This is a genomic window from Flavobacteriales bacterium, from assembly GCA_016713875.1.
Taxonomy (GTDB): domain Bacteria; phylum Bacteroidota; class Bacteroidia; order Flavobacteriales_F; family PHOS-HE28; genus PHOS-HE28.
Genome location: JADJOI010000002.1, coordinates 230687 through 322942, shown reverse-complemented (window position 1 = coordinate 322942; position 92256 = coordinate 230687). Strand labels below are relative to the sequence as shown.

Below are 92256 nucleotides of genomic sequence, written 5' to 3'. Positions count from 1 at the left end.
CATCCCTGCCTACCTTTGAAGTATGTTACGCGAGCTGGTCTCCCGCGACACAGAAGGCTTCAAGCGCCTGTGCGAAGAGCATCAGGTGGCCTCGCTACATGCCTTTGGATCTTCCGGTTCATGGGCCGTTCAACGCGGAAAGCGATGTGGACACGGTGGTGGACCTGAAGGCCAGCGACCCGCTCACTTTCGGGAACTGATGCTGGACCTGTGGGACAAATGGAGCTTTCTTTGGCCGCCGGGTGGACCCTGCTGACCATGCGCTCGGTAAAGAACCCGGTAGGATGCGCGAGGTGATCGAACGGACCAAGTGGTGCGGTGTACGATGGAAGCCAAGCGCAAGTACTGGTCTGATATCATCCTCGCTCTGGATGCGATCGACATCCATTTGCAGGCATCACGACCTACGAGCAATATGCCGCCTCCATTACCGTGAAGGACGCTGTTGAGCGCAGGTTGATCGTCATTGGCGAGGCCGTCTACAAGCTGATGCTGCTCGACCCGGACGACCCGTTCGAGGACGGCCAGAAGATCCGCGCCTTCCGGAACCGCTTGGTGCGTGCATTGCGATGCCACGGACGACATGACCGTGTGGGCGATCCTCCGGAATCACCTTGGTCCGCTGCGGAAACTGGCAGAGGAGCGAAGTCGGTGATGGCCGTGGTGGCCAGCATCGGCCGCATCGCCAAGCCGGACAAAGATCCAGTTGTGAGCGGGTTGCCCAAGACATGCAGTGGCAAGATCGTACGGCGCATCCTGCGGAAGGTGGCGGAGAACGAACTGGGGAGCTTGGGGGACACCTCCACGCTTCTGGACCCGCGGTGGTGGAGGAGATCAGGCGGGGGCGGGTGTGAGGCGCTACGGCTACGGCCCCAACCGCACCACAAACCGCTTCGGTCACCGTGGCCTGCACCAAGGGATCGCGTGGTACCGCACGTCGCCCCCATCGAAGAGCGCTGCACGTTCAACCGTTGCTGCGCCCGGCAGATGATGTCGGCCACGCCGCTGTTGTTCACGTTCACCTCCTGCGCCGCCAGTGCGCCGGCGTCGATGGGCCCCATGAAGCCGCTGTACAGATATAGGCCACACCGCAGCGGCCCGCCAGCCGCACATCGCCCGCGCCCTGTGCAGGCCCACGTAGCAGGTATCCACCGCGAGCGGCAGGTCCACCGTGCCCTGGGCGTTGCTGCTCGATGCGGAACACCTGCTGGCGCACGGTGTCCGCTGCATGTACGTTCCCCGTGCCGCGCAGCTCCAGCCATCACCGTCTGCAGCGGCACGCGCACGGTGATGCGCGGTCGGAAGCTGCGCGCAGTTGCACCGGTTCTCATTGCGCCCCGTCAACGTGCCGGCCTCCACTTCCGTCACCACCTGGTCAAGCAGGTTGGCACCACCCTCCACCACCACCGTGCCGGACTCCTGTTCTCCAGGACGAGGTCGATCCGGTCCTCCATGACGATCCGATGAAAAGAGCCCAGGCCGCGCTCCTCCAAGCGTTCCGGTCCTGTGCTCGTCACGCAATCGTCCCACTGCTCCGCCTCACAGGAGGCGAGCAACAGCAACAACAGGGGAAACGCTCGGCTCATGACCATCGGTAACCGAATCCGAATTCCCCGTGATCGCCACTGCGTGGTGGCTCTTCAGCGCCATGTACGCGATCAGGTGGCGGCCGATGCGATGGCGACAGCCCATCCGGTGGAACACCGCGGCCCTGGTCCGGCACAGGCGTGTACGTACGCCCCATCTGCATGAACAGGCTCGCCACGCCCGAAGATCAGTGCGTAGCCTGCATGGAGCCCGGCCTGCGTGAGCGCCAACCGCCCTTTGTCCGCAAGGGATTCCTGCTCGCTGCGCAGCGCCCCTTGTTGAAGACGTCACCCCCCGAAGGCCACTGCCGACTTGCGCGTCACGCGCCACTGCCCTGCCCGATCGGGCTGTACACGCTGTACTGGCCGTTCTCCGGTCGTCCAGTCTCGCCCAGAACAACGACCCCACCACGCTCTGCTCGCGCCGCGGCCGCTCCAGCGGAACGGTATCCTTCACGTGCACGTAAGGCGTCACCGGTCCCAATGCCTGCGCCACGCCCAGGCTTGCGCTCAGCAGGTTGAGCCCCAGGTTGGGCAGGGCGAACGAACCATTGCTCCAGTGGTCGATGCCGAAACCCGCCGAAATCTCCCGTACGGCCGAAGCGGTGGCGGTAAGGCCAACATCAGCTGGATCGCGGTGTTGATCACTGAGCCGATCGCGATCGGCTTGCTGTTCTCCCTTCGGTCGTACGGTCGCGTCACCAGGCCCAGCCCCCCAGCCCAGGCGCATGCCGAGAATCGCCGCGGGCACCGTGCGTGAACGGCAGGTGCGGTAGGGCAGCACACGCAGCGCGGCCCGATGCGTTCCGGGTTCGCCAGGCCCGTGTACATCAGCCCGAACCCGTAGGAAGGGCCCCGGTAATGCCGCTGCCAGGGCCGGTCACCCGGCAGCCGCCGTTCCACGAAGAGCTCCGGTGCCGTGCAGTGATCCTCCACCAGGATCCCGCTGCTGGGCCGATGCGGCCAGAGGAAGCCGAAGTGTCCGCGCAGGCCGATGGCCCAGGGCTGCGCCTCCCCGGCGAGGTGCACAGCAGGAGGACCGCCGCCAGCGCCGAACGCCGGTCAGGCCGGCACACCAAGGGGATCCGCCGGCGCATACCGCTTGTGTCCGTACTGCTTCATGTACAGGTCATACACGATCCCATCGGCCAGGCCCACCTTCGGCACGAAGATCTCGTGATCTCCGCCGCATCCAGCACACGCAGGAAGATGTCCGCCGCCGGGATGATGACGTCCGCCCGGTCGGCCCGCAGCCGCAGCCGTTCACCCGGTCCTCCAGGCTGTAAGCGGCGATGCGATCCCGATGGCGCTGGATGTCGGCCGCTGAAGCGGTTCTCCATAGCGGTTGCCGTTCTCCTTGAAGATGCGGTTGATGTTGCCCGCCTGTGCCCACCGCCATCCAGCTGCCCGTGCTGGGCGCGCAGTTCGCCCAGGAAGTCGGCGATCTCCGGCCACGTGCTCCTTCACCTTGCCGGCCAGCATGCGCACGGTGCCCACCTTGAAGCTAGCGGTCTTCCGCGCGACGCCCCTTCTCCAGCCAGGTGAGCTCGGTGCTTCCACCGCCCACGTCGATGAAGAGGTAGCTGCGGTCCTTCAGCAGGTCCTGCGTCAGAAGGTGCTGCAGATCAGGTCTCCCCTCCTCGCGCCCGCCGATCGCCTCAATATCCACGCCGGTCTCCATCTCTACGCGGGCGATGGTCTCCGCGCTGTTGGAGGCCTCCGCATGGCGCTGGTCGCACAGCACCGGTAGCGAGGCACACCGTACGTCGATCGGCAGGCGGAAGGCCTTCAGGCTCTTGATCAGGTAGTCGCGCTTGGCGGCCCCGATGGCGCCGCTCGCGAACACGTCCTCGCCCAGGCGGATGGGCACGCGCACCAGCGAGGTCTTGCGCACCACTGGGATGGTCCTCCGCTCGATGACGTCGCCGATGAGCAGCCGTACGGCGTTGGAGCCGATGTCGATGGCGGCGTATTTGAGGTCGCGTTCGATAGGGCGAAGGTACTCTGGGCTTGCAAGCTTTCCTTAGCGAACAGACCAACTGAAGGGAAGCCGAGCGGTGCGGGAGGTGAACCGGACGAAGGTTCAGGAGCAAGTCCTGTCATTCTATTGGGACCTCTCGTACCCCGGTGTCCTCGGCTCGGATAGTAAATGAGGCTTGCGGCCTGTTAGAGTTCTGAAGCAACGGACACCTGCTTAGCCCCTTCAGTGGAAGAACAACCCAAAAGTACCATGAGAACGATCGGTATCGATGTGAGCAAGGCGACATTGGATGCAGCCCTGCAGGACGAACAGGGCAACGTGGTGAAGGAAGAGCGGGTGAAGAACAGCACCAGCGGGCTGCGCACCCTGTTGCGCAAATGGACCAGGCAGGGCCTGTGCGACACCCGGGCCTTGGTGTGCCTGGAACCGACCGGGCATTACAGCCATGGCGTGGTGAAGACCTTGGTGGTCATGAGGTATCCCACCTGGCTGGCCCACGCCACGGACATCCGCTTGAGCATTGGGATGCAGCGCGGCAAGAGCGACACGGTGGATGCTCCGCGCATCGCACAATACGCCCACCGGTTCAGGGACAAGGCCCGGCTGGTCGGACAGGCGCATCTGGCGTTCGCCGAGCTGAAGGCGCTCTTGGCCCTGCGTGAGCGTTTGGTGAAGGAGCGGGCCAAGGACAAGGCCCAGTTGAGCGACAACGTGCTTCACCTCACCGGGAGCGCCAAAGAGCTGATGAAGGCCGAGCTGCAACGCCAGGCTCAAGGCCCTGGAGCGGTCGATCGCCCAAGCTCGACAAGGCCATCTCCGCCTTCCTGCGGAAGGACAGTGCCTTGCAGCGCAAGAACAAGCTGGCCCAAAGTGTATCGGGCATCAGGCCGGTGCTGGTCAGCGAATTGATCGCCCACACCGCGGGTTTCACCCGCTTCGATCCACCCCGGCAGCTGGTCTGTTCTGTCGGTGCAGCACCCTTCGAGCGCACTTCCGGATCGAGCGTCAGGGAAAGACCGCCACCTCCTCCTTGCCAACCACCGCCTCAAGAGCCTTTTCAAGCTGGCCGCGCTGGCCGCCGTTCGTGTTCCCGGAGACCCTACAGGCTACTACCAACGCAAGCTTGCGCAAGGCAAACGGCCCATCGTCGCCCTGAACAATGTGGCTGGCAAGATCATCCACCACCTCTGGGCTGTGCTCCACTCGGGCCAACCTTATCAGCCTCGCTTGCACATGTCATAGTAATAGGGGTGGCCCCACCATAGGGTACCTCGAAGAACCTCGCTCCGGCGGCGTTCATGGCAGGCTCTCGGGCCGTATACACTTGCTCTCCTTCGGTCATACTTCGTTCCTCCTCAGTCGGATACTTCGTTTCAGTATCCTCCTTTCGGAGCGCCTCGTCTGACCGAACGATAGCTGCGTGCGCCATCCGTTCGAGGTTCTTCGAAGTACCCCATATGGGCGGTGGGCAGGGACAACCTGGGACCGAACGGCTCGTCTATGGCCGGAACTGGACCGGCATGGGTGGTCCGATTTTCCGGCGGGTTATCTTCAGGCTCCTCGGGTCCATGAACAACGAATTCGTCGTTCACCAGCATTTCATCGAACAATGACCATGTACGGACCGCCCCTCTTCTGCGCATTGGCTCTTTGGTCGGCCCAGGCCCAAGCGAACATCAGCTTCACCATCGCGCCGGAGCATTGCAGTAATGCCGATGGATCGGTGAATGCCACGGTGACCGGCGGTGTACCGCCCTATAGCTATAGCTGGAGCAGCGGGCCCACTTCCGAGGATATCCATGGCCTTCCTGCGGGCAGTTACACCCTGACGGTAACGGACTTTCTGGGTGCGGTGCAGCAGAACACCGCCGTAGTGCCCAACCTGCCTGGCTGGGAATGGGATCCCGGCCAAGGACTGGCTCAAGCGATCCCATCTTGCAACGGGGATCCCGGCGGCTTGATCCTATTCGGTGGGGACATCCCTTCCTATCCGCTGGGGCCGGGGCCGCACCAGAACGACGCTGGTTGCGTAATGCAAGTGCAACTGCAAGACCTTCCTGCAGACGTCCAGTTGTTCGGGATAAGCACCATGTGCTACTGGGGCGCACCGGGGCAGATCTACGCAGTGAACTACACTGACGTCAATGGCTGCCCGGGCTACATGGAGGCGATCGTTCCGCAGCCGCCGCAGTTCTACCCCGTGAGCATCCGGATATCGAAGGTTCGTGCTCCGGCGGCGCCAACGGCCATGTGGCGTTCAGCATTCCGCCGGAGGCGGACTTCATCTACGGGTTGCATCCGCGCTTGCTCGATGATCAATGGGCGCCCGTTGCGGCATTCGCCAACCTGGCCACGAACTGGACCGTCGGCTGGACCTACGATGTGCCGGACCTCGCACCGGGCACCTACGCCATCGTCAGGCGCTTGCTGCACGACACGGATTTCGATTTCGCGTTCGGCGGCTGTGGAGACACCACCTACTTCACCATTCCTGATCTCGGTCCCACCTGCGGCAACGTGAGCGGCACGGTCGTGATCGATGCGGATGAGGATTGCGTTCTGGACTTCACAGATGCGGCGATACCTCAGATGATCCTGGAGTTCATGCCCGGACCCTACTATGCCACCACCAACGCATACGGTGAGTACAGCATCAACCTCCCGCTGGGGAACTACACGGTTGAACAACAGACGGCACTTGTTGATGAGCATTGCGTGGGGAACCCCGGTCCGCTGAGCGTTGCGGGCAACATGACCTTCAACCTGCTCGACACGGCCACGCAAGCGTTGGATATCCAACTGAGCTTGGCGAGCGGACCGGCGCGCCCCGGCTTCGAATTGCACTATGCCATCGACCTGGACAACCTCACCAGTGCCACCAGCAACTCGAACATGGTGGTGATGACCTTCGATCCAGCCGTGAGCTACATCGGTGCAACGCCCACACCCAGCAACGTGAGCGGCAATACGATCACATGGAACAATGCAGGCGCTCTGTACTATTTCCAGCATCGCGACATCAGCGTGCGTTTGCAGGTGCCGCCAGATGTGGGCTTGATCGGAACGGACCTGCAAGCCACAGCAACCGTAACGCCCAATGCCGCGGACGTGAATGCTGCGAACAATTCGGCAACGGTCATCACCACCGTCACAGGTAGCTACGATCCGAACGATAAGACCGCCACCACGAGCAGTGCATGGAGTCGGGATCTGTACTATATCGACGTGGACCAGTGGATCGACTACACGATCCGTTTCCAAAACACAGGAACCGATACGGCATTCACGGTCGTGATGCGGATACGCTTCGAACACACTCGACGCCGGTTCGCTCACCATCGGCGCAGGCTCGCATCCGTTCACCTGGGAATTGCAGGACAGTGGCACCTTGAAGTTCTACTTCGTGAACATCCTCTTGCCCGACAGCAACGTGAACGAACCCGCGAGTCACGGATCCGTGTCTTTCCGTGTGCGACCTACGCTTCCACTATTGCCCGGCACCGTGATCGAGAACACCGCCAACATCTACTTCGATTTCAACCCGCCAGTGATCGCCCGAGCCGAGCGTGCTGACGGCGGAGTTCAGCACCGATGTGAGCGAAGCTGCGCCCAACGGCATCCGGCTCTCGCCGAACCCCGCGAGCGAAGTGCTCATGGTCCATCTGCCGGATGGCGCATCTTCCACATTCGCGCTGCTCACCATCGATGGGCGGCAACTTCAGGTCCCTGCCACGCGAAGAAGCGACGGTTTCCAACTGGAAGTGCGTTCCCTGGCGCCCGGGGCCTACCTCCTAAGAACTGAAGAGGGCATGGCCTGGTTCATCAAGCAGTGATGAAGCGATGGGCTTGTCGAGCCTACTTCAACACCGCCAACCGCTCCTCCAACGACTTGATCTTCGCCTCGGCGTCGGCTTTCTTCTTGCGCTCGTTCTCCAGCACCTGAGCCGGCGCACCGGCCACGAAGCGCTCGTTGCTGAGCTTCTTGTCCACGCTGGTCAGGAAGCCGCGGAGGTAGGTGAGCTCCTCTTCGGCCTTCTTGGCTTCGGCAGCGGCGTCCAGCTGAGGAAGCAGCACCGCATACTCCGTGGCACCGGCGAAAACGGCCGTGGCGCCCGCCGGAATGGACCCGAAAGGACCGGCCAAGGCACCGGTGTTCGCGAGCTTGTCGACGAGCGCGGAGGATGCTGCGGTCAACGGAGTGCTGCCCGAAGGACCCACTTGCAGCGGTTCCTTTGGTGACAGCCCGCGCTCGTTCCGCACGGCGCAGACGGCGCTCACCAGGTCGAAGGCGTGCTGCACCTCGGCCTCGAGCTTCGCATCGCCCGCGCCGCCCTTCGGCCACGCCGCGATGATGATGTCCTCGCCCTCCTTCCGCTCATGAAGATGGTGCCACAGCTCCTCTGTGAGGAAGGGCATGTAGGGGTGCAGCAGCTTCAGTACATCCTCGAAAAGACCGATGGTGGCCTCGTAGGTCGCGGCGTCGATCGGCAGGGCCACACTGTCCACGAAGGCGGGCTTGATCGATTCCAGGTACCAGCTGCAGAGGTCGTCCCAGATCAGCTTGTAGGTGGTCATCAGCGCCTCGCTGATGCGGAACTGGTCGTACAGGCCATCGAGCTCGGCGGTGGACCGAGCGACACGGCTCTGCATCCAGGCCACGGCCACCGCATGGCCGGCAGGCTGTTCATGCTGCGCGACGGTCCAGCCCTTCACGAGGCGGAACGCGTTCCAGATCTTGTTGCTGAAGTTGCGGCCCTGCTCGCAGAGGCCCTCATCGAACGGGAGGTCGTTGCCAGCCGGGCTGCTGAAGAGCATGCCGGTGCGCACGCCGTCCGCGCCGTACTTGGCGATCAGGTCGAGCGGGTCGGGGCTGTTGCCGAGGCTCTTGCTCATCTTCCGGCCCAGCTTGTCGCGCACGATGCCGGTGAGGTACACGTTCTTGAAAGGGATCTCGCCGCGGTACTCCATGCCCGCCATGATCATGCGCGCCACCCAGAAGAAGAGGATCTCCGGCGCGGTGACCAGGTCGTTGGTGGGGTAGTAGTACTTGATATCCGCGTTGTTCGGGTCCTTGAAGCCGTCGAACACGCTGATGGGCCACAGCCAGCTGCTGAACCAGGTGTCCACGACGTCCTCGTCCTGCTTGATACCCTTGGTGCTCTTGCCTTCGGCGGTGAACTGCGCAATGGCCTCGGCCTCGGTGCGGCATACGGCCACGTCCCCGGCCTCGTTGTACCACGCCGGCACCTGCTGCCCCCACCACAACTGGCGGCTGATGCACCAGTCGCGCACGTTCTCCATCCAGTACGTGTAGGTGTTCACGAACTTCTGCGGATGGAGCTTCACGCGGCCGTCCTTCACCACCTCGAGCGCCGGCTTGGCGAGCTCACCCATCTTCACGAACCACTGCAAGGAGAGACGCGGCTCGATCACGGCGTCGGTGCGCTCGCTGGTGCCCACCTTGTTCACGATGTCCTCGGTCCTCACCAGGAAGCCCTTCTCCTCCAGCTCCTTCGCGATCTTCTTGCGCACCACGAAGCGGTCCTCGCCCACGTAGAGCTGCGCAGCCGCACTGAGCGTGCCGTTGGGCTCCAGGATATCGATGGTCTCGAGGTTGTGCTTCTTGCCCAATTCGTGGTCGTTCACGTCGTGCGCAGGCGTCACTTTCAGCGCGCCGGTTCCGAACTCGCGCTCCACGTACTCATCGAAGATCACGGGGATGCTGCGGCCGATGAGGGGCACCTGCACGCGCATACCCTTCAGGTCCGTATAGCGCTCGTCCTCGGGGTGCACGGCCACGGCGCTGTCGCCCAGGATCGTCTCAGGACGCGTAGTGGCGATCACGATGTACTCCTCCACTCCATCGGGGTCCTCACGCTCCACTTTGTACCGGATGTGAAAGAGCTTCGAGTTGACCTCCTTGTGGATCACCTCTTCGTCGCTGACCGCGGTGAGGGCCACGGGGTCCCAGTTCACCATGCGCAGGCCACGGTACACCAGGCCTTTCTTGTGCAGGTCGATGAACACGTCGAGCACCGCGTCGCTGAGGTCGGGCTCCATGGTGAAGCGTATACGGTCCCAGTCACAGCTGGCGCCGAGCTTCTTCAGCTGCTCCAGGATCACCCCGCCGTACTTCTCCTTCCACGCAAAGGCGTGCTTGAGGAACTCCTCGCGGCCGATGGCGCTCTTCTTGAGCCCCTGCTCGCCGAGCAGGCGCACCACCTTGGCCTCGGTGGCGATGCTCGCGTGGTCCGTGCCCGGCACCCAACAGGCGTTCCTGCCCTGCATACGCGCGCGGCGCACCAGCACGTCCTGGATGGTGTTGTTGAGCATGTGGCCCATGTGCAGCACGCCCGTGACGTTGGGAGGCGGGATCACCACGGTGTAGGGCTCGCGGTCGTCGGGTACGCTGCGGAAGTAGCCCTTCGCCATCCAGTGGGCATACCAGTGGCCTTCGGCGTGGGCCGGATCGTATCGTTTGGGGATCTGAGGGGTGCTCATCGGAGAGGCTTCGAGCAAAGCCGCGCGGGCCTTTGCATCGAGGCCGGCAAAGGTAACCGGAGGTCCCGGTTCGGCATGGGATCGGCGGTACACGGGCACACGGAACGCGGCCCTGTTAAGGTCTTGTTAATGTCGGAACCCTCAGGTGACCCGTCCGTAGTTTTGGTCCAGCAACGCACGAAACCCGATCCACTCCATGAAGAAGTTCCTCCTCTCGTTCGGCCTCAGCGCCCTCTTCCTCGGTGCCATGGCCCAGGACAATGCCAAGCCCGTGGGCGGCACCGGTCCGCAGATCAGGCCTCGACAAGGAAGTGCATGACTACGGTACCATCGCCAACGGCGCGAACGGCACCTGCGAGTTCATCGTGACCAACACCGGCGACCAGCCGTTGATCATCACCAATTGCAAGGGAAGCTGCGGCTGCACGGTGCCCAAGTGCGACACCGCCCCGATCAAGCCCGGCACCAAGACGACCATCACGGTGAAATACGACACCAAGCGCCCCGGCCCGATCAACAAGAGCGTGACCATCAGCAGCAACGCCACGAACGCCCCCGAGAAGGTGGTGCGCATCAAGGGCACGGTGGAGGCCGGTCCCGAGACGCCCGCTTCCCCGGTGAAGGAGCAGAGCCCCATGGCCCCCGTGGAGAAGACCAACTGATCCAGCGAACGTTCCCATCGGAAGCCCCGCCGGCCTGGCGGGGCTTCTTCGTTCGCGTACTGTGCGCACGGAACGCCGAACTTCGCCCCACACTTCCCGATCCCGATGCCCGCCATTTCCACCAAGGGTCGCCTGATGCCGGCCTCCCCCATCCGCAAGCTCGTCCCCTTTGCCGAGGCCGCCCGCAAACGCGGGACCCAGGTGCTCCATCTCAACATCGGGCAACCCGACATCCGCACACCGGAGGTGGCGCTGGAGGCCATCCGCCACCTGGACCGCACCGTGATCGAATACAGCCACAGCGCCGGCTTCGAGAGCTACAGGAAGGGCCTGGCCGCCTACTACGGCAAGCACGGGATCCCGGCGACCCACGAGCAGATCATCGTCACCAACGGCGGCAGCGAGGCCCTGCTCTTCGGCATGATGGCCTGCTTCGAGCCGGGCGATGAGCTCATCATTCCCGAACCGTACTACGCCAACTACAACAGCTTCGCCTTGGCGGCCGGGGTCAAGGTGGTACCCGTCCGAAGCACCATCCAGGAAGGGTTCGCCCTGCCGGCGATCAGCGCGTTCGAGGCCCTCATCACCCCGCGCACCAAGGGCATCCTCATCTGCAACCCGGGCAACCCCACGGGCTATCTCTACAGCCGCACGGAACTGGAGACCCTGCGCTCCATCGTGCTCAAGCACGACCTCTTCCTCTTCGCCGATGAGGTGTACCGTGAGTTCTGCTACGACGGGGCCACCCATATCAGCGCGTTGTCCCTGGAAGGGCTCGACCAGCATGCCGTGCTGATCGATAGCGTGAGCAAGCGCTACAGCATGTGCGGCGCTCGGGTGGGCGCCTTCATCACGCGCAACGCCGAACTGCTGGCCACCGTGCTGAAGTTCGCCCAGGCACGGCTCAGCCCGCCCACCTTCGGCCAGATCGCAAGCGAAGCCGCCCTGAACACCCCGAAAGCGTACTTCGACGAGGTGATCGCCGAATACAGCCAGCGTCGCGACATCCTGGTGAATAGCTTGAACAGCATCCCTGGGGTCCTTTGCCCTTCCCCCAAAGGTGCGTTCTACTGCGTGGCCGAGCTGCCGATCGACGATGCGGACGCCTTCTGCCAATGGTTACTGGAGTCCTTCAGTCACAACGGCCACACGGTGATGATGGCACCGTGCAGCGGTTTTTATGCCGAGCCGGCCACCGGCCGGAAGCAGGTGCGATTGGCCTACGTACTGGAACAGGAAAAGCTCCGCAAAGCGGTGGATTGCCTGCGTGTCGCGCTGGACCAGTATCCCGGGCGTGTGCTTCACACCCAACGGGCCAGCACCTCGGTATGAACCCGGGCTGTTGAGAACAGCCGTCTGGATGACTTGACCCGCGCCAGCCGGCCACCGTAGCTTGGTCCGTTGATCCCACGCCGGAACGGCGGACCATGAAAGACCCGATCGGATCCACTGAACGGTCCAGCTTGAGCGCGTTGACCGGGGCGGTGATGTCTCTCCGTTCGACGACCCTCGGCTGGGCTTTGGCCTGCTCACTGCTGGGACACGCGCAGGTCGTGGTGCAGGCCGAGGCCGTGATCGCCCCCATCTTGCCCGAGGCCGCCGTGAAGCCCATGCTCGGGGCCGTCGTGGACTGGCTGCCCCACACCGAAGTGCACTACGACCGACCGAAGCGCATCCTCCACTTCGCCGGTCCCGTGACCATCCAGCCCGCTGAGCTGGCGCAACTCCTGAACGCTCACGGCTTTCAGCTCATCCATTGGTCCGGATCCGGCGCGCCGGGAACGGTCCGCATCACCATCGCGCCTCCCGATACCACCTCCCCACAGTGGACCCCCTTGGACGCGGACGCCGCGCACAAGAACGCGTGGATCGCCGCCGATCCGGCGCGCTACGTGGACCTCCTCGACCGCGCCACCCGAACGGACGAATGAACAGGAGCGATCGATCCCGCGCGCCCGGCGCCATAGGCCTCCTGACCATCGGTCTGATGGTGCCCATGGCGCTTGCCGGGCAGGCCTCGAGCGATGCCTGCGGCCTCGCGCCGGCCAACCAGTACCCGGTGGGCACCTCCTGCGTGAACGTGGCCTTCAACAAACCCGCCGCCTACGTCGCGAACATCAACCTGGCACCCGCCAGTTGCAACAGCGGCAACTTCGACGATGCGTTCGGCTGGTTCACCGCCACGGCCGCCACCACCACGATCACCTTCACTCCGGGCGGGCTGTTCGACGATGCCGTGCTCCACATCATGTCGGCCTGTGCGGCCAACGCATCGCTGGCCTGCGCCGACAACACCGTGTTCGGGGCGGAGACCGTGACCCTCGCCACCGTGCCTGGAACGAACTACATCATCCGCGTGCAGCGCTATAACGGCAACGGCGGGTTCAACGGCCAGCTCTGCGTGTGGTCGCCCCCGCCACCGCCCGCGAACGACAACTGTCCGGGTGCGATCGCCCTGCCGGTGCTGCCGACCTGCACGATGCTGACGTTCTCCAATGCCGGAGCCACTGCATCGGGGACCGCCCCCGCACCCACCTGCGGGCCGGCGCCCACCACCGATGTCTGGTTCACCTTCACCACCGGGGCCAGCGGTCAGGTCTTCATCGATACGCAGGCGGGCACCCTGGCCGATGGGGTGATGCAGCTGTACAGCGGGGCCTGCGGTGCGCTGGCCACGGTGGCCTGCAATGATGACGAGGACTTCTTCGGAGGGCTCTTCATGCCGGAGATCGACCGCCGCTGTGCCACACTGGCGCCGTTCACCACCTACCGGATCCGCTTCTGGGGCTATGGCGGAGCCACCGGTACTTTCGGTATCTGCGTGAGCGCTCCCGCCACACCCACCACCCCGCAAGAGGATTGTGCCGGGGGGGCCACCATCTGCAACGACCAGCAGATCAGCAACAACGCGAACTTCACCGGGTGCACGGTCGATCTGACGAATGCGAACAACGGATGCTTGGACGGCAATGAAAGCCAGGGCACGTGGTACTTCTTCTCCCCCTCGGCCTCCGGCACCGCTGCGCTCACCATCCAACCCGCGGCCAACATCGACTACGACTTCGCCATCTGGGGGCCGATGAGCACGATCACCTGCCCTCCGGTCGGCAACCCCATTCGCTGCTCCTGGGCCTACCCGCCGAACGTGCCGGGATATCCTGGAGCAGGTGCCTTCGTTACGGGCATGGGCAACGGAGCGGTGGACGCTTCGGAGAATGATTTCGGCAATGGCTGGGTGGCTCCGCTCAACATCATCGCCGGGCAGATCTACATCATGTACATCGACAACTTCGATGTCACCGGGCAGGCGTTCACCCTGGATTGGACATTGACCAACGGTGCCTCCTTGGACTGCACCGTGCTTCCCGTGGAGCTGATCGGCCCTGAAGCACATGTGATGAACGATGGTGTGCACCTCACCTGGGCCACCCAGACCGAAACGGGAACAGCGCGCTTCGTGGTGGAGCGGTCGGTCGATGACCTGGACTACACCCCGATCGGTGAACTCCCCGCCGCCGGACACTCGCTTGAACGGTTGGAGTATTCGTTCCATGACCGATCCCCTTCCGCGGGCCTGAACTACTATCGTTTGCGCATCCAGCACAGCGATGGCAGCGGGGATCTCTCCTCCACCGTGTCGGCCATCGTGGGTGCGGAACACCCCCGGCTTCTCGTCCGGCCGAACCCGGCCACGGACCGGGTCCACGTCCTGCTCCCGCGCTGCTCGACCTCACGCGTGCATTACACCCTGCAGACCGCCGATGGTGCGCGCATCCGCGAAGGCTCTGTTCCCTGGGACGTGCAGCGCGCCGACCTTGTGCTCTCCTTGGCCGGCGTCCCTGGGGGGCTGTACGTGATGATGATCGAGGATGCGGACGGCCGATCCTTGGGCAACGCCCGCATCGTTCTGGATCCGCACCCGTAGGCCACCCGGCCCTTCCGACCGCGTCTTGTGGATAACTCAGACCGGTGCTCAAGGCCGCGGATCCGTATCTTGCTGGTCGTCCATTCAATTGTGGACGCGCGAAGACCGTGCGTGCAGCCCTGTGGATGATCCTGATCCTGTTGACCACAGGACAACGTAGTGCGATCGGCCAAAGCGTGGCCGGGGTCGATGTGTTCCTGCACTTCTTTCTGCCCTTGACGAGTTCGTTGGAGAAGGTGACCATCCACACCCTGCACGACCACGACCAGGAGGTTCCGCTCCACCTCGCAGCGGATCGCACGCTGGCCAAGTTCACCCCGATCACCGACCTCGATCTGGATGCGTTCGCAACGGTACTTCAGGTCCGCGGGGTTCCGTTGCTCGGCGTGGAGGTGATGTGGCCCGGTCTCCCGACCTATCGCGCCGTGGTGCCCACTCCGGATGGCCGTTGGTCGCTTCAGGCCGGAGCCCCGCCCGACGATGCCGCACGATCGGCCGCCAAGCGCGCCTGGATCGACGCTCACCCCGCCCTCTACGAGGAATACACCCGTTCCGGCCCCCACTAGACCATGGGTCCGTTCTCGAACCGTCCATCCTTCCGCCAGACCGCGTCCGGAAGGTCCTTGTTGCTGGTCTTTGCGCTCATTGCGTTCCAGCGCGGGCATGCGACCACGTGTGCGGGTGCCACGGTGTTGAACCCCGCCAGCCTGCCGATCACCCAACCAGGCGCTGGTCTGTGGCGCCACCAACGACCTGAACTCGACCAACGTGCCGGGTAATCTCTGCGGCTCGAATGACAACGCCGCATACAAGAATGGCAATGAAGCGTTGTACGTGATCACCCCTACCGTTACCGGGGCATACAACATCAACGTCACCGGCCAGACCTGGAGCTCCGTCCAGGTCTGGGCCGGATGCCCGAACGGCGGAGGCACCTGCGTGTACGGCGACGGCAACGCGGCCAACACCACCACCATCACGGCCACGTTGAACGCCGGCACGCAGTATTACATCTGGTTCGACACCTGGCCCACGCCGGCCAGTCCATGCCCGGGCACCTTCAGCATTGGCCCGGCGCCTCCGCCTCCGGCGAACGACAACCCCTGCGGGGCCACCCCGCTCACCGCGGGTCTGGGCTGTACCTTCCAAGGCAGCACCACGGCCTCCAGCACGGCCACCACGGGCCCGCCCGCACCGACCTGTGCCTTTTACTCCGGCAGTGACGTCTGGTTCTCCGTCGTGGTGCCGGCCAGCGGCGTGCTCATTCTCGACTCGAACACGGGCGTCATCCTCGACGGGGGAATGGCCCTGTACACCGCCACGGCCTGCAACGGCACGTTCACCCAGGTGGCCTGTGATGATGACGCGAGCGCGAATGGGGCCATGCCGTACATCTATGCGTCCGGGCTCACCCCGGGGACCACGGTCTATGTGCGGTTCTGGGAATATGGGGGCGACAACAACGGCACCTTCTCCATCTGTGCGTACACCATTCCGCCCCCTCCGCCCATGACCGGGGACGACCCCTGCGCGGCCAACCCTCTGCCGGTCCTCGCCTCCTGCATCCCGCTCACCTACTCGAACATCGGCGCCACCGCCACCGCCGGCCCCCCCGCGCCAGGCTGCGGACTTTACACAGGCGGAGATATCTGGTTCTCCTTCACCGCGCCGGCGAACGGCGTGGTGACCATCGAGACCGCCATCGGTACGATGACCAACGGGGCCATGGAGCTCTATTCAGCACCAAGTTGCGCAGGCCCCTTCACCAGCATCCAATGCAACGACGATGCCATCGGGCTGATGCCGCGCATCGACCGCCGATGCACCCCGCTCACGCCTGGACAGACCTATTACCTGCGCGTGTGGGGCTACAACGGCCAGCAGGGATCGTTCAACATCTGTGCGTTCCAATCCACCACCACGAACACCTTCCCGGAGGACTGTTCGGGCGGCACGACCATCTGCAACAACCTGGCGTTCAACAACAACACGAACAACACAGGATGCACCGCCGACCTGAACGCGGGCAACCAGGGCTGTCTGGCCAGCGGTGAGCGGCAGGGCACTTGGTATTACTTCAGCCCCAGCGCTGCCGGCACCATCGGATTCACCATCAACCCAGCCGCACCTACGGATTATGACTTCGCGGTCTGGGGCCCCATGGCATCCATCACCTGCCCCCCTGTGGGCGCTCCGCTGCGTTGTTCCTTCGCCGCTCCGACCGGTCCGACCGGTTGCGGGAACGGAGCGACGGACTTCACCGAAGGCGCCGGCGGAGACCGATGGGTCAGCACCTTCAATGTCCTGGTGGGCCAGATCTACATCCTCTACGTGGACAACTTCAGCGCCAATGGCCAACAGTTCAGTTTGGACTGGAACCTGACCAACGGGGCCTCCTTGGACTGCACCGTGCTGCCACTGGAGCTGATCAGCCTGACCGCCCAGTCCGTTTCGGACCATGTGCTGATCAGCTGGGAGACCGCTACGGAAATGGCCTCTGACCACTTCATCGTGGAGCGTTCGCCGGACGGTTCGGACTTCACCCTGGTCGGTTCCCTCCCCGCAGCGGGGAACAGTCAGGCGCACATGGCCTACCACTACCGGGACCTCACGCCTCTGCAGGGTTTGAACTACTACCGCCTGGTGGAGGTGGATGCCCATGGGCATGAGACCCGTGTGGCCACCACCACGGCGATCTTCCGCAGTGCCGGCGCGGAAGGCCCCTTCCCCAATCCGACCTCTGGGGCGATCAGGTTGGTGCTTGAAGCGTCCGGTAGCGACCACGTGGAGCTCGCGGTGATCGACGCCATGGGCCGCACCGTCTTCGTGCGCACCTTCTTCGTTGGCCCAGGACCTTCGGTCCTTGACCTGACCCACGAAGGCCTGCCCGCAGGTAGCTACACCTTGCGGCTCACCGCCGGTTCCGGACAGCCACGTACGTGGCCTCTGCTGGTCTACTGAGCGTTTGCCAAGAAACCTCGTTGGACCTGTAACGTAGACCGGGGCCGGTCCCCCTCGAAGGCGATGCCCTTCGGGGGCATTCCCTGCGGCTGCATCCCCCTCTCCCCCAGCCTGTTGATAACTAGCGGGCAACTCTTTTCCCACGTGGGCGTCTTCCTGCTGCCTTTGCACCCGAACGTGGCTCCCTTCCAACCATCCGGACCGGATCGCCTACCCGGTATTGCTGACGAACCAAGGTCACGTTACTTTTGCCTGATGTCCATCAGTCCTTTCCTGCACCGAAACGCCCTACAACGCTTCGTTCCATGAAGAAGACGCTACGCTCACGCCAGCTGTACGTCCTGTTGCTCTCCGGTGTCCTCGCTGTCCCGGCCGCCGCGCAGAACGTGGCCATCAACACCACAGGAGCACCACCGGTGAACGCCAACGCGTTGCTGGAACTGGAAGCCACCAACCGCGGCCTGCTCATCCCGCGGATGACGTACAACGAGCGCGTGCTCCTGCCCGGCCCCACGGCGGGTCTGTGGGTTTACCAAACGGACAACTCCGCCCCCTACGACCCGAAGAACGCGGTCGGCCTGTACTATCACGACGGCACTTCATGGAACCGCATGGCCTCCGGCTCGGGTTGGTCGGAGACCGGGAACCTCGGCACCAACGTGGCCACCAACTACATCGGCACGGTGGCCGGCAGCAACGACGACCTGCGCATCAACACCAACGGTACCGCCAACCCGCGGATCACCATCAGCGGCACCAACGGCTACGTTGGTGTGGGCACCATCGCTCCTGCGGAAGCCCTGCACGTGAACGGAGCGGTCCGCCTCTTCAAACAAGCGCCCGTGTATCCCGTGACATCGTATAGCCTGACCACGGCCAACGGGGTCCTGCGGTACAATGATGGGGTCAACTACCATGAAGGCGGGGGGGTACGTGCCATCCAGGGCATGAACACCACAAATGGCAATGCCAACATAACGATCCCCTCCACGGCAGGGCTTTCCGCGGGTATGTATGTCAGCGGGACCGGAATCCCCGTGGGCGCCACCATTCTGAACGTGGTGAACGCCACCACGCTTCAACTAAGCGCGAACTGCACGGCCACCAATGTGAACCAGTTCCTGCGCGTGGGCCCGCTCTTCAGCCGGTTGGAGAACATCGAGACCGTGGTCACCGGCCAGGATTACACCGATTTCAACCTGATTTGCGGCGCTCCGGGCCAGACCCAAGGCGGTGTGATCAATGGTCAGACCAATGCGACTGCGCCTCAGCGCCTTCGCGAAACCCCCTTTCCGACGAGCCAGACGGCCCAATCCTCGGGCAGTCGGGTGCAATACCTCATCCTGGGCAGCGAGCTGGCCAACGCGCCCTTCAATCTGTGCGTGGGCAACATCACCCAGCTGGCTGTGACCGCGTTGGATGACGACCCGAACGTACCCGCTCCGGGTTGCGTGTTGAACATCAACGTCAAGGTGGCCACCACGGCATTGGCCAGCCTGCCCGCCACCGGCATCGATCAGGCGACGGGCAATGGCATGAACGCCTCGCCCGTGCGCTTCAATTCGACCAACCTCCGGGTGGGTGCGGGCGATGTGGTGTTCCCGCTGAACCCGCCCTATTTCTGGAACGGCACGGACAACATCATCATCGAGATCAACTACCTGAAATCGGCCGTGGCCGGTGTAAGCCCGCGTGTCCTGCTGACCACGGGCCTTACGTTCCAAAGCACGATCTGGTCCTACGTGCCCGGCTCGAGCGTGAACCCCGGTTCCACCCATTACACCACCCCGGCTGTTTTCCCCGCCGGATTGCTTTGGGGCCTGAACACCACGCGTCCGGTCTTCAAGGTGTGGGGCCAGGTGAAACAGCCCACGCCGTTCAACAATACCGGCGACTACACGCTGTTGAGCGGGCATGCACTGATGGTCGGCACCCCGCAATGGGCCGCCACGGCCGGTGTCTATCGCGGACCAGGCACCATACGCGCCCAGGACCGGGTCTTCGACGGTGGTCTGCAGCTGTCCGACCACGTGTTCGACCGCTACTTCGACGGAACGGCGAAGCCGGAGGAGGCCGCGTCCGCAGCGGATCACCGCTTCATTCCGCTCAATGACCTGGAGGGGTATCTGGCCGAGAACCGGCATCTGCCATCCATGCCCTCCCGATCCGACTGGGAGGCCGGTGAACAGGCCTCGCTCGGAGAATTGAGCACGGGCCTCTGGCGCACGGTGGAGGAACAGGCCTTGTACATCGCCGAACTGGAGCGTGACCTGCGTTTGCTGGAAGAGTTGACCTTCAACAAGGGACTGACCCAGGAGGAATGGCAACGGATGAGGCAGGATGTGGAACGCAGTCCACGCCTGACCGATGAGCAACGCATGGCACTGCTGGCCCGACTGGAGCAGTTGAACGAACGCAGCAAGCCCTGACCATGAATCCTGTGCACACCCTGAACCGCATGGCCATGAGGATCTCCCTGTCGGCGCTGACCCTGGGCCTGAGCATGGGCCTGGCCGCTCAGAACAACATCGGCATCAACGCCAATGGTGCCGCCCCGAGCGCCACGGCCATTCTGGACATCGACGTCAGCGCGCTGCCTGCGAACGCCAAGAAGGGCTTCCTGGTGCCCCGGATGACCACCGCGCAGCGCCCCGCTGGCGTGGATGGCATGACCATCTACCAGACCGACGGGGTGGCGGGCTACTACTACTATGACGCCACGCTGGCCCAGTGGGTACGCGTGAGCGTCGGCTCCGCCGCGTGGGACCTGCTGGGGAACGATCCGGTGAATCCGATCAACGACTACCTCGGCACCACGGACGCCACCGAGCTCAACTTCCGTACGAACAACATCGAGCGGATGGTGGTGGAAGCCGGCGGCCGCGTGGCCATGGGCGCGCCGACCCCGTTGCCGGCAGCCCAGCAGCTATTGGAGGTGAGCGGTGCTGTGCGCCTCACGGGCACCACCGCGAACACCAACGTCGGCACCATCCGGTGGAACAGCACCGACCTGTGGCATGAGGGCTACATGGGGCCGGCCGCGGGATGGCGGAAACTCCCGAACGATTATCAGGTCTTCGGACCGGCCGCCTATTCCCACCAGGCGGATGCCACCTGTGGCGCCGGAACGGCGGAGATCGCCAACAACATCCCCAATGCGCCGCTGCCTCCGGCCTGTCCCGGCTGTACCACGGGACAATGGTCGAACGCGGCCACGGTCACCCCGTACATCAACGCTACGGCTGCCGCGCAACGGGTGCGGAAGCAGATGATGTTCCTGGTGAACGAACTGAACGTGGAACTGGCCCAGTTGAACGGGAACACCACCTGGACGCAAGGCCTCTGCCCCGGTCAGCCGATCAACCAGATCGGATTCTTCATCGGCCAAGGGGCGCTTATCAAGCCTTGGGCGTGGCAAGTGGCCGTCTTTCACGCTCCACCGGGCGTGAACGACCTCACGGGTGGTTTCCTGGCCAATGCGGACCCGTCCGCCGGTTGCGGCTTCAATGCGCCGGCCACGCAGAACCGTCCGATCGCCGGCGCTGGCGCATGGGACGTCTTCAACCTCACCACGCCGTTCGTGTGGGATGGCGTGCGCAACATCATCGTCGAAGTCACCTTCCAAGGGGGGGCCGCCGGTGCCGCGTATAACGTGCCCGTGAAAGTCTCGACGACCGCCACGAACCTGTCCTACACGCGCTACGCCGGCCTTGTCTCCGGTACCTGTGGGAATACCGCCACGGCTTGTTCCGGCATCGTTTCCGGCAGCGGCATGGACAATACCTGTGGCCTCGGAGGTGCGAGCACCATTCGTCCGGTGGTGCGGTTCGGCGGCACGGTGAGCACCACCCCGGGCCCGATCGTGTCCGGCAACGGGAACTACGTGGTGTATGATGGCGGCTTCATGGTGGAGAACACCCCTGGCTGGCGCCTGTGGGTGAACCCGCCCGATCCATACCGCTCGTTCAAGGGTCCGGGCACCATCCACGCGGAGAAAGGCGTGTATGACAACGGGGTGCGCCTGAACGACCATGTGTTCGACCGGCATTTCGATGGCCGCGTGGCGATGGCCGATGCCGAGGCCGTCGGCGCATACCGGAACCTGTCCATCCAGGAGATGGCCGAATTCACGCGGATGAACCGGCACCTGCCCACCATGAAGGGCCGCGATGCCTGGGAGCGCGAACACGGGTTCTCCTTCGGGGACCTGACGAACCAGTTGTGGACGACCACCGAGACCCACGCCCTGTACCTCGCGGAATTGAACCGCCAAGCCCATCTGTTGGACGTATTGAGCTCCGACCGGCCCTTGCGTCCGGATGAACTAGGACCGATGACATCGGCCGTGAAGGCCTTGCCCGAGCTGACCGACGCCCAGAAGGCCCGGATGGTCTCTGATCTCAACGGTCGTGCCGCCACCGAAACTCGAACCACCCATTGATCATGCGCATGCGTTCGACCCGTACCGCGACCCCGCTGTTCCGCCCGGTCCTGCTCGGCATGGCGCTATTGGCCCTGCTGCCCGTGCATGCCCAGATCGGCATCAACAGCACGGGCGCCACGCCCAGCACCAACGCCATGCTGGACTTGAACCAGGTGGGCCGGGCCTTCCTGGCGCCCCGTATGACCGATGCCCAGCGCAGCGCCCTGGCCACCGCCGAGGGCCTGATGGTCTTCCAGAACAACAGCACGCCCACCGCACCCAAGGGCTATTGGTACTACGACACCGATCTGCTGCCCGCACCGGGCTGGGTCTTCGTGTCCAGCGTCGCCGCCTGGCAGCTCGGCGGCAACACCGGCACCAATGCCGCCACGGACTTCGTGGGCACCACCGACAACATGGACCTGGCCTTCCGCACCAATGGCGTGGAACGGATGCGGATCACCGCCGGCGCGTTGTCCACCGGTGGCCTCGTCGGGATCAACGTTCCGGCCACCTACACCGAACAGTTGGAGGTGAACGGCGGCCTGCTGATCGGCGGCACCTCGGCCACCAATACCGAGGGCAGCATCCGGCTCAACGCCACCACCGGCGCCCACGAGGGCAACATCGACAATACGGCCAACTGGTATCAGTTGGAGAACGCGTTCCTGCTGGAGAAGAACCGCGTGTACCTCAGCAACCCGGTGCCTGCCTGCGCCTTTCAGGCCGGCTGGCCCACCGCCGGGGGCCCCATCATCGACAACGGCAGTTTCGCCAACACCACCCTTACCAGCACCATCGAGACCCCCTACAGCCGCTTCTGGGAGGATGGTCGGCACCAATATCTCTACCTCGCCAGCGACCTGGTGGCGCTCAACATCTGCGCGAACACCAACATCACCGGCGCCGCCTTCAACGCCACTGCAGGCGGTGGTACGGCCATCACCAATACGCAGTTGAGCATGAAGAACACGCCCCTGGCCGCCCTGGCCACGTTGGATGTGGGCGGAGCCTGGGTGGTGTGCCATACCGCGGCGAGCTTCACGCCGGTGGTCGGTTGGAACGCGCACAACTTCAACGTGTCCAACTTCCAATGGAACGGTGCGAGCAACCTACTGGTGGAGTTCTGCTTCGACCAGAACAATTGGACGAGCAACGTGGGGGTGAACGCCGAGACGACCAACTACACGGCGCTCTTCGGCATTTATTGCGATGCCTGCGGCCACCTGTTCACCCCCGGCAGCGGTACCTGCTATTTCGCCTCCTGCCCCAACAACACCCCGCAGAACTTCCCTGGCGTTCTGTGCACAGGATACAGCCACACGCCTGGGTGCCAGCTGCTGCCCACATCCTCCCTCACCACCTGCGATGGGACCTTCCAGTTCACGGGCCAGACCGGTTCGGCCAGCCGCCGCCCCCTGCTCCGCCTGAACGCCCAGGTGAACTCCATCGTGCCGGTGCTCACTCAGGGCGACTTCATTTACAGCCCCACGGCCGTGATGGTGGAGAAGACCGGGGGATGGGCCACCAGCGGTGTCTCCCCCAACCAGAAGTTCAAGGGCCCGGGCACCCTCAGCGCCGAGATCGGCGTGTGGGGCGGCAACCTGCTCCTGAGCGACCACGTGTTCGATGCCTACTACGACGGCAAGGCTCGCGAGGAGGACGGCCAGCGCGGAGCCGGCTACAGCCGCCTGCCCATCCAGGAGATGGTCAACTACGTGGAGCGTGAGCGCCACCTGCCCACCATCCCCGGCCGGAGCGACTGGCAGATGCAAGGGCCCTTCAGCCTCGACGACCTCCACACGCGCCTATGGGTCACCGTCGAGGAGCAGGCCCTGTACATCAAGGAGCTCAACGAGCGGATGAACCTGCTGCGGCAGCACTTGGTGCGCCAGCGCCTGGACGGGTTGAGGCAGGACTGATCCCCCACTCTGGGCACGAACCCCTGAACGATGAAGGCGCTCTCCCTCCACCGTTCAGGGGTTCGGCATTGCTTGAGGACCGCATCCCTCTCCGTGCTCCTGATGGGGCCGGTCGTGCTCGGACAAGTGGGCATCAACAACACGGGCGCGGCGCCCGGCACCAACGCCCTGCTGGACCTGAACCAGGTCGGCCGTGCGTTCCTGGCCCCCCGGATGACCGATGCCCAGCGCGCCGCTCTGGCCACCGCCGAGGGCCTGATGGTCTTCCAGAACAACAGCACGCCCACCGCACCCAAGGGCTATTGGTACTACGATACCGACCTTCTGCCCGCACCGGGCTGGGTCTTCGTGTCCAGCGTCGCCGCCTGGCAGCTCGGCGGCAACACCGGCACCAATGCCGCCACGGACTTCGTGGGCACCACGGACAACATGGACCTGGCCTTCCGCACCAATGGCGTGGAACGCATGCGGATCATCGCCGGCGCGCTCTCCACGGGCGGTCTTGTCGGGATCAACGTTCCGGCCACCTACACCGAACAGTTGGAGGTGAACGGCGGCCTGCTGATCGGCGGCACCTCGGCCACCAATACCGAGGGCAGCATCCGGCTCAACGCCACCACGGGCGCCCACGAAGGAAACACCGACAATACGGCCAACTGGTATCAGCTGGAGGACGCGTTCCTGCTGGAAAAGAACCGCGTGTACCTCAGCAGCCCGGTGCCCGCCTGCGCCTATCAGGCCGGCTGGCCCACGACCGGGGGCCCCATCATCGACAATGGGTCCTTCGCGAACACCACGCTCTTCAACACCATTGAAACGCCCTACAGTCGCGGCTGGGAGGATGGACGCCACCAATACCTCTACCTCGCCAGCGACCTGGCCGCGCTGAACCTCTGCGCCAACACGAACATCACCGGGGCGGCCTTCAACGCCACCAGCGGTGGCGGACAGGCCATCACCAACAGCCAGTTGAGCATGAAGAACACGCCGCTCGCTGCGCTGCCTACGCTGGATGTCAGCCCTGGGTGGGTGGTCTGCCACACGTCGGCGAGCTTCACGCCGGTGGCGGGATGGAACGCCCACAACTTCAACGTGTCCAACTTCCAATGGAACGGCGCCAGCAACCTGCTGGTCGAATACTGCTTCGACCTGAACGATTGGACGGGGAACGTGGGCGTGAACGCGGAGACCACGAACTACACGTCGCTCTTTGGCATATTCTGCGATGCGTGCGGTCATCTGTTCACCCCGGGCAGCGGCACGTGCTACTTCGCCTCCTGCCCCAGCACAGCGCCGCAGAACTTCCCGGGCGTGCTCTGCACCGGCTACAGCCATTCGCCCGGGTGCAGCCTCCTGGCGAACTCCACCCTGATCACCTGTGATGGCACCTTCCAGTGGGTCGGCCAGACCGGCTCGGCCAGCCGCCGCCCCCTGCTCCGCCTGAACGCCCAGGTGAACTCCATCGTGCCGGTGCTCACCCAGGGCGACTTCATTTACAGCCCCATGGCCGTGATGGTGGAGAAGACCGGGGGATGGGCCACCAGCGGAGTGTCGCCCAACCAGAAGTTCAAGGGCCCGGGCAGCCTCAGCGCCGAGATCGGCGTGTGGGGGGGCAACCTGCTCCTGAGCGACCATGTGTTCGATGCCTACTACGACGGCAAGACCCGCAAGGAGGACGGCCAGCGCGGAGCCGGCTACAGCCGCCTGCCCATCCAGGAGATGGTCAACTACGTGGAGCGGGAGCACCACCTGCCCACCATCCCCGGCCGCAGCGACTGGCAGATGCAGGGCCCCTTCAGCCTGGACGACCTCCACACGCGCCTATGGGTCACCGTCGAGGAACAGGCCCTGTACATCAAGGAGCTCAACGAGCGGATGAACCTGCTGCGGCAGCATCTGCTCCGCCAACGGGCCATCGGAACGACCGACGCCCTCCATTGACGGGATGCCGATCAACGACCCCCGTCTTCAAGGGCTCATCCACCCGATCATCATCGCGTCCGTGCCGCTGTCCGTCCTCATCGGCTGGACCTCAGGCGCCTGGTGGGCTGGTCTTCTGGTCTTGATGGCCCTGGCCGGCGGGGGTATCTTTGCGCTGCGTCGCCGTTCCCGATGAACCGAGCCCTCACGGCCTCCCTGCTCGCCCTTTTCTTCTCCGGCCTTCCTGGTACGGCAGGCCACGCGGTGCCGCCCGCGGCCTATGCCACGTACTCCTTCGGGATCAGCTTGGCGACCAGCCTGAACAGCCAGCTGATGAGCTGCTTCGTGGTGAAGGTCTTCGAGGGGGAGGTGATCGCCACGGAGCCCCTGACGCGCGACCAGTTCCTGCTGCAGGTTCGCGGCCTGGTGCAGAGCAAGGCCAATCCGAACGGCACGGACCTGTTCGCTGAGCACGGGGTGGACGCCTGCAAGGTGCAGCAGGCCGAGGATGGTCGCCGGATCGTGCCCTATTGCGAGGTGTTGGACGATCTGTGGAAACTGCGCTTCTGGGAGTATCCGCTGCACGTGCAGGACGGCCAGCGTGTGGGCAAGGGCTGGGCCGAGGAACCATTGAACCCCTCGCCACGACAGATGTTGTTGTTGAGCAAATACGGCCTGCGCCACCCCACGGACCTGTGCCACAGAGAAGCGATGTTCCGGCTGCTGAGTGACGTGTCGGACCCTGACTGGGCGGACAACTACCGCAAGGGGCTCTGATCGACAATGGGAACGGAGGAGCAGGACCTGATCGCCGCCATTCGGTCCGGTGACCGTGGCGCACTGGCCCGTGCGATCACCTTGGTGGAGAGCCGCAGGCTGGAGGACAGGGCGCGCCTGTCGGCCTTGCTCGGCACACTCACCGGCCTCGGCGCCAGCCTCCGGATCGGCATCACCGGCATCCCCGGAGCGGGCAAGAGCACCCTGATCGACGCGTTGGGCTCGGCCTTGCTGAACCGTGGCCACCGGGTGGCGGTGTTGGCGGTGGACCCCAGCAGCCAGCGGACCGGTGGCAGCATCCTCGCGGACAAGACGCGCATGCACCGGTTATCCACCGACCCCCGGGCCTTCGTGCGGCCCACGGCCACTGGGGGCACATTGGGGGGGCTCGCCCTGCGAACGCGTGAAACGATGCTCTTGTGCGAGGCGGCCGGATACGATCGTGTGCTGGTGGAGACCGTCGGCGCCGGGCAGAACGAATCGGATGTCGACCGGGTGACCGACCTGACCGTGCTCCTGCTGATCGCCGGTGCGGGTGACGAGCTTCAAGGCATCAAACGGGGCATCATGGAGTCCGCCGACGTGGTGGTGGTGACCAAAATGGACCTGGCCCCGCCCGCCATGGTCGGCGCCGCGGTGAACGACCTGGTCCACGCCATCCAGCTGATGCCCTTGCGGGACGGTCGCCGCCCACCGGTGCTCCGTTGCTCGGCCATCACCGGGGAGGGGGTCGATGAACTGGCGGACCTGCTGGAGGACCTCGGCGACCAGTGCATGTCCACCGGATCGCTGATGCAACGAAGGAATCGACAGGCCGTGTACTGGTTACATGCCGGCCTGGGGCAGGCCTTGTTGGGACACGCCCTCCAGGATGAACGCCTTGCCGCCGCGCTTCCGGGCCTGGAGGCCCAGGTCTCCACCGGGGCGATCGATCCGACGGTGGCCGTGGATCGGCTGATGCGCCTGTTCAGAACAGGCGGCGCACCTCCTCTTTGAGCATCAGGATCGCCTCCTGGGACGGCAGATGGCTCAAGCGGGACGCGGTCTCGAACACCCGTTGACTGAGCTCAGTGCCCGGGGACTGCTCCCCGCATTGTTCGAACGCGATGTTGATGATGCGGATCGTCTCCTCCTTGGCCTGTTTCACCCGCGTCCACGCTTTGTCCGACACGTAGACCTGCTGGGTGACGTTGTGCTCGTACTCCTCGCGGATGGTGGCCGTCAGCTCCGCGTGCAGCATTCGGGTCGTCATGTTGCTCTTGTGCACTCGCAGCACCAGTCCACCGGGAGAGATCCGCTCCAGGAAGAGCACCAACCGCTCGTAGGCCTGAAGGCGGAGCGGAAGGGTATGCCTGCGGTCCTCCTTCCGCTGTTCAGCCGTCCGCTCACCCTGCCGGGCCTGCATGAACTGACGGATCAGGTAGAACGCCGTGAGGAACACCACCACGGAGGGCAGCACGGCGATGAGCAACAGGGTGAAGGGCTCCATGCGTGGACAAAGATGTTGACGAATATCGGCACGGGAGAGGCCCGGCCGGGGCGCACCCCCGACCGCTTGCCTAGTTTTGCCGCTTCTGTCCAAGCAGGCCCCGCGTCCATGCGTCCTTCCGTGCTCGTCCGTTCCATACAAGAACCCGCCACCCTGATGATGGCCCGGCGTTGCCGCGAACTACGTGCGCAAGGAAGGGATATCATCGACCTGAGCCTCGGGGAGCCCGACCATGACCCGCCCTCATTCGCACTGGAGGCGGCCCACATGGCGATCAACGGCCCTTGGCACAAGTACCCCCCCGTGAACGGCTTCGCCGATGTGCGCCAGGCCATCGCCGACAAGCTGCGCAGGGACAATGGCCTGGACTACCACCCGGACCAGGTGGTGGTGAGCACCGGTGCCAAACAGGCCATCATGAACGCGGTCCTCAGCCTCGTGGGCCCAGGCGACGAGGTGGTCATTCCCGCCCCCTACTGGGTGACGTACCGCGAGCAGGTGCGCATGGCCGGCGCCACCCCGGTCATCGTGCCGTCCTCCTTGGAGGAGGAGTTCAAACCGCCCATCGCCCGGATCGCAGCGGCCATCACCCCGCGTACACGGCTCTTGATGTTCAGTTCGCCATGCAACCCCTCCGGCTCGGTGTTCACTCCCGCTGAGCTGCAGGAGCTGGCCCGCGTGGTGGCGGAGCACCCCGACCTGTTGGTCATCAGTGACGAGATCTACGAGCACATCGTGTTCGACGGTCACCACACCTCCTTCGCCACCTTTCCGGGCATGATGGACCGGACGGTCACGGTGAACGGGCTTTCCAAGGCGTTCGCCCTCACCGGCTGGAGGGTGGGGTACATCGCCGCGCCTGCCTGGATCGCCAAGGCCTGCAACACCGTGCAGGGGCAGTTCACCAGCGGGGCCAACAGCATCGCACAACGGGTGACCCTGGCCTGCATGCAGGCCGACCCGGCCCTGCTGGCCCCGATGCGGTCCGACTTCCTGCGACGCCGCGACCTGGTGGTCCACGGCCTGGCCGGGGTGCCCGGGTTGCGCTGCAACCGGCCCATGGGCGCGTTCTATGTCCTGCCCGACGTCTCCGCCTGGCTGGGTCGCACCCATGAAGGCCGCACGATCACCACCACGGAGGACCTGTGCATGACCCTGCTCGATGGGGCCGGGGTGGCGGTGGTGGACGGCGATGCCTTCGGCGCCCCCGGCACGATCCGCATCAGCTACGCCACTGCGGACGCCAAACTGACAGAGGCCATCCAGCGTCTGCGTTCCTTCGGGGAACGACTACAGGCATGATGAACGTCCACGACAGGTTCCAGGCGTTCGCGCATACCGAGGCCCTCGTCCTGGGCGATGTGATGCTCGACGCCTATCTCTGGGGTCGCGTGGACCGGATCAGCCCCGAAGCACCCGTGCCCGTGGTGCATGTGCAGGAACGCAGCGCGCGATTGGGCGGCGCGGCCAACGTGGCCCTCAACCTCCGCGCCCTCGGCGCCCGGCCCATGGTGATGACCATGATGGGCGACGACGAGCACGCCGCCCGGCTGGACCACTTGTTCGGCGGCCTCGGCCTGCCGACCGAAGGCCTGTTGCGCAGCGCCCAACGCCGGACCACGGTGAAGACCCGCGTGATCAGCGGCCATCAGCATATCGTGCGGGTGGACGAGGAGGACGACCATGTGCTGGGTGAGCGGGACAGCGAGCGCTTGCTCGACGCCGTGAAGGCACGCGTGAGGTCGGCCCGCCCCGGGGTGATCGTCTTCGAGGACTACGACAAGGGCGTGCTCAGTCCGCCGTTCATCCGCGAGGTGGTGCTTCTGGCACGCGCCGAAGGCATCCCCACGGCCGTGGACCCCAAGAAGCGCAACTTCATGGCCTACCAGGACGTGGACCTCTTCAAGCCCAACCTGAAGGAACTGCGGGAGGGCCTGCGGATGGAGGTGCATGCGAGCGATGAGACCCAGCTGCGCCGGGCGGTGAAGGCCCTGGAGAGCGCCTTGGGCAATCGGCTGACCCTGGTGACGCTGAGCGAGCATGGCGTGCTCGTGCATGGAGGCACGGAGGACCACCTGATCCCCGCCCACGTACGCACCATCGCCGATGTGAGCGGCGCCGGTGACACGGTGATCGCCGTGGCGGCGCTGTTGCTGGCCCAGCAGGCACCGGCGCGCACCCTCGCCGCTTGGGCCAACCTCGCCGGCGGATTGGTCTGCGAACAGGTGGGCGTGGTACCGATCGACCGCGACCTGTTGCTGGCGGAATGCCTCGCGCTGCCGGAAGCCGACCGCGCGTGATGAGCGTGAAGCCCTACGCAAAGGAAGGCTCGAAGCGCGAGCAGGTCGAACACATGTTCGACGCCATCGCGCCGCGATACGACCTGCTGAACCGGTTGTTCAGCCTGGGCGTGGACCGGGCCTGGCGCCGACGCGTGCTGCGGATGCTGCGCGAGGAGCCGGTGGAGCGCCTGCTCGATCTGGCCACAGGAACGGCGGACCTGGCCCTGCTCTGCGCGCGGCATGCCCGCTCCGTGGTGGGTGCGGACATCAGCGAGGGCATGCTGTCCCATGGTCGCACCAAGGTGGCCCGGGCCGGGCTTGCCGACCGGGTGGAGCTCGTTCGTGCGGCCTCTGAGTCCCTTCCCTTCCCGAACGGCAGGTTCGATGCGGTGACCGTGGCCTTCGGTGTGCGCAACTTCGACGACCTGGACCAAGGCCTCCGGGAGATGCATCGGGTGCTCCGTCCGGGCGGCCGGGTGTTCGTTCTTGAGTTCTCCAAGGCCCGCGGCCTCATGGGGACCCTGTTCCGCCTCTACTTCCACCGGGTGATGCCTGTCGTGGGCCGCTGGGTGAGCGGTGACGCCAGCGCCTACACTTACCTGCCGAGGTCCGTGGAGGCCTTTCCCGAGGGGTTGGCGTTCGAGCAACGCCTTCGTGCCGCTGGGTTCGACAGCATCACCTCCAAGCGTCTGTCCGGGGGCATCGCCACGCTCTATGCCGCACGAGCCTGAACGCCGCAGGCAAGGATCGCTGTCTACCTTCGTTGCGCATCCATGAAGCGCCTCCTTCCGCTGCTGCTGCCGCTGTGCTGGCTCATTCCGGGCGATGCCCTGCCGCAGATGACCGGACCGGTGAAGGGGATCAAGACCGAGCACCTGCCGAACTTCGACCTGCGGCGGTTCCACTTCGGCTTCCTGCTGGCCTACAACACGTCCGACTTCTTCATGAAGCTCGACCCGCAGGCCTACTCGAGGGACAGTGTGATGGCGATCGACCACCTGCGCAAGCCGGGCTTCAACCTCGGGATCATCGGTTCGCTGAACGTGACCACGAACCTCAGCCTGCGCTTCATCCCCTCGCTCTCGTTCCAGGACCGTGTGCTGCGCTACCGCTTCCGGCGCAGCGATGGCACCGAGGTGGTGTACGAGAAGCCCGTCGAGAGCACCTATCTGGAGTTCCCTCTCCTTCTGAAGTTCCGCAGCGACCGCATCAACAACTTCGCGGTGTACGTGGTGGCGGGCGGCAAGGCGGCGATCGACATGGCCAGCCAGAAGGACGTCAACAACGCCATCGACGAGGAGGTGGTGGTGAAGCTGAACCGGTTCGACTATGCCGCGGAGGTCGGTGGGGGCTTCGATTTCTTCCTGCCCTATTTCAAGTTCGGCATCGAGCTGAAGACCGGCATCGGGATCCCCAACCTGCTGATCGACGACGGCACGCGGTTCAGCTCGCCGCTGCAGAGCATCCGCACGAAGACCTACGTACTGACCTTCACCTTCGAGGGATGACGGGCGATCCACGGACGGTGGAGCTGGTGCTTTCGCCCGGCGAGGCCGCCGACCCGGTGCTCGTGCGGGCCGCGGCGTTGGAGGCCGCTGGCCAGCCGGCCCACGCCGACCTCACGCACCGGGTGCTCCGCCGGTCCATCGATGCGCGGAGCCGGCCGCCGCGCGTCCGTCTTCGTGTGGCCCTGGAACAACACGCCGCGGTGGAGCGGACGCCCACCTTCGGGCCTCATGATGTCCGCAACGCCCCGCCCGTGCACATCGTGGGCTGCGGCCCGGCCGGCCTCTTCTGTGCCCTGCGCGCCATCGAGCTCGGCCTTCGACCGGTGCTGATCGAACGCGGCAAGGATGTTCGCGCACGCCGACGCGACCTCGCGGCGATCAACCGGGCCCACGTGGTGGACCCCGACAGCAACTACTGCTTCGGGGAGGGCGGCGCCGGCACCTACAGCGATGGAAAACTGTACACGCGCTCCACGAAACGCGGTGATGTGCGTGGCGTCCTCGACCGGCTGGTGGCCTTCGGCGCTTCACCGGACATCCTCGTGGACGCTCATCCACATGTGGGGACCAACAAGCTACCCGGCATCATCACCGCCATGCGCGAGGCCATTCTGGACGCCGGAGGTGAAGTGCTCTTCGGCCGGCGTGTCACCGACCTGATCCTGGAGCACGGTCGGCTTCGTGGTCTTCGTACCCTGGATGGCACCGAGATGCCCGTGGACCGCGTGGTGCTGGCCACGGGGCACAGCGCGCGCGACATCTTCAGGCTGCTGCACATGAAAGGGATCCGCATCGAGCGCAAGGACTTCGCCCTTGGCGTGCGTGTGGAGCACCCGCAGGCGGTGATCGATTCGATGCAGTACCACTGCGCCACACGCGACCCTCTGCTGCCTCCGGCGAGCTACGGTCTGGTGGAGCAGGTGGACGGCCATGGGGTGTACAGCTTCTGCATGTGCCCGGGCGGCATCATCGCGCCGTGCGCGACAGCGCCCGACGAGGTGGTGACCAACGGATGGAGCCCGAGCAAGCGGAACAACCCGTTCGCGAACTCAGGCCTGGTGGTGGACACGCGAAGCCTGCACCTGCCCACCGGCGCCCTTGCGGGCATGGAGGCCCAGCGGACCGTGGAGCACCTGGCCTGGCGGATGGGCGGCGGCACTCAGCGCGCACCAGCGCAGCGCATGGAGGACCTCATCGCCGGACGATCGAGCAGCGATCTGCCCGCCTGCAGCTATCCGCCCGGCATCATCAGTGCGCCGTTGAACGAACTGCTGCCCCCCCCGGTGTTCCAGCGCCTGCGAACGGCCCTGGTGCGCGTGGGGAAGCGCATGCGCGGTTACCGCACCAACGAGGCCGTGCTCGTGGCCGTGGAGAGCCGAACGAGCAGCCCCGTGCGCATCCCGCGCGACCCGGACACGCTGGAGCACCCGGAGGTCGAAGGGCTCTATCCCTGCGGGGAAGGAGCAGGCTACGCAGGCGGGATCGTGAGCGCCGCCATGGACGGCATGCGGGTGGCGGAGCGCATCGCCGTGCGCACGGGCCGTTCCGTCGATCACGATTGACGGCGGCGCTCGAACTCCATGCACAGGGCCGTGGCGGCCATCGCCACGTTGAGCGACTCCGCGCCTCCCCCGCCCGGCACCCGCACCACCTGATCGGCCTGCCCCCTCACCGCGTCCGAAAGCCCGTGTGATTCACTGCCGAGCACCAGCACGGCCGGGCGACGCAGCCCCACTTCGAACGCGGGTGCGCCGGTCATGTCGGCCGCATACACCTGCGCCCCATCACCCCGTGCGCGCGACAGCCTGTCCGGCAGCGCCACGGCGAACACGTTCACCCGGAAAACCGAACCCATGCTGGCCTGAACGGTCTTCGGGTTGAACGGATCCACGGAACCCTCGGCGCACCAGATACGGCGGATCCCGAACCAGTCCGCCAACCGGATGATGGTGCCGAGGTTCCCCGGATCGGCCACGCCATCGAGGGCCAGCACCAGCTCGGCCGCATCCAGCGGCCCGTCATCGCATTGCGGGGGCAGGTCCACCACCGCGATCAGCTCATTGCCCTGCTCGAAGGTGCCCAGGCGCGCCAGCCGATGCGGGGGGGCGATGCGCAGCAGATGTTCCGGCACCTCCGTGGTGCGGGCCGCCTCTTCCGTGGCCACCACGAAGCGCACCGGCCACCCGGACCGCAGGGCTTCGCTCACCAGCTTGCGTCCCTGGGCGAGGAACGCACCTTCGGTCCTGCGATGCCGCCGCTCCTGCAGCGTACGTGTCAGCTTGAACTCCGCCTCCGTCAACCTGTCGGATATCTTTGGCCTTCGCCAAAACTAGGGACCAGCAACTCCTCCGTGTATCCGCGGACCACGCATATCGTGCTGCCGGTGGTCCTATTACTGGCCCTTTCCGCGTGCGACCCGGCCCGGCGCGTACCAGGGGACCGACACCTCCTCGTGAGGTCGAAGGTGGAGGTGAAGGACCAACGGGTGAACAAGGACGAGCTGGCCTCGCTGATGAAGCAGCGGCCCAACAAGCGCATCCTGGGCCTGCGGTTCTACCTGACGATGTACAACCTGCCGTCGCCTGAGCGGCTGGCCCGACGCAAAGCCCGGAAGGCCGAACGCACAGCGGAGTCCAATGCCAGGCGCGCCCAACGCGGCAAGCCGCCCAAGGAGCCGGGCCGCACCTTCGGCGAATGGCTGCGCGACGCGGTGGGTGAACCGCCGGTGGTGCTGGATAGCACCCTGACATCCCGCACCGTGGCCCAGATGCGGATGTACCTGTTGCGCGAGGGCTTCTTCAAAGGCGAGGTCACCGATTCGATCTCCTACCGCGGGCGCCGGGCCCGCTTGCGTTACCATGTGATGCCCGGCGAGCCCCATCGCCTGCGCACCATCCGCTTCACAGTGGACGACCCCAGCATCGAGGATTACCTGACGAAGACCTGGGACGGCTCGCGCCTGCGGAGCGGTGAACGGTTCGATGCGGACGAGCTGGAGGCCGAGCGTGACCGCGTGACCGGCGTGCTGCGTGAGCTGGGATACATCTACTTCCACCGGGACCTGGTTTCCTACGACGCCGATACCGCGGCGGGAGACCACCAAGTGGACGTACTGATGCGTTTGTCCCGACCGATGGCCGATCGGGCCGCAGGTCTTCGGGGCTCCAGGGAGGGCACCATTCATTATGTGGGACGGGTCACCGTGGACGCCACGGGCTCCTTCGCCGGCCGCGCGACCACTCCTGTGGACACACTCGTACGCGACGGATACAGCTTCCTCTTCCAAGGCCGGAAGCCACGTTATCGGCCACAGGCCTTGTTGAGCGCTGTGTATTTCCATCCGGGCGATCGCTACCAGGCCAGCATGGCGGACCGGACCTTCCGCCGATTGACCAACCTGCGTGTCTTCGACCGGGTGGACCTCCTGTACGATACGGTGGGCACCGGAGCCAGGGACGTGGGGAACTGCACGATGCGGTTGACGCCGGCCAAGCAGCAAGGCTTCACGGTGGAAGGCTTCGGGACCAACCGCGGCGGCTTCCTCGGCACATCGATCAGCCTGGCCTATCGCCACCGCAACGTGTTCCGCAACATGGGATCCCTACAGGCGCAGGTGACCCTCGGCCTGGAAGCTCAGCAGAGCATCACCGGCCAGGAAACGGGCACCGGCGAGACCAGCACAGCCGTGGGCCGGGATGTGCTCTTCAACACCGTGGAGATCGGCCCCGAGCTCACCCTGCGGTTCCCGCGCCCTTTCGTTCCGGCCCGCTGGTTCGCCAAATCGGCCGCCCCACGCACCACCTGGACCGCGCTGTACAACTACCAACGCCGACCGGACTATAACCGCACCCTGGCTCGGACGAGCCTTGGGCTCGAATGGACCGAGAGCCCCCGGGCCACGGTGGGCGTCTTCCCGGTGGACCTCAACATCATCCGCATCCCTTTCCTTACCGATGCCTTCCGGAACTACCTGCAACAGGCCAACGACCCGGTGCTCACCGACAGCTACACGGACCACCTGATCATCGGGGCCCGGGCGTTCTACACCTTGAACACCCAGGGCACGGCCAAAGGACGGGATGTGGTCTTCCTGCGCACCTCCCTGGAGACCAGTGGCAATCTGCTGAGCGGCGTGGCCGGCCTGCTGGGCTGGGAGCGCACCACGGACACCAGCGGCAACAGCTTCCACACCATCGACGGCGTGCGGTTCGCGCAGTTCGTGAAGCTGGACGCGGACCTCCGCTACTATCGGCACCTGCACGAAAAGAGCCAGTTGGTGTTCAGGGCCGCCGCCGGAGTGGGCGTACCCTTCGGCAACCTCGGCGTACTGCCCTTCGAGTCCAGCTTCTTCGTGGGCGGCGCGAACGGCCTGCGGGCCTGGCGGGCGCGCTCGGTGGGTCCGGGATCCTATGCTGCGCCTCTGGTCGCCTACGACCGCATCGGCGAGGTGCGGATCGAGGCCAACGCCGAGTACCGGTTCAAGCTGGTGGGCTTCTTCGAGATGGCCCTCTTCGTCGACGCCGGCAACATCTGGTACTTGAAGGAAGACCCCCAGCGCCCGGGCAGCGGGATCGACAGCGATCTGCTGAGCGACCTGGCCATCGGCGTGGGGGCCGGCCTGCGCCTGAACTTCGACTTCTTCCTGGTGCGCTTCGACCTGGGTTTCCAGACCAAGGACCCCGCGCTGCCCTCCGGGGAGCGGTGGATCTTCGAACGCACCCGCGAGGAGCGGGCCCTCAGCGACCTGGCCAACCTGAACCTCGGGATCGGGTATCCGTTCTGACCGAACAGACCCGGTTCGACACCCCTGACCGCTTTCCGTAGTTTTGACGCCCATCCGCACGCACCGCATGCCCACCGCCACCAAGACCGCCCGCATCGAAGAACTCCTCGGCCAGGACGCCGACCGCCTGCTCGGACACCGTTGCACCACCATCGGCAAGGACCAGCTCAACCTGCCCGGTCCCGATTTCGTGGACCGCTGTTTCGTGGGCAGCAACCGGAGCCCCCAGGTGCTGCGCAGCCTGCAGGCCCTGTATGGGACGGGGCGCCTGGCCCACACCGGGTACATGAGCATCCTGCCGGTGGACCAGGGCATCGAGCACAGCGCCGCCGCAAGCTTCGCCCCGAACCCCATCTACTTCGACGGGGAGAACATCGTGAAGCTCGCGATCGAGGGCGGCTGCAACGCAGTGGCCAGCACTTACGGGGTGCTCGGGAGCGTGGCCCGCAAATACGCCCACCGCATCCCCTTCATCGTGAAGATCAACCATAACGAGCTGATGACCCTGCCGAACAAGTTCGACCAGGTGCTCTTCGGCACCGTGGAGAGCGCGTGGGACATGGGCGCCGTGGCCGTGGGTGCCACCATCTACTTCGGCAGCGATGAAAGCACGCGGCAGCTCACCGAGATCGCCGAGGCCTTCCAGCTCGCCCATGAACTGGGCATGGCCACCATCCTGTGGTGCTACCTGCGGAATCCCGGCTTCAAGAAGGACGGCGTCGATTACCACACCGCTGCCGACCTGACCGCACAGGCCAACCACCTCGGTGTCACCATCCAGGCGGACATCATCAAACAGAAGTTGCCCGAGGTGAACGGCGGCTACAACGTGTTGAGCGGATACGGCAAGACCCACAAGAAGGTGTACAGCGACCTGACCACGGACCATCCGATCGACCTGTGCCGATACCAAGTGGCCAACTGCTATATGGGCCGCATCGGCCTGATCAACAGCGGTGGTGCAAGCAGCGGCGAGAGCGACCTGGCCGAGGCCGTGCGGACCGCGGTGATCAACAAACGCGCCGGGGGCCAGGGTCTCATCAGCGGCCGAAAGGCCTTCCAACGCCCCATGGGCGAAGGCATCCAGTTGCTCAACGCGATCCAGGACGTGTACCTGGACAAGAAGGTCACAATAGCCTAGGAGAAACCCGATACAGGCAAGCGGAAAGCTGAAACGGGATCCGGTTTCCAGTTTCAGCTTTCAACGTTCAACTTTGCGCTCATGGGCTGGTTCACACGCACCAAGGAAGGCATCACCACCTCCACCGAGGAGAAGAAGGAGACGCCTGAGGGGCTCTGGTACAAGTGCCCGGAATGCGACGAGATCATGACCTCGGAGGATCACGAGAACAACCTCTGGGTCTGTGGCAAGTGCGAGCACAACGAGAAGATCGGCAGTGAGGAGTATTTCGCCATCCTCTTCGACGACCAGAAGTACACCGAACTGCACGCCGACCTGGTGGCCGGTGACCCGCTGAAGTTCGAGGACACCAAGCGCTACACCGACCGTCTACAGAAGACCCGCACGGACACCGGGCTCAACGATGCGTTGCGGGCGGCGGAGGGCAAGCTGGATAAGCGGATGGTGGTGATCGCCTGCATGGATTTCCGCTTCATCGGCGGAAGCATGGGCAGTGTGGTCGGGGAGAAGATCGCCCTGGCGGCCGACCAGGCCATGAAGCGCAAGTGCCCGCTCATCATCATCAGCAAGAGCGGTGGCGCGCGCATGATGGAGGCCGGTTTCAGCCTGATGCAGATGGCCAAGACCAGCGCCAAGCTCACCCAATTGGCGGCCAAGCGCCTGCCATACATCAGTGTGCTCACCGACCCTACCACCGGCGGTGTGACGGCCAGTTTCGCCATGCTCGGCGACCTGAACATCGCCGAACCGAAAGCGCTGATCGGCTTCGCCGGCCCCCGGGTGGTGAAGGAGACCATCGGCACCGATCTGCCCAAGGGCTTCCAGACCAGCGAGTTCGTCCTGGAGCACGGCTTCCTGGACAAGATCGTACCCCGCAAAGACCTGAAGGCCAGGCTTTCGCAGTTCATCACCTTCTTTCAGGCCTGAGGGGGATCCCGGGACCTGAAAACCCCTATCTTTGCCGCCTCAACACGGAAGGATGTCGTGTTGGACCAACGCGGACGACCATGTACCTGACGAAAGAGGCCAAGCGCGAGATCTTCAAGAAGCACGGTGGCACCGAGATGAACACCGGAGCGGCCGAGAGCCAGATCGCGCTCTTCACCAAGCGCATCGACCACCTGACCGGGCACCTGAAGGCCAACAAGAAGGACCACGCCACGGAGATGGCCCTGATGGGCCTGGTGGGCAAGCGCAAACAGCTCCTGAACTACCTGAAGGAGCAGCATTTGGAGCGCTACCGCGCCATCATTCAGGAGCTTGGGCTACGCAAGTGACCCCAGTGCGACCGCCGGGCATATGGCGGCGCCTGGACATCAATACTGAACCAAGGGCGATCGTGAGGCACGGTCGCCCTTTTTCATAACCCGGGGAACATCCCGGACCATAGGTCAACAGAGCGAAAATCAACCAAAGCAACGGCGCGAAAGGCGCGCCAATACGAACATGAGACCACAAGGCATTTCCAAGACCATCGACCTCGGAGACGGTCGGCCCATCACCATCGAGACCGGCATACTGGCCAAGCAGGCCGACGGCTCAGTGACCGTGCGCATGGGCGACACCATCCTGCTCGCCACCGTGGTGGCCACCAAGGAGGCCCGTGAAGGCATCGACTTCCTGCCCCTGCAGGTGGAGTACCGTGAGAAATTCAGCGCCGCCGGCCGCTTTCCCGGGGGTTTCTTCAAGCGCGAGAACCGCCCCAGCGACCACGAGATCCTCGTGAGCCGCCTGGTGGACCGCGCCCTGCGCCCCTTGTTCCCCGATGACTTCCATGGGGACACGCAGGTGCAGATCATGCTGATGAGCCACGACAAGAAGAACCACAGCGACAGCCTGGCCTGCCTGGCCGGCGCCGCCGCCCTGGCCGTGAGCGACATCCCCTTCGACGGCCCGGTGAGCGAGGTGCGCGTGGCCCGCATCAACGGCCGCCTGGTGATCAACCCCGACATGGCCGAGGTGGTCAATGCCGACCTCGACCTGATCGTGGCCGCCACCGAGCGCGACATCCTGATGGTGGAGGGCGAAATGAACGAGGTGCAGGAAGCCGACATGATCGAGGCCATCAAGGTGGCACACGATGCGATCAAGGTGCACTGCAAGGTGCTGAACGAGCTCGCCGCCGCCGTGGACAAGAGCCATGTGAAGCGCACCTACGAGCACGAGAAGAACAACGCCGAGGTGGAGAAGAAGATCTTCGACTTCTGCTACCAGCGCTACTACGACCTGGCCCTGCAGCCCAGCGGCAAGGAGGAGCGCAGCGCGAAGTTCGGCGCCGTGAAGGAGGAGTGCCTGGCCAGCCTCACCGACGAGGAGAAGGCCGACAAGGCCATGCTGGGCCGCTACTTCAAGAAGGTGCAGAAGAAGGCGGTGCGCAACGTAGTGCTCGACAAGGGCGTGCGCCTCGATGGCCGCAAGACCACCGAGATCCGCCCCATCTGGTGCGAGATCGACCTGCTGCCCGGCACCCACGGCAGCGCCGTGTTCACGCGTGGTGAGACGCAGGCCATCAACACGGTGACCCTGGGCAGCTCGATGGACGAACAGACCGTTGACCTGGCCACCGAGAAGAGCAGCAAGTCCTTCATGCTGCACTACAACTTCCCCAGCTTCAGCACGGGCGAAGTGAAGCCGATCCGCGGCCCCGGCCGTCGTGAAGTGGGCCACGGCAACCTGGCGCAGCGCGCGCTGCAGCCCATGATCCCCACCGCGCCGGACAACCCGTACACCATCCGCCTGAACTGCGACGTGCTCGAGAGCAACGGCTCCAGTTCCATGGCCACCGTGTGCAGCGGCACCCTGGCCCTGATGGACGCCGGCGTGAAGATCAAGGCCCCGGTGAGCGGCATCGCCATGGGCATGATCAGCGACGGCAGCCGCCACGCTATCCTCAGCGACATCCTCGGCGACGAGGATTTCCTGGGCGACATGGACTTCAAGATCTGCGGTACCGCCAAGGGGATCACCGCCACCCAGATGGACATGAAGGTCGACGGCCTGCCGTACGAAGTGCTGGCTCAGGCCCTCGAGCAGGCGCGCCAGGGCCGCATGCACATCCTCGGCGAGATGCTCAAGACCATCGACAAACCGCGTGAGGACTACAAGCCGCACGCCCCGCGCATCATCACCTTCGAGGTGCCGAAGGAGAGCATCGGACCCATCATCGGCCCGGGCGGCCGCGTGATCCAGGAGATCCAGGCCGAGACCGGCGCGCACATCTCCATCGACGAGGTGGAAGGCGTGGGCATCGTGGAGATCATGAGCGAGAACAAGGCGAGCATCGACGCCGCCGTGGCCCGCGTGCGCGCCATCGCCTTCCCGCCGCAAGCCGAGATCGGCGTGAACTACCGCGGCAAGGTGAAGACCATCATGCCCTACGGTGCGTTCGTGGAGATCTTCCCCGGCACCGACGGCCTGCTGCACGTGAGCGAGCTGGACTGGAAGCGCATCGAGCGCGTGGAGGACGTGCTGAAGGAGGGCGAGGTGATCGACTTCCAGGTGGTGGGCAAGGACCCGCGCACCGGCAAGTTGAAGCTGAGCCGCCGTGTGCTGCTGCCCAAGCCCGAAGGCTACGTGGACCGCGAACCCGCCATGGAAGGCGCCGGCCGCGAGCGTCGGGACCGCGGTGACCGTCCCCGCCGGGACGACCGCCCGCGCCGCGACCACGGTGGTGCGCCTCCCGAGCAGAACTGACCCGGACCCAACCGACCGCAGGGCCGCCCGAAAGGCGGCCCTGCGGCTTTCAGTCCCGTGCGTGCCTCTCGTAACCAGCGCGGCCCATGAACCGTTGAACAGGGTGCTCTTCGCTTAACACCCTCAGCCCACATATGGCACGCATGCGGCAATTGAAGATCACCAAACAGGTGACCAACCGGGACACGCCGTCCCTGGACAAGTACCTGACGGAGATCGGGAAAGTGAAGTTGATCACGGCCGAAGAGGAGGTGGAGCTCGCCCGCCGCATCAAGGAAGGTGACAATGACGCCCTGGAGGCGCTCTGCAAGGCCAACCTGCGCTTCGTGGTGAGCGTTTCCAAACAGTATCAGGGGCAGGGCCTCAGCCTGCCCGACCTGATCAGCGAAGGCAACCTCGGCCTGATCAAGGCGGCCAAGCGCTTCGATGAGACGCGCGGCTTCAAGTTCATCAGCTATGCCGTATGGTGGATCCGTCAGCAGATCCTGCAAAGCCTCGCCGAACAGGCCCGCATCGTCCGTCTGCCGCTCAACAAGATCGGCTCGATCAACAAGATCAACAAGGCCTTCGCCAAGCTGGAGCAGGAGCACGAGCGGCCGCCCACCGCGCATGAACTGGCCGAAGTGCTGGAGATGACCCTCGAAGAGGTGAAGACCAGCCTGAACAACACCGGCAAGCACCTGAGCATGGACGCCCCGTTGCGTGAAGGCGAGGACAGCGGCACCATGCTGGACCTCATGAAGAACCAGGACCTGCCCGACCCCGAGGAGGCGCTGATGACCGACAGCCTGCGGCTCGAGATCGAACGCAGCCTGGACGCGCTGAGCAGCCGCGAAGCCGATGTGATCCGCCTCTACTTCGGGCTGAAGGGCAACCAGCCGCACACCCTGGAGGAGATCGGCCAGAAGTTCGACCTGACACGCGAACGCGTGCGCCAGATCAAAGAAAAGGCCATCCGCCGACTGAAGCATACGGGCCGTTCGCGCACCCTGCGCGCCTACCTGGGCTGACCCATCACCGTTTCCTTGAAGGCCGCCTCCTCCACGGGGCGGCCTTTCCCATTCACTGTCCGGCCACAGTGCCGGAGCGGCACCTACTTTCGCCCCAGATGCCGCACATCCTCGCCCCTTCCCTGCTCTCGGCCGACTTCACCGACCTGCGCGCCGCCGTCGCGCTCGTGAACGACAGCCCGGCGCAATGGCTGCACCTCGATGTGATGGACGGTGTCTTCGTGCCCAACATCAGCTACGGCATCCCGGTCGTCAAGGCCATCCGACCGCTCACCCGGAAGGTGTTCGACACGCACCTGATGATCGTGGACCCCGACCGCTACATCACGGCGTTCAAAGAGGCCGGTGCGGACGTGCTCACCGTTCACCTGGAGGCCTGCACCCACCTGCACCGCACGGTGCAGGCCATCAAGGCCCAGGGGATGAAGGCCGGGGTATCGATCAATCCCCACACGCCGGCATCGGCCCTGGAGTCCATCCTGCCCGACCTGGACCTGGTGCTCGTGATGAGCGTGAACCCGGGCTTCGGCGGGCAACGCTTCATCGAAGGCACCTACCGCAAACTGGACGCCCTGCGTGAGCTGCGCCAGCGGACCGGCTCCAGCGCCTTGATCGAGGTGGATGGCGGCGTGGGCACGGACAACCACCGCAGGCTGGTGGACCATGGCGCGGACGTGCTCGTGGCGGGCAACAGCGTGTTCGGGGCCGCGGACCCGCGAGCGGCCATCACCACCCTGCTCTCCTGATCGGAGGCAGCGTCGGCGCATCGCACCACGTCCTTCACCTGCTGGCGCGCGGCCTTGTGGTCGTCGTACCTTGCCCTTCACGATGGAGCCCCTGCACCAGGACCGTTCCGTGTTCGACGCCGAGTTCGTGCACAACCGCATCGGGCTGGTGCAGCGCCGCGCCATCTGGGCCTACCTGGAAGCCCTGCTCCGCAACCCCGGCATGCATGTGCTGGAGCTGAACACGGGCGACGCCACCGACGCCGTGCACCTGGCCCGACAGGGCCATCGGGTGATCGCCACCGACCAGAGCCCCGAGCTGATCCGCCAGGCCCGGGAGCGCGTCCGTCAATACGGGCTGGAGGACCGCATCCTGCTTGAACTGTTGCCGAGGACCGGGCTGCACGGACAGGTGTGGCCGATGCTCTTCGACCTAGTGCTGTCCGACATGGGCGGTCTGAACCAGTATGACGAGGACGACCTGGTGGCGATGATCCATGCCGTGGCCGAACGGATCCGCCCCGGCGGGCGCTTCGTGGCCGTGATCCAGCCCGATCGATGCATCCGGGAGACCCTGCATCACCTCCTGCGGTTCCAGTGGCGGGAAGCGTTCCAACGCGGGCAACAGCGCGCGGAGCTCGCCGGCCTGAGCGGCACGGGGGTGGTGCGCTGGAACCATGCGCCGGCGACCGTGGAGCGGCTTACCGCGCCGTGGTTCCGCACCGTGAACATCCGACCGGTGGGTCTGTTCGTACCTCCCACGCACCTGGTGCACCGGTACGGGCATCGGCCCAAGGCGCTCGATCGCTTGTCCCGCCTGGATGAGCTGGTGGCCGGATGGCGTTGGACCGCGCGATATGCCGACCACTACCTGATCGACCTGGAACGCCGGCGTTGATCGTTGGCAACATTCGACAGGCCGACCGCTGCGCTCGGACCGGACAGGTCTAGTTTCGCGGCCTCACGCCACGTCCCCATCCCCATCCCATGCGCTTCCTGCTGACGACCCTGTCCCTGCCCATGATCCTCGGTACCGCCACCGCCCAGGATCATTGCATGGCCGAAGTGATCACCCGGAGGCACCTCATCGCCCACGGCGGCACCGGCGACCTGGCCACCGCCCTGCGTCAGGTACCTCGCGGCAGTTCCCGCGGTGGCCTGCAGACCGTGCCCGTCGTGGTGCACGTGGTGTGGAACACCGCCGCGGAGAACGTGCCCGACGCCTCGATCACGCAGATGATCGATCAGATGAACCAGGACTACCAGCAGGTGAACGCCGACCTGAGCACGGTGCGCCCGGCCTTCACCGGTGTGATCGGCAACGGAGGCATGGAATTCTGCCTGGCCACCGTGGACCCGAACGGCAACCCGACCACGGGCATTACCCGGACCCAATCCTCGGAGACCTGGTTCGATCCGGACACGGAGACCGACGACATGAAGTCACCTCCGAAGGGCATCAGCCCGTGGGACCCCGACCACTACCTGAACATCTGGGTGTGCGACATCACCAGCGGGGCCACGGGAGGCACGGTGACCGTCGGTTATGCTTACCTGCCTGTGGGCGGTGTGGTGGGGTCGGGCATCGATGGGCTCGTGATCGACTATGACTACGGATTGGGCGCCGGCGAGCGCACGGCCACTCACGAGATCGGACACTACTTCGGCCTGCTGCATCCCTTCGACAACGGCAACTGCACCGACTCGGACGGCTTCTCCGACACCCCGCTCACCAACAGCCCCACCTTCACCTGCAGCAACACCAACCTGATGAAGTGCGGGGTCCTCACCCAGTATGAGAACTTCATGGACTACGCCTCCTGCAGTGTGATGTTCACCGACCAGCAGGCCGCCTCGATGCAGGGCGTGCTGAACGGCGCACGCGCTTCGCTGTTGAACAGCCCTGCCTGCGGCACCGTACCCTCCGGCCCCTGCATTCCGACGAGCGGGCAAGGCCCCGCGGACGGTGACTACATCGATGGGGTGCAGCTCGGCTCGATCAACAACCTGGGCACCGGTGGCACGGGAGGCCCCGGCTATGTGGACTACACCGGCCAAAGCACCACCCTGATGCGGGGGTCCGGTCAGGTCCTGCAGGTCACCGCCGGCACCTACGTGGGTGATGCGTTCGCCGCCTGGATCGACTACGACCAGGACGACCTGTTCGAGGCGGGCGAGAAGCTGGGGGAAGTGTCGAACACCTCGGCCGGTCAGGTCCTGTCCATCCCCTTCACCGTGCCGGTGAGCGCCGCCATGGGCCAGGCGCGGATGCGGGTGCGGGGCGTGTACCTCAACACGGGGGAGCCCGACCCCGCGGACCCCTGTTTCGATTACAACTGGGGCCAGACGGAGGACTACACCGTGGTCATCACCACCCCGGGAGGTCCGTGCATCCCCACCTCGGCGAACGGCACCGCCGATGGCGATTTCATCCAGAGCGTGCAGTTGGGCGCCATCCAGAACATCGGCACGGGCGGAACGAGCATGCCCACCTACAGCGACTATACGGCCTTGAGCACCGATCTGGTGCGGGGTGACAGCTACACCCTGCAGGTCACCGGAGGCACCTATGTACCGGATCAGGTCGCGGCCTGGATCGACATGGACCAGGACGGACAGTTCGAGGCGGGTGAGAAGCTGGGCGAGCTGACCAACAGCGCCCCGCTCCAGAACCTGTCCTTCCCCTTCACCGTGCCCTTGAGCGCTTCCCTCGGTGGCACCGTGATGCGCGTGCGCAGTGTGTACACCAACACCGGTGAGCCCGATCCGGTGGACCCCTGCTTCAACTACGCCTGGGGCGAAACGGAGGATTACACCGTGGACATCACGACCTCCACCGGCCTTGTCGCGAACGCGACCGCCGGAGTGCAGGTACTTGTCCGTGAAGGCCGGGCCGAACTGCTGGGAGAGGCGGCGGTCGGACATCTCTACCGCGTGGTGGACGGTATCGGCCGCCTGGTGGCCGAAGGCCGCATCCGGACGGATCGCACGACCATCCTCGCCAGTGGTGCTCCAGCGGGCGCGTATCAGGTGCTCGTGATGGGAGACGGTCGGGACCCGGTCGTCCTGCGCTTCATCCTCACCGGCGAGTAGACCACGGTCGACCGCTCACCTTCGCTCGTCGACCGGCGTCTACCGTCCGGCGGATCTCCGTTCGTGGTCCGAAACCTCGGGGAATGACGCCCGTACGCGTCTGTACATCCGTGTCGCCATGAGTCACCGGAAGGCAGCCACCCTCGCCCTGATCCTGACCGTTGCGGGGGCCACCGCCCAACGATCGGCGATCGGCGTCAAAGGTGGCGTGGTGCTGAGCACCGCCCGGTCCGAACTGGTGCGGTACGGGCTGGTGCCGGGTGCTACGCTCGGCCCCTACGCGGCGTTGGGCGTGAGCGACCGGATCGAACTGCAGCCCGAGCTTCTCGTGAGCCTGCAAGGCGCCTCCTACCTGGTGGGTGAGGATGAGGCCCGGTGGGTGGACCGCCATCTGTACGCCCAGCTTCCGGTATCGGTGAAGTTCTTCGTGAGCAACACGTTCAACCTGCACATGGGCGGCCAGCTGGGCTGGTTGCTGTTGGCGCGCACGGAGACCGTGGAGGAAGCCCGCACCACCACCGATCGCTTCGTGCCCCTCGATGCCGGTATCATCGCCGGGCTCGGCCTGGACCTGATCGGTGGTACGGACCTGACACTGCGCTACTATGGCGGTGTGACCCCGACACTGGCCCAGGACAGCACCGTCTACCCGCGCAACAACACGCTTCAGTTCACCGTGGGGTACCGGTTCAAGCCGTTCAAGCGTCGGCCTGCCCGCCGGCGCTGAGGCCAGGGCTATCTTTGGCCCGTGCGCCAACGGCCGATCATCGCGTTGCTGGGCGGCGGCCAGCTCGGCCGGATGTTCATCGAGAACGCCCTGCGGTACGACGCGCGGGTGCATGTGCTCGACCCCGACCCACAGTGTCCGTGCGCCGGCATCGCTGAGCATTTCGTGCAGGGATCCTTCGCCGATCACGACACGGTACTGCGTTTCGTGCAAGACGCCGATGTGGTGGGCATCGAGATCGAGCATGTGAGCGTGTCCGCCTTGGACGCGGCGCGCGCCATGGGTAAGCGCGTGATCCCCGATCCGTCGGTGCTGCGCACCATCCAGGACAAGGGCGCTCAAAAGCTGTTCTATCGGGACCACGGCATCCCCACCGCACCGTTCCGGCTGGTGGACGGGCGCGCCGCGCTGCTCGCCGCACCGCCCACCTTCCCGGCGTTCCTGAAGGCGCGGACCGGCGGCTATGATGGCAAGGGGGTGATGGCACTGCATGGGCCGGAGGACCTCGCACGCGCCTTCGAAGCACCGGCCGTCGTGGAGGAGCAGGTGTCCGTGGCGCTGGAGCTTGCGGTATTGGTGGTGCGTGATGCGAAGGGCAACACGCTGGCGTACGACCCGGTGGAGATGGTGTTCGACCCGCGCTACAACCTGGTGGACCACCTTCGTGCACCGGCCCGTCTGGACGCCGTGACCCTGGACCACGCGCGGAAGCTGGCCGTTCGGGTGGCGGATGCCTTCAGCGCTCCGGGGCTTTATGCCGTCGAGCTGTTCCTCACCACGGACGGCGCCCTGCTCGTGAACGAGACCGCACCCCGCGCGCACAATTCAGGCCATCATACCATCGAAGCCTGCGCGAGCAGCCAGTTCGACCAGCTGCTTCGGCTCTACCTCGACCTGCCCATCGGTGACGCCCGGCTTCGGGCCCATGCGGCCATGGTGAACCTGGTGGGTGAAGGCGGTCGTGGTGAGCCGGTGCTGAACGGGCTCTCCGACATCGTGCATGTGCCGGGCTCCTTCGTGCATCTGTATGGCAAGCGTGAAACGCGCGACGGCCGGAAGATGGGCCATGTGACCCTGCTGGCCGGGGACCACGACGCACTGGACCAAGGCATCGCCGTCACCCGCCTGCACGGGCGCGTGGTGTCGGCCGCTCCGAACGCGACCTCAACACCCACACGGACATGATCGGGATCATCATGGGCAGCCGCAGCGACCTGGAAGTGATGCGCGAGGCGGCCGACACGCTCAAGGAGTTCCAAGTGGAGCATGAGCTCACGGTGGTGAGCGCACACCGCACGCCGGAGCGCATGTTCGAGTATGCCCGCACGGCACGCACACGCGGGCTGAAAGCCATCATCGCCGGCGCCGGCGGTGCCGCGCATCTGCCGGGCATGGTGGCCAGCCTCACCACCCTGCCGGTGATCGGCGTGCCCATCCGCAGCCGCAACAGCATCGACGGCTGGGACAGCCTGTTGAGCATCGTGCAGATGCCCGCTGGGGTTCCCGTGGCCACCGTGGCCATCAACGGGGCACGTAACGCCGGGCTCCTGGCCGTGCAGCTCCTGGGCGCCCATGACCCGGCGATCGCCGATGCCCTTGAGCGCTTCAAGCACGAGCAACAGGCCAAGATCCACGACGGGATCGGCGTGCTTCGCCAGCAGTTCCCGAACCGCTTCGACCAGTAAGCGCAAGGTCAGGTACCCGACCTTGCGCACCGGGACCGAGGCTCAGGGTCCGATCTGCACGATCGTTCGTCCGGGGATGATCAAGGCGTACACCTCGTCGAGGTCCGCGTTGCGCATGGCGATGCAGCCCAGGGTCCAATCGACACCCGTGGTGATGAGGACGTCCATGCCCTCCGGAACGCCGTGGATGCCGATCTCGCCGCCGATGTCCGCATCGGCCGGGATCTCTCCGGAAGCACGACGCCTTTCGAACCGCGTGCGGCTTTCGGCGTTGGGGTAGTCGATCCACGCGAACCGATGCCACTCCCCATGCGGGTATTTGTCGCGGAAGGTGAAGCGTCCCTCGGGCGTACGCCGATCGCCCTGCATGCGTTTGTCCCCTTCGGGCGATCCGCCCAGCACCACGGCGTAGCAGCGCAGGGCCTCGGTGCCGCGCATCACGCACAGCCGTCGGTCGCTCTTGTCCACGTGCAGCTCCAGTGCGTCCAAGCCCACACCGAGGCTGTCCAGGAGCGCGCTCAACGGCACCGAAGCACCGGTCGGCCCGGGAACGCTCACCGCCCCCTCAGCGGGGTCGCGTGGAACATGATCCGAGGTGCACGCCGTCCCGACCAGGAACGGAACCAACAACAGGGATGGGATGCGCATGAGCATGGAACGGTGCGTGGACCCCGCTCGTATGCTCCGCCTCAGCCGGCGCGCCTGCCGAACGTGTAGCCCAGCCGCAGCAACACTTCCACGCCCCGCGCATCGGCGTAGTACCTGAAGCGGTCCATCAGGTCGCGGTATCGTGTATTGAGCAGGTTGTTCCCCTCGATGCCGACGCGGAGGATGCCGCTTCCCATCCGGCGCTCGATCGCCGCGCTGAGCCCCAGAAGGTGGTAGGTGGGCGGGGGATCGGCCAGGTCGAGGTCCACGGGATAGCGTGTCTGACGCAGCACCAGGGTCGAGCGAACGGCCACTTCAGGGCGCATGCGGCTCCCCTGATCTCCGCCTTGCCAGGCCAGCAGCAGCCCACCACGGTCGGAAGGCATGAGGTAGAGCCACTCATCGCGCACCAGGTCCCGGCCCCGTACGATGCTCCATTCGAGGGTGGTGCTCCAGCTGCGCGAGAGCCGCAGGCGAGCACGCCCGTCGACTCCCCAGATGAACGCATCGGTGGCGGTGTAGCGGAACACGGGGAACGCACCGCGGATCGTGAGCTCCACGCCATCCGGGCGCAGTTGGATGAACCCATCGGCCCGGCCGGCATGGAGCGAGACGATGCCTGTGAGCCTGCCGCGCCATGCACTGCCTTCCAGATCGATCGTGCCCTTGATCATGCGTTCACTGCCCAGGCTTGCGTCCCCTTCCTCGATGGCCGCTGCGCCGTGATGCAGGCCCGCGCTGTACAGCTCGCTCACGTGCGGCGGCCTGAACGCGGAGCTGAGGTTGAACCGGAGCCGCAGGCTGTCCGAAACGCCCCAGTTGGCCCCCAGGCTCCCTGCGCCGTTCAGGAATCGGAGATCGGACGTGATCGGCCGGTCATTCGCGTCGTACGTGTAGACAGTGAGGCCAGCGCCCTCCATCCGGGCCCCGGCCTCCAGTTCCACCCGGTCGCCGAGCGGCAGGTGCTCCAGCACGAAGACACCCAGCAGGTTCCGCCGAAAGTCCGGGATCAAGGGGCTGACGCCGGTGCCCGGGATGTTCACATTGGTCTGCAACAGCCCATTCGCCCCGACCTTGCCGTGAAGCCGCGCGCCCACGTGGTGTTTCAGCACGAGGTCGGCCGAGTGCGTGGCCAGGAAGAGGTCGAGCGCGGGACGCGCACTGCGCCCGGCGCGCCGGATGTCATACTCCTGCCTGTCATTGGCCTGGTAGGCGTAAGTGACCTCCAACTGCCCGCGCCGCGCGACACGAAGCTCGCCATGCGCCTTGAACAGGTGGTGCCGCACGGTTTGCCGCGGCGCGTCGATGGCATGGGTGAACGGCGCTTGATACCACGGATCATCCCGGGCGATGGCGTTCTCCAGGTCGGTGAGGTTGCCGATGTGCGCCGCCCGCAGGATGCCCACCTCCCGCGCCAGATAGCTGTAGTAGAGCTCCACACCATGGCGGGGGCGATGATGCCCCACGGCGACCGACCCGGCGCCTTCCCGCAGTCCGGTGTTGCTCAGCACGTATCCCGGAGCCTGGCCATCGCCCAGCAGGCGGCCGGAACCCTGGATCCGCCAACCCGGGCCCCGCAGATGACCGATGCCACCTTCGAGGACGGCCTGCGCGGTGCCTCCCAGACCGTTGCTGGTGCCCACCACGCCGACGGCGCCGCCCACGCCACCTTCACGCGGCAGCTCCACGGGCGATGTGAGGACGACCCCGCCAAGAGCATCGCTTCCATACTGCACCGAGGCGGCGCCCTTCACCAGTTCGATGCGGTCGGTGCTGAACGGATCGAGGTCCGGGGCGTGCTCCCCGCCCCACTGCTGATCCTCCTGCCGCACCCCTTGATTGAGCGTGAGCACGCGGTTGCCGGAAAGGCCTTGCACGACCGGTTTGGCGATGACCGGACCGGAGCGCAGCACGGTGACCCCCGGGACGCTGGCCACCATCTCGGCGAGGGAGCGTCCCGCGGCCCGCTCCATGTCGGCCCTGTCCACCACGGCCCTGGACATGCCCACGTTCTCGTCGGGCCGTTCGCGCACCACCTCCGCCTGCTTCAGCTCCTCGGCATGATGCTCCAGCCGCACGGTGATGGCGCGATCGAACTGCATCTCCACTTTCCGCAGCACCGGCTGACAGCCCAGGTGTTCGATGCGGAGCTCCAGCGGTCCGGGGCAGAGCCCCTTGATCACGAACCGTCCTTCCGCATCGGCCACCACACCCGCGTCCTTGCCCACGATCACGACCTCCGCGAAGCCCAACGGTGCCCCGTCATGGTCATCCACCACGGAGCCGGACAACACCAGCGTGCACCCTTCCTGGGCGCGGAGCTGGACGCCGAACAAGAGAACGAGCAGGGCCGACGAGGGCCGGATGAAGGACATGGCAACAGGGAACAGGGATGATCGAACACGAACGCCGGCGCTCAGCCCAGCGTCGGTGGTCCACGATCCACGGTGCACCAGGCCGGCATGGCCAGGGCAGTGCCCGCTGGCCTCTGGTCCCCGAGCACAAGGATGCCCATCACGGGACGCAGGACCAGCGGTGCGATGACCACCGCCTCGGCCAGGGCGAGCACGCAGCCTACACAACCGGCGTCCGATGCAGGGACCTGCTCCGTTTCATGCTCAAGATCCGCGTGATGGCTGCACGCATGCAGCACACCGAGCCCGGATGGGAGGATGGCCGAACCCACGCTCAGAAGCATGATCCAGGCGATGCACCGAAGCAGGCGGGCGGCCATGAGGTCGGCAAAGGTAGCGGGTGGACACGGCCGCATCCCGGCGCACCGTTCGGCCCGGACCGGACACCGCTGGTCACATAGGACAGCATCCATCACCAGCTTGGCTACCTTTCGGTGTGCGAAGGGTGATCCATGGCTTAGGGCTGATGGTATGCCTCGGCGGGACCGGGTCGCCGTCCACCGCACAATCCACTGCGGTACACAACGACGAAAAGGCACTGATAGAGGCGCTTTGCGGATGTGTGGGGGCCGTGGACCTTGCGGCCTCGAGCACCACGGTGGAACGACAGGTGCGCGCCTGCTTGGAGGAGGCCGTGCTGCGTCATCCGGCAGGTGCGCGAAGCATGCTGGAGCGTCCTGGGGCTGAAGCCAGTGCCGGGTTCAAGCTGGGGCAGCTGCTCGGTGAAGCGCTGGACCGCACCTGCGAAGCCTTCAGTGCCGTGCGCGACCGGCTGCGCCGGACCCACGACGCCCAGCTGTTGAAAAAGGGCAGCACCTGAGCGGTGAACACCCCGGGGACCGGTCGCAACTTGCGGGCCCAACCCGACACCATGCACCTGTTCCGGATCGCTCCGCTCGCTCTTCTTTCCCTGCTCACCTGCACGGCGACCGCCCAATGGTCGGCACTGGCCAGTGGTCAGCAACAGACCCGCAGCATGACCTCGGAGGGTGGAGCTCTGTACGCCGTCACCTTCCCCACCGGGGTGAAGAAGAGCACCAACGGGGGTTCGACCTGGACCCCGGTGAACACCGGGCTGCCACAGAACGGGGGCAACTATTTCGTGGAGTCGGTGGGACGCAAAGGCACATCGCTCTTCGCCGGCACCCAGTCGGGCATCTATCGGTCGGACAACGGAGGAACTTCCTGGTCGAGCGTCAACGGAACCCTGACGGCAAGCAATCAGGTGTTCGCGAACAAGCTCTTTTCCTTCGGCACTGACCTCTTCGCCGTATTCACCGGTACCGTGAACCAGGGTGGAGGCATCTGGAAGACGGACAACCTGGGGGGCACTTGGAACGTGGGGCACTCGGGCATGGGCTCCAACACCATCGTGTACCACCTCACGCAAGTGGGTGCCCTGCTGTACGCGGCCACGAACACCGGCATCTACACCAGCTCGAACAACGGCCTCAACTGGACCGCGATGCCCGGCGTGAACTACACCGTGTTCGGGGTGGCCGCCGCCGGGAGCGATCTGGTGATGGTCTCCACCTTCGGGGTGAAGTACAGCACCAACAACGGCAGCACCTGGAACGACGCCACGGGCACGCCCACCAGCCTGGCCGATGGGGAGATCATCGGCTATGATGCCAAGGTGTTCGTGATCGTGCCGAACCAGACCGGCATCTACCGCTCGATCGACAACGGGGCGAGCTTCGCGGCTTACAACGGAGGCGTTTCCGTCATCGACCTGGTGAGCCTGGAGGAGTTCTTCGCGGACGGCAGCCTGTTGTACGTGGGGTCCTTCACGGACATCTACTCCACGGTCGGCAGCACCGTGGCTGTGGAAGAGTCCGCAGCCGCTCCATCCGCGTACCTCTACCCCACCGTGTTCGAGAACGGATTCACCGCGGTGATGCCTGAGGGGCAGGCCCAGGTGTCGCTTGTGCTGTTCGATGCGCAGGGGCGCGAGGCCCTTCGGGTGGACGGCCTCGGTGCCGGTGAGCATCGGATCGAACGAGGCGACCTGAAGGCCGGCACCTATCGTTGCGTGGTGGAGGGTGTGGACGGCCGGCGCAGGGGCCGGGTGGGCACCGTGATCGCCCGCTGAGCGCGGCTTTTCGCCGGGCAGGCTTCAAGCCGCTATCTTACCGCAGCAACACCCTGCGGAAGTGGCCTCCCGTGCCCTCCTTCTTGTCGCCATCCTCTTCCCGGCATCGCTGTTGGCGCAGCCATGCCTGGTCACCTACACCTATACCGCCGCTCCGCCTCCGGTGAACGGCACCTACACGGGCGGCCAGTCCGTGACCTTCTGCTTCACCATCACCTTCTGGAACACGACCAATGCCAATTGGTTCCATGGTCTGGTGCCGGTGATGGGCCCGGGATGGGACACCGGCACGCTGACGCCCGGCCCTCCGCCTCCGACCTGTGGCCCGAGCACGGGGACCTGGGGCTGGTATCCTACCTGCACAGGCACGGCGGCCACGGCCATCGGCACTGTGGGCCCCGGCTTTTTCTTCGACCTCGACAACGACGGCGACCCGGGCAACAACTTCGGTGACTACTGCAACGGCGCCACCAACTGGCAGTTCTGCTGGACCGTCAGCGTGAGCAACGGCGTGGATTGCGTGGACGGGGCCGACCTCGGCATGACGGTCAACACCTACGGCGATAGCGAAACGGGCAGTTGGGGCAGTTCCGGTTGCACGGGCGATGTCGTGGTGGCCAGTGCCCCGGCCACGGCTGCATGCTGCATGGCGGAGGCGGGTGTGGACGCGGCCATCACCACCTGTGATCAGGGTCCGCCGATCGATCTGTTCGCCCTGCTGGGCGCCACGGCTCAACCCGGAGGCAGCTGGACCGGTCCGCTCGGCGACCCGGCGCCGGGCCTTCTTGACCCCGCCACGGCATCGTCGGGTGCCTATACCTATGAAGTGGTCGATGCCAACGCCGGCTGTTCGGACCAGGCCGTGGTGACCGTGAGCATCAACACGCAGCCCCAGGCAGGCACATCCACCTCGGCGACGCTCTGCAGCGATGCACCGGCCGTGGACCTCTTCGCGCTCCTCGGGCCTTCGGCCGACCCGGGCGGCAGCTGGAGCGGACCCGGTCCGCTGATCGGCAGCCTCTTCGATCCCTTGAGCGGAACGGCCGGCATCTACACCTACTCCTTGACCGGAACGCCACCCTGCGTCGACGCACAGAGCACGGTGACCGTCGTGGTGAACGTTGCTCCGGACGCCGGATCGAATGGTGCAGTGTCCGTCTGCAACACCAGCCCGGCGATCGACCTCTTCCTTCAGCTCGGCGGTGCTCCGGATGCCGGTGGAACATGGACCGACCCGAATGGAATGGCCCATGGCGCCCTCTTCGATCCCGCAATGGACCCGGCCGGAACGTACAGCTACACCGTGGCCGGAACGGCACCGTGCGCGGATGACCTTGCGACGATCTCCATCACAGTGGATCCGCAGCCCGATGCCGGGACCGGTGGGACCTTCACGGTCTGCTCCAGTGACGCCGCGATCGCGCTGTCCACCCTCTTGGGCGGAAGCCCACAACCCGGGGGCGGATGGACGGATCCGAACGGTCAGGCCTTCGGTGGGACCTTCACCCCGGGGGTGAGCCTGGACGGCGGCTACACGTACACGGTCGGCACAGGTCCCCCATGCGGGATCGCCAGCGCCACTGTGACCATGACCACCGAGCTGGCGCCGGATGCCGGAACCAACGGTACTGTGACCGTCTGTGCCGCCGGCGGCCTCACCGACCTCTTCACGCTCCTGGGTGGAACGGCGCAACCGGGAGGAAGCTGGACGGACCCCAACGGGTCCGCGTTCAGTGGGACCTACGATCCGAACTTGAACGGCCCGGGCACCTACACCTATACGGTGACGGGCGCCACGGCCTGCCCGGATGCGAGCGCGACCGTGCAGGTGACCGAGGTGAACCAGCCCGATGCAGGTACCGATGCGGTGGTCAGCCTGTGCGACGATCTGCCTACGGCGGACCTCTTTCTGCTGCTCGGCGGAACGCCCGATCCAGGAGGCACATGGACGGACCCGAACGGCCTGCCCGTTGGTGGAACGATCACCCCGGGCACCGCCACCGCGGGCACATACACGTATGCGCTGACGGCACCACCGCCCTGTCTTTCGGCCTCGGCCGAAGTGGACCTGACCTTGGTGCCCGCTCCGCCCACGGGACAATCGGCCGCCCTCACCGCGTGCACGAGCGCAGCGCCAGTGGACCTGTTCGCCCTGCTCGTCGGGCTTCCGGCCACGGGCGCCTGGACCGACCCCAATGGCGGGTCCACGAGCGGACTGGTGGACCCGTCCACGGCGGTCGCTGGCGCCTACAGCTACACGTTGACGGCCGTCCCGCCCTGCGCGGACGGTGTGCACACGGTGACCCTGAGCCTGCTCGCACCGCCTGATGCAGGTGTGTCCGGAACGCTCACCATCTGCGCGAACGGCGTACCGAACACCCTGCTGAGCGCGCTCGGTGGAAGTCCCGACCCCGGAGGTGTATGGACGGACCCGAACGGCAACACGCAGGGTCCGGACTACGATCCGCTCACCGACATCCCTGGCATATACCAATACATCGTCGCCGGAGTGGGGCCCTGCCCAGCTGATTCAGCCACAGCGCTCGTGGATGAGGTCCTTCCCGCCGAGGCCGGGGTCAGTGCATCCCTTAGCGTGTGTGAAGGAGACGCGCCGTTCGACCCCACGACCATGCTGGGCGGCAGTCCTGCTCCCGGCGGAACGTGGACCGCACCGGGTGGAGGGCTGGTGACCCCACCGATCGACCCCGGTAGTGCGGTTACAGGACCATACACGTACACGGTCCCAGGTACTGCCCCCTGCCCGAACGCGTCGGCCATCCTGACGCTGGCCGTGGATGCATTGCCTGAGGCCGGAGCCGATGGAACGCTGACGCTATGCTCGTTCGGATGGCCTGTGGACATGAGCACGCTGCTCGGTCCCTTGGCGCAACCCGGTGGTGTCTGGATGGCACCGGACGGCTCATCGACCTCGTCGGTGATCGATCCCGCGATGGCCACAGAGGGGATGTACCAGTACGTCGTGGATGGTCCGGGCGCATGTGCTGGCCTCTCGGACACGGCGTCGATCCATGTGGCCATCGCCGCACGGCCCGACCTCGTCGTCACCGTGGTACCCGCATCGGGATGCGCCCCTCTGGCCGTTACCCTGATCCCGCAGTACGGGGCGGCGGTGGTGGAGCTCACGTGGCAGCTCGGGGATGGGTCGGTGGCGGTGCAGAACGGCCCCTTGGACCACACGTATGTGCAGCCGGGCACGTACAACCCGAGCATTCAGTACATGGATACGGCCGGCTGCGTGTGGGAGACCACGAACATCGCACCGGTCGCAGCCCTTCCACCGCCGAACGTGGGCGTTCAGGTGCGGCGTGCGGTGATCCCGTTGGATGATGCCGTCGTCGAGGCCTGGCCGGTCGGTGACGCATGTCGGGATCATCTCTGGAAGGTGAACGGTGCTCCGGTGGACACGACGGTGGAACTGCGGTACCGCTTTGACCCGCCGACCGCGGGTCATCAACTCGTGTGCGTGGAGGCCACGGACAGCCTGGGGTGTGCCGCCGAAGCCTGCGCCGTGGTGCTCGTGGACGATGTGCTCATCGTTCATGTGCCCAACGCGTTCACACCGAACGGTGACGGGATCAACGACACCTTCGAGCCAGTGCTCGTGGGAGCGGATGCCGAAGACTTCGGCTTCTGGATCTTCGACCGCTGGGGCGAGATGGTGTTCGAAGCGAACGAACCCGGCCTTCCGTGGAATGGTGCGATGAAGGGCACCGGAGACCTTCTGCCGGACGGCGTGTACGCCTGGCGGATGATCGTGCGGGACGCGTTCAGTGCCGAGCGCCGGGAGTACTTCGGTCACGTTTCCCTGATCAAATGAAAAAGGCCCGGCTTGCCGGCCGGGCCTTCCTTCCAAGCAGGGCACGTCACTGCCGGACGAGCCTGCCCTGCGCCAGCGGTCTTCCGTCCGCATCCAGCGCCATGATCTGATACACACCCACCGGCACCGCATCCAAGGCGATCCTGCGTTGCGTCGCTTCGATGTTCAGCACCACCGCCCCGGTCAGTGCGACCAACTGTACACGCCGCACGCCGTCAGGCATCGCGGTGATGTGGACCTCCTCCCGGGCGGGGTTCGGTGCGAAGGTGAACTGGGCGGTCCCGGACATTTCAGCGATCGCATTCGCCTGGTCGCAGACGTCCCCGATGCCGTTCCCGTCCGTGTCCGCCTGATCGGGATTCGCGATCCAGGAGCAGTTGTCACAGGCATCTCCGATGCCGTCCTGGTCGAAATCCGACTGATCCGGATCGAAGGCGTAGGGGCAGCCGTCCATGCAGTCCAGCAGGCCATCCTGGTCGCTGTCCGGGTCGGCCACGATGCCCGTGGTTCCGCTGGCGCACACGCCACAGGCGTCCACGTAGGCCGTACCCCCCGGAACACCCGCGCAATCATACTCCTGCCCGTTGCATGCACAGTTCGCATCCCAGGTGTCGTTACCCGTGTTGACATCCCCATCATCACATGGGGTCCCTGGGAAGGCATTCCCGTTCGGGACCCCTGCGCAATCGACCAGTACGAGGAACCCGAAGCAGTTGCAGTCCGCATCCCACCCATCGTTGTTCGTCATGCTGTTGCCGTCATCACACGGTGTGCCCGGCAGCGCTGTGCCGTTCGGGACGCCCAGGCAGTCCAGCGTCACCAGGGTACCGGCGCACACGCAGTTCGCACCCCAGAGGTCGTTGATCGTGTTCGCGTTGTTGTCGTTGCACGCGCTGCCCGGCAAAGCGCTGCCACCCGGTACGCCCAGGCAGTCCAGCAACTGGCCGGCGCAGGTGCAGTTCGCGTCCCACAGGTCGTTGCCGGTGTTCGCGTTGCCGTCGTCACAGCCCGTGCCCGGCAGCGCCGTGCCGTTCGGGACGCCCAGGCAGTCCAGCGTCACCAGGGTACCGGCACACACGCAGTTCGCACCCCAGAGGTCGTTGATCGTGTTCGCGTTGTTGTCGTTGCAGGACGTGCCCGGCAGCGCGCTGCCACCCGGCGAGCCCAGGCAGTCCAGCAACTGACCGGCGCAGGTGCAGTTCGCGTCCCACAGGTCGTTGCCGGTGTTCGCGTTGCCGTCGTCACAGCCCGTGCCCGGCAGCGCCGTGCCGTTCGGGACGCCCAGGCAGTCCAGCGTCACCGGAGTGCCGGCGCAGATGCAGTTCGCACCCCAGAGGTCGTTGATCGTGTTCGTGTTGTTGTCGTTGCACGCGGTGCCCGGCAGCGCGCTACCACCCGGCACGCCCAGGCAGTCCAGCAACTGACCGGAGCAGGTGCAGTTCGCGTCCCACAGGTCGTTGCCGGTGTTCGCGTTGCCGTCGTCACAGCCCGTGCCCGGCAGCGCCGTGCCGTTCGGTACGCCCAGGCAGTCCAGCGTCACCGGAGTGCCCGCGCAGATGCAGTTCGCACCCCAGAGGTCGTTGATCGTGTTCGCGTTGTTGTCGTTGCACGCGCTGCCCGGCAAAGCGCTGCCACCCGGTACGCCCAGGCAGTCCAGCAACTGGCCGGCGCAGGTGCAGTTCGCGTCCCACAGGTCGTTGCCGGTGTTCGCGTTGCCGTCGTCACAGCCCGTGCCCGGCAGCGCCGTGCCGTTCGGGACGCCCAGGCAGTCCAGCGTCACCAGGGTCCCGGCGCAGACGCAGTTCGCACCCCAGAGGTCGTTGATCGTGTTCGCGTTGTTGTCGTTGCAGGACGTGCCCGGCAGCGCCGTGCCGTTCGGTACGCCCAGGCAGTCCAGGGTCACCGGAGTGCCCGCGCAGATGCAGTTCGCACCCCAGAGGTCGTTGATCGTGTTCGCGTTGCCGTCGTCACAGCCCGTGCCCGGCAGCGCCGTGCCGTTCGGGACGCCCAGGCAGTCCAGCGTCACCAGGGTACCGGCGCAGATGCAGTTCGCACCCCAGAGGTCGTTGATCGTGTTCGTGTTGTTGTCGTTGCAGGACGTGCCCGGCAGCGCGCTGCCACCCGGCACGCCCAGGCAGTCCAGCAACTGACCGGCGCAGATGCAGTTCGCGTCCCACAGGTCGTTGCCGGTGTTCGCGTTGCCGTCGTCACAGGCCGTGCCCGGCAGCGCCGTGCCGTTCGGCACGCCCAGGCAGTCCAGCGTCACCGGAGTGCCCGCGCACACGCAGTTCGCACCCCAGAGGTCGTTGATCGTGTTCGCGTTGTTGTCGTTGCAGGACGTGCCCGGCAGCGCGCTGCCACCCGGCACGCCCAGGCAGTCCAGCAACTGACCGGCGCAGATGCAGTTCGCGTCCCACAGGTCATTGCCCGTGTTCGCGTTGCCGTCGTTGCACGCAGTGCCCGGCAGCGCCGTGCCGTTCGGCACGCCCAGGCAGTCCAGCGTCACCGGAGTGCCCGCGCACACGCAGTTCGCACCCCAGAGGTCGTTGATCGTGTTCGCGTTGTTGTCGTTGCAGGACGTGCCCGGCAGCGCCGTGCCGTTCGGGACGCCCAGGCAGTCCAGCGTCACCGGAGTGCCCGCGCACACGCAGTTCGCACCCCAGAGGTCGTTGATCGTGTTCGCGTTGTTGTCGTTGCACGCTGTGCCCGGCAGAGCGCTGCCACCCGGCACGCCCAGGCAGTCCAGCAACTGACCGGCGCAAGTGCAGTTCGCGTCCCACAGATCGTTGCCGGTGTTCGCGTTGCCGTCATCGCAGGCCGTGCCCGGCAGCGCCGTGCCGTTCGGTACGCCCAGGCAGTCCAGCGTCACCGGAGTGCCCGCGCACACGCAGTTCGCACCCCATAGGTCGTTGATCGTGTTCGGGTTGTTGTCGTTGCACGCGGTGCCCGGCAAAGCGCTACCACCCGGCACGCCCAGGCAATCGATCAGCTGGCCGGAGCAGGTGCAGTTCGCGTCCCACAGGTCGTTGCCCGTGTTCGCGTTGCCGTCGTCACAGCCCGTGCCCGGCAGCGCTGTGCCGTTCGGCACGCCCAGGCAGTCCAGCGTCACCGGAGTGCCGGCGCAGATGCAGTTCGCACCCCAGAGGTCGTTGATCGTGTTCGTGTTGTTGTCGTTGCACGCGGTGCCCGGCAAAGCGCTACCACCCGGCACGCCCAGGCAATCGATCAGCTGGCCGGAGCAGGTGCAGTTCGCACCCCAGAGGTCGTTGATCGTGTTCGCGTTGTTGTCGTTGCACGCTGTGCCCGGCAGAGCGCTGCCACCCGGCACGCCCAGGCAGTCCAGCAACTGACCGGCGCAGGTGCAGTTCGCGTCCCACAGATCGTTGCCGGTGTTCGCGTTGCCGTCATCGCAGGCCGTGCCCGGCAGCGCCGTGCCGTTCGGTACGCCCAGGCAGTCCAGCGTCACCGGAGTGCCCGCGCACACGCAGTTCGCACCCCAGAGATCGTTGATCGTGTTCGCGTTGCCGTCGTCACAGGCCGTGCCCGGCAGCGCCGTGCCGTTCGGCACGCCCAGGCAGTCCAGCGTCACCGGAGTGCCCGCGCACACGCAGTTCGCACCCCAGAGGTCGTTGATCGTGTTCGCGTTGTTGTCGTTGCAGGACGTGCCCGGCAGCGCTGCCACCCGGCACGCCCAGGCAGTCCAGCAACTGACCGGCGCAGATGCAGTTCGCGTCCCACAGGTCGTTGCCCGTGTTCGCGTTGCCGTCGTTGCACGCAGTGCCCGGCAGCGCCGTGCCGTTCGGGACCCCCAGGCAGTCCAGCGTCACCAGGGTACCGGTACACACGCAGTTCGCGCTCACCACGTCGTTGATCGTGTTCGGGTTGTTGTCGTTGCACGCGCTGCCCACCTGACCCGGCGTGTTCGGGCAGTTGTCCGTCGCGTTGCAGATCCCGTCCCCATCGCTGTCCGGGCTCGCCGTGCCTACGCACTGGCAGCTCGCGTTCAGCACATCGTTCGTCGTGCACGGGTCGTTGTCGTTGCACGCGCTGCCCACCTGACCCGGGGTGTTCGGGCAGTTGTCCGTCGCGTTGCAGATCCCGTCCCCATCGCTGTCCGGGCTCGCCGTGCCCACGCACTGGCAGCTTGCGTTCAGCACATCGTTCGTCGTGCACGGGTCGTTGTCGTTGCACGCGCTGCCCACCTGACCCGGCGTGTTCGGGCAGTTGTCCGTCGCGTTGCAGATCCCATCCCCATCGCTGTCCGGGCTCGCCGTGCCCACGCACTGGCAGCTTGCGTTCAGCACATCGTTCGTCGTGCACGGGTTGTTGTCGTTGCACGCGCTGCCCACCTGACCCGGCGTGTTCGGGCAGTTGTCCGTCGCGTTGCAGATCCCGTCCCCATCGCTGTCCGGGCTCGCCGTGCCCACGCACTGGCAGCTTGCGTTCAGCACATCGTTCGTCGTGCACGGGTTGTTGTCGTTGCACGCGCTGCCCACCTGACCCGGCGTGTTCGGGCAGTTGTCCGTCGCGTTGCAGATCCCGTCCCCATCGCTGTCCGGGCTCGCCGTGCCCACGCACTGGCAGCTTGCGTTCAGCACATCGTTCGTCGTGCACGGGTTGTTGTCGTTGCACGCGCTGCCCACCTGACCCGGCGTGTTCGGGCAGTTGTCCGTCGCGTTGCAGATCCCGTCCCCATCGCTGTCCGGGCTCGCCGTGCCCACGCACTGGCAGCTCGCGTTCAGCACATCGTTCGTCGTGCACGGGTTGTTGTCGTTGCATGCGCTGCCCACCTGACCCGGGGTGTTCGGGCAGTTGTCCGTCGCGTTGCAGATCCCGTCCCCATCGCTGTCCGGGCTCGCCGTGCCCACGCACTGGCAGCTCGCGTTCAGCACATCGTTCGTCGTGCACGGGTTGTTGTCGTTGCATGCGCTGCCCACCTGACCCGGGGTGTTCGGGCAGTTGTCCGTCGCGTTGCAGATCCCGTCCCCATCGCTGTCCGGGCTCGCCGTGCCCACGCACTGGCAGCTCGCGTTCCATGTGTCGTTGGTGGTGCAGGGGTTGTTATCGTTGCAGGCCGAACCCGGGACCGAAGCGCCACCCGGTACGCCCTGGCAGTCGGGTTGCGGTGTTCCGGAGGCGGTGGCGATGGAACCGAGGCTGAGGTTGTAGTAGCTCCCGCTGGCCGAGGTCTGCTGTTTCACGGCGCGCACCATGTACTGTCGGCCGGCAATGAAGGGCACCGTCGGGCTGGTGTACGCGGTTCCCGTCACCAATCCAGGGACCACGCGCGACACGGCCCCGGTGCCGGGGTCGAACGCGTAGATGTAGTAGCCGAGGACCGTTTCCGATGAGGCCGTCCAGGCGAAGTTCGCGTTGCCTCCCGCATTGCTCACTTGAAGGTTGGTCGGTGGCGCCACCATCGTCATGCGGAGCGAGGGGTCGCCCATGAGCGCGAGGTGCGACTTGCCGATGCTTCCTTGCCAGCCGCCGTGCATCGGCGCGTACAAGCTGGTGGTGTTGTTCATGGTGGCCAGGCCGCTGTACCCGATGTTGTCGCCCAGACCCATGTGGTGGAAGGCGTAGTGCGGGATGGCCGACCAGCAATTGCTGAGGGCCTTGCCACTGGCGAGGAAAGCGCGCAGGAAGTTGTTCTTGTTGTCCCAATCCCCGAAGTAGCTGCCGAAGGAGAGATTGAAGACCCCGTCGAACTGACTGGCGGCCAGGTTCTGGGTGGTGGCGACGTTGTTCGCTCCATTGTAAGTGAGCACGCCGTTCACCGTTTGCTGCAGCCCCCCACCACAGCTGTAGGTCCACAGGTAGCTCTGGTTGTTGACCAGCGTGTAGAACGGTGAACCGTTCTGGTTCGGGAAGGTCACGTTGGCCGTGCCCACCAACGGCGCGATGGTGCGGATGCCACCGGCGGCCAGGGGGTAACCCGTGTATTGGAAGTTGTCGAACACGATACCCCGCACCTGCGGGGTGAAGCCCTTGACCTTGAAGTCATGCGCCTTGTTCAGATAGGCGCGCAAGAGCTCGGTCTCCGTCTGACTGAAGGCGGGCAGGTCGTACAGGTCGACCCGGCCGACCTGCAGTTCCGCGGCATTCGGAAGGTCGCTCTGGTCGAACTTCCCGTCCCCGGGGATATTGCGGTTCTCCACGCGCTGGCTCGTGACAATGTTGACCGAGTTGTCGGTCCAGGTGCCGTTGACATCCGCGTAGTAGGTATCGGAGGGCCAGGCGCCCTGGTGCTCGTTGTGCCCATCAGGCGCGATGTTGCCGCTGTACGGCACCGGCACATGGCCGAAGAGGTACACCGCCTTCACATTGGTAGGGTCGGCGTTGTAGGCGTTCTGGATGATGCCGCGGATGCTCGTCGGGGTCGCGGTGCGGCTGACATCCGTCCGAAGCACCGTCCATCCATCGGCCTTCAGGTCCTGTTCGAGGATGGCGAGCTCGGCGCTGAGGCTCGTGCTGAACGTGTTGTCCACCAGCAACACCAGCTTGCCCATGTACTCGGTGGCCGGAACCTCGATGCCCGCAGCGATATAGCCCTGCCCGGTGCCGGCGTTGGCCGTGCGCACCACACGGTACTCGTAGTACGTTCCGACAGTGACCGCGTTGTCCTGATAACTGGTGGACGAGGCGGCCGGCGTGGCGATCGCACTTCCCCAGGAGGTGGCGCTCTTTGCCTTCCGGTAGATGGTGATGCCGGTGGTGTTGGTGAAGGCCGGCCAACTGAGGGTGATCCTCGGCGGGCTGCTCTGCACGGCGGCCTGCAGCTGAACGGCGCTCGTCTGGGAGGCCGTCTGGGCGTGACCGCTAAGGGCGATCGACAGGGCCGCGGCTGCGGCTACAATGGAACGGAGCATGGGCGGGGAGCAGGGTTGGAAGGATGCCCTGTATCCGGACCGCTCCGGTCGGCAAACCGGAACCCTCGCGGGTCGTGGCGTGGTCGTGAGCCTGGTGGTCCATCTACAGGTGGCCCTTGTATCGGTTCCTGCCTGCCCCGGGTTACGTTGATGTCCCTCCCGGCGGTCATCCTGAATCGACGAGCGTCGGACCACCGACGATGAGCCGGCAGACCTCCATGACCGCCGTCGGGCCAACTCATCACCCGCTACGGCGCCGATCGCATCCGCGCTGAGGCCGGGCAGCGCTCAGCCCAGCCGGACGCAACCGGCCAAGAGGTCTCACAACCCAATGATCTTCCGAGGAATAGGGGCGTCGAACGGCGCCAGGCCCGGCCGATCGGCCAGGACCGCAGCAGGTCGCTCAGTTGCGGACCACGCGAGCGCGGGCCATGGAGCGCCCCTGCCCGTCCTGAAGCTCCACCACATAGGTCCCCATGGCCAGTGCGGAGAGGTCCGTCACGGGCGCATACGGCAGCACCATCACGCTGGAGCCGAGCACGTCGTATACCACCAAGCGGTCGGGGCGCGGGCCCTCCCAGTCGAACCGGACCTGTCCGCTCGTGGGGTTGGGATGCACCAGGATGCCGATGACCCCATCGGGGTGCTCGGGAACGGAGATCACCTCGCAGGGATCCCCCACGCCGTCACCATCGCTGTCTTCCTGACCGGGGTTGAACACCCATGGGCAGTTGTCGCAGGCATCCCCCAGGCCATCGTTGTCCAGGTCGAACTGAGCGCTGTTCTGCAGGCCCGGGCAGTTATCGTCACAATCGAGCACGCCGTCGAGGTCGTCATCCGGATCGGGCGACACGCCCGTGGTCCCCCCCGCGCAGACCCCGCAGGCATCGATGAAGGCCACACCTCCCGGCACTCCGGCGCAGTCCACCGCGATGCCGATGCACTCGCAGGCCGAAGACCATGTGTCGCCGATCGTGCCTTCATCACCATCGTCACAGCCCACCCCGGGCAAGGCGGTCCCTCCGGCGACCCCGGTGCAATCGTATGCCTCGCCGACACAGATACAGGCGCTGGTCCATTGATCGTTGCCCGTGTTCGCGTTGCCGTCGTCGCAGAATACGCCCGGCCAGGCGGGGCCGCCCGGCACACCCGCACAATCGATCGGAAGGCCGGCGCACGTGCACCCCGTCCCCCATTGATCGTCCCCGGTGTCCGGGTCGCCATCATCACACGGGGAACCGGGAAGTGCCGCGCCCCCAGGAATGCCCAGGCAATCGATGAGCGCCCCGGCGCAGGTGCAGTCCGTCGCCCACGTATCATTTCCCGTACCTGGATCGCCATCGTCGCATGGCGTGCCCGGCAAGGCCGCGCCCCCGGGCACATGAGCGCAATCGAGCAGCTGCCCCAGGCAGGTGCAGTCGGTCGTCCATCGGTCATCGCCGGTCGCGGCGTCGTTGTCATCGCAGGCCGTGCCGGGCAGTGCACCACCACCAGGCGTACCTTGACAATCGTAGGGAAGTCCGGCACAGATGCAGTTCGGCCCGTACCGGTCATCGCCGGTGGTCGCGTCGCCATCATCGCACGGAGTGCCCGCCAAGGCACCTCCTCCGGGCACACCGGCGCAGTCCAGCGGAAGGCCGGCACAGATGCAGTCCACGTTCCACACATCGGCCCCCGTGGTGGCATCGCCGTCGTCGCAGCCGACGCCCGGGACCGCATTCCCACCGGGCTGCCCCGTGCAGTCGAACGGAAGGCCTGCACAGGTGCAGTTCGCGTCATACACGTCATCCCCAGTTCCGGTATCACCGTCATCGCACGGTGTGCCCGGGAGCACCGGGCCGCCCACCTGGCCCAGGCAGTCGATCACCTGGCCCACACAGTCACAACCCGTGGTCCACGTGTCGTCCCCGGAACCCGGGTCGCCATCATCACACGGACTCCCGATGGTCGCCGCACCGCCCGGCACACCAAGGCAATCCAAGGGTACACCGACGCACTGGCACGAGCCGTCGTACGCGTCGTTCCCGGTGTCCGGGTCTCCGTCATCGCACGGCGTGCCCTGCTGAGCGCTGCCGCCGGGTTGCCCGAGGCAATCCAACACAAGCCCGGCGCAGATGCAGTCCCCCCCCCAGGAATCCGCACCGGTGAGCGGATCGCCATCATCGCACGCGGCCCCAGGCAGTGCAAGGCCTCCCGCCACGCCCAGGCAATCGACCAGCACACCCGAGCACTGACAGCCGGCCGACCAGGTATCGTTCACGGACAACGGATCCCCGTCGTCGCACGGCGTACCTGGCAGGGCCGGGCCTCCGGGGGTGTTCGTGCAGTCAAGACCCGTAGGGCTGCCTGCGCACGTGCAGTCCGCACCCCACACATCGCCTGTGGTCAGCACCAGTCCATCGTCACATGGTGCTCCGGGGAGTGCGGGACCACCGGGCACACCGGTGCAATCGATGACCTGACCAGCGCAGGAGCAATCCGTGTCCCACACGTCGTTCATCGTGCCCGCCTCTCCATCATCGCAGGGCGCTCCGGGCAAGGCACCACCACCCGGCACACCGACGCAGTCGATCACCTGGCCTGAACAGACGCAGTTCGTGTCCCAGCTATCATCGCCCGTTCCGGGGTCACCGTCGTCGCACGGGGTGCCCGGCAGGTCAGGCCCGTTCAGGACCCCCTGGCAATCGGGCACGGGGGGGGGCGCTTCCACGTAAGCGATGCAGAGCCGAGGGGCCTTGGAAGGGTCCTGGTTCCAGCTGTATGCCGAGCGCCCCCCGGTGCCCTCGATCATGATCAGCATCGCGTTGTTGCTCTGCCATCCCGGTCGGGTGATCACCTCCTGGACCACGGCGGTGAGGTCAGGGCTCCGCTGCGCAAGGCCGTCCTCATCGGCCGTGAGCCAGGCCTGCGGCGACCAGGCCGCCGACGCTGCCGTCGGGGTGCGCGAGGTCAGCTCGAACTGGGTCCACCCGATGGGGGCGGCGTTGGCCACCGCTTCGGCGCGTACCGTCAGCTGGCAAGGGTCCACGTTATCGTTGGTGCGCGCGGTGAGCTGCAGGCTCGCGGCCACGACGGTGGCGCCCACCGGCACCTCGACCCCTTCGAACCGGATGCCGATGAGCTGGTTGCCGCGCCAATGGGTGGGCTCGCTGTCGTACACCAGGTCGAGCGAGCCGACGTCGTGGTAGATGTTGCCGTTCACGGCCTGCTCCGCATCCGGGTCGCTTGTACCGCCTGCCGTGTAGCAGACCAGCGCATCGAAGCAGTCGTTCGTGCCGCCGCACACGCCGCACAGGTCCACCACGGCACCTCCGCCAGGGACGCCATTGCAGTCGATCGGAAGGCCCGCACATCCGCAATCGGCCGTGATCGCATCTTCCCCCGTCGTGGGATCCCCGTCATCACAGGGGGTTCCAGGCACACCTGGCAATGCCGGGCAGGGATCGATGGCGTTACAGAGCCCGTCACCATCACTGTCCGGGATGGGGATGAAGATGCATGTACCACCCAGGCATTGCTGGTTCGTGCAGGGGTTCCCGTCGTCACAGACCACCGGAACGCCCACGCACTGGCAGCTGCTGTTCCACGTATCGCCGGTCGTGCAGGCATTGCCATCATTGCACGGCGTGCCGGGCACAGCACCGCCATTGGGCACGCCCAGGCAGTCCAGGTTGAGGGGCAGGCCCACGCACTGGCAGGCGGCGTTCAGCACATCGTTCACGGTCTGGGCATTCCCGTCGTTGCACGCACTGCCCACCTGCCCCGGTGTGTTCGGGCAGTTGTCCTGCGCGTTGCAGATGCCATCACCGTCGCTGTCCGGCAGCGGTGTGCCCGTGCATTGGCAGTTCGCGTTCAACACATCGTTGGTCGTGCATGGGTTGTTGTCGTTGCACGCGCTACCCACCTGACCCGGGGTGTTCGGACAGTTGTCCTGGGCATTGCACACGCCGTCGCCATCGCTGTCGGGGCTGGGCGTGCCTGCGCACTGGCAGCTCGCGTTCAGCACATCGTTCGTCGTGCAGGGGTTGTTGTCGTTGCATGCGCTGCCCACCTGCCCTGGGGTGTTCGGACAGTTGTCCGTCGCGTTGCAGATCCCGTCCCCGTCGCTGTCCGGCACCGCGCTGAACACGCAGACGCCATTGCTGCACTGGTCGTTGGTGCAGGGGTTGTTGTCGTTGCAGACGATGGGGGTGCCGACGCACTGGCAGTTGCTGGTCCACACATCCCCCGTGGTGCACGCATTGCCATCGCTGCAAGGAGTGCCCGGCAACGCGCTGCCTCCCGGAACGCCAAGGCAATCCGCAGGCAGCTGGCCCAGGCATTGACAGGCACTGGTCCAGGTGTCGTTGATCGTGTTCGCGTTGTTGTCGTTGCAGGACGTGCCTGGCAACGCACTTCCGCCCACCACGCCGAGGCAATCCGCCACCTGACCGGCGATGCTCAGGGTGCCCACGATGCCGAGGCTCAGGTTGTAGTAGCTCCCGCTGTGGCTCACCTCGAGCTTCAGGGCGCGCACCATGTACCGCACGGTCCCGGACAGCCCGGTGATGTTGTCCGTGAAGCTCGTGGCGGTGACCGGGGTGCTCGTCCGGCGCAACCAGCTCTGTGCGTTCGCATCATAGCGGTACACATGGTATCCGATCACCGCATCGGCCGAGGCCGTCCAGGTGATGCCTGCGGTGGTGCCGCTGGTCTGGGCGCAGTTCACCTGGCCGACCGGGGCCACTACATGCATCCGCAAGGTGGGGTCACCCATCAGGGCCATGTGCACCCGCGAGGTCTGCCCGTTCGTGGGCTCGTAGTGGTTGGTGCTGTTGTTCTGCGCCAGCAACAGGCTGTAGCCGATGGTCTCGCCCATCCCCATGTGATGGATGAACCAGTTGGGGAACCCGGCCCACGCGCTGGTGAGCGCATGCCCGGAAGCCAGAGGAGCGCGCAGGAAATTGTCCTGGGTATCGAAATCGCCGAAGTAGCTGCCGAAGAGGAAGGTGAAGATCGTCCTCACCTGCGTGGTGCCGAACTGCGCGGTGTTGCCCACCCCGTTGGAGCTATTGAACCAGCCCCCGCCACAGCCATAGCTGAACAGGCGGCTCTGCGTGGCCATCGTGCCGAAGTAGTCGGCGGCGGCCACGTTGTTCGGGTGCACGAGCGGACCGAAGCCGCGCCACCCGTTCTGCGAGAAGGCTTCCGAGTAGCCCGTGAAGTTGTCGTCCACCAACCCCTTCACTTCGGCCGTGAGCGCCTTCACCTTCCAGTTGTGCAGTTTGGTGAGGTAGTTCGACAACAGGGTGGTCTCGCTCAGCCCGATGTCGGGCAGGTCGCTCATGTCAACGCGGCCCACGGCCAGTTCCACCGCAGTGGGGATCGTGGTCTGATCGAAGCGGCCATCTCCGGGCACATTGTGGTTCAAGGTCCAGGCAGCGGTGGCGGTGTTGGTGGAGTTGTCGGTCCAGGAACCGTTCATCTCCCCGTAGTAGGCGTCGGCGCTCCAGGCCCCGTAGTGGTCACTATGCCCGTCGGGCGCCAGCGCGCCGCTGCGTGGAACGGGAACATGCCCCACCAGCAGCACAGCCTTCACGTTCGTGGGGTCGGCCGCGTAGGTCCCCTGGATCAGCGACTTCACCGCCGTGACGGCCGCCGTGCGGCTCACGTCGTGCCGTACCACCTTCCAGCCTTCGCCCTCCAGGTCGTTCTGCAACTGGGTCAATTGCGCGGACAGGCTGCCGGTGAAGGTGTTATCCACGACGAGGACCACCTTGCCTCGGAACTCGACCATTTCGAGCTGGATGCCCGCGTTCACGTAGCCGTAACCGCTGCCGAGGTTGGAGGTGGTGCGCACCACCTTGTACTCGTAGGACGTGTTGGCCTGCACCCCGTTGTCGACGTACTGGGTGGCCGTGCTCCCAAGGGACGCGATCGAGCTGCCCCAGCTGGTGCCGCCCTTCAGCTTCCGGAAGACGGTGAACCCGGTGGTGTTCGGGTGGGACTTCCAATTCAGCGTGATGCTGGCCGGGCTGGAGGTCACCGTCGCCCAAAGCTGAACCGAACGGTTCTCCCCATTCGTCTGGGCCGGGCTGGACTGAACAGTGGTCCAAAGGCCGATGATCACACACAATACCCTGACCATCAGTCGTTGAGCGCTCATATGGCGGTCCCCGGTCACCTTGTGGCCTGACCCTGTCCGATGCATCGCGCTCAACCGGCTCATGTGGATATCTCCGCCCTACGGGCGGGAAAAACGCCGCGAAGTTCGACGAAACTGGCACGCGCTAAGTCGTATCCACCAGCCAATTCGATGGATCGGGAGATTCGGCCGACGAAAGCCGATCTTTGCTCCACCGGTCGGACGACCCCGCCACGGAACCCACCTAACCGCCTGATCCTGTAGGTCTGTAGCCCGACCGAACTCGAACCCAGGGCTGCACGTATACCGCCTGCTTCGTACAGCACCCTCCCGAACCCGACCACCGATGCCCACTGACCGCTACCGCACGATCATCGACCGCATCCTCGACGCGTTTCACGCCCACCCCGAACGACCCGCGCTCGCCTCAGAAGACCAGACCCTCACTGCAGTCGAGGTCGGGGCGTTCGCAGCGCGGTTGGCCGACCGGATCGCCCGCCACGGTGCGGGTCCTGGTGCCACGGTCGGCCTCTGCCTCGACCGGTCCCCGGAGCTCATCATCTCCGTCCTCGGCGTCGTGAAGGCCGGTGCCGCCTACGTGCCCATCGACCCCGCCTACCCCGCCGAACGCATCGCCGGCATGGTCGAGGATGCCAAGCCGCCGGTGGTGATCACCAGCAAGGCGCATCAGCATCTGTTCAAAGGCACGCAGGCCAAGGTGCTGCTCATCGATGACATCGACCTGAAGAACGGTCCGCTCTTCGAAGGTCCCTGTCCGGCCAAGGCCGAGGACCTGCTCTACGTGCTCTTCACCAGCGGCAGCACCGGCCGGCCCAAGGGCGTGGCCATGCACCACGCACCGCTCACCAACCTGATCCAGTGGCAGCTGCGCACCAGCGTGTGCAAAGAGGGGGATCGCACGTTGCAGTTCGCTCCCATCAGCTTCGATGTGAGCTTCCAGGAGATCTTCACCACGTTCGCACAGGGAGGCATGCTCGTCTTGATCACCGATGAGGACCGCCTGAACAGCACGCAACTCCTGCGCAAGATCATCGCGCAGGGGATCAACCGCATCATCGTGCCCTTCGTGGCGCTGCAATACTTGGCTGAAGCGGTTGAACGCACCGGCGAAGTGCCTTCCTCATTGAAGGAGGTCTTCACCAGCGGCGAGCAACTGAAGATCACGCCCGCCATCGCGAACCTTTTCAAACAGTTGCCCGGCTGCCGTTTCTGCAACCAGTACGGCCCCACCGAAGGCCACGTGGTGAGCGAGCTGGAGTTGAAGGGCGACCCGTCCACCTGGCCTGCGCTGCCCAACATCGGCAGCGCCATCGACCACGTGAAGCTCTACGTGCTCGATGAGCAGATGAAGCCCGTGAAGAAGGGAGAAGAAGGCGAGCTCTACCTCGGCGGCGCGTGCGTGGCAACCGGCTACATCGGTCGTGGTGACCTGACGGCAGAGCGTTTCCTCGCCGATCCGTTCATCAACGGGGGCCGCATGTACAAGACCGGCGACCGCGCGGCTGAACTACCGAACGGCGAGATCGACTACAAAGGCCGCATCGACGGTCAGGTGAAGGTGCGTGGTTACCGCATCGAATTGGGCGAAGTGGAAGTAGCCATGGAGAAACACCCTGCGGTGGAGCAGGCCGTGGCCACCGTGCGCGAGGACCGTCCTGGCCTGAAGCACTTGATCGGTTACTACGTCGCAAAACGCGAGCTCAGCACGAACGAACTGCGCAAGCACCTCGCTTCCCTCCTCCCCGACTACATGCAGCCTTCCGCCTTCGTGGCCGTGAAGGAGCTGCCGCGTACACCCAGCGGCAAGATCGATCGCAAGGCACTGCCCGCGCCGGACGTGAAGCGCCCGGACCTCGATGTGGCCTTCGTTGCACCGACGACCAGCGTGCAGAAGACCCTCGCCAACGTCTGGGCCGATCTGCTCGGCATCGACCGCGTGGGCATCGACGACAACTTCTTCGACCTCGGCGGCAACTCCCTCTTGAGCATCCAGTGCGTCGCGCAGCTCGAAGGCCACGGCCTGAAGCTGCCCATCGTGAAGCTCTATCAGCATCCGACGATCAAGGCATGCGCGGCATTCCTTGAAGGGGACGCAAGCGCAGTATCACCCGCCGAGATGGCGCAAGCCCGCTTAGGGGCGAGACATGTCTCGCCCGAAAAGCGGGATGTCGCCATCATCGGCATGTCAGGCCGATTCCCCGGCGCGGCTAACGTTGAAGAGCTTTGGAAGAACCTGCTCGCCAAGAAGAACAGCATCAGCACCTGGACCGCCGACGAGATCGACCCAAGCGTTCCCGATGAACTACGCAACGACGAATACTATGTGAAGGCGCGCGGCGTGATCGCCGATGCCGACAAGTTCGACGCAGGCTTCTTCGGTGTGAACCCCAAGGTGGCCGCGCTGATGGATCCGCAGCAACGCGTGTTCCTCGAGACCGCCTGGGCCGCATTGGAGGATGCCGCTTACGACCCCGCGCAGTTCGCTGGCCTCATCGGCGTGTACGCGGGCATGGGCAACAACACCTACTTCACGCGCAACGTCATCGGCCATCCCGAGCTCATCGAGCAGGTCGGCGACTTCGCGGTGATGACCGCGAACGAAAAGGACTACATCGCCACGCGCCTCGCGTTCGAGTTCGACCTGCGCGGCCCGGCGTTGAGCATCCACACCGCGTGCAGCACCTCGCTCGTTGCGATCGCCCAGGCGTTCAAGGCGCTGCGCGATGGCGAGTGCGATATGGCGCTGGCCGGAGGCATCGCGATCACCGCTCCGATCAACAGCGGCATCGTGTACAACGAAGGCGGCATGTACAGCCCCGATGGCAGCACACGCACCTTCGACGCACAAGGCAAGGGCACATCGTTCAGCGATGGTGTCGGGATCATCGTCCTCAAGCGCCTCGACGATGCGATCCGCGATAACGACCACATCTACGCGACCATCAAGGGCGCCGCGCTGAACAACGACGGCAGCGATAAAGCCAGCTTCACGGCACCCAGCGTGCGCGGACAGGCCGAAGTGATCGCCATGGCGCAGGCTGATGCCGGTGTTACGCCCGACCAGATCACCTATGTGGAGGCGCATGGCACGGCAACGCCGTTGGGGGATCCCATTGAGGTGGAGGCGTTGACGCTGGCGTTTCGCAGCGGCAACGCCGTAGAGGCGACGAATTCGTCGCCCGATGATGCGCGCCCCGCGCAGCATTGCGCAATTGGATCCATCAAGTCCAACATCGGCCACCTGACGGCCGCCGCCGGTGCCGCAGGCGTGATCAAGACCGCGCTGGCGCTGAAGGAGGAGAACATCCCGGCCAGTATCGGCTTCGAGAAACCGAATCCCGCGATCGACTTCGCGAACTCGCCGTTCCGTGTGGCGCAGGACAACATCGCCTGGCCGCGCACAGCGACACTTCGTATCGCCGGCGTTTCATCGTTCGGCGTGGGCGGAACGAACGCGCACGTGATCCTCGCCGAGCCGCCGGTCGCCAAGGCTTCCAGCGCATCGCGTAGCAAGCAACTGTTTCTGCTCAGCGCGAAGAGCAAGGCTAGTCTCGATGCCATGACGGACAATCTCCGCACATGGCTCGAAACGCATCCGAAAGCTTCCTTGGCGGATGCGGCCTACACGTTGCAAGTCGGTCGTCGCCACTTCAAGCATCGCCGCCTCATCGTGGGCGGAAGTCATGGTGAAGTGATCGAGGCCATCGCGAACAAGGACGCGCAGCTCATCGGCACGCGCGAACTTCACGAAGCCGCGCCCGGCGTGGTCTTCATGTTCCCCGGCCAGGGCTCGCAGTACGTGAACATGGGCCGCGACCTCTGCGAGAGCGAACCCGTCTTCAAACAGCACTTCGACCGTTGCTGCGAGCTCTTCTCGAAGGAATTCGGCACCTCGCTGCGCGACATCATTTTCCCGAACACCGGTGAAAAAGAACAGGCCGCCGAGCAACTGAAGCAGACCATCTACACACAGGCTTCGCTCTTCACCATGCATTACAGCCTCGCGAAGCTGTGGATGCACTGGGGCATTGTGCCCGACGCGATGATGGGCCACAGCATCGGCGAGTTCGCTGCGGCTTGTCTTGCTGGTGTGTTCTCGCTGGAGGACGCCGTGAAGCTCGTGGCCAACCGCGGCCGCATGATGCAGGGCCTGCCTGGTGGCAGCATGCTCAGCGTGCGCGCAGCGGAAGAAGACATCACCAAGCGCCTTCCTGCTGGTTGCAGCATTGCCGCGAACAATGGTCCGCAGTTGTGCGTGGCCAGCGGTCCGCATGAAGCGATCGCCAAGCTGCAAGCCGAGTTGGAGAAGGACGGCATCACCTGCAAACTGCTCGTGACCAGCCACGCCTTCCACAGCCCCATGATGGATTCCATCGTGGCGCCGTACAAGCAGGTGGTGGAGAGCGTGAAGCTCAGCGCGCCGCGTATCCCCATCGTGAGCACGGTCACTGCCGAATGGCTGAAGGACGACGAGGCGACCTCACCGAAGTACTGGAGCGATCACCTGCGCGCCACGGTGCGATTCGCACAAGCTGTGAAGTTCGCGTGGCAGGATGCCGATCGCGTGATGCTCGAAGTAGGCCCGCGCACAACGGCCACCACCCTGGCGCGCCAGCAAAGCACCGACAACAAGAAACAAGCGGCCGTGCCCTCGCTGGGCGATTCCGCGGGCAACGGCAATGAGCTTACGCAACTGATGAAGGCCGTGGGTGGCCTGTGGCAGAGCGGTGTGCTCATCGACTGGAACAATTTCTACGAGCGTGAAGAGCGCCGCAGGATCAGCATGCCGACGTATGCCTTCGAGCGCGTTCGTCACTGGGTTGATCCGGTGGCGATGGTGGCCGATGGTGGTCGCGCCATTGCGAGCACCGCCATCGAGGCGCCTGTTCCGAACAGCGGCGATGCGAACCTCTCGCCGAAGGAATCGCTGATCGCGCAGATCAAGCACCTGCTGGAGGAAAGCTCAGGCCTTGAACTGGCCGAAGCGAGCAACGAGGAGACCTTCCTGGAGATGGGTCTCGACTCGCTCTTCCTGACTCAGGTGGCAACCTCGCTCAGCAAGAAGTTCGGCGTGAAGATCTCGTTCCGTCAGTTGAACGAGGAGCTGCCGAACCTGGACAAGCTGGCGGACCACATCCTGCCGCATTGGTCGAATGCAGGGGCAGGCGCAGGCGCAGGTGCAACAAGCAGCTCCACGGCCTCAACAGCTTCTCCTGCAGTGAATGCCCTGGAAGACGCTCCGGAACTGAAAAAGGTCTTCGGTGCACAGGCGCGCATCAGCAAGGAGAAGGTGGACGACATGACGCCGCAGCAGCGCGCGTGGTTCGACGCTTTCAGCAAACGCTACATCGCGAGGACCGCGAAGAGCAAGGCCTTCACGCAGGAGAACCGCAAGCCGATGGCCGACCCGCGCGTGGTCACCGGTTTCAAGCCGCAGACCAAGGAGCTCATCTACCAAGTGGTGGTGGACAAGAGCAGCGGCTGCCACCTGTGGGACATTGATGGCAATGAGTACGTGGACATCCTGAGCGGCTTCGGCAGCTCGATGTTCGGCTACATGCCCGACTTCATCAAGGAAGCCTGCCACAAGCAACTGGATACGGGCATCGAGATCGGCCCTATGCATCCGCTCGCGGCGGAAGTCTCGAAGCTGCTGTGCGAACTCACCGGCGCTGAACGTGCAGCAGTGTGCAACACCGGATCCGAAGCAGTGCTTGGCGCGATGCGCATGGCCCGCACGGTGACCGGCCGCAGCCTGATCATCTCCTTCAGCGGCAGCTACCACGGCATCAACGATGAAGTGATCATCCGCGGCAGCAAGAGCAAGAAGAGCTATCCCGGCGCGCCCGGCATCATGCCCGAGGCGGTGCAGAACATGCTGGTGCTCGACTACGGCACGCCGGAGAGCCTGGAGATCATCAAGCAGCGTTGTCATGAAGCGGCAGCCGTCCTGGTGGAACCGGTGCAGAGCCGCCGCATGGAGTTCCGTCCGGTGGACTTCCTCCGCGAGGTGCGCCGCATCACGCAGGAGAACGGCGCCGCGCTCATCTTCGACGAGGTGATCACCGGATTCCGCACGCACCCGAACGGCACGCAGGCGCTCTTCGGCATCCAGGCCGACATCGGCACCTATGGCAAGGTGATCGGTGGTGGCATGCCCGTGGGCGCCATGATCGGCAAGAGCGAATGGATGGACGCGCTCGACGGCGGCCACTGGCAGTATGGCGACGACAGCGTGCCACCCGCGGGTGTGACCTACTTCGCCGGCACCTTCGTACGACACCCGCTGACGCTTGCCGCCATGAAGGCCGCGCTGGTGCATATGAAGGACGAAGGGCCAGCCCTGCAGGAGCGCCTCAACACCATGACCGAGGACATGGTCGCTCGCGTGAACGGTCTCTTCGATCAATACCAGCTCCCCTACCGCTGGGTGAACTTCGGTAGTGCCTTCAAGACGAAGTACGACGAGAGCGTCAATTACACCGAGCTCTTCTTCATGCTGATGCGCTACCACGGCGTGCACGTGCTCGACTTCCCGCACTTCATCACCACGGCGCACACCGCGGCGGACATCGAGTTCATCATCAGCGCGGTGGAGAAGACCTGCAAGGAGCTGCGCGAAAGCGGCTTCATGCCGGAGCGCACCTATCCCATCCCCACGGTGAACAGCGTGCTGGGCGGACTGATCCGCCCCGCGCATGAGCGGTTGCTGGTGGCCGGGAAGCCCCCGGTGCCCGGAGCCCGCCTGGGTCGCACTCCGAAGGGTGATGCGGCTTGGTTCGTGGCGGACCCCGAGCGCCAGGGCAAGTACCTGATGATCGAAGAAGACTGACCGCAGCAGCACCGCCAAGGTTCCGGCATCCGCACATGGAGAAGTTCGTTCCCGAGATCCGCCTCCTGCACACCGAACACGATCCCTTCACGGGACCCAGCGTGGTGTTGGCCTACCCCACCACCGGTCCGCAGCGCGAGGTGTGGACCGCCTCCCAGTTGAGCGACGAAGCCTCCTGTGCCTACAATGAATCCGTGAGCCTGGCGCTGGACGGGCCGCTCGATGCGGCGACCCTGCGCGCCGCGGTCGCCGAGCTGGGCGTTCGGCACGAAGCACTACGTACCGTGTTCGACAGCAACGGTCAACAGGCGCTCGTCCTGGAGGCCTTGCAGATCCCCTTCGATGTGCATGACCTGCGCGGCATGGAGGAAGGGGAGCGGTCGGCGCTGCTCCGTCGGCTGGATGCCGACCTGATGCGACGCCCGTTCGATCTGCTGACCGGGCCGCTCTTCCGTTTCGTACTGCTACGGCTCGGCGAGGACCGGCACCGGTTGCGCATCGTAGGGCACCATGCCGTTTGCGATGGCTGGAGCCTGGGCGTCCTGATGGCCGACCTCAGCCTGTTGTACAACGCCCGGCTCGACCCGTCCGCCGCTGTCATTCCTGCTCCAGACGCGTACAGCACCTATGCTCAAGCGCTGAACGACTTCCAGCGCACCGCGGATGGGGACCGGGTCCGAGCCTACTGGAAAGACCTGTACGCACTGGACATCCCGATGGTGGACCTGCCGACCGACCGGCCCCGCGGTGCTCAGCGCACCTTCGCCGCGGACAGGATCGATGTGCCGCTCGCGCCCGCCTTGGCCCAGGAGCTGCGGCAGCTGGCCACGCGCTGCGGCGCCACCTTCGTCACCACCCTGCTCTCCTGCTTCGAGGTCCTCCTTGCACGCATCACCGAGCAGCACGACCTGGTCATCGGCCTGCCCGCCGCGGGCCAGAGCGACATGGGCATGATCAGGCTGGCCGGGCATTGCGTGTCCCTCCTGCCCCTGCGCGCCAGGATCGACCCCCAGGAACCCTTCAGCGCCCATGTGAAGCGTAGGCGCAGCGAGGTGCTTGACGCTTTCGATCATCAGCGCTTCACCTTCAGCGACCTGCTACAGGAGCTGAACGTGCCCCGCCCACCGGGGCGCGTGCCGCTGGTGCCGGTGATCTTCAACGTGGACATGAACATGGACGACGGAGTGGCGTTCAGCGGTCTGCGCCATCGGTTCAGCAGCGAGCCCCGTGCCTACGAACAGTTCGAGCTCACCCTCAACGTGGCCGGCGGTGGCAACGACCTGGTGCTGGAGTGGACCTTCAACACCGACCTGTTCGACCATGCCACCATCCACCGGTGGTGCGCTGACCTCATCGCCCTGATGCACCGCATCTGCGCCTCGTCCGAGGCGTCGATCCAACAGCAGCTGGAATCCGGCGAGCACGCCGTGCCCGCCGTCTGGCATGGTCAGCTGCACCCGCTGGACGCCGCCCTCACCGTGGACCGGATGTTCGACCACGCCGCGCGGGCCCATGCCGACCGCGTGGCCCTTGTGCATGGCGACAGGTCCATGACCTATGCCACGCTCCGCGACCGTGTGGACACCCTTGCGGCGCATCTCATCGAGCTCGGCGCCGGTCCCGGCCATCGGGTCGGGCTCTGCGCCCGGTCGACGCCGGAGCTATTCGTCGGACTGCTGGCCATCGTGCGCAGCGGTGCCGCCTTCGTCCCCCTCGATCCCGGGCTCCCGACCGAGCGCCTTCGCCTGCTGATGAACGATGCACGCCCGGGGCTGCTGCTCGCCGACCCATCCACCAAGGACCTCATGACGGACATCGGCCTTCCGGTGATCGACCTCGAGCGCAGCGCGGAACTCCCGGTGCGCCATCGGCGGCCGGAGTTCCGCACCGGTCCCGATGACCCGGTCTACCTCATCCACACCTCGGGATCGACCGGTACACCGAAGGGTGTGGTGGTGCCGCACCGCGGGATCGCACGTCTGGTGAAGGACCAGGACTACTTCGACCTCGGCCCGGACCTGGTGTTCCACCACCACCTGAGCATCTCCTTCGACGCCTGCCAGATCAGCATCATGGGCGCGCTTCTTCATGGCGGAACGCTGGTGATCGGCACCTCCGAGCGCCCCAGCATCACGGAGATCGCGGAGGCCCTCCGCTGGCAGGGCGTCAACACCCTGGTCACCTCCTCGGGTCTGTTCAAACTGCTGGTGGAGGAGGAACCGGATGCCCTCAAGGGCGTACGCCACCTGATGGTCGGCGGTGACGTACTTCCTCTGGCCCAGGCGCGCGCAGCCTTCAACATCGTGGGCCCCGGCGTGCTGGTGAACGGCTACGGCCCCACGGAAGTGTCCGTGATGAGCACCACCTTCACGGTGAACGACCGGTCCGAGCTGGATGCTCCGGTACCGATCGGCCGGCCCATGCGCAACGTCACAGTGCATGTGCTCGATCCCCAGCGTCGTCCCGTGGGCGTGGGGCGGAAGGGCGAATTGTGGCTGGGCGGCCCCGGCGTCGCCTTGGGCTATTGGGACCGACCGGAGCTGACAGCCGAGCGCTTCGTGGCCGACCCCTTCTCCTCCGACCCGATGGCGCGGCTCTACCGCACGGGCGATCTGGTGCGCTGGCGCGCCGATGGCGCCATCGCCTTCGTGGGCCGCAGCGACGACCAAGTGAAGGTGCGCGGCCAGCGCGTGGAGCCCGGTGAGCTCGAAGCCGCCATCAACGACCTGCCCTCCGTGGCCGACCGCACCGTGCTGGCCCTCGACGCACCCGGCGGCGACAAGCACCTGCATCTCTACGTGGTCCCCCGCGATCCGGCCGTGGTGCAGGACGATGCCCGTCGCGCCGCCTTCGCCGCCGAGGTCCTTGCCCATGTGAAGCCGCGCCTCCCGGAAGCGCTGGTGCCCTCGACGGTGAACCCGATCGCACGCATGCCGCTGACGGCGGCCGGCAAACCCGACCGCCTGCGTCTTCCTCCACCGGCCGTGGAAGCGGTGCGGCGCTCCGCGTTCGTCGCACCCCGCAGCGCGTCGGAGCGCCTGCTGGCCGAGCTCTGGTGCCGCGTGCTGAAACTGGACGAGGTGGGGGTGCACGACAACTTCTTCTCGCTCGGCGGCCATTCGCTGCTGGGCATCCAGCTCTTCGCACAGGTGGAGAAGCGCACGGGACGGCGCCTGCCCATCCGCACGCTCTTCCAGGCGCCCACGATCGCCGAGCTCGCCAACACCCTGGATGGCGAGGCCACAGGCCCCACGGAGTGGAGGCACCTGTCGGCGATCCGTCCGGGCGGATCGCGCATGCCCCTCTTCTGCGTTCAGGGCGACGAGGCCCACGTGTACCTGCCGGATCTGCTCGGCGAGGACCAGCCGTTCTTTGGCTTCGGGCATCAGGGCGAGGACGGACAGGCCATCGAGCACACCACTGTGGAGGACATCGCCGCCACCTACCTCAAGGAACTTCGCGCTGCACGGCCGCATGGACCCTACGTGATCGGCGGATACAGTTTCGGCGGCATCGTCGCCTACGAGATGGCCCGGCAGCTGAAGACCCTGGGCGAGACCGTTCCCCTGCTGGTGTTGTTCGACACCTACGCCCCGGCCGACGGCCTTCGCAGCGCCACCGCCGAGGAACGCCTGCACATGCCCCTGAAGCGCTGGGTGATGCGCCGGCTGGTCGCCCGCCATCTGCGCCGTGGAACAACGATCCCGCCCGCCCTCCGGCACTTCCACATCATCGACACCTACGGAAAGGCCACCCGGGCCTATGCCCCCGGTCCGTACGAGGGGAACGTCCTGCTGCTGCGGGCACAGGGCTCCCCCGGCCCCGCCGACCTGGGATGGAACGCCTTGGTGAAGGGTGGCGTGGAGGTGCGCGCCGTGCCCGGCGACCATTACAGCGTGATCAAGGAACCGCACGTGCGCGCCCTGGCCGCAGCCCTCCGCAACGCGCTGGATGGCGCGCTCGGCACGGTGGCGGCGTAATGAACAGGGCTGACCCCGAAAACCCGTGACGGAGGCACGCCGGATCGGACCGCCGCGGTCGTTCCTTCGCCCCACGCAAGGAGACAACAGACCTGACCGAACGTCAGCGAGCACTCCTTCGTAACGAGGTCGGCATGGAGAAATTCATCACAGAGACGCGCTACATCCCGGTGGATTTCGACCCCTTCACGGGGCCGGCCGTGGGGCGGGCGATCCCCACCACCGAGGCGCAGCGCGAGGTGCTCGCCGCCGCGGAGATGGGCACGGAGGCCAGCTGCGCCTATAACGAGAGCGTATCCCTCGAGCTCAAAGGGGCCTTGGACCGCCCGACCTTGGAACAGGCCATGCAGGCCCTGGTGCGCCGGCACGAAGCACTGCGGTCCACCCTGAACGCCAGCGGCACGCGGATGCTCCTCGCCGACGAGCTGCACCTGTCGCTGCCGTTCACGGACCTCACCGCCCTCCCCGACGGGGAGCGCTCGCGCCAGCTGGACGTCATCGCGCGCACGGACATGACCTCGGCCTTCGACCTGCGCCACGGCCCGCTCTTCCGGGCGCAGGTGATCCAGGTCGCGAGCGATGTGCACCTGCTCCGCCTCACCGGCCACCACGTGGTGTGCGACGGCTGGAGCCTGGGCATCATGATGGCCGAGATCAGCGCGCTGTACAACGCGGCGAAACGCGGCGGCGCTCCGGAACTCCCCGGCGCGAGCACCTTCAGCGACTACAGCCTGGCCACCATCGACTTCGCCACGAGCCCCGAGCACGCGGTCGTGGAGCGCTATTGGCTGGACCTGTACAAGGGCTCGATCCCCCGCCTGGACCTGCCGACGGACCGGCCCCGGCCGAAACGGAAGACCTACACGGGCGACCGCCTCGACCTGCTGCTGCCCCAGGACCTCGTCCGAGGCCTGAAGGAGGTGGCCACACGCAGCGGTGCCAGCTTCGTCACCACCCTGATGACCACCTTCGAGGTGCTGCTGCACAAGCTCTCCGGCGACAGCGACATCGTGGTGGGCCTGCCCGCCGCCGGCCAGAGCGACCTGGGCATGAAGCACTTGGTGGGGCACTGCGTGAACCTCCTCGCCCTGCGCAGCCGCATCGACGAGGAGACGCCCTTCATCGAACACCTCCGCGCCCGGCGCACGGGGGTGCTCGACGCGTTCGACAACCAGAAATACACCTTCGGCACCCTGTTGCGGCGGCTGAACGTGCCGCGTGAGCCCGGCCGCATCCCGCTGTGCCCCGTCGTGTTCAACATCGACATGAACATGGACGACGGCGTGGCCTTCGACGGGTTGACGCACCGCTTCATCAGCAACCCGCGCGCCTTCGAGAACTTCGAGCTCTTCCTGAACGCCACGGGCAACGAAGGCCACCTGACGCTCGAATGGAGCTACAACACCGACCTCTTCGACGAGGCCACGGTGCGGGCCTGGATGGACCAGTTCGTGGTCCTCATCAAGCGCGTGAGCATGGCACCCTCGGCCGCCATCGTCGACCTGATCGGTGATGCGGCGCTCGTCGGTGAGCAACAACCGCCGAAGCCCGAATGGCACGGCCGCGTCACCGCCTATCCGAAGGTGGACATCGGCAGCCTCTTCGACGAGGTGGCCACGAAGCACGCGGACCGCACCGCCGTGGAACTGCTCGACCAGAAGCTGAGCTACCGCGAGCTGCACCAGCGCGTGCGCGCCGTGAGCAGCGCGCTCATGGCCATGGGCGTGAAGCCCGGCGAGCCCGTGGGCCTCTGCATGGACCGCAGCTTCGACATGGTGGTGGCCATGCTCGCCACCCTGCGCGCCGGCGGCTGCTTCGTGCCCTTCGACCCCGCGTATCCGGCGGACCGCCTCGCCTTCATGTTCAGCGACACCGACGTGAAGGTGATGCTGACGCAACGCCATCTCGCGAACGCCCTGCCCCGGCACGGCGCCCGCACCATCCTCCTCGACGACGTGGAGGCCGGCGGCGACAGGCCCGGGCCCAGAGTGTCGCCCGATGCGCCCGCGTACATCATGTACACCAGCGGCAGCACAGGCACCCCGAAGGGCGTGGTCGTCCCGCACCGGGCCATCGTGCGCCTGGTGCGCGAACAGAACTTCGTCGCCTTCGGTCCCGACCTCTGTTGGCTGCAGCTCTCGAACATCAGCTTCGACGCGAGCACCCTGGAGATCTGGGGCGCGCTGCTGAACGGCGGCAGGCTCGTGCTCCAGGCCCAGCAGAAGCCCACGCTGCCGGAGATCTGCGATGCGATCCAGAGGCACAAGGTCACCAGCGTGTGGTTCACCGTGGGCCTCTTCAACATGCTGGTGGATGAGCAGCTCGACCGCCTCCGCGGCCTGAAGCACATCCTCACCGGTGGCGATGTGCTCAGCGTGCCGCACGTGAAGAAGGCCTTGAAGGTGCTCGGCCCCAATGTGCTCATCAACGGCTACGGCCCCACAGAGAACACCACCTTCACCTGCTGCTTCCCGATCAACAGCGAAGCGAGCATCGCCGACAGCGTGCCCATCGGCTTCCCGCTGAACAACACCACGGTGCATGTGCTCGATGAGCAGCGCAGCCCCGTGCCGGTGGGCCGCAAGGGCGAGCTCTACACCGGCGGCGACGGGGTGGCGCTCGGCTACTGGAAGCGCGACGACCTCACCGCGGAGAAGTTCATCGACGACCCCTTCAGCGGAAAGAGCGGCGCCGAACTGTACCGCACCGGCGACATCGTGAGGTGGCAGCCCGACGGCAGCATCGCCTTCATCGGCCGCGCCGACGGCCAGGTGAAGATCCGCGGCTTCCGCATCGAGCTCGGCGAGATCGAGAACGCGCTGAACGACCTGCCCGGTGTGAAGGACAAGGTGGTGGTGGCGCGCCAGGACGGCCCGGGCGAGAAGCAGCTGGCCTGCTACGTGGTGCCCTCGGACGCGCACACGGGAACGCACGATGACCTGCTCGCCATCATCCGCGAGCACCTGCGCACCAAGCTGCCCACCTACATGGTGCCCACGGGGTTCGTGGTGATGGCCGAACTGCCGCTCACCGCGAACGGCAAGATCGACCGCCGTGCCCTGCCGGCGCCCGCCGCACGGACCAGCGCGCTGAAGGCCGAGCACGTGGCACCGCGCAACACCATCGAGCGTGCGTTGGCCGCGATCTGGGGCAGGGTCCTCAACGCCTCGGACATCGGCATCCACGATGACTTCTTCGACCTCGGCGGCCACTCGCTCATCGGCATCCAGCTGCTCGGGCTCGTGGAGCAGGAGCTCAACCGGACGCTGCCGCTGAAGTCGCTCTTCGAGGCGTCCACCATCGCGCAGTTCACCGAACTGCTCCAGGGTGAAAGCGCGGTGCACGATTGGAAGAACCTCTCGCTCATCCAACCCGAGGGCGGGGCCCCGCCGCTGTTCTGCGTGCATGGCGACGAGGCGAGCCACTTCCTGCCCAAATACCTCGGCACCGGCCGTCCCTTCTATGCCTTCTTCCATCAGGGCGAGGACGGCAAGGTGATCCGGCACACCACCGTGGAGGCGATCGCGCGGTTCTTCATCTCCGAACTGAAGCAGGCCCGGCCGCAAGGCCCGTACCTGCTGTGCGGCTATTCGTTCGGTGGCATCGTGGCCTACGAGATGGCGCAGCAGCTCACGGCCATGGGCGACGAAGTGCCCTATCTGGCGGTGATCGACGCCTACTCGCCCGCCCTGCACGCCGAGGCCATCGCGAGCGACCTGAAGTTCTGGGACCCGATCAAGAAGATGGTGCTGCGCGGCCTGGTGGCCCGGTACCTGCGCAACGGCGGCACCGTGCCCGAACGCTTCCGGAACTTCCACATCATCGACACTTACGACCGCGCGGCGATGGCCTATAGGCCCAAGCCCTATGCCGGCAGGATCACCGTGATGAAGGCCGAGCGGTCATGGGGGCCCAAGGAGATGGGCTGGGAAGGCCTGGCCCTCGGTGGCCTGGAGGTGCGCATGGTGCCGGGCGACCACTACGACCTGATCAAGGAACCGCACGTGAGCGCCCTGGCGAACGAACTTCGCCTGACGATGGAGCGGGCCACCCCGGGCCCGGCCCTCGCGCTGTGAGGATGGCCGTCCGAGAACGCGACCTGATCGTCCATTGTGCGCCGCTGCGCGCGCTGGAGCCCGTGCCGCCGCTCATGACCTCCGCGGCCGTGCGGTTGTGGTACGCCTCCGTCTCCGACCTCAAGCCGCATCTGCCCGGCCTGGAAGCCGTGCTCGATGACGAGGAACGGCAGCGTGCGGACCGCTTCCGCTTCGCTCCGGACCGCGAGCGCTTCATCGCCGGCCACGGCCTGTTGCGCATGCTGCTCGGTGGCGCCCTGGGCCTGGCCCCGGAGGCGGTGCGGATGGCGCGCGGTCCGCATGGAAAACCCTTCCTGCCCCACAGCGGGCCACCCTTCAACCTCAGCGATACCAAGGATGCGCTGGTGGTGGCCATCGGCGGCACCGATGAGCTGGGCGTCGACATCGAGACCGTGGAGCGCCGCACCGACCACGAGCTGGTGGCCGGCCATTACTTCACCCCCGACGAGGTGGCGCACATCGAGGCCGGCGGTGCGGAAGGCAAGCGACGCTTCCTGACCCTGTGGACCCGCAAGGAGGCCGTGCTGAAGGCCAGCGGCGTGGGCATCATGGACGACCTGCACGCCCTGCGCGTGCTGGACGGCGAGCAGGTGCTCACCATCCGCCATGAGGTCTTCGTGCGCGAGGCCGCTCCGGCCTACCACGTGAGCAGCTTCGGCGTCGGGGCCACGCATCTGATCGCCCTGGCCACCCCGCGGCCGCACGCCGGGCCGGCGTTGCACGATGCGTGCAGGGCCATCGGCTAGTCCTCCTCCCCGAAGAAGCGCGGGTGGAAGTTGAGCAGGTAGAGCCTGTCGCTCGCCCGGGTGATCGCCGTGTACAGCCAGCGCACGTACTCGGTGTCGATCATCTCCTCGGTGATGTAGCCCTGGTCCACGAACACCGCGGGCCACTGGCCGCCCTGGGCCTTGTGCGCGGTGACGGCGTAGGCGTACTTCACCTGCAGGGCGTTGGCGTACGGGTCCTGCCGCAGGATGCTCAGGCGCGCGCCTTTGCCGGTGACCGCGTGCGCGGCGAGGACGTTCTCGTTCAACATCCGGCGGCGCGCCATGGGCAGGGATGGCGCATCGAGCGCCAGCACATCGAGCATCACCAGGAAGTCGCCCACGCGCCGCTCCTCGCCGCTCCACCACGCGGCCTCGATCCAGCAGAAGCGGTGGCCGTGGCGTTCCTCCTCATCGCGGCGGCGGAGCACCTCCATGGGCTCGCCATTGGCGATCAACTCCGCCTTGCCGTTGCGGCCCGCCCAGAAGTAGTCGTTCTTCACCACCATCAGCCGGTCGCCCGGCGACAGCTCCTCCTCGAAGCCGAGGATGCGCGCCCGCACCTGCTGGCTGTACTGGTACGCCCGCTTGTTGCTGCGCGTGATGAGGCACACGTCCTCGCCACCGTAGCGGGCGTAGCAGGCCTCGAGCTCGTCCTGCAGCTCCATGCCGGTGATGCGCACCACGTCCGGATGACCGAGGATGAAGCGCGGCGCGGGCGCCTGGGCCACCACTTCGTCCCGCAGGGCCGTGGCGTTGATCAGGATGCCCGATGCCCCGGCCTGCCGCACCACGTCGGTGAGCTCCACGGCACCGGCGGTGAGCCCGAAGCGGTCGTGCAGGTGCGCGGGATCCAGCGCGGGGCTGTGCGGGCTGCCCACGGGCGGCAGCTGCGCCGGATCGCCGATGAGCAGCAGCTTCGTGCCCGGGGCGGAGAACACGTGCGTGAACAGGTCGCCCAACAGGTCGCGGTCGCCGAAGCCCCCTTCGCCCCCACCGATCATGCTGGCCTCGTCCACGATGAAGAGCGCGTGCGCATCGCGGTTGGCCACCACCCACATGCCGGCGAAGCCTTCACCGCCCGGGTCCATCCGGTAGATGCGGCGGTGGATGGTGCCTGCCGCTGCGTTCGCATAGGCCCCGAGCACTTTGGCCGCGCGGCCCGTGGGGGCGAGCAGCACCACCGGACGGCCCTGCGCGCGCAACACCCGCACCAGGGCCCCCACCAGGGTGGTCTTGCCCGTGCCCGCATAGCCCTTCAGCACCAGGGTGGCCCGCTCCTTGGCGGTGGCCATCAGCCGGTCGAGCGCCGCGATCGCACGGTCCTGCCCGGCAGTGGGCGCATGGCCGAGGGCCGCGCGCAGTGCTTCGGTCATTCCGGGCTCGGGCGGGGGCATGGTGGCGGCGGGGCGGCGCCACGGGGCCATGGCGGCGGGTGAAATTATCCACCTTTGACGCCGTTCTTCGGAAGAACGCATCATGGCGAGGAGCACGGACACCGACGCGCACCACCTGCCGCGCTACGACCGCGAGGCCACCGGGCTGCACCTGGGCATCGTGGTGCATCCGGACGGACTGGCCTGGAGCGTGCACGATCGCGCGGACGGCCGCTGCCTGGTGCTGGCCCAGGGCCGGGGCGCCACCTGGCCCGCGGAGGAGCACCTGCCCCGCCATCCGGCCAGCGTGAGCTTCTGTGCGATGCCCGAGCTGAGCACGCTGGTGCCCGAAAGCACCCTGCGGCCCGGCACGGAGGCCGGCCACCTGAGCCTGGTGCACGGCCCCCTGCCCACCGGGCTGTTGCGCGATGAACCCGTGGAGGACCTCGGCGCCCGCTGTGTGTACCTGCACGACGAGGGCATGGAGCACCAGGTGCTCGAGCGCTTCCCCGCGGCCCGCGCCATCGCCCTGCGCAGCCTGCTGGTGCGTGCGGTGCTCACCCTGGGCCGCCAGGGACCCGCGCTGGTGGCGCACCGCGTGGGCAAACGCATGGACGTGGCCCTGGCCGATGCCGGCGGCCTGAAGCTCAGCAACGCCTACCACTGCGCCACCGGCACCGACGCGCTCTTCTACCTGCTGCACCTGATGGACGCCCTGCACCTCGCCCCGGCGGATGCGGCGGTACACTGGTGCGGTCCCGGATGGGCCGCCCCGGACACCGATCTCCTGCGCCGCTACCTGCCCACCGCCGCCCCGGCGCTCTCCGGCACCGATGCGATGCTCGTCGGCCTGGACGCACCGTCACCGGAAGCCTGGTGGGCGCTCGTCGAACAGGCCGCATGCGCATCGTAGGAGGACGGCACCGCAACCGGCGCATCGATCCGCCCAAGGGCATCGAGGCCCGCCCCACCACGGACTTCGCGCGCGAAGGCCTCTTCAACATCCTGCAGCACTCCATCGCCCTGGAAGGCATCCGCGTGCTGGACCTCTTCGCTGGCGCGGGCGGCATCTCCGCGGAGTTCCTGTCGCGCGGGGCCGTGCAGGTGATCAGTGTGGAGCAGGACGCACGCCTCTTCGCCCACCTGCAGCGCCTGGCCCGCGAGCTCAACGAGCCCGGATGGTCCCAGGTGCGCGCCGATGTGTTCCAGTACCTGCGGCACGCCACGGGGCCGTTCGACGTGGTGTTCGCCGATCCGCCCTTCCACCTGCCCGGCACGGAGACGCTGCCGGCGCTGGTGCGCGACGGGGGTCTGCTCGCACCCGACGGGCTCTTCATCCTGGAACATCCACGTGGCATCGACCTCGACAGCGACCCCTGGTTCCGCAAGCGACGCACCTACGGTTCCGTACATTTCAGTTTCTTCAGCCCCACCCCGCCATGAGCCGCCCGATCGCCGTCTTCCCAGGTTCGTTCGACCCGGTCACCATCGGCCACTGGAGCATCGTGCAACGCGCCCTGCCACTGTTCAGCACCATCCACGTGGCCTTGGGCGTGAACACCACCAAGCGTGGCATGTTCGAGCTGGAGCGGCGCGAGGCCTGGTTGCGACAGGCGTTCCAGGGCATGCCCCAGGTGAACGTCATCCGCTTCGAGGGCCTCACGGCGGACCTCTGTGAACGGCTCGGTGCCTCGTTCATCGTGCGCGGCCTGCGCAACAGCACCGACCACGGCAACGAGCGCAGCATCGCCCTGATGAACCATGCGCTGCGCGGTGTGGAGACCCTCTTCCTGCCCGCCCTTCCGGAGCACGCGCACATCAGCAGCACCATCGTGCGCGAGCTGTTCGCCAACCACGCCGATGTGGGCCCCTTCCTCCCTCCGGGCTTATCCCTATGAGGACCCTGCTGCCGCTGCTGCTGACCGCCCTGCTGGCGCACACCGCGCAGGCCATCGCCACCGTGCACATCGCTTCGCCCGAGCGCGCTGGCCAGCAGGTGGTGCTGCACCGCGTGGACGACCTCTTCACCCTGCGCGCGGTGCGTGTGGACGACACGGTGATCGGCGCCGATGGCCGGTGCACGGTGGCGGCCGAGGTGCAGGGCACCGTGAAGGCCGTGCTGATCGTGGGCGGGCATCGGGCGGAGCTCTTCCTGCGCGAGGGCGCCACCTATCATGTGCGGCCCCTTCCTCCCGCCCCCGGGGCCCGGCCCGTGAAGGGCCATCTGCCCATCGTGCTGGAGTTCATCGACCTGCCGCCGCTGGACATCAACGCGCTGATGACCGACCTCTACGAGCGGCTCGACGGTTTCGTGGCCGAGGACCTGGCCACGGACCAGGCCGCCGGCATGCAGGCCGTGGACGTGCTGCGCCGCGACGGCGAGCGCACCGTGAAGGCGGACAGCGTGAAGCGGCCGGCCACCCTGTTCTACACGCCCAGCTGGTCGCAGGCCCGGCTGGACAGCTTCTCCTTCAAGCTGAAGCGCTTCTACGCCGACGTGGACGACCCCTGGTTCCAGCGCAACGTGGAGCTGGGGCTGTGCGGCCTTCACGTCGGACCCCAGCAGGACCCTGAAGCCCTGCATGCACGCTGCCTGACCGGCCACGCACCGGACCTCGACAAGCCGGAGTTCGTGCGCCTGTTCCGAAGCCTCTACGAGGACCACCTGATGACCCATCCCTTCCGCACGGACGAGCAGCGCCTGCTGAACGGGGTGAAGCAGGGCGCCACCGACAGCCTGATCGCGCTCGTGATGGAGCATCCGCCCCTGCGGCAGGACCGCGCGCTGGCCGAACTGCTGCTGATCGACCAGCTCCACCAGGCCCACCCCGGCAAGGTGCTGGACCGCGGCGGCATCGAGCGCATCCTGGCCGATGTGGCCGCACGCAGCGGGTATCCGGGCCACCGCACCCTCGCGACCAACATGCTGTGGGACCTCACCGCCATGCGGCCCGGCACCGCGCTGCCCGAGCTGGAGCTGACGGACCTGCAAGGCACCCCCATCCCGCTGGACAGCGTGTTCAGCGGGCCCGCCTGCCTGGCGCTCACCACGGTGAACTGCACCTATTGCGACCAGGAGCTGCGCGCGCTGGCCCAGTTGCAAGAGAGCTTCGGCGATGTGGTGCGCTACGTGGTGCTGGTGCTCGACAGCGATGCGGGCGCCGCCATCCGCCTGTCGCGCAGCATCGGGGGAACGGGCTGGACCTGGTTGATGGCGCGGGACGCAGGCCGGACCCGGGAACAGCTGCGCGCCCCTACCGCACCGGTGTTCCTGCTGCTGAACGACCGCACGCTGGCCCAGAGCCCCGCTCCGGCGCCCAGCCATGGCCTGGCGGCCGTGCTCCACGGCTTGCGCGTGCAGCAGGAGGAACGCGACCGCATCAAGTTCGGGAGCGAGGCACCGCCTCCTCCCAGGCACTGATCACCGCGCGCACCGTGGCGTAGGTGCCGGCCTTCACGCGCTGCACCCCGTCGGCGTCCATCCAGGCCACCTCATGGATGTCCTCCTCGTGCTGCGGCACGAGCCGTTCCGCGCTGGAGGCGCGCATGAGGAACCACGAGGTGCGCTTGAGGTGACGTTCGCCTCCCCGTTCGTAGGTGTGCCAGGTGTCGCACAGCGGGCGTACGATGCTCACCTCGCGCAGCCCGCACTCCTCCTTCACCTCGCGCACGGCCGCCTCGGGCAGCGCCTCGCCCGCGTCCACCTTGCCCTTGGGCAGGTCCCAGCGGCCGAGGCGATGGATGACGAGGAGACGTCCGCGCTCATCGGTGACCGCACCGCCGGCCGCGTCCACCGGCACGCAGGTGCTGCGGAAGCCGTCCCAGGCGGCCGCGGCATCGGGCACCACCAGCGTGAGCCGCTCGACGCCGGGGATGCGGCGGGCGCGCTCCACCAGCTCATCCACCCCCTCCGCCGCGGCCTGCACCACCAGCCCGCCTGCTTGGGGAGCCGCTTCGGGCGCGTGCTGCGTGAGCACCACGGCCAACCCGTCGATGGAGACTTCGTAGTTTCGCACCATGAACGATCGCCTTGATCCGGCCCTCAAAGTTGCCGAATTGCTGCTGCAGATCAAGGCCGTGAAATTGAGCCCGGCAAAACCGTTCTCCTGGGCCAGCGGCTGGAAGAGCCCGATCTACTGCGACAACCGCAAGACCCTGTCCTACCCGCCGGTGCGCACCTTCATCCGGCAGCAGTTCGTGCACCTCATCCAAAGCGAGTTCGGGCGGCCGGACCTGATCGCCGGCGTGGCCACCGGCGGCATCGCGCACGGCATGCTGGTGGCGCACGACATGGGCCTGCCCTTCATCTACGTGCGCACCAGCGCCAAAGAGCACGGCCTGCGCAACCAGGTGGAGGGCGACCTCTCCGTAGGCCGCAACGTGGTGGTGGTGGAGGACCTGGTGAGC

Annotated in this window: 60 protein-coding genes (1 of these 60 running past the window's edge); 47 read left to right on the top strand and 13 right to left on the bottom strand. The window is 66.0% G+C overall.

From position 1 onward, the window contains the following. Positions 1–1539: 1539 nt before the first annotated feature. Together IPJ87_01445 and IPJ87_01440 are read right to left on the bottom strand one after the other, a co-directional pair. Positions 1540–2370, bottom strand: coding sequence for an acyloxyacyl hydrolase (locus IPJ87_01445; protein ID MBK7940542.1), 831 nt, complete (start codon positions 2368–2370; stop codon positions 1540–1542). 720 nt (positions 2371–3090) lie between these two features. Further along, on the bottom strand, positions 3091–3480 hold the full coding sequence (locus IPJ87_01440; GenBank protein ID MBK7940541.1) for a hypothetical protein: 390 nt from the start codon (positions 3478–3480) through the stop codon (positions 3091–3093). A 336-nt stretch (positions 3481–3816) separates the two neighbouring features. Between IPJ87_01440 and IPJ87_01435 the strand changes: the two genes are divergently transcribed. The 5 genes from IPJ87_01435 to IPJ87_01415 all read left to right on the top strand — a co-directional run bounded on the left by IPJ87_01435 (position 3817) and on the right by IPJ87_01415 (position 7400). After that, positions 3817–4476, top strand: coding sequence for a transposase (locus IPJ87_01435; protein MBK7940540.1), 660 nt, complete (start codon positions 3817–3819; stop codon positions 4474–4476). Then, positions 4410–4832, top strand: coding sequence for a transposase (locus IPJ87_01430; protein MBK7940539.1), 423 nt, complete (start codon positions 4410–4412; stop codon positions 4830–4832). Before IPJ87_01435 ends, IPJ87_01430 begins: the two co-directional genes overlap by 67 nt. A gap of 350 nt (positions 4833–5182) precedes the next feature. After that, complete coding sequence (locus IPJ87_01425; GenBank protein MBK7940538.1) at positions 5183–6088, top strand: hypothetical protein; 906 nt, start codon at positions 5183–5185, stop codon at positions 6086–6088. Next, entirely contained in the window at positions 5992–7140 is a 1149-nt protein-coding gene (locus IPJ87_01420) for a hypothetical protein (protein ID MBK7940537.1), read from the top strand. The genes IPJ87_01425 and IPJ87_01420 overlap by 97 nt, the downstream gene beginning before the upstream one ends. Further along, positions 7134–7400, top strand: coding sequence for a T9SS type A sorting domain-containing protein (locus IPJ87_01415; GenBank protein ID MBK7940536.1), 267 nt, complete (start codon positions 7134–7136; stop codon positions 7398–7400). Before IPJ87_01420 ends, IPJ87_01415 begins: the two co-directional genes overlap by 7 nt. A 22-nt stretch (positions 7401–7422) precedes the next feature. Here the strand turns inward: IPJ87_01415 and IPJ87_01410 are convergent, their stop codons facing one another. Further along, positions 7423–10068: a valine--tRNA ligase gene (locus IPJ87_01410; GenBank protein MBK7940535.1), complete on the bottom strand. Its 2646-nt coding sequence runs from the start codon at positions 10066–10068 to the stop codon at positions 7423–7425. A 260-nt stretch (positions 10069–10328) separates the two neighbouring features. Between IPJ87_01410 and IPJ87_01405 the strand changes: the two genes are divergently transcribed. The 13 genes from IPJ87_01405 to meaB all read left to right on the top strand — a co-directional run bounded on the left by IPJ87_01405 (position 10329) and on the right by meaB (position 27654). Continuing rightward, the gene (locus tag IPJ87_01405; GenBank protein ID MBK7940534.1) at positions 10329–10730 is read left to right on the top strand and encodes a DUF1573 domain-containing protein; all 402 of its coding nucleotides are present in this window, start codon (positions 10329–10331) and stop codon (positions 10728–10730) included. Positions 10731–10835: 105 nt separating this feature from the next. Further along, on the top strand, positions 10836–12062 hold the full coding sequence (locus tag IPJ87_01400; GenBank protein MBK7940533.1) for a pyridoxal phosphate-dependent aminotransferase: 1227 nt from the start codon (positions 10836–10838) through the stop codon (positions 12060–12062). A 95-nt stretch (positions 12063–12157) separates the two neighbouring features. Further along, complete coding sequence (locus IPJ87_01395; protein MBK7940532.1) at positions 12158–12661, top strand: hypothetical protein; 504 nt, start codon at positions 12158–12160, stop codon at positions 12659–12661. 56 nt (positions 12662–12717) lie between these two features. After that, positions 12718–14655: a hypothetical protein gene (locus IPJ87_01390; GenBank protein ID MBK7940531.1), complete on the top strand. Its 1938-nt coding sequence runs from the start codon at positions 12718–12720 to the stop codon at positions 14653–14655. A gap of 125 nt (positions 14656–14780) precedes the next feature. Beyond that, complete coding sequence (locus IPJ87_01385) at positions 14781–15221, top strand: hypothetical protein (GenBank protein MBK7940530.1); 441 nt, start codon at positions 14781–14783, stop codon at positions 15219–15221. Positions 15222–15423: 202 nt separating this feature from the next. Further along, entirely contained in the window at positions 15424–17616 is a 2193-nt protein-coding gene (locus IPJ87_01380) for a T9SS type A sorting domain-containing protein (protein MBK7940529.1), read from the top strand. 305 nt (positions 17617–17921) lie between these two features. Then, positions 17922–20045, top strand: a complete 2124-nt coding sequence (locus IPJ87_01375) for a hypothetical protein (protein ID MBK7940528.1) — start codon at positions 17922–17924, stop codon at positions 20043–20045. Positions 20046–20080: 35 nt separating this feature from the next. Next, positions 20081–22057, top strand: a complete 1977-nt coding sequence (locus IPJ87_01370; GenBank protein MBK7940527.1) for a hypothetical protein — start codon at positions 20081–20083, stop codon at positions 22055–22057. Positions 22058–22059: 2 nt separating this feature from the next. Continuing rightward, positions 22060–23961 carry a hypothetical protein gene (locus IPJ87_01365; protein MBK7940526.1) on the top strand — a complete coding sequence of 634 codons (1902 nt, stop codon included), beginning with the start codon at positions 22060–22062 and terminating at the stop codon, positions 23959–23961. 72 nt (positions 23962–24033) lie between these two features. Further along, on the top strand, positions 24034–25902 hold the full coding sequence (locus tag IPJ87_01360; protein ID MBK7940525.1) for a hypothetical protein: 1869 nt from the start codon (positions 24034–24036) through the stop codon (positions 25900–25902). 4 nt (positions 25903–25906) lie between these two features. Continuing rightward, entirely contained in the window at positions 25907–26077 is a 171-nt protein-coding gene (locus tag IPJ87_01355; GenBank protein ID MBK7940524.1) for a hypothetical protein, read from the top strand. After that, a complete protein-coding gene (locus IPJ87_01350) occupies positions 26074–26658 on the top strand; it encodes a hypothetical protein (GenBank protein ID MBK7940523.1) in 585 nt (194 codons plus the stop codon). Before IPJ87_01355 ends, IPJ87_01350 begins: the two co-directional genes overlap by 4 nt. 6 nt (positions 26659–26664) lie before the next feature. Beyond that, on the top strand, positions 26665–27654 hold the full coding sequence (meaB, locus tag IPJ87_01345) for a methylmalonyl Co-A mutase-associated GTPase MeaB (protein MBK7940522.1): 990 nt from the start codon (positions 26665–26667) through the stop codon (positions 27652–27654). On the opposite strand, the gene IPJ87_01340 is transcribed toward meaB, so the two are convergent. Then, a complete protein-coding gene (locus tag IPJ87_01340; protein ID MBK7940521.1) occupies positions 27626–28147 on the bottom strand; it encodes a hypothetical protein in 522 nt (173 codons plus the stop codon). The two genes, meaB and IPJ87_01340, sit on opposite strands and share 29 nt — an antisense overlap. 108 nt (positions 28148–28255) lie before the next feature. Between IPJ87_01340 and IPJ87_01335 the strand changes: the two genes are divergently transcribed. The 5 genes from IPJ87_01335 to IPJ87_01315 are packed head-to-tail and all read left to right on the top strand — an operon-like array spanning position 28256 to position 33499. Further along, on the top strand, positions 28256–29449 hold the full coding sequence (locus tag IPJ87_01335) for a pyridoxal phosphate-dependent aminotransferase (GenBank protein MBK7940520.1): 1194 nt from the start codon (positions 28256–28258) through the stop codon (positions 29447–29449). After that, positions 29449–30447, top strand: coding sequence for a D-glycero-beta-D-manno-heptose-7-phosphate kinase (locus tag IPJ87_01330; protein MBK7940519.1), 999 nt, complete (start codon positions 29449–29451; stop codon positions 30445–30447). The genes IPJ87_01335 and IPJ87_01330 overlap by 1 nt, the downstream gene beginning before the upstream one ends. After that, positions 30447–31160: a bifunctional demethylmenaquinone methyltransferase/2-methoxy-6-polyprenyl-1,4-benzoquinol methylase UbiE gene (ubiE, locus tag IPJ87_01325; protein ID MBK7940518.1), complete on the top strand. Its 714-nt coding sequence runs from the start codon at positions 30447–30449 to the stop codon at positions 31158–31160. Before IPJ87_01330 ends, ubiE begins: the two co-directional genes overlap by 1 nt. Before the next feature lie 42 nt (positions 31161–31202). Beyond that, positions 31203–31937: a PorT family protein gene (locus IPJ87_01320; GenBank protein MBK7940517.1), complete on the top strand. Its 735-nt coding sequence runs from the start codon at positions 31203–31205 to the stop codon at positions 31935–31937. Next, positions 31934–33499 (top strand): FAD-binding protein, encoded by a 1566-nt coding sequence (locus tag IPJ87_01315; protein MBK7940516.1) that lies wholly within the window; start codon positions 31934–31936, stop codon positions 33497–33499. The genes IPJ87_01320 and IPJ87_01315 overlap by 4 nt, the downstream gene beginning before the upstream one ends. Here the strand turns inward: IPJ87_01315 and IPJ87_01310 are convergent. Next, positions 33490–34236, bottom strand: coding sequence for an RNA methyltransferase (locus IPJ87_01310; GenBank protein MBK7940515.1), 747 nt, complete (start codon positions 34234–34236; stop codon positions 33490–33492). The two genes, IPJ87_01315 and IPJ87_01310, sit on opposite strands and share 10 nt — an antisense overlap. A 153-nt stretch (positions 34237–34389) precedes the next feature. Between IPJ87_01310 and IPJ87_01305 the strand changes: the two genes are divergently transcribed. The 12 genes from IPJ87_01305 (at position 34390) to purE (ending at position 48794) form a co-directional block, all read left to right on the top strand. Beyond that, entirely contained in the window at positions 34390–36720 is a 2331-nt protein-coding gene (locus IPJ87_01305) for a BamA/TamA family outer membrane protein (GenBank protein ID MBK7940514.1), read from the top strand. A gap of 67 nt (positions 36721–36787) precedes the next feature. Continuing rightward, positions 36788–37861, top strand: coding sequence for a class I fructose-bisphosphate aldolase (locus tag IPJ87_01300; GenBank protein MBK7940513.1), 1074 nt, complete (start codon positions 36788–36790; stop codon positions 37859–37861). A gap of 81 nt (positions 37862–37942) precedes the next feature. Next, positions 37943–38788 (top strand): acetyl-CoA carboxylase carboxyltransferase subunit beta, encoded by an 846-nt coding sequence (locus tag IPJ87_01295; protein ID MBK7940512.1) that lies wholly within the window; start codon positions 37943–37945, stop codon positions 38786–38788. An 80-nt stretch (positions 38789–38868) separates the two neighbouring features. Beyond that, a complete protein-coding gene (gene rpsO / locus IPJ87_01290) occupies positions 38869–39138 on the top strand; it encodes a 30S ribosomal protein S15 (GenBank protein MBK7940511.1) in 270 nt (89 codons plus the stop codon). 169 nt (positions 39139–39307) lie between these two features. After that, positions 39308–41554 (top strand): polyribonucleotide nucleotidyltransferase, encoded by a 2247-nt coding sequence (locus tag IPJ87_01285; GenBank protein ID MBK7940510.1) that lies wholly within the window; start codon positions 39308–39310, stop codon positions 41552–41554. 143 nt (positions 41555–41697) lie between these two features. Next, entirely contained in the window at positions 41698–42564 is an 867-nt protein-coding gene (locus IPJ87_01280; GenBank protein MBK7940509.1) for an RNA polymerase sigma factor RpoD/SigA, read from the top strand. A gap of 98 nt (positions 42565–42662) precedes the next feature. Continuing rightward, the gene (locus tag IPJ87_01275; GenBank protein ID MBK7940508.1) at positions 42663–43310 is read left to right on the top strand and encodes a ribulose-phosphate 3-epimerase; all 648 of its coding nucleotides are present in this window, start codon (positions 42663–42665) and stop codon (positions 43308–43310) included. 82 nt (positions 43311–43392) lie between these two features. Next, positions 43393–44187 (top strand): class I SAM-dependent methyltransferase, encoded by a 795-nt coding sequence (locus tag IPJ87_01270; GenBank protein ID MBK7940507.1) that lies wholly within the window; start codon positions 43393–43395, stop codon positions 44185–44187. An 89-nt stretch (positions 44188–44276) separates the two neighbouring features. Beyond that, positions 44277–46382: a hypothetical protein gene (locus IPJ87_01265; protein MBK7940506.1), complete on the top strand. Its 2106-nt coding sequence runs from the start codon at positions 44277–44279 to the stop codon at positions 46380–46382. A gap of 118 nt (positions 46383–46500) precedes the next feature. Then, positions 46501–47109 carry an outer membrane beta-barrel protein gene (locus IPJ87_01260; protein ID MBK7940505.1) on the top strand — a complete coding sequence of 203 codons (609 nt, stop codon included), beginning with the start codon at positions 46501–46503 and terminating at the stop codon, positions 47107–47109. A gap of 72 nt (positions 47110–47181) precedes the next feature. Continuing rightward, complete coding sequence (locus tag IPJ87_01255) at positions 47182–48294, top strand: ATP-grasp domain-containing protein (GenBank protein MBK7940504.1); 1113 nt, start codon at positions 47182–47184, stop codon at positions 48292–48294. Continuing rightward, positions 48291–48794, top strand: a complete 504-nt coding sequence (purE, locus tag IPJ87_01250; protein ID MBK7940503.1) for a 5-(carboxyamino)imidazole ribonucleotide mutase — start codon at positions 48291–48293, stop codon at positions 48792–48794. The genes IPJ87_01255 and purE overlap by 4 nt, the downstream gene beginning before the upstream one ends. Positions 48795–48836: 42 nt before the next feature. Here purE and IPJ87_01245 read toward each other — a convergent pair whose 3' ends face one another. The 3 genes from IPJ87_01245 to IPJ87_01235 are packed head-to-tail and all read right to left on the bottom strand — an operon-like array spanning position 48837 to position 52176. Next, positions 48837–49442 carry a L,D-transpeptidase family protein gene (locus IPJ87_01245; GenBank protein ID MBK7940502.1) on the bottom strand — a complete coding sequence of 202 codons (606 nt, stop codon included), beginning with the start codon at positions 49440–49442 and terminating at the stop codon, positions 48837–48839. Positions 49443–49483: 41 nt separating this feature from the next. Next, entirely contained in the window at positions 49484–51817 is a 2334-nt protein-coding gene (locus tag IPJ87_01240; protein MBK7940501.1) for a TonB-dependent receptor, read from the bottom strand. 41 nt (positions 51818–51858) lie between these two features. Next, positions 51859–52176: a hypothetical protein gene (locus IPJ87_01235; GenBank protein MBK7940500.1), complete on the bottom strand. Its 318-nt coding sequence runs from the start codon at positions 52174–52176 to the stop codon at positions 51859–51861. Between the two features lie 251 nt (positions 52177–52427). On the opposite strand from IPJ87_01235, the gene IPJ87_01230 reads away from it, so the two are divergent. The 3 genes from IPJ87_01230 to IPJ87_01220 all read left to right on the top strand — a co-directional run bounded on the left by IPJ87_01230 (position 52428) and on the right by IPJ87_01220 (position 57786). Continuing rightward, on the top strand, positions 52428–52676 hold the full coding sequence (locus IPJ87_01230) for a hypothetical protein (GenBank protein MBK7940499.1): 249 nt from the start codon (positions 52428–52430) through the stop codon (positions 52674–52676). A 51-nt stretch (positions 52677–52727) separates the two neighbouring features. After that, a complete protein-coding gene (locus IPJ87_01225) occupies positions 52728–53948 on the top strand; it encodes a hypothetical protein (protein MBK7940498.1) in 1221 nt (406 codons plus the stop codon). Between the two features lie 61 nt (positions 53949–54009). Further along, positions 54010–57786, top strand: coding sequence for a gliding motility-associated C-terminal domain-containing protein (locus IPJ87_01220; protein ID MBK7940497.1), 3777 nt, complete (start codon positions 54010–54012; stop codon positions 57784–57786). Between the two features lie 46 nt (positions 57787–57832). Here IPJ87_01220 and IPJ87_01215 read toward each other — a convergent pair whose 3' ends face one another. The 3 genes from IPJ87_01215 to IPJ87_01205 all read right to left on the bottom strand — a co-directional run bounded on the left by IPJ87_01215 (position 57833) and on the right by IPJ87_01205 (position 70680). Further along, positions 57833–58534, bottom strand: coding sequence for a thrombospondin type 3 repeat-containing protein (locus tag IPJ87_01215; GenBank protein ID MBK7940496.1), 702 nt, complete (start codon positions 58532–58534; stop codon positions 57833–57835). A 2782-nt stretch (positions 58535–61316) separates the two neighbouring features. Further along, positions 61317–64655, bottom strand: coding sequence for a thrombospondin type 3 repeat-containing protein (locus IPJ87_01210; GenBank protein MBK7940495.1), 3339 nt, complete (start codon positions 64653–64655; stop codon positions 61317–61319). 403 nt (positions 64656–65058) lie between these two features. Next, the gene (locus IPJ87_01205; protein ID MBK7940494.1) at positions 65059–70680 is read right to left on the bottom strand and encodes a thrombospondin type 3 repeat-containing protein; all 5622 of its coding nucleotides are present in this window, start codon (positions 70678–70680) and stop codon (positions 65059–65061) included. Positions 70681–71125: 445 nt separating this feature from the next. Here IPJ87_01205 and IPJ87_01200 point away from each other — a divergent pair, with 445 nt between their 5' ends. The 4 genes from IPJ87_01200 (at position 71126) to IPJ87_01185 (ending at position 86455) form a co-directional block, all read left to right on the top strand. Beyond that, a complete protein-coding gene (locus IPJ87_01200) occupies positions 71126–77632 on the top strand; it encodes an amino acid adenylation domain-containing protein (protein MBK7940493.1) in 6507 nt (2168 codons plus the stop codon). A gap of 35 nt (positions 77633–77667) precedes the next feature. After that, a complete protein-coding gene (locus tag IPJ87_01195) occupies positions 77668–81612 on the top strand; it encodes an amino acid adenylation domain-containing protein (protein MBK7940492.1) in 3945 nt (1314 codons plus the stop codon). 134 nt (positions 81613–81746) lie between these two features. Next, complete coding sequence (locus IPJ87_01190) at positions 81747–85688, top strand: amino acid adenylation domain-containing protein (protein MBK7940491.1); 3942 nt, start codon at positions 81747–81749, stop codon at positions 85686–85688. Between the two features lie 2 nt (positions 85689–85690). After that, positions 85691–86455: a 4'-phosphopantetheinyl transferase superfamily protein gene (locus IPJ87_01185; protein MBK7940490.1), complete on the top strand. Its 765-nt coding sequence runs from the start codon at positions 85691–85693 to the stop codon at positions 86453–86455. Here the strand turns inward: IPJ87_01185 and IPJ87_01180 are convergent. Further along, positions 86452–87900 carry an AAA family ATPase gene (locus IPJ87_01180; GenBank protein MBK7940489.1) on the bottom strand — a complete coding sequence of 483 codons (1449 nt, stop codon included), beginning with the start codon at positions 87898–87900 and terminating at the stop codon, positions 86452–86454. The two genes, IPJ87_01185 and IPJ87_01180, sit on opposite strands and share 4 nt — an antisense overlap. Positions 87901–87952: 52 nt before the next feature. Between IPJ87_01180 and IPJ87_01175 the strand changes: the two genes are divergently transcribed. The 4 genes from IPJ87_01175 to IPJ87_01160 are packed head-to-tail and all read left to right on the top strand — an operon-like array spanning position 87953 to position 91270. Beyond that, positions 87953–88762, top strand: coding sequence for a DUF3822 family protein (locus IPJ87_01175; protein ID MBK7940488.1), 810 nt, complete (start codon positions 87953–87955; stop codon positions 88760–88762). Continuing rightward, complete coding sequence (locus IPJ87_01170; GenBank protein ID MBK7940487.1) at positions 88750–89292, top strand: RsmD family RNA methyltransferase; 543 nt, start codon at positions 88750–88752, stop codon at positions 89290–89292. The genes IPJ87_01175 and IPJ87_01170 overlap by 13 nt, the downstream gene beginning before the upstream one ends. Continuing rightward, positions 89289–89747, top strand: a complete 459-nt coding sequence (gene coaD, locus IPJ87_01165; protein ID MBK7940486.1) for a pantetheine-phosphate adenylyltransferase — start codon at positions 89289–89291, stop codon at positions 89745–89747. The genes IPJ87_01170 and coaD overlap by 4 nt, the downstream gene beginning before the upstream one ends. Beyond that, complete coding sequence (locus tag IPJ87_01160; GenBank protein ID MBK7940485.1) at positions 89744–91270, top strand: redoxin domain-containing protein; 1527 nt, start codon at positions 89744–89746, stop codon at positions 91268–91270. Before coaD ends, IPJ87_01160 begins: the two co-directional genes overlap by 4 nt. Here IPJ87_01160 and IPJ87_01155 read toward each other — a convergent pair. Next, entirely contained in the window at positions 91230–91868 is a 639-nt protein-coding gene (locus IPJ87_01155; protein ID MBK7940484.1) for an NUDIX domain-containing protein, read from the bottom strand. The two genes, IPJ87_01160 and IPJ87_01155, sit on opposite strands and share 41 nt — an antisense overlap. On the opposite strand from IPJ87_01155, the gene IPJ87_01150 reads away from it, so the two are divergent. Continuing rightward, on the top strand, positions 91867–92256 hold the 5' portion of the coding sequence (locus tag IPJ87_01150) for an orotate phosphoribosyltransferase (protein ID MBK7940483.1). 264 nt of this gene lie beyond the right edge of the window; the window shows 390 of its 654 coding nt (coding positions 1–390); its start codon is at positions 91867–91869; the stop codon falls past the right edge of the window. The genes IPJ87_01155 and IPJ87_01150 overlap by 2 nt on opposite strands.

Coding starts and splice junctions, on each gene's coding strand:
- IPJ87_01240 (MBK7940501.1), bottom strand. CDS start 51,817: ATGTCCTTCATCCGGCCCTCGTCGGCCCTGCTCGTTCTCTTGTTCGGC.
- IPJ87_01275 (MBK7940508.1), top strand. CDS start 42,663: ATGCCGCACATCCTCGCCCCTTCCCTGCTCTCGGCCGACTTCACCGAC.
- IPJ87_01410 (MBK7940535.1), bottom strand. CDS start 10,068: ATGAGCACCCCTCAGATCCCCAAACGATACGATCCGGCCCACGCCGAA.
- IPJ87_01260 (MBK7940505.1), top strand. CDS start 46,501: ATGAGTCACCGGAAGGCAGCCACCCTCGCCCTGATCCTGACCGTTGCG.
- IPJ87_01180 (MBK7940489.1), bottom strand. CDS start 87,900: ATGGCCCCGTGGCGCCGCCCCGCCGCCACCATGCCCCCGCCCGAGCCC.
- IPJ87_01215 (MBK7940496.1), bottom strand. CDS start 58,534: ATGACGAACAACGATGGGTGGGATGCGGACTGCAACTGCTTCGGGTTC.
- IPJ87_01425 (MBK7940538.1), top strand. CDS start 5,183: ATGTACGGACCGCCCCTCTTCTGCGCATTGGCTCTTTGGTCGGCCCAG.
- IPJ87_01350 (MBK7940523.1), top strand. CDS start 26,074: ATGAACCGAGCCCTCACGGCCTCCCTGCTCGCCCTTTTCTTCTCCGGC.
- coaD (MBK7940486.1), top strand. CDS start 89,289: ATGAGCCGCCCGATCGCCGTCTTCCCAGGTTCGTTCGACCCGGTCACC.
- IPJ87_01355 (MBK7940524.1), top strand. CDS start 25,907: ATGCCGATCAACGACCCCCGTCTTCAAGGGCTCATCCACCCGATCATC.
- IPJ87_01225 (MBK7940498.1), top strand. CDS start 52,728: ATGCACCTGTTCCGGATCGCTCCGCTCGCTCTTCTTTCCCTGCTCACC.
- IPJ87_01375 (MBK7940528.1), top strand. CDS start 17,922: ATGAAGAAGACGCTACGCTCACGCCAGCTGTACGTCCTGTTGCTCTCC.
- IPJ87_01200 (MBK7940493.1), top strand. CDS start 71,126: ATGCCCACTGACCGCTACCGCACGATCATCGACCGCATCCTCGACGCG.
- IPJ87_01300 (MBK7940513.1), top strand. CDS start 36,788: ATGCCCACCGCCACCAAGACCGCCCGCATCGAAGAACTCCTCGGCCAG.
- IPJ87_01280 (MBK7940509.1), top strand. CDS start 41,698: ATGCGGCAATTGAAGATCACCAAACAGGTGACCAACCGGGACACGCCG.
- IPJ87_01340 (MBK7940521.1), bottom strand. CDS start 28,147: ATGGAGCCCTTCACCCTGTTGCTCATCGCCGTGCTGCCCTCCGTGGTG.
- IPJ87_01365 (MBK7940526.1), top strand. CDS start 22,060: ATGCGCATGCGTTCGACCCGTACCGCGACCCCGCTGTTCCGCCCGGTC.
- IPJ87_01390 (MBK7940531.1), top strand. CDS start 12,718: ATGGTGCCCATGGCGCTTGCCGGGCAGGCCTCGAGCGATGCCTGCGGC.
- IPJ87_01270 (MBK7940507.1), top strand. CDS start 43,393: ATGGAGCCCCTGCACCAGGACCGTTCCGTGTTCGACGCCGAGTTCGTG.
- IPJ87_01285 (MBK7940510.1), top strand. CDS start 39,308: ATGAGACCACAAGGCATTTCCAAGACCATCGACCTCGGAGACGGTCGG.
- meaB (MBK7940522.1), top strand. CDS start 26,665: ATGGGAACGGAGGAGCAGGACCTGATCGCCGCCATTCGGTCCGGTGAC.
- IPJ87_01255 (MBK7940504.1), top strand. CDS start 47,182: ATGTTCATCGAGAACGCCCTGCGGTACGACGCGCGGGTGCATGTGCTC.
- IPJ87_01195 (MBK7940492.1), top strand. CDS start 77,668: ATGGAGAAGTTCGTTCCCGAGATCCGCCTCCTGCACACCGAACACGAT.
- IPJ87_01190 (MBK7940491.1), top strand. CDS start 81,747: ATGGAGAAATTCATCACAGAGACGCGCTACATCCCGGTGGATTTCGAC.
- IPJ87_01315 (MBK7940516.1), top strand. CDS start 31,934: ATGACGGGCGATCCACGGACGGTGGAGCTGGTGCTTTCGCCCGGCGAG.
- IPJ87_01235 (MBK7940500.1), bottom strand. CDS start 52,176: ATGGCCGCCCGCCTGCTTCGGTGCATCGCCTGGATCATGCTTCTGAGC.
- IPJ87_01210 (MBK7940495.1), bottom strand. CDS start 64,655: ATGCTCCGTTCCATTGTAGCCGCAGCCGCGGCCCTGTCGATCGCCCTT.
- IPJ87_01395 (MBK7940532.1), top strand. CDS start 12,158: ATGAAAGACCCGATCGGATCCACTGAACGGTCCAGCTTGAGCGCGTTG.
- IPJ87_01175 (MBK7940488.1), top strand. CDS start 87,953: ATGGCGAGGAGCACGGACACCGACGCGCACCACCTGCCGCGCTACGAC.
- purE (MBK7940503.1), top strand. CDS start 48,291: ATGATCGGGATCATCATGGGCAGCCGCAGCGACCTGGAAGTGATGCGC.
- IPJ87_01155 (MBK7940484.1), bottom strand. CDS start 91,868: ATGGTGCGAAACTACGAAGTCTCCATCGACGGGTTGGCCGTGGTGCTC.
- IPJ87_01170 (MBK7940487.1), top strand. CDS start 88,750: ATGCGCATCGTAGGAGGACGGCACCGCAACCGGCGCATCGATCCGCCC.
- IPJ87_01400 (MBK7940533.1), top strand. CDS start 10,836: ATGCCCGCCATTTCCACCAAGGGTCGCCTGATGCCGGCCTCCCCCATC.
- IPJ87_01320 (MBK7940517.1), top strand. CDS start 31,203: ATGAAGCGCCTCCTTCCGCTGCTGCTGCCGCTGTGCTGGCTCATTCCG.
- IPJ87_01330 (MBK7940519.1), top strand. CDS start 29,449: ATGAACGTCCACGACAGGTTCCAGGCGTTCGCGCATACCGAGGCCCTC.
- IPJ87_01160 (MBK7940485.1), top strand. CDS start 89,744: ATGAGGACCCTGCTGCCGCTGCTGCTGACCGCCCTGCTGGCGCACACC.
- IPJ87_01405 (MBK7940534.1), top strand. CDS start 10,329: ATGCCAAGCCCGTGGGCGGCACCGGTCCGCAGATCAGGCCTCGACAAG.
- IPJ87_01185 (MBK7940490.1), top strand. CDS start 85,691: ATGGCCGTCCGAGAACGCGACCTGATCGTCCATTGTGCGCCGCTGCGC.
- rpsO (MBK7940511.1), top strand. CDS start 38,869: ATGTACCTGACGAAAGAGGCCAAGCGCGAGATCTTCAAGAAGCACGGT.
- IPJ87_01335 (MBK7940520.1), top strand. CDS start 28,256: ATGCGTCCTTCCGTGCTCGTCCGTTCCATACAAGAACCCGCCACCCTG.
- IPJ87_01385 (MBK7940530.1), top strand. CDS start 14,781: ATGATCCTGATCCTGTTGACCACAGGACAACGTAGTGCGATCGGCCAA.
- IPJ87_01370 (MBK7940527.1), top strand. CDS start 20,081: ATGAGGATCTCCCTGTCGGCGCTGACCCTGGGCCTGAGCATGGGCCTG.
- IPJ87_01245 (MBK7940502.1), bottom strand. CDS start 49,442: ATGCGCATCCCATCCCTGTTGTTGGTTCCGTTCCTGGTCGGGACGGCG.
- ubiE (MBK7940518.1), top strand. CDS start 30,447: ATGAGCGTGAAGCCCTACGCAAAGGAAGGCTCGAAGCGCGAGCAGGTC.
- IPJ87_01265 (MBK7940506.1), top strand. CDS start 44,277: ATGCGCTTCCTGCTGACGACCCTGTCCCTGCCCATGATCCTCGGTACC.
- IPJ87_01295 (MBK7940512.1), top strand. CDS start 37,943: ATGGGCTGGTTCACACGCACCAAGGAAGGCATCACCACCTCCACCGAG.
- IPJ87_01435 (MBK7940540.1), top strand. CDS start 3,817: ATGAGAACGATCGGTATCGATGTGAGCAAGGCGACATTGGATGCAGCC.